This window comes from Pseudomonas sp. NPDC090203 (assembly GCF_044746765.1).
Taxonomy (GTDB): domain Bacteria; phylum Pseudomonadota; class Gammaproteobacteria; order Pseudomonadales; family Pseudomonadaceae; genus Aquipseudomonas; species Aquipseudomonas putida_AD.
This window is the reverse complement of record NZ_JBIVCV010000017.1, coordinates 1-115343: the sequence shown is the minus strand read 5'-3', so window position 1 is coordinate 115343 and position 115343 is coordinate 1. Positions and strand designations below refer to the sequence as shown.

Sequence of the window (115343 nt, the reverse complement as noted above, 5' to 3'; positions counted from 1 at the left end):
CTGCATTGCCTGACACGACGCCCCCGTCGGCAAGCCGTGCTGCTACGGGAAGGTGTCGTGTCATCTGGTTGTGCAAAGTTCTATATTCAAAAACAAGATAAGCGATTCATTTTTAATTATTTTTAATCCTAACCAACGCCTCATATGATTCACGCCAGCACCCGCCAAGCGCGCTAAAAAAGCTGGATAAACACGCGGTGCCACAGTAGTTTCGTCAGGTCTGACGCTAACCTGACATACCAATTAAAAACAGGGGACTCACATGAACATGTCTGCTATCCGTCGTACCTTCCTGCTATCGGCCCTGGGTCTGGTGCTGGGCACCGGCCTGGTGACTCAGGCCGTCGCTGGCGAGCAACTGGCGACCATCAAAAAGAACGGCACCCTCAACGTCGGCCTGGAAGGCACCTACCCGCCTTTCAGCTTCGTGGGTGAAGACGGCAAGCTGACCGGTTTCGAGGTCGAGTTCTCTGAAGCGCTGGCCAAGGAGCTGGGCGTCAAGGTCAAGCTGAGCGCCACCCCATGGGCCGGCATCCTGGCAGCGCTGGAATCCAAGCGTCTGGATGTGGTGGTCAATCAGGTGACCATCTCCGACGAGCGCAAGAAGAAATACGACTTCTCCGAACCCTACACCGTCTCGGGTATCCAGGCGCTGGTGCAGAAGAAGGACGAAAACAAGTTCCCGACGCCAAAGGACCTGGACAACAAGAAGGTCGGCGTGGGCCTGGGCACAAACTATGAACAGTGGCTCAAGGAAAACGTGCCGGGCGCCATCGTCAAGACCTACGACGATGATCCGACCAAGTACCAGGACCTGAAAGTCGGCCGTATCGACGCCATTCTGGTTGACCGCCTGGCCGCACTGGACCTGATCACCAAGACCAAGGACAACCTGGCCATCTCCGGCCCCGCGTTCTCCCGTCAGGAAGCCGGTATCGCACTGCGCAAGGGCGAGCCTGAGCTGCTGGAAGCCCTGAACAAGGCCATCGACAAACTGCGCGCCGACGGCACCCTGGCCAAGCTGTCCGAGAAGTACTTCAAGGCTGACGTGACCAAATGATTTCAGAGAGCATTCAGCTCGCGCTGGACTCCGCGCCCTTTCTGCTCAAGGGCGCGTACTACACCGTTGGCTTGAGCCTGGGCGGAATGTTTTTCGGATTGGTGCTGGGCTTCGGCCTGGCACTGATGCGTCTGTCCAAGGTCTGGATCATCAGCGCCATCGCGCGGGTCTATGTGTCGTTCTTTCGCGGCACGCCCCTGCTGGTGCAGCTATTCGTGATCTATTACGGCTTGCCTGACCTGGGCATCGAACTGGATGCCATCAGCGCAGCCTTGATCGGTCTGTCGTTGAACATGGCCGCCTACGCCTGCGAAATCCTGCGTTCGGCCATCGGTGCCGTGGACAAGGGCCAATGGGAAGCGGCCGCCAGTATCGGCATGACCCGTGCCCAGACCATGCGCCGGGCGATCCTGCCGCAAGCCGCACGCACGGCGTTGCCGCCGTTGGGCAATAGCTTCATTTCGCTGGTCAAGGACACGGCCATGGCCGCCACCATCCAGGTGCCGGAAGTGTTCCGCCAGGCGCAGTTGATCTCTTCCAGAACCCTGGAAGTCTTCACCATGTACATCACCGTTGCGTTGATCTACTGGGTACTGTGCAGTGTGCTCGCGCACTTCCAGAACCGTCTTGAATCGCGGGTCAACCGCCATGATCAGGAGTCCTGAGGCATGATCACGGTTGAGAAACTGACCAAGGAATTCAAGGGCAACCAGGTGCTCAAGGGCATCGATCTCAAGGTACAGCCGGGCGAGGTGGTGGCGATCATCGGCCCCAGCGGCTCGGGCAAGACCACCCTGCTGCGCTGCCTGAACCTGCTTGAGGAACCGACCAGTGGCACCATCACTGTGGGTGACATCAGGATCGACGGCAGCAAGCCGCTGAGCCAGCAAACCGCACTGATCCGCCAGTTGCGCCAGCACGTGGGCTTCGTGTTCCAGAACTTCAACCTGTTCCCCCATCGCACCGCGCTGGAAAACGTCATCGAAGGCCCGACCGTGGTCAAGAAGGTGCCGCGTGAACAGGCCATCGAACTGGGCCGCAAACTGTTGGCCAAGGTCGGCCTGGCAGGCAAGGAAGACGCCTACCCACGGCGCCTGTCCGGCGGGCAGCAACAGCGCGTGGCGATTGCCCGTGCGCTGGCGATGGAGCCTGAGGTGATTCTGTTCGACGAACCCACCTCGGCCCTCGACCCGGAACTGGTGGGCGAGGTGCTCAGTGCCATTCGCGCCCTGGCCGAGGAAAACCGCACGATGGTCATCGTCACCCACGAGATGAAGTTCGCTCGCGACGTGGCCAACCGCGTGGTGTTCATCGACAAGGGCGTGATCGTCGAACAGGGCGACGCGAAGGAGTTGTTCGCCAATCCCAAAGAGGAACGTACCCGGCAGTTTCTGGAACGCAGCAGAAACTAGTCCTACACCTCTGCTACTTGAAACGGCGCCATCGAGCGCCGTTTTCTTTTTTCTAACATTTGGCAAACACCGAACAGGTCAGTTTTTTTGGGGCCTTGAGCGTTGGTGCTTGCGTCTCCTATCAGGTTTTTCTATCAAACCTGCCTGCATCTGCCTTTTCCCTTCCCCCCGACAATTGAGTCTCTACGCGCGGACAAATAACCGGTTCACAGCGCCCCCACCCATTTCGGTAGGCATCAGATAAATGGCAGCCGTAAGTAGGACCCAAGGGCAGTCGCCCGCACCCCTGATAGAGAAAACTCTGTAGGAACATTCTGTTTCACTCACTAATAAAGCCTCATATCTTTTTGATTGTTGACTTAAATGCTGCAACACAATTAGCTCAGTGACGGCCTCGAAAATAATCTCGGGAAAATAGCAATCCTGAATATTGCACCGTTTGTAATGTTTGCCTTCGCTCCACATCGGGCCTGTACTAGCGGCGCCGCTGACAAGTTGCACTTGCGACCAACCACATCGGCAAACGCTTCTTCTGTCGTTTAATTCCAATGAGTATTCGAACATGATCAAGACCCCTGTCAGCCACACGCCCCTCCAGCTCCTGGCGCCTTGTCTGCCGCAGTCGAACAAGCACGGTATTGGTGCCCTGGCGGCCGCGAACCTGGTGGTTCACATCCCTGCCTACAGCGAAATGGAATGCGCAGACCTCATCGAACTGTTCTGGGGAGACTGTTACGTCGCATCAAAACTGTTATCCGAGTCCGACATAGGGAATTCATGCGTCCTACATGTTCCGGAAAGTTTTCTACAAAGTGGAAAGGTGAAGACTTACTACAAAGTAACCAAGATCGGCAGCGAAACCGTGCAATCACCGGCGTGCAAACTTTGGGTCAAACTGGAGATGCCTGGCGGTCATTTGGTGAGTGCCGACGGGGAGGAAAATCAGGGATTGGCACCCGTGACATTTGCAACCGCGGTGATGCGTGATGGCCTGAGTACACAGCAACTCGAACGCGGCGTCGACATCACCATCGCCGGTTATCCCAACATGCAGGCTTACGACGAAATCACATTGCGCTGGGGGGATATCCGGATGGACCTGCCGGTACTCACCGAGCATCAGGTCGGCAAGGCTATCGACGTCCACGTCCCGGCTGAACTGATACGGGAAGCCGGGGAAGACCTGCATCAGGAGGTGACCTATTGCGTCATCGACCGGGTCGGCAACAACTCGCGCTGGGCGCCGGCCAGGTCGATCCGGGTGGGCGTCGATGGCATCCGGGATGACGATGCATGACAGGGCGGAAAGCGTCGATGCTCCCTTCTATGGTTATTCCGAAATGTTAGTTCTGTAATTTTTTATAAGCGATTAGGGTATATGAACCGGACCACCGGACCCCATTCAGTTTTCCTGCCGCTCAAGCGGTATCGAATTGAGGTTCCAATGGTCACGTACAACCACCAAAGTGCCCGCGCTCAGGGGGCTACCCGCCCATGAGCAAGAAAAAAATCCTGCTCAATGCGTTCAACATGAACTGCATCGGCCATATCAACCACGGGTTCTGGACCCATCCACGGGACACCTCGACCCAGTACAAGACGCTCGACTACTGGACGAATCTTGCACAACTGCTTGAGCGCGGACTCTTCGACGGCCTATTCATCGCGGACATCGTCGGCGTCTACGACGTCTACCAGAAATCCATCGACGTGCCGTTGAAGGAGTCGATCCAGCTACCCGTCAACGATCCGCTGCTGCTGGTCTCGGCCATGGCAGCGGTCACCAGGCACCTGGGGTTCGGCCTGACCGCCAACCTCACCTACGAGGCGCCCTATCTGTTCGCCCGGCGCATGTCGACCCTCGATCACCTGACGCGCGGCCGGGTGGGCTGGAACATCGTCACCGGCTACCTGGACAGCGCCGCCAAGGCCATGGGCCTGACGGAGCAGATCGAGCACGACCGCCGCTACGACCAGGCCGACGAGTACCTCGAAGTGCTCTACAAGCTCTGGGAAGGCAGCTGGGAAGACGATGCAGTGATCGAGGACCGTGCCAGGCGCGTGTATGCGCAGCCGGAAAAAGTGCACTACGTGCGCCACAGCGGCGAGTTCTACCAGGTCGAGGGCTACCACCTGTGCGAGCCTTCGCCACAACGCACGCCGGTGCTGTTTCAGGCTGGCAGCTCGGAGCGGGGCCTGGCGTTCGCCGGCAACAACGCCGAGTGCGTGTTCATCAGTGGGCAGAACAAGGCCGCGACCCGCGAGCAGGTCGACAAGGTACGCGCCAGCGCCGTGGCAGCCGGCCGCAACCCGGACGACATCAAGGTGTTCATGGGGCTGAACGTGATCGTCGGCGCCACCGAGGAGGCGGCTCGGGCCAAGCACGCCGAATACCTGGGATACGCCAGCGCCGAGGCAGGGCTGGCGCATTTTTCGGCGTCCACTGCCATCGATTTCTCTGAATACGAACTCGACGAGCCGATCCAGCACGTCAAGAGCAACGCCATTCAATCGGCGACGAAGATCCTCAAGAACAACGACTGGACCCGCCGCAAACTGCTGGACCAGCACGCCTTGGGCGGGCGGTACATCACGGTGATCGGCTCGCCGCAGCAGGTGGCCGACGAACTGGAATCCTGGATCGCCGAGACAGGCCTGGACGGCTTCAACCTGACCCGCATCGTCACCCCGGAGAGCTATGAGGATTTCATCGACCTGGTGATCCCCGAGCTGCAAAGGCGTGGCTCCTACAAGACCGCCTACGAACACGGCACCCTGCGCCAGAAGCTGTTTGCCGAGGATTCAGCGCGACTGCCTGAGCGGCATCCCGGAGCCCAATTCAGAACACACACAACCCTGTAGGAGCGCGCTTGCCCGCGACCGCGGTGTGTCTGTGCCAGGAGCGCCGCCTGACACACCGCCTTCGCGGGCAAGCGCGCTCCTACAACGACTTCTTCAGACTGAACAATCGGACGACAACATGACAAAAACCCTCCTCACCCTGGCCCTCTCACTGGGCCTGTTCACCGGCATCACCCACGCCGCCGAACAACCCTTGAAGGTCGGCACCACCGCCGCGTTCGCCATCCCGCTGGAAGCCGCCGTGGCCGAGGCCGACAAGCAGGGCCTGAAAGTCGAGCTGGTGGAATACACCGACTGGATCGCGCCCAACGTCAGCCTCAACGCCGGCGACATCGACGTGAACTACTTCCAGCACATCCCTTTCCTTGAGAACGCCAAGGCTGCCTCCGGTTTCGACCTGGTGCCTTTTGCCCCCGGTATCATCAACAACGTGGGCCTGTATTCGAAGAAGTACAAAAGCTTCGACGAGCTGCCCACCGGCGCCAGCGTGGCCATCGCCAACGACCCGATCAACAGCGGGCGCGGCCTGCAACTGCTGGCCAAGGCCGGGCTGATTACCCTCAAGCCGGGCGTGGGCTACAAGGCCACCGAAGACGACATCACGGCCAACCCCAAGAAGCTCAAGATCATTCAGGTCGAGGCGGTGCAACTGGTGCGCGCCTATGACGACGCCGACCTGGTGCAGGGCTACCCGGCCTACATTCGCCTGGCGAAGACCTTCGACGCAGGCTCGGCGATTCTCTTCGACGGCCTCGATCACCCCGAGTACGTCATCCAGTTCGTCATCAAGCCGGACCACAAGAACGACCCGCGCCTGGCGAAGTTCATCGACATCTACCAACACTCCCCTGTGGTACGCGCCTCGCTGGATAAAGTGAATGGCTCGCTGTACCAAGTCGGCTGGAAGAACTGACCATGACCGCCACCGCGCAACGCTCACACTCGCTGCAAACGCCCGATAGCCATAGCGCCGTCCAGACCGAACTGCACCCGGAAAAAGCCAGTGCCCACGTGCGTTTCAGCCAGTTGGGCAAGGTGTACGAGGGCCAGCAGGGACCGGTTGCGGCACTGCAAGGCATCGACCTGAATATCCAGCGCGGCGAGGTGTTCGGCATCATTGGCCGCAGTGGCGCAGGCAAATCGTCGCTGATCCGCACCATCAACCGCCTTGAACAACCCAGCAGCGGCCGGGTGCTGATCGATCAGATCGACATCGCCGCCTTCAACGAAGACAAGCTGGTGGAACTTCGTCGACGCATCGGCATGATCTTCCAGCACTTCAACCTGATGTCGGCCAAGACCGTGTGGCAGAACGTCGAGTTGCCATTGAAAGTGGCGAAGGTGCCCAAGGCGCAGCGCCAGCGCAAAGTCGCCGAGTTGCTGGAGCTGGTGGGCCTGCAGGACAAGCACCACGCCTATCCGGCGCAACTGTCGGGCGGCCAGAAACAGCGCGTCGGGATCGCCCGCGCCCTGGTGCATGACCCGGCCATCCTGCTGTGCGACGAAGCGACCTCGGCCCTGGACCCGGAAACCACGCAGTCGATCCTGGGCCTGCTGCGCCAGATCAATCAGCGCCTTGGCCTGACGATCATTCTGATTACCCACGAGATGGCCGTGATCCGGGAAATCTGCGACCGCGTGGTGGTGCTCGAACAGGGCCGGATCGTCGAGCAAGGCCCGGTGTGGCAGGTGTTCGGCGACCCTCGCCACGAGGTCAGCAAGACCCTGCTCGCGCCGCTGCAACACGCGCTCCCGGATGACCTGCAGGCACGTCTGCAACCCCAGCCGTCGGCCAGCCATGCCAGCGTGGTACTGGACCTGCAATTCACCGGCGGCAATGGCAGCGAGCCGGACCTGTCCGCGCTGTTCAATGCCTTCGGCGGGCGGGTCAGCCTGTTGCATGGCGGCGTCGAACGGATTCAGGGGCGAGCTTTGGGTCACCTGTTGCTCGCCGTCGCTCACTCGCCACTGTCGGTGGACGAACTGCTCATCCGCGCCCGCAAACAGGCGCAACACGCGAAGGTACTGGGTTATGTGGCTTGATCGTTTGTGGCAAGGCGTCATCGACACCTTTCTGATGGTGGGCGTGTCGTCGCTGATCGCACTGATTCTGGGGATTCCGTTGGCGGTGGTTCTGGTCACCAGCGGCAAGGGCGGTATCTTCGAAGCGCCGAACGTCAACCGCGTGCTCGGCGCCTTCGTGAACATCTTTCGCTCGGTGCCCTTCCTGATCCTGATGGTTGCGCTGATCCCCTTCACCCGGCTGATCGTCGGCACCACCTATGGCGTGTGGGCCGCCGTCGTGCCGCTGACCATCGCCGCCACGCCGTTCTTCGCCCGCATCGCCGAAGTCAGCCTGCGCGAAGTCGACCACGGCCTGATCGAAGCCGCCCAAGCCATGGGCTGCCGCCGCTGGCACATCGTCTGGCACGTCATGCTGCCCGAAGCCCTGCCCGGCATCGTCGGAGGCTTCACCATCACCCTGGTCACCATGATCAACTCATCGGCCATGGCCGGCGCCATCGGAGCAGGCGGCCTGGGCGACATCGCCTACCGCTACGGTTACCAGCGTTTCGACACGCAGGTGATGCTGACCGTAATCGTGTTGCTGGTGATTCTGGTCGCCGTGATTCAACTGGGCGGTGACCGACTGGCGTTGCGGTTGAACAAGCGCTGACCTCGTAGCAGCACGGCTTGCCGGCGGGGCGGTGTGTCGGTCGGAAATTCTTTATCTGACACACCGCCCCCGCCGGCAAGCCGTGCTGCTACAGGGCAGGTTGCGGGAAGCGAGGGGCGGGGTATATTGGCCGCTTCCCCGCTCAGAATGTGTACCGATGAAACTCGATCCGCAGGACCTCGCCCAGATCACTGCCGTCACCCTTGGCAACTACAACGATGTTGCAGAGGATTTTCGTGAGGGTACGCGCGATCACGATGTCAGCCAGAACATCGACGCCTTGTTGCGCAATATTCAGGGCCAGGGGCCGTTTCAGATTCTGGATTTCGGCTGCGGACCGGGACGGGACCTGCGCACTTTTACCGCCATGGGGCATGTCGCGGTCGGTCTGGATGGCTCTGAGCGCTTCGCCGAGATGGCCCGGGCCGACAGTGGTTGCGAGGTTTTTCATCAGAACTTTCTGGAGCTGGACCTGCCTGACCAGCGTTTTGACGGGATTTTCGCCAATGCCTCGCTGTTCCACGTTCCCCGCCAGGAACTGCCTCGGGTGCTGAAAGAATTGCGAGCAGCGCTCAAACCCGGTGGTGTGCTGTTCAGTTCAAACCCGCGGGGAAGCAATCAGGAAGGCTGGAAGGGCGAGCGCTATGGCTCGTTCCATGATCTGGCGTCCTGGAGTGGGTTGCTGACTGAGGCGGGGTTTGTCGAGGTCGAGCATTATTACCGTCCGGCGGGATTGCCGCGAGAGCAGCAGCCGTGGCTGGCGAGTGTCTGGCGCAGGGTTTGACGCATCCGCATCCCCGTAGCAGCACGGCTTGCCGGCGGGGGCGGTGTATCAGTCGAATAATGATTGGCTGACACACCGCTCCCGCCGGCAAGCCGTGCTGCTACGGAGTAAACTGAGGATCATTCCACTGCTGGATGTGCCCCTTCGTCGCTCTGTTCCTCCTTGCGCCGCTGTTTCTCGGCTTCGGCCTTCTCGCGCTGCTCTTTGGTTGGCTCCTTGATCTTGTACCAGGCCACATACAGCGCCGGCAAAAACAGCAGGGTCAGCAGCGTGGCGATGATGATCCCGCCGATCATCGCGTAGGCCATCGGCCCCCAGAACACTTCCCGGGCGATGGGGATCATGCCCAGGCTCGCGGCTGCGGCGGTGAGCAGGATCGGCCTGCGGCGGTGCTCGGTGGCTTCGGCCACGGCGTCCCACGGCAGGTAGCCGGCCACCTCGTACTCGTGGATCTGCGTCACCAGAATCACCGAGTTGCGGATGATGATGCCGATCAGCGCGAGAATCCCCAGAATCGCCACGAAGCCCATCGGCGTGCCCGTCGGCACCAGCGCCAGCACCACGCCGATCAGGCCCAGCGGCGCGACGCTGGCCACCAGAAACATCTTCTGCACGCTGTGCAGCTGGATCATCAGGAAGGTCGCCATCAAAAAGATCATCAACGGCACCACTTTGGCAATCGGCCCCTGGGCCTTGCCACTCTCCTCTACCGTACCGCCCGTGGCGATCTTGTAACCCACCGGCAGGTCGGCCGCGAACTTGTCGATATCGGGCTTGAGCTGCTTGACCAGATCGGTAGGCTGGATCTCGTCGCGCACCGCCGCCTTGAGGGTAATGGTCGGTTTGCGGTCGCGGCGCCAGACCAGCGGCTGCTCCAGCTCATACCGCACATTGGCGAACGCCAGCAACGGAATCGAGGTGCCGCCCTGGGTGACGATCTGCAGGTTCTGCAGGGTTTCCGGCGAGCCGCGCTCCGAATCCACCGCACGCCCGACCACGTTGATGAGGTAGATGTCGTCACGCACCTGGGTGACGTTGGCGCCCACCACGATGGTGTTCATCAGTTGCGCCACGTCCTCGGACGACAGCCCCAACTGGCGAGCCTTGTCCTGGTTGATGTCGATGCGCAGCACTTTGCCCGGCTCGTTCCAGTCGTAGATCATCTCGCCGATGTGCTGGTTCTTGTCCAGCAGGGTGGCCAGGTCGATGGCGTGCTGGCGCACCTGATCGATGTTGTCGCCGCTGACCCGGTACTGAATCGGCCTTCCCACCGGCGGGCCCATCTCCAGCGGCTGCACGTAGGTACCGATGCCAACGAAGTCCTCGCGCAGGCGCTTTTTCAGCCGTTCCATCAGCGCGCCCCGCTCTTCCAGGCCCTTGCTGACGATCACCAGTTGCGCGTAGTAAGGGTTTTCCAGTTGCTGGTCCAGCGGCAGGTAGAACCGCACCGCGCCCTGGCCGATGTAGGTGCTCCAGCGCACGATGTCAGGGTCGTCCTTGATGATCGCTTCGAGCCTGTCGACCGCCTTGCGCGTCTCGTTGATTGAAACGTTCTGCGGCAGGTTGAGGTCCAGCAGGATTTCCGGACGGTCCGATGACGGGAAAAACTGGTTCTGCACGAAGCGCATGCAAAACAGCGCGGTGGCGAACAGCGCGATGGTGATGATGATCGCCAGCCAGCGATTGCGCATGGCCCAGAACATCGACGCGTTAAAGCCCCGGGCGATGCGTCCCGGTGGTTTCTCGTCATGTTTCTTGATCTTGTCGCTGAGGATGTGAACCCCGATCACCGGCGCGAACAGCACCGCGACCACCCACGACACCAGCATCGCCACGGCAATCACCGCAAACAGGGTGAAGGTGTACTCGCCCGCCGAACTGGCGTTCAGGCCGATGGGCACGAACCCGGCCACGGTCACCAGGGTCCCGGTCAGCATCGGGAACGCCGTGGAGGTGTAGGCGAAGGTCGCGGCCTGTTCCTTGGAATCCCCTAGTTCCAGGCGGGTGACCATCATTTCCACGGTAATCATCGCGTCGTCCACCAACAGGCCCAGCGCGATGATCAGCGCGCCGAGGGAGATACGCTGCATGGTGATGCCGCTGTATTCCATGAACACGAAGACCATCGCCAGCACCAGCGGGATCGAGCACGCGACCACCAACCCTGCACGTACGCCAAGACTGATGAAGCTGACCACCAACACGATGATGACCGCCTCGAACAGCGCACTGGTAAAGCCGCCCACGGCCTTCTCGACCACCTGCGCCTGATCGGACACGACGTGCACACCCACCCCGATGGGCAGGTCGGCGGTGGCCTGGTCCATGCGCGCGTGCAGGTCCTTGCCGAACTCCTGGACGTTGCCGCCCTTCTTCATCGCGATGGCAAGGCCAATGGCAGGCTTGCCGTCGAAGCGGAACAGCGGCTTGGCTGGATCGACATAGCCGCGGCTGATTTCAGCGACGTCGCTCAACCGATAGAAACGGTCATTGAGCCGCAGGTTCACGTTCTCGAGGTCTTTCTCCGACTCGAACTGCCCGGAGGTGCGCACGGAAATCCGCTCGGGCCCGGCTTCGATCACCCCCGCAGGCGTCACGGCGTTCTGCGCTTGCAGGCTCTGCACGACCTGCCGCTGATCGAGCCCCAGCGCCGCCAGCTTACGAGTGGAGAAATTCAGGTAAATCACTTCGTCCTGCTGGCCGATCATCTGGATCTTGCCCAGCCCCGGCACATCGCGAATCTGCACCCGCACCTGCTCCACGTAATCGCGCAACTGGCGCAGGGTCAGGCCGTCGGAAGTGAAAGCGTAGATGGAGCCGAACACGTCACCGAATTCGTCGTTGAACGCAGGCCCCTGAATGCCTTGGGGGAAGGTGCCGCGAATGTCGTCGATCTTCTTGCGCACCTGGTACCAGATTTCAGGAATTGCGGCGGCGCTGGTGGTGTCGCGCAGGTAGACGTAGACCGTCGATTCCCCTGGCCGGGTGTAGCTTTTCACGTAGTCGAGGGAGTCGAGCTCTTCGAGCTTCTTCTCGATGCGGTCGGTGACCTGTTCGAGGGTTTCGTCCACCGTCGCGCCGGGCCAGCGGGTCTGGATGACCATGGTCTTGATGGTGAACGACGGGTCTTCCTCGCGGCCCAGGTTCATGTAGGAGAACACGCCCATCAGCAGGCCGACGAACATCAGGTACCAGACGAAGGACTGATGCTTGATCGCCCATTCGGAGAGGTTGAAGTTCCCTTTCATCGTGGGCTGTCCTTATCGACTTTGACTTTCTGACCGGGCTTGAGGCTGTTCACCCCGGCCGTGACCACGCGCTCGCCACCCTTGACTCCACCGGCCAGCACCACGGTGTTGCCGTCACGGCTGACGACTTTTACCGGGTGCGGTGAGACCGTCTGGCTCTGCATGTCGACGATCCAGATCCGGGTCTGGCCGTCGGCTTCCTGCAGCACGTTGGCGGGCAACTCGATGCGCGGCTCGATGGCCGAACTCAGGGTGACGCTGATCGCCGTGCCCAGCCGGAATGCCGTTGGCGTGTCAGCCAGCGTCAGGCGTGCACGACGGGTGCGGGTCGAGCTTTCGGCCTGGGGTTCCAGTTCGCGAAGGGTCGCGGTGGTGTTGATGTCCGGCTCAAGCTGACTGGCGACCTTGAACACCACATCCTGCGGCAACTGTTCGGCCAGCGGCGCGGGCAGGTCGATCACCGCTTCCTTGATGTCGGGGCGAGCCAGGGTCACCACCTGTTCACCGGCGCTGACCACTTGCCCGGCCTCGGCTTTCCATTGAGTGACGACGGCGGCGTGGTCGGTTCGCAATTCGCTGTAACTCAATTGATCCTGCGCCTGCTGCACCGAGGCCTTGGCCTGATCGAAGGACGACTGGGTGGTTTTCAGGTCGGTCACCGCGACGTCCAGCGCCGCCTGGGCGCCCACGCCACGGTCGAACAGCTCCTGCTGGCGCCGGGCATTGGCCTGGGCATTGATGTACTGCGCCTGCACCCTGGCAAGGTCGCCCTGGCTGGCGCGTACCTGGTTTTGCAAGTCCGTGGGGTCGAGGGTGGCCAGCAGCTGGCCTTTTTCCACCTCGCTGCCGACATCGACGCTGCGCGACGCGATGCGTCCCGAGACACGAAAACCCAGGGTGCTTTCATAGCGCGCCGCGATGTTGCCGGCGAAGCGACCCAGGCTCTCTTCGGCCTGAGGCTTGACCTCCATGAACAGCACCGGGCGAACCGGCTCCGGCGCAGGCTCTTCCTTGCTACAGGCCGCCAACAGCAGCGCGCCCATCATCACCAGCGGCAGACGCTTCATTGCGTTGCTCCCGTCGGTTGTTTGTAGACTTGGGCCAGTTCGACCTGCATGTCCGGGTGCAGCAGCTGATTACCCGCGATCACCACCTTTTCGCCGTTTTTCAGGCCATCGACGATGATGACTTTGCCGGTCAGATAGCGCCCCACCTTGACGCCACGCAAGCTGGCCTTGTTCTGGTCATCAACCACCCACACCGCAGGCTGGCCGAGCTGATCGCCCAGGCCCTTGGTCAGCGCCGACCAGGGCAGTTCGACACTTTGCCTGGCGGGCACCGTCAGCGCGGCGCTGACCACCGACCCCAGGTCCATGCCTTCGGGCAACGAACTGAGGGCGATTTTTACCTGCAAAGTTCCGGTCTGCGCGGACACCGCCGGGGTGACTTCGCGCACCTTGCCGCTGGCCTTGATTTTCGGGTTGTCGAGCAGGGTGACCTCCACCGGTTGATCGGTGGGCGGCTGAACGAACAGTGATTCGTAGACGTTGAACACCGCGTCACGTTCGCCATCGCGGGCCTGGCTGAAAATCGGCATCGTCGCCTGCACCACCTGGCCGACTTCCGCCTGACGCGCAGTGATGATCCCCGGCGCATCGGCGATCAGCGCGGTGTAACCCAGTTGCTCGCGGGCATTGGCCAGTTGCGCCTGGGCGGCCTTGAGCGCGCTCTGGCTGCTGCGCAGTTGCGCCTGGGCGGAGTCATATTCGCTCTTGCTGGTGTAACCCTTGGGCAGGAGTTTCTGCTGGCGCACGAAGGCTGCAGCGGTCTGTTTGACCCGCGCCTGCTCGGCGGCTTCGGCAGCCACGGCCGAATCGACGCTGGTCTGCAAATCCTTGGGGTCGAGCCTGGCCAGCACTTGCTTGGCGGTGATGCGATCGCCCACATCCACCGAACGCTGAATGATCTTGCCGCCCACGCGGAACGAGAGCTGGGTCTGCACCCGGGCCTGGATATCGCCCGTCAGGGTGACGGCGGCGGCGAATTCAGCGGTTTTGACTTCCTGAATCTGAACGCGCGGGCGCGCCGGTTCGCTGGGTTTCTTGTCGCCACATCCGGCCATCAGCGCCAGGCAAAGGCACAGGCCCAGGTTCAGACCCAGAATGGGCAGTCTCAATCCACGCGTCGAAGGTTGGGCGGGCATGCAAGCTCCTTTGCGGCGAGTCCGTTGTCCACAACGTGGCCAGAAAGACTGGCGCGACGTGACCATGCGACTCTGAGCGTAGATCAGGGTTCCTTTCAACGCTCATGGCATTGCCCAAACCGCCCCCACCACAACCATTGTAGGAGCGCGCTTGCCCGCGACCGCGATCTGCCTGTGCCACACTTTCCAGCTGACACACCGCGTTCGCGGGCAAGCGCGCTCCTACAGGATGGGATCAGCTACCCGCGCCGCCGTGGGCTTCTTCGAAGAAGAAATCCTTCCAGCTGTCGGCCTTGTTCTTCAGCACGCCCAGTTCATGCAGCTTCTCGGCGTAGATGAAGGTACGTTGCGGCACGACGGTGAAGTCGATTTCCGGATCGGAGACGATCTTCTCCACCAGCGGCAACGGCAGCTTGGATTTCTCGACCTCGATGTAGGTCTTGGCCGCTGCGTTCTTGTCGGCCTTGATGATCTTCTCGGCTTCAGCCAGCGCGTCGTAGAACGCTTTGTAGGTCTTGGGGTTTTCGTCGTGGAATTTCTGGGTGGTGTAGAGCACGTTGAACGTCGCCTGGCCGCCCAGCACGTCGTAGGAGCTCAGCACCTTGTGCACCTTGTCGTTTTCCAGTTCCTGGTACTGGAACGGCGGGCTTGAGAAGTGCGCGCTGATTTCCGAGCCGCCTGCGATCAGCGCCGAAGTGGCGTCCGGGTGCGGCAGGCTGACAGAGATGTTGTCGAATTTCTTGAAGTTGTCGTTACCGAACAGCTTGGCGGTTTCGATCTGCAAGGTCCGCGACTGGAAGCCCACACCGGCGGCCGGCACGGCAATGCGGTCCTTGTCGGTGAAGTCGTTGAGGGTCTTCACGTTCGGGTTGTTGCTGAGCAGGTAGTTGGGCATCGATCCCAGCGAGGCGATGGCCTTCACGTTCTGCTTGCCCTTGGTGCGGTCCCAGATGGTCAGCATCGGCGGCACGCCAGCCGATACCACATCCAGCGCGCCCGCCAGCAGCGCTTCGTTCATCGCGGTAGCGCCGGAGATGCTATTCCAGTCGACCTTGATGTCGATGCCCTGCTCCTTGCCGTGCTTCTCGATCAGCTTCTGTTGCTGCACCACGTCGAGAATCAGGTAACCGATACCGAATTGCTGGGCGATGCTGATCTTGCCTTCGGCCTGGGCACCGCTGCTCGACAGCACGCCCACCAGACCCAGAGTTGCCGCCAGCGCAGTCAGCAGCGGGCGTTTGATTGAATTCCCCATGAAGCCCTCACAAATAAAAAACCATTGAAGTGGATGAAGATTTCGTAGCAGCACGGCTTGCCGGCGGGAGCGATCTTGAGTACGTCCCCGCCGGCAAGCCGTGCTGCTACGGGAACAGTTAGCGCTGCATGCCCCAACGCTTCACGGTCAGGCGCTCTACATTGCTGAACAACAGGTTTTCCACCAGCAGGCCGATGATGATGACCGCCGCCAGCCCCGCGAATACCTTGTCGGTGTACAGCTCGTTGCGGTTCTGGAAGATGTACCAGCCAAGGCCGCCCTTGCCCGAAGAGGCGCCAAACACCAGCTCGGCGGCGATCAGCGTGCGCCAGGCGAAGGCCCAGCCGATCTTCAAGCCGGCCAGGATCGACGGCAGCGCGGCGGGAATCAGGATGTGCCAGACGAAGCGAATGCCCTTCAGGCCATAGTTGCGACCGGCCATGCGCTGGGTTTCCGAAACGCCGAGAAACCCTGCGTAGGTGTTCAGCGCCAGCGCCCACAGCACCGAATGCACCAGCACGAAAATCAGGCTGTTCTCGCCCAGGCCGAACCACAACAGCGACAGCGGCAACAGCGCGATGGCCGGCAGCGGGTTGAGCATGGAGGTCAGCGTGCCGAGCAGGTCGCGGCCCAGTTGGGTCGAGACGGCAAGGGTGGTCATGCCGAACGCCAGCACGATGCCGATCAGGTAACCCTTGACCAGTACGGTCAGGGATATCCACACCTTGGCCAGCAGCTCGCCAGTGACGACGCCATCGACAAAGGCCTTGGCGGTTTGCAGGAAGCTGGGCAGCAGCAGGTCGTTACCCTGGATGCGCGCCGCGATCTCCCAGATCACCGCCAGGGCAATCAGGATCACGGTCTTGCGCACCCAGCCCTGTTGCCAGATGCGTTGGGCCAGAGGAATCTCACGCGCAAGGTCAGCCTGGGTGAAAGGCTCCAGCGCGATTTCGTATTCCTCGCGGATCGGGGGTGAAAGGCTCATGGTGAAATCTCGTATGGGCCACCGTCCTGTAGGAGCGCGCTTGCCCGCGATGGCGTTGTGTCATTCAGCGGTTGCGTCGCTGATCGATCGCAGTCGCGGGCAAGCGCGCTCCTACAAGAGAGGGCGGTGTTAGTAGGCAATCCGGATATCCTGAAACCGCAGATCCTGCTCGACCACCGGCGCATCACCCTCGTCGAACAGCAGGTTGTGGATGCGTTGCGCCGAGCGCTGGAAATCCACGCCACCCAGGCTTTTCAGGTCGTACTGGTGGCTGTTGATCTCCGCCCGCACGCGTCCCGGATGGGGCGACAGCAGCAGGATCCGGTTGCCCACCACCAGCGCTTCCTCGATGGAGTGCGTGACGAACAGCAAGGTAAAGCGCACCTCTTCCCACAGCTCCAGCAACTCTTCCTGCATCTTGCGGCGGGTCAGGGCATCGAGCGCCGCGAACGGCTCGTCCATCAGCAGGATCTTCGGCTGCATCGCCAGCGCACGGGCAATCGCCACGCGGGCCTTCATGCCGCCGGACAAGGTGTGCGGATACGCATTGGCAAACGCGCTCAGCCCGACCTTCTCCAGATAATGCCGCGCCCGCTCTTCGGCCTCGCGGCGCTTGAGGGTGCGCGACGCCAGCAACGGGAACATGACGTTCTCGATCACCGTTTTCCACGGCGGCAACTGGTCGAACTCCTGGAACACCACGATGCGGTCCGGGCCCGGTTCCCTGACCTGCTGGCCAGCGAGACGAATCTGTCCTTCAACCGGGGCGATGAATCCCGCCACGGCCTTGAGCAGCGTCGACTTGCCGCAACCCGAGGGGCCGAGCAGCACGAAGCGGTCGGCCGGGTCGATTTCAAAACTCACCTGGTGAGTGGCCCGCACCACGCGTTCCGGCGTGCGGTATTCAAGGCTTACGCCCTGGACTTGCAACAGCGCTTCAGCGGTAGGCTGGTTGGCCTGTTGCGCGTTCAAGCGATCGCTAGCCGTGTGGCTTTGCAGAACAGCATTCATGGAGCGGGCTCCCGGATTGGTGCATGAATCAGAACGGAGCATCGCCCTGGATGGTGGTGCGGTGCAGACGACGGCGCAGGTGATCCGGCGTACCGCCCGCCAGGTGGATCAGCGAACGGTTGTCCCAGAAGACCATGTCGTTTTCCTGCCACTTGTGACGCAGCACGTTTTCCGGACGCACGCTGTGGGCGTAGATCTCGTCCAGGATTGCGCGGCTTTCGTCTTCAGGAATACCGACGATATGAGTGGTGAAGCCTTCGCTGACGAACAGCGCCTTGCGGCCGTTCTCAGGGTGCGTGCGCACGATCGGGTGGCTGACCACGGCGACCTGGGCCAGTTGCTCGGCGCTCAGGGTCGGGCGCCAGTTTTCGGCGTTGCGGCCATCGCGGTAGCGCGAGGTGTAGCTGTGCACGGCACTGCGGCCTTCGACGGCTTTGCGCAGGTGCTCAGGCAGGGTTTCCCAGGCCTGGTGCATGTCGGCGAACAGGGTGTCGCCCCCTTCGCTTGGCAGCTCCTGGGCGTAAAGCATCGAGCCCAGGCTCGGCAGTTCCTTGTAGGACAGGTCCGAGTGCCAGTATTTGCCGGCGTCACCCAGGCCCACCGGCTGACCGTTCTCGACGATGTTGGAGACGATCAGGATTTCCGGATGGTTGGCGAGCAGGAACTGCTTGAGTACGTGAATCTGCAGCACACCGAAACGGCGGCTGAAATCGATCTGTTGTTGCGGGGTGATCTGTTGGTCGCGGAAGACCACGACGTGATGATCCAGGTGCGCGCGATGCACACGGGCGAAGTCTGCGTCATTGAGCGGGCGGGACAGGTCCAGACCGACGATCTCGGCACCCACCTTTCCGGCGAATGGACGTACATCGAACTGCTGATCCGGCGCTTGTGCGGACGTAGAAGCTTGGGAGGCTGCTGGCATGAGTACTCCGACTCCAAAAAGGCATTGGCTTTGAAGTAGAGACTTTATAGATATAAGAAACGATATTTAAATACCGTTGCGGAATATGGTTAGCGCTGAACGTACTAGCGCTATTGATATGCCATCTCCTGGTAACCATGGCGTTACCAAATTCTTATCTTCGGGTGCGAACCCAGGGAGCAAGATAAGTGTCTATCCCCGGTCTCGCAGTGAAGCACCTGCGATCCACCGATGTCAGGGATAACAAAAAGAGGACCGATCATGCCGGTACGTGGAAACGACAACGCGCTCGACAAGGCTCAGGAAGACAACGTCAAGCTGCTCATTGCCCTTGAGCGTGCGTTGGGCCGTGCCCTGGGCACGCACGCAAAAACGCCGACGCGAGTACAGGCCGTCGGCGTTGGAAATCTTACGAACTGATCGCCACCGGTCCGTAGCAGCACGGCTCGCCGGCGGGAGCGGTGTGTCAGACAAACATTATTCGACTGATACACCGCCCCCGCCGGCAAGCCGTGCTGCTACGGGATTAGTCTGCGAACGTTACATCATCAGAACGCTGGCAATACCGCGCCGTCGTACTTCTTGTTGATGAAGTCCTTGACCTGCTGGCTGGTCAGCGCCTTGGACAGCTTCTCGATAGCGTCAGCATGGGCGTTGTCGGTGCGGGTCACCAGGTAGTTCACGTACGGCGAGTCGGCACCTTCCAGGATCAGCGCGTCTTTTTTCGGGCTCAGCTTGGCTTCCAGCGCGTAGTTGGTGTTGATCATGTCCAGGTCGACCTGATCCAGAACACGTGGCAGTACAGCCGATTCCAGCTCGCGGAACTTGAATTTCTTCGGGTTCTCGGCGATGTCTTTCGGCGTTGCCAGAGCGTCGGTCGGGTTTTTCAGCTTGATCAGGTCAGCCTTCTGCAGCAGCAGAAGTGCACGGCCGGCGTTGCTGCCTTCGTTTGGAATGGCGATGGTCGCGCCCACTGGCAGGTCAGCCAGGGACTTGTACTTCTTCGAGTAGCCGCCGAACGGTTCAACGTGTACGCCAACGCCGGTGACCAGGGTCGCGCCCTTGCCTTTGTTGAAGCCGTCCAGGTAAGGCTTGGTCTGGAAGTAGTTGGCGTCCAGGCGTTTCTCGTTCAGTTGAACGTTTGGCTGTACGTAGTCGGTGAAGACCTTGATTTCCAGATCCACGCCTTCCTTGGCCAGCTCAGGCTTGATCAGCTCCAGGATCTCGGCGTGGGGAACCGGCGTCGCGCCGACAACCAGTTTCTCGCCGGCTTGAGCCGCGCCGATGGAAAGGGCAGCCGCGAGTGCGGTGAACAACAAGGTCTTTTTCATGCGAATTCCTTAGGATGAACCGGTCACCTTGTGGGCAACCCTTATTGAGAGTGCCGCGGAGTCGAACCGGTCGGGTTGGCGGCTGAGGCGGACATTACCGAGATTTTTTATTCCGAGACAATACTTTTTCATCTCGGGCATATGCTTTTTAGTTCTCAGAAGGCTTTTGGCCACTAGCGATGCGTCTAACATGCACCTTGTAGGAGCGCGCTTGCCCGCGACGGCGGTGTGTCTGTCATGGGCATGGTGCCTGACACACCGCCGTCGCGGGCGAGCGCGCTCCTACAAGTGCTCACCGCAAATTCAGACTTTTTGCGGGAGGTTCAAATGCTCCGGCAGAATCTCCCCCCCGCTGCTGACCAGCAGCGCAAAGTGAATGACGTTCTCAAGCTCCCGGGTATTACCCGGCCAGTAGTGCGCTTCGAGCACACTCTGGGCCGCTTCACTGATCAACGGCATCTCGAAATCCAGGCGCTGGCTGTAGATCCCCAGGAAGTACTCGGCCAGCGGCAGGATGTTGCCCGGCTGTTCGCGCAGCGCCGGCAGATCCAGCCGCCCCTCGCTCAGGTAACGATACAACCGCTCGTGAAACTTCCCGGCGGCCACGGCCAGGCTCAGGTCGATGCTGGTGGCCGCAACAAGGCGTACGTCCACCGGGCTCGGCTGGGACGCGCCCACGCGGGTCACTTCGTGATTTTCCAGCGCCGCCAGTAGCTTGATCTGAATCGTCAGCGGCAGATCGGCGATTTCATCCAGGTACAGCGTGCCGCCCGTGGCCGAACCAAACCAGCCCGCCCGGCTGCTGGCCGAGCCGCTGTGGGCGCCTGCGGCGTAGCCGAACAATTCGGCATCGGCGTAAGTGGGGCTGATCGAGCCGCAGTTGACCGATACAAAAAGCCCAGAACGGTCACTGCCGCGATGAATGTGCCGCGCCAGCAGCTCCTTGCCCGTGCCCGGTTCGCCACGAATCAGCACCGGCAGGTCAAGCGGCGCCAGTTGCTCCATTTCTTCGCGCAGGCGGCGTGAGCGCGGGTCGAAAAACACCAGCGCCTTGGCGCGTATGCTCAGGGGGCTTTTTTCAGCTTCGGGGAATGTGAGGAGGGGCTGGGTGGGTACGTCGGTCTGGCTCATGGCAGTCTCCCGCCCAAGCCTTCCGTGGACTTGAGCGTTAAAAAAAAGGCCGCAGCGCCTGTCGGATCACTGCGGCGAAAAAGATCGTGTTATGCGCACTCATGCTCGGCGGCGAGCCTGTTGTTCGATGCGGCTCTGCAGGCGGTAGAGGTAGGCGAAACCCTGCTCCCAGCGCTGATGACCGGACTTCACGTTGATGTGCCCGGCGCCGCTCAGGATGCCGATCTCGGCGCCCCAGTTGCGGGCCATTTCCATCGCCCGCAAGGCGCTGACGGCAGAGTCGTTGTCGGAGCTGACCACTTGCGCCGGGAATGGCAGCAAGTGCTCGGGAACAGGCGCAAAATTGCGGATGGCAGGCGGGCAGTTGGGCCGCTCGACGTCTGCCGGGGCGACCAGCAGAGCACCACGCACCTGACGCAAGGTTTCCAGCGGCGCCAGTTGCGCCCAGTGAGCCACGGTCACGCAGCCCAGGCTGTGGGCGATCAGGATCACCGGCGAGCTGTCGGCAGCGATGGCCCGTTGCAACTCACCGACCCAGTCTTCACGCCGCGGCGTGAGCCAGTTGGCCTGCTCCACGCGCACACTGTTGGGCAAGCTGTTTTGCCAATGGGTCTGCCAATGGTCTTCGGCGGATCCTTGCCAGCCTGGCACGATCAGGTAACGGATCGATTCGTTATGCATGGCCTTCGCCTCCTGCATTTTTGCGTTCATGGCGGCGAGTATAGGGATGGGATATATATTCGAAAAAGAATAAGAAGATATTTATTAATAACTCGAATTCATATATCGCAAAAACAGGTGATTGCCGCCGGAAAAAAAAGAGGGCCACCCCCTGCCTTAAGGAGCGGCCCTGATAAATCACGCTGTCTGCCCCCAGCTCGCCGGGGATGAGCAGAGAATACGGTGGGGTTGTTACAGAAATTTTTATCCCGCCAGACTTTTCGCAAATCTGTTCGCTCGGGCGAAGGTGCCGAAGTCGTTGAACCTCACACCCATCTCGGCCATGACCCGGTGCGCGACCGGCGCGGTCAACTGGCGGATGTAGAACGGCTCCTTCACCACAAAGTGATGGATGCCATGGGTGCTGCCGAAATTGAAACAGAACGCCTGCATCGGCCACAGCCACCACGGGTTGAGCACCTGGGTCTGCTGCATGACGTTGCCACTCTCGATATCGCCGTAGTAATGCATGTTGGAACTGACGAAATGCAGGCAGAACGTGCGCAATACATTGGGGCCCACCAGCACTACCACGGCGATGTCGATCACCTGCATCACGGCCAGGGTGTCGCCGGACCAGGCCAGCGAAGTGCCCATCAGGCTCGCAACGCCGTTGGCCGCATGAAAGCCGAGGAACACATACCAGGCGCCCCAGTTGAGCAAGGCCAGCGGCGCATACACCCGCAAGGTGCGCTTGAGGATGCTCAACTTGTGCGTCCAGGTTCTGGCCCGCAGCATGCGGATCAGCGACGACATGACGTTGTCGCCCACCATCAGCAGCCGCGCGATGCCCCAGGGTTCGCCGTTGGTGATGGCCCGCTCTTCCATGTCCGCCTCGGTGCCGGACACCTTGTGGTGATTGAGGTGCAGGTGCCTGCGAATCCATGGGTTGATGGTGCTCGGGCGCGCCATCCACACCAGCGCCATCATCAGGTTGTGGGGCACGCGCTGCTTGCGAAAGTACATGCTGTGGATCAGGTCATGCTCCAGTTCGTGGGTCAGCGAGGCGAAGAAGGCATTGAGCAACAGGCACACCCACCAGGCCATGTAACCCCCAAGGTAGAGCGCTGCGCAGCCAGTCATGCCCGCCAGCGCGAACAGCAGAATGCCGGCGCCGATTGCATCCTGATGCGCAAGGATCGGGTAGCGCTGGCGCAACTCGACACCGCGGGCCGTAACCACCGCGCGAATATGGGCTGATCGCTGTTGTGCATTCAGTCCGGCCGCACTTGCAGAAGTCTCGTGCATGCTTCCATTCTCCGGTTTTATGATGAAGAAAAACGAGGCTCCACTGTGCCGTGCAGGGCCCAAGACTGCCCGGCCGTGGACGCCAAGCTGTTGACCGCAGGCGCCAATCTTTATGTCTGACCCAAGTGTTCTCGCCAGCTGGACCCGTGCCCTGCGCAAGCAACTCGACGCGCTGGGCCTGGACAGTCTCGCGCTGAGCCAGGCGGCGGGGCTGGACCCGCACTTGATGGACGACCCCAACGCGCGCTATCCGGTGGCCGTGACCACGCGTTTCTGGGAGTTGTCGGTGCAGGCCAGCGGCGATCCGGCGCTGGGTTTGCGGGTGTCGCGGTTCGTCAGCCCCACCACCTTCCACGCCCTGGGCTACGCGCTGGTGGCCAGCGGTTCGTTGCGTGAAGTGTTCGAGCGGATCGTGCGCTACCACCCGGTGGTCAGCGACGCGCTGGACCTGAGCTTCATCCGCGTGGGCGAGCGTTACGAGTTTCGCTTTCGCGTGCCCGAGGGCGGGCCGATGCCGGCCAATGAGGCCATGGATGCCTTCGCGGCGATTTACGTGAGGACGTGCCGCAACCGTCTGGGCCGGCATTACGCGCCGCTGGCGGTGCACCTGGTCAGGCCCGAGCCTGCCGACGCCAAGCCCTGGCATGACGTGTTCCGTGCGCCGCTGCACTTCGGCGCCACGGAAAACCTGCTGGAGTTCGCCTGCGCCGATTTCGACAGCCATCTGGACGATGCCAACCCGGAACTGGCCGAGCACAACGAGGCCGTGCTCAATCGCACGCTGGAAAAACTCAGCCCCCTGACCTGGGAGCGCAAAGTGCGTGCTGCCATCGAAGCGCAACTGCCCGAAGGCGAACCCTCGGCGGAGCGCATCGCCCAGCACCTGCACCTGAGCCTGCGCAGCCTGCAACGGCACCTGGCCGATGAAGGCTGCAGCTACGACCTGCTGCTGAACCAGTGCCGACAGAACCTGGCATTGCTGCACATGCGCGACCCAGGCAGCTCGCTCAGTGAAATCGCCTTTCTCCTGGGCTTTGCCGACACCAGCAGCTTCAGCCGGGCGTTCAAGCGCTGGACCGGCATGACGCCCAGCCAGTACCGCGACGGGATGCGCTGACTGCTAGCCCCCGGTCAGACGGTGACGCGCAGCCTTGCGCAAGCGCTCGACGTCCAGCACGCTGATGAAATCGCCGTCGCGGTGCACGATGCCACGCTCTGCGAATTGCCCGACCACCCGGTCGACGACTTCCGGCGTCAGCCCCAGCCCCCGCTCGCTCAGCACGTCGTTGATGGAAACGCTGCGGGTCGAGCGGTCGATTTCACCGTAGCCTTCGGTGAGCAGCAGCAGGCGATAGGCGACACGCTCATCGGTGGGTAACAAGGTCACCTGATCGTTCGGCGGCACCTCAAGGCCGAGCTTGCGCCCCAGAAGTCGTGCGAAGTAGCGCCAGTGGTGCGGATTGTCTTCAAGGATTCTGGTCAGGATGACCTGGGGCAGATGCAGCACGATGATCTGGTCTTCGGCGAAGACATCGTGCAGTCGGGGCAACGCGTCGAACAGCGAAACCTCGCCGAACCAGTACGGCATGCGGGTTTTGGCAGGTGGCAGGTCCTGGCGTTGCTGCTTGATACCGTTGAAGCGGATCGACCCGGCCAGCAGGGCGTACAGGCCGCAGGATGGCTCGCCATGCTCGAAGACCAGTTTGCCCGGCGTGAACCGCCGCTGCCGCATCCCCACGAGCAGGCTATCCTGCAAGGAAGTGGGCAGATCGTTGAACCAGTTGTCGTTATCCAACCATGAGCGCCATTGGGTTCCATTCGTCACGTGAATCTCCTTTTTCTTGATGGCGTTTTATTGCAGGCTGGTTCCTCCGATGGATCCGCCAGATAGAAATGAGCGGGCATGATCCACGTATCCATAGAGGAATAACAATGAAAAACCTCGTCGATCATCTCAGTCAGTACGCGTCCTACCACCGTGACACCCGCAACATCGCCACGCATTTCGTGGGCGTGCCGCTGATCGTGCTGGCAGTTTCCGTGCTGCTGTCACGCCCCGGCTGGAGCAGTTGGGCACTGGGCGAGCTGTGGCTTTCCCCGGCCCTGTTGGCGACCGTGGCGGCCACCTTGTTCTACCTGCGCCTGGACAGGCCGCTGGGCATCGCGCTGGGCGTCGTGCTGGCGCTGTTCCTGTGGATCGGCGCACATCTGGCGCAGCAGAGCACCATGGTCTGGCTCGCCTCGGGCGTGGGCCTGTTCGTGGTGGGCTGGATCATCCAGTTCGTGGGGCATTATTACGAAGGTCGCAAACCGGCGTTTGTCGACGACCTCTCAGGCCTGATCATCGGCCCGCTGTTCGTCACGGCCGAAGCGGCGTTTCTGATGGGAATGAGGAAGAAGTTGCAGGGCAACATCGAAGGCCGCGTGGGCCGTACCCATAAGCGGGATATGAAGAAAGCCGCCATATAAGACGTACGAATGTAGGAGGGCGCTTGCCCGCGACCGCGATCTGCCTGTGCCAATTGCATCGGCTGACACACCGCAATCGCGGGCAAGCGCGCTCCTACAAGTCATCGTCGGTTAGATATTCCCGACCTTCTGCCAAACCTTCGGCTTGAAGAACAGCGTCTCCCCGCGCGCCAGGCCGATCAGGCTGTCGTGGTCCTTCACCACTTCGGCCTCAATCAGGTCCGGCTGGCCTTCAACCTTCAAGGTCACACGGGTGGTCGCACCCAGCGGGCGAATGTCGCGCACTTCCGCGACGTGGTGTCCTTCCACTTCATGCCGCGACAACGACACTTCATGGGGACGGAACAACACATGATTGTCTTCGCCCAGGTGCAGGCGGTTGGAGTCGCCGAGGAAGTGGTAGACGAAATCGCTGGCCGGATTTTCGTACACCTCGCCCGGTGAGCCGATCTGCTCGATCACACCCTTGTTCATCACCACGATGCGGTCGGCGACTTCCATGGCCTCTTCCTGGTCGTGGGTCACGAATACCGACGTCAGGTTGATGTCCTCGTGCAGGCGCGCCAGCCAGCGGCGCAGCTCCTTGCGCACCTTGGCATCCAGGGCACCGAACGGCTCGTCGAGCAGCAGCACTTTCGGCTCCACCGCGAGAGCGCGAGCCAGGGCGATACGCTGGCGCTGGCCACCGGACAACTGCTCCGGGTAGCGATCGGCCAGCCAGTCCAGTTGCACCATGTTCAGCAGTTCGTGAACCTTGGCGGCGATCTGGGATTCGTTCGGGCGCTGGTTCTTCGGCTTCATACGCAGGCCAAAGGCGACGTTGTCGAACACCGTCATGTGGCGGAACAGCGCGTAGTGCTGGAACACGAACCCGACGTTGCGATCACGCACATCGTGACCGGACACATCCTCGCCGTGGAACACGATATTGCCCTGGTCCGGCGTTTCCAGCCCGGCAATGATGCGCAGCAGCGTGGTCTTGCCACACCCGGACGGACCCAGCAACGCCACCAGCTCGCCGCTCTGGATATCCAGATCGATGCTGTTGAGGGCCTTGAAAGCGTTGAAATTCTTGCTGACGTTACGAACTTCGATCGACATGAATTATTCCTCCGCCGCGCTTTGGCGCAGACGGCTAATGCGCGCTTCGCTCCACTGCTTGAGCAGCAGGATGAACAGCGCAAGGATCAATAACAGGCTCGCCACGGCAAATGCAGCCACGTGGTTGTACTCGTTGTAGAGAATCTCGACATGCAGCGGCAGAGTGTTGGTCACGCCGCGAATGTGGCCGGAAACCACCGACACCGCGCCGAACTCACCCATGGCCCGCGCGGTACAGAGCACCACGCCGTAGATCAGGCCCCATTTGATGTTCGGCACGGTGACGTGCCAGAACATCTGCCAGCCATTGGCGCCCAGCAGACGCGCTGCCTCTTCTTCCTGCGTGCCCTGCTCCTGCATCAGCGGGATCAGCTCACGGGCCACGAACGGCACGGTGACGAAGATGGTCGCCAGCACGATGCCCGGCAGCGCGAAGACAATCTGGATGTCGTGATCCTGCAGCCAGGGGCCGAACACGCCACGGGCGCCGAACATCAGGATGTAGACCAGACCGGCGATCACCGGCGATACCGAAAACGGCAGGTCGATCAGCGTCACCAGGAGCGCCTTGCCACGGAACGAGTACTTGCTCACGCACCAGGCCGCCGCCACGCCGAACACCACGTTCAAGGGCACGGAAATCAGCACCGCGTAGATCGTCAGCTTCAGGGCCGACAGTGCGTCCGGCTCAAGGATGGCGGTGAAGAATCCGCCCAGGCCGTTCTTCAGGCCCTGGCTGACCACCACCACCAATGGCAACAATAGAAACAATGCAAAGACCAGCCAGCCAAGGCCGATCAGGATGCGCCGCGACACCGCACTGCCACGACGGGCAGCGTTGGCGGAGGAAGCGGCGATAAGCGATGGACCAGACATAACGTGCGCCTCCTCAGTTAGGGGTTTCGATGCGTCGCTGCAACAGGTTGATCAGCAGCAGCAGGATAAACGACACCACCAGCATCATCACGCCGATGGCTGTTGCGCCGGCGTAGTCGTACTGATCGAGCTTGACCATGATCAGCAGCGGCAGGATCTCGGTTTTCATCGGCATGTTGCCGGCGATGAAAATCACCGAGCCGTACTCACCCACGCCCCGGGCGAAGGCCAGCGCAAAGCCGGTCAGCCAGGCGGGCAGCAGGGCCGGAACCAGGATGTAGCGGAACACCTGCAGCGGCCGGGCGCCCAGGCAGGCGGCAGCCTCTTCGACTTCACGGGGAATGTCCGCCAATACCGGCTGAACGGTACGCACCACGAACGGCATGGTGACGAAGGTCAGCGCCAGGGTGATGCCCAGGGGGGTATAGGCGATCTTGATGCCCAGGTCAGTCGCGAATTGCCCCACAAGGCCCGTCGGCGTGTACAGCGCGGTCAGCGCGATACCGGCAACGGCGGTGGGCAATGCGAACGGCAGGTCGATCATCGCATCGATGATCTTGCGTCCCGGGAAGGTGTAGCGCACCAGCACCCAGGCCAGCAGCGTACCGATGATGCCGTTGATGATCGCCGCGAAGAACGCCGTGCCGAAGCTCAGCTTGAGCGCGGCCAGCACCCGTGGCGCGGTGACGATGTTCCAGAACTGGGCAGCGCTCAGCTGGGAGGCGTGGATGAACATGACCGCAAGCGGTATCAGCACAATCAGGCTGAGGTACACCAAGGTGTAACCCAGCGTCAGCCCGAAGCCGGGTATGACGGGGGATATGCGTCGAGACATAAGTGTCCTTGGTTGATACAGGTTACCCGGAGCGAGTCCGGGTAGGTTTTATCTGCAATGTCCTGCGCTTGTAGGAGCGCGTTTGCCCGCGACCGCTTTCGTTCAGGCGCCATAACGGTATCTGACACACCGCCATCGCGCGCAAGCGCGCTCCTACGGCATTACTGCGGTACGTAAATCTGATCGAACACGCCGCCGTCGTCGAAGAATTTAGGCTGCGCCGATTTCCAGCCGCCGAAGTCCTTGTCGATGGTCACCAGGTCCAGTTTCGGGAATTGCTTCTCGTACTTGGCCGCCACTTCCTTGTCACGCGGACGGTAGAAGTTCTTCGCCGCGATTTCCTGGCCTTCCTTGCTGTACAGGTGCTTGAGGTATTCGGTGGCGATTTCGGTGTTGCCTTTCTTCTCGGCGTTCTTGTCGACGACCGCCACAGGTGGCTCGGCCAGGATAGACAGCGAAGGCACGACGATATCGAACTTGTCGGCGCCGCCGTCTTCTTTCAGCGACAGGAAGGCTTCGTTTTCCCAGGCCAGCAGCACGTCGCCCAGGTTGTTCTGCACGAAGCTGATGGTAGCGCCGCGAGCACCGGTGTCCAGCACTGGAACGTGCTTGAACAGCTCGGTGATGTAGGCCTTGGCCTTGGCTTCGTCACCGTTGTTGGCCTTCAGGCCGTAGGCGTAGGCGGCCAGGAAGTTCCAGCGAGCGCCGCCCGAGGTTTTCGGGTTTGGCGTGATGACCGAAACGTCTTTCTTGACCAGGTCACCCCAGTCCTTGATGCCTTTCGGGTTGCCCTTGCGCACCAGGAACACGATGGTCGAGGTGTACGGGGTGCTGGCGTCCGGCAGGCGTTTTTGCCAGTCGGCAGGCAGTGATTTGCCCAGTTTGGAGATTTCGTCGATGTCGCCGGCCAGCGCCAGAGTCACCACGTCGGCAGGCGAGCCGTCGATCACCGAGCGGCCCTGTTTGCCCGAACCGCCGTGGGACTGGTTGATCTTGACCGTGTCGCCTGGGTGGGCCTTGGTCCAGTAGTTGATGAACTCGGCGTTGTAGTCCTGATACAGCTCACGCGTCGGGTCGTAGGACACGTTCAACAGCTGGTAATCCTTGGCAACGGCGGATCCGGCAAACACGGCACTGGCCAGAGCAGCCAGCGCGTAACGGCGAATGGACATGAATCAAGCTCCTGGAAATCGGTGTTGTTGGCGTTTTTCTAGTTTTTGGTGAAGCTTTTTTCCGTCAATCAGCCCTGCTGTTTGCCCGGGTTCTGCAAACGGAATTTTTCCTTGCGCTCGATCTGCACCACCTGTGCGTTGTGCACGGTGATTTCCACCGCGCCGAAGCGCAGATCGCGCAGCGCGCTTTGAATTTCACGCAGAATGCTTTGTTCGTCCTGACCGTCGACGCTGCGAAGAGATGCGCTCATTGTCGTGCTCCTGAAATGAAGTGCCCGCAGCGTCGTGGGAAGGCAGCTGCTTGTGGCGTAGGAGCGATATTAGAGAGGAGCGGTTATTCTTAAAAATACTATTTAAGAATGCAGATATAACCAAAATGAATTTAGCGCTGAACCGCTGTAGGAGCGCGCTTGCCCGCGACCCGAACCCCGCGCTGTGTCGGGCACACCGCGTTGAATTTGTTCGCGGGCAAGCGCGCTCCTACAAGGCTTGTGCGAAGACCGGTGCATGCTCCCAGTCGATCTGCTCGGCTGGCACCGGGCGGGCGAACCAGTAGCCTTGGCCCAACTCGCACTGGTTATGCAACAGGAACGCCGCCTGATCGGCCTGCTCGATGCCTTCGGCCAGCACCCGCATGCCCATGGCTTTGGCCAGCGCGATGATCGCGCGAACGATGGCGATGTCGTCATCGTCCCCCGGCAGGCCCGCCACGAACCCCTGGTCGATCTTGAGCTTCTGCACCGGCATGCGCTTGAGGCGCAGCATCGACGAATACCCGGTGCCGAAATCATCGATGGACAGCTTCAGCCCCAGCTCACGCAGCCGATGCATCTGCTCGATGGCCTGCTCGGGGTCGTCCATGACCGCGCTCTCGGTCACTTCAAGCTCCAGGAACTCAGGCGCCAGCCCCGTTTCGGCCAGCACCTGGGCAACGCGAGTGTCCAGGTCACCACGCCCGAACAGCCGGCTCGACACGTTGACCGCCACGAACGACAGCCCGACTCCCGCCTCATGCCACAGGCACATCTGCCGACACGCCTCGGTCAGCACCCAGTTGTCGATGTCGGCGATCAGGCCGCTCTGCTCGGCCACCGGAATGAACTCCCCCGGCGATACCATCCCCCGCTGCGGATGGCACCAGCGCACAAGCGCCTCGACGCCTTCGATACGGCGAGTCTTGAGGTTGTGGATCGGCTGGTAGAACACCCGCAACTCGTCCAGCTCGATGGCCCGCCGCAATTCAGCCGTCAGCTCCAGCCGGCGCTGGGCGTGGGCGGTGAGTTCTTCGGTGTACAGCGCATAGCCTTCACGGCCCTGACTCTTGGCCTGGAACAGCGCCGTGTCGGCATTGCGCAGCAGTTGCGCGGCGTTCATCGCATCGTTCGGAAACAGGCTGATGCCGATGCTGGCCGTCAGAAACAGCGTCTGTTCAGCGATGACAAACGGCTCACGCAGCCCGTCCAGCAGCGCCTGCGCCAGCTCCACCACATGCACGGACTGCCCCGGCCCCTCCACCAGCACTGCAAACTCATCGCCGCCAAGCCTGGCCAGCGTCGCGCCCTTGTCCACCAGCCGGACCAGCCGTTCGCTGACCGCCTTGAGCACCTCGTCGCCGGTGTTGTGGCCCAGGCTGTCGTTGATGTGTTTGAAGTGGTCCAGATCGATCAGCAGCAGCCCCAACGACTGCTTGCTGCGCCGGGCATGGGTGTGCGCCTGCTCGGCACGGTCCGAGAACAGCAGACGGTTGGGCAGGCCGGTCAGTGCGTCGTAATGCGCCGCATGGGCCAGTTCCTGCTGGGAATGCTTGATCGAGGAAATATCGGAAAAGACTGCAACGAAATGTGTGATCGCGCCCTGATCGTTCTTGACGGTGCGAATACTCTGCCACTGCGGGTAGATTTCACCGCTCTTGCGCCGGTTCCAGATTTCGCCGCTCCATTGCCCTGCACTCAGCACCGTCTTGTACATGCGCTCGTAGAAATCAGGGCCGTGGCGCCCGGACTTGAACTTGCTGGGCCGCTGGCCGAGCACTTCGTCCTGCTGGTAGCCGGTGATTTCCATGAACGCCCGGTTGACGTGGACAATCACTCCGTCGGCGTCGGTGACCAGCACCCCTTCCAGGGTGCAGTCGAACACCGCCGCGGCCAGCCGCAGGCTTTGCATGTCCTTGTCCTGGCGGGCGCGGCTTCTTGCGCTCATCAGCCCCGACAACCGCGCACGGGCGAGGAAAATGCACAGCGCACTGAGCGCCAGCCAGCCGTAACCGCTCATCAGTTGGGCACGGGCGAGCTGAATCGAATCATCGATCAGAAGGGGGAGCAGGTAGTCGCTGAACGCTAGCCAGAAAATCGACAGCAGCCCATACAACAGTGCGGTTTTGAGCGCATCACGGGTAATAGTCGACATGGAAAAGCCAAAGCCATACGAAATAAACGGATTATAGAGGAAGAAACATCCTGCGACGCTTTACGAAATCGCCGACTGGTTTTCTCTGCTGGCTAAGTGATAATGCGCGCTGCCGCATCGGGTCGGTCCATCGCCGCCCGCCATCTGTTCGCGTTACAACCGAGGGCATTTCAGCCTATGTGGAACAACGGTCTGCTCGACCTTTCCGTCTGGCAATTGGTCGCAGTCATTCTGGCAATGACCCACGTCACCATCGTCGGCGTCACGGTCTATCTTCATCGCTATTCAGCTCACCGCTCGCTGGAACTCAACGCCGGCCTCAAGCACTTTTTCCGTTTCTGGCTGTGGCTGACCACGGCGCAGAATACCCGCGAGTGGACGGCCGTCCACCGCAAGCACCACGCCAAATGCGAAACCGCAGATGACCCGCACAGCCCGGTGGTCAAAGGCCTGTCGACCGTCCTGCGCAAGGGCGCCGAGCTGTATCGCAGCGAGGCCGAGAACCCCGAAACGCTGCGCATCTACGGCAAGAACTGCCCCGAAGACTGGATCGAGCGCAACCTGTATTCGCGCTACCCGAAATTGGGCATCGCGATCATGGCGGTCCTGGACCTGGCGCTGTTCGGCGTCATCGGCATCACGGTCTGGGCGATCCAGATGATCTGGATCCCGCTGTGGGCCGCCGGCGTGGTCAACGGCCTGGGCCATGCCGTGGGGTATCGCAACTTCGAATGCCGTGACGCAGCGACCAACCTGCTGCCGTGGGGCATCCTGATCGGCGGTGAAGAACTGCACAACAACCACCACACCTACCCCAACTCGGCCAAGCTTTCGGTCAAGCGCTGGGAGTTCGACATGGGCTGGGCGTGGATCAAGCTATTCTGCTGGCTGCGCCTGGCCAAGGTGCAGCGGGTCGCCCCTATCGCGCACCGCGTCGAGGGCAAGGGCCATGTGGACATGGACACCGCCATGGCGATCCTCAACAACCGGTTCCAGATCATGGCCCAGTACCGCAAGCTGGTGATCGCGCCGCTGGTCAAACAGGAACTGGCCAAGGCCGACGCCTCGGTTCGCCACCAGTTCCGCCGCGCCAAACGTCTGCTGTCCCGGGAAACCAGCCTGCTGGACGACAAGCATCAACTGCACATCCAGACCATGCTCGAGCACAGCCAGGCGCTGAAGGTGATCTACGAAAAACGCCTGGCGCTGCAACAGATCTGGGCCCGCACCAGCAGCAACGGCCACGACATGCTGGCCGCCATCAAGGACTGGGTACACGAAGCCGAAGCCAGCGGCATCCAGTCCCTGCGCGACTTCGCCGATCAGCTCAAGACCTACTCGCTACGCCCTTCTCACGCCTAGGCCGTTAATCAGCGCGTGCTCCATGAGCACGCGCTCGTCGGAACTTAGTGCCACTATGCCCATCTCATTAGCACCTTCGCACTATGCTGTGTGACATGTTGTGGCTGTGCGCCGCACCTTATTCTGAGATGCAGTGCTCATGGACAACTCGACATCCTCGATCGAAACACCCGCAACAGCAGAAACCCTGCTGGCATTGATGCACGCCCAGGCTGAAGTGGCACGTCTGAGCGAGCGGGAACAGCTTTTCAGCTCTCTTCTGGTCAGCGTCAACGCCGTACTCTGGGCGTTCGACTGGCAGACCCAGCGCATGATCTACGTAAGCCCCGCGTACGAACGGATTTTCGGTCGCTCCGCAGGCCTGCTGCTGGCCGACTTCGGCGAGTGGCGCGACAGTATCTACCCCGACGACCTGGACTACGCCGAGCGCAGCCTCAGTGAAGTGCTGGAAAAGGGCTCCATCGAAGATCGCGAATACCGCATCATCCGCGCCGACGGCCAGGTGCGCTGGCTCAGTGACAAATGCTTCGTCAGCCATCAGGCCGGCCAGCGCCTGACCGTGGTCGGCATCGCCGAAGACATCACCGAGAAGAAACAGCTCGAAGATGAACTTCAACGCCTGGCCACCACCGACGTCCTCACCCAGAGCAGCAACCGTCGTCACTTCTTCGAGTGTGCGCAACGTGAGTTTGAACAGGCCCGCTTGCAAGGCACGCCAATGGCGTTTCTGCTGCTGGACGTGGATGACTTCAAGCTGGTCAATGACACCTACGGGCATCAGGAAGGTGACGTGGTGCTGCAACGTATTGCCGAATGCGGTCGCAAGACGTTACGACGCGGCGACCTGTTCGGGCGGATTGGCGGCGAGGAGTTCGCGGCGGTGTTCCCTGGTTGCGCACCGGACATGGCCAAGCAGATCGCCGAGCGTCTGCAACGGGAAATCCAGCGCCTGGTGTTCACCCGTGACGACAAGAGCTTCGGCATCACGGCAAGCCAGGGCCTGACCAATCTCGGCAAACAGGACCAGAGCCTGGAAGCCCTGTTCGCCCGCTCCGATGCGGCGATGTACCAGGCCAAGCGTCAGGGCAAGAATCAGATTGTGTTGGTATAAAAGCCGCGCGAATTAATCCGCGAATCCATCGTAGGAGCGCGCTTGCCCGCGATGGCGGCGTGTCAGCCAACACAACTGGCACAGGCAGATCGCAATCGCGGGCAAGCGCGCTCCTACAAGCGCTTGGTTCCCATCTCACGCCACCAGCTTGTTACGCACCCGCTCAAGATCCGTCGCATTGACCTTCAGCAGCCGCGCCGATTTGCTCTTGGCCAGCGCCTCCAGCGGATCTTCCAGCCCCAGCCGCCCCATCTGCCCGGCCAGGTTCATCGCCAACACCTCCCGGGTATAGACCCCGGTGTTGTACTGATAAACCGCCGCAATCAGCTCACGCAGCTCCAGCGGCAAGCGCCAGCGGGTGCGCAAGGCCGAGCCGAACGCGGCGGAATACTGCTCAAGGGCACGGGCGATGGTGGTTTCGTCCAGCGTGCCGCCGGCCTGCAACCACTCCTGCAGACAACGCACCACGGACAGATCCCCCAGGCTTCTGAGCAATCCGGCGCAATAACAACGCTCGTGGTTCAAATCCAGCGTGCGCGCCAGGATGCGCGCATAACCTGCGGTGCGCCGCGAGACATCCCAGATCTGGCTGGCCTGCAGGATGAGATTGGCGTCCGTGAGGATCGCGCCGCGCTTGAGTGCCAGCCCCTGAACCAGATTCGCGCTTTGGGTGGCGCCCAACGTGGTCAGCGCCTGGCCGAGGGTCTGCTGCGGTTTGCCCTGGTGCTGCGAAGCGCTGTTGGATGCAGCAATCAGCACAGCCGTGACATGCGGGTCCTCGATAAGCTCGTGTTCCAGCAGCTTGAGATCGACGCCAGCGGCGTTACGGCTGCGCGTCAGCACTTCTCGCACATCGACGTACAACGGCCCGCCATCGGCCAACTCGCGACGCTTTTCCAGAAATGCATCCAGCCCCACGCCCGGAGCCAGTGCCGGCACTTCGCAGGCCACGTGGGCGCCATCGCGCAGCAACAGGTTTTCCAGTCGCTGACGCAGATTGTCGATATTCAGGGGTTTGGTCAGGTACGCCGTGGGCGCCAGTTGCACGGCCTCGCGCACACTGGCGCTGTCATTGCGGCTGCTGAGCAGAATGAAGCGTACAGGCGTCTGGCGTTTGAGCATCCGCACGCCACGCAGCAGGCTCAGCCCATCCACGCCGGGCAGCTCGCGGGAGGCGATCACCAGGTCAGGAATGAACCCGCGCATGAGGTCCACCGCCTGCTTTCCATCCGGGCACACATCCAGTTGTGCATCGCAACGCACATTCAGCACCAACTCACTGAGCATCTCACGGGCCCAGGGATCGGCTTCGGCGATCAACACACGGGGAACGGAAGGCGCCTCTACAACGGTCATCATGACTCTCCGGCATCCAGTCTTCGTACATTAGTCAAAGACTGGCGTGGGAGACAGGCCGAAAGCAAAATTTCTGACGTCAATAAACGAAAAAACCTGCCGAAGCAGGTTTTTTCTGACGAACAGGTCACATTTTCAACAATGCGCCCTTCTGGCATCAGCCGATTTCAGCGAAGCACTCTTCGATGATTTTCAGGCCCTTGTCCAGTTGCTCGTCTGGCGAGGTCAGCGGAACCAGCACGCGCAGCACGTTACCGTAGGTGCCGCACGACAGCAGGATCAGACCCTTCTCGCGCGCCTTGGCGACCACGGAAGCCACGGCAGCGGCGTTTGGCTTGTGGGTGTCACCGTTCTCGAAGCACTCGACGGCGATCATCGCGCCCAGGGCACGCACTTCACCGATCACGCCCGGGTGCTTGGCCTGAATGGCCTTCAGACCAGTCACCAGGTGCTCGCCGACAGCCTTGCAGCGGTCCAGCAGGTGCTCTTCTTCGAACACTTCCATCACCGCCAGGGCCGCCGCGCACGCGATCGGGCTACCGGCGTAGGTGCCGCCCAGGCCGCCTGGAGCGATGGCGTCCATGTATTCGGCCTTGCCGCAGACACCGGCCAGCGGGAAGCCGCCAGCGATGGACTTGGCGAAAGTGGTCAGGTCGGCGGCAACGCCCATCTGTTCCATGGCGAAGAAAGTTCCGGTCCGGCCAGCGCCAGTCTGCACTTCGTCAGCGATCAGCAGGATGCCGTGCTTGTCGCACAGTTCGCGCAGGCGAGCCATGAAGGCTTTAGGCGCGACGTAGAAACCGCCTTCGCCCTGCACTGGCTCGATGATGATCGCAGCGATGTCTTTAGGCTCGGCGTCGTTCTTGAAGATGCGCTCGATGCTGGCGATGGAATCATCAACGCTCACACCGTGCAGCTCGTTCGGGTACAGGGCGCGGAAAATGCCGCCTGGCATCAGGCCCATGCCGGCCGAGTAAGGCACGACTTTACCAGTCAGACCCAAAGTCATCATGGTACGGCCGTGGTAAGCGCCGGTGAACGCGATCACGCCAGCACGGCCAGTGGCAGCGCGAGCGATCTTGACGGCGTTTTCAACCGCTTCGGAACCGGTGGTGACCAGCAGGGTTTTCTTGTCGAAGTTGCCTGGAACCTTGGCGTTCACTTTTTCGCACAGCTCGACATACGGCTCGTACGCCAGCACCTGGAAGCAGGTGTGGGTCAGCTTGGTCAGTTGCTCTTGAACGGCCGCAACGATTTTCGGGTGCAGGTGACCGGTGTTCAGTACCGCGATACCGCCTGCGAAGTCGATGAACTCACGACCTTCAACGTCGGTAACGGTAGCGTTCTTCGCGGACTCGGCGAAGATCGGGTGAATTTGACCAACGCCACGTGGTACAGCGGCTTCGCGGCGTTTCATCAGGGATGCGTTGGTTTTGCTCATGATTTCCTCATTCACCGCTCATCGGGCGGCGTGGTTCAAGGATCAAGCGGCGGGGTCAACAGCGGCAGCATACGATGATCGACTGCCGCGGCCTCCCGGCCACCAAATGGGTGGGTGCTGCAAATACCCGCGCAACGTCGCTCTCGCGCTGCGCGGGTTAGAACTTCTCATTGAAGCGTCGCGAGCGACGGTCAGGCAAGGCGGCAAGGTTCGAAAAAAACGGAGTTGGCTGTAGCCAATGAGTATTTTTTCGAACCTTGCTAACGCAGCCTCACCGAGCGCAGCAGCTTCAAACGCTAAGGCAGAGGTATTTGATTTCCAGATAGTCCTCAATGCCATACTTGGAACCTTCACGGCCCAGGCCCGAAGCCTTCACGCCACCGAACGGCGCGACTTCGTTGGAGATCAGGCCGGTGTTGATACCCACCATGCCGTACTCCAGCGCCTCGGCCACGCGGAACACGCGGCTCATGTTCTGAGCGTAGAAGTACGACGCCAGACCGAACTCGGTGTCGTTGGCCATCGCGATCACTTCAGCTTCGTCTTTGAAGCGGAACAGCGGCGCCAGCGGGCCGAAGGTTTCTTCCTTGGCCACGGCCGCGTCCTTGGACACGTTCACCAGAATAGTCGGTTCGAAGAAGTTGCCTTCCAGGCTGTTGCCGCCGCTCAGCACTTTCGCGCCTTTGCCCAGCGCATCAGCGATGTGTTCCTTGACCTTGGCGACCGCTTTTTCGTCGATCAGCGGGCCAGTGGTGGTGCCATCGGCCAGGCCGTCGCCAACCTTCAACTTCGCGACCGCCGCCTGCAGTTTCTCGGCGAACGCGTCGTAGACCGAATCCTGAACATAGATGCGGTTGGCGCAGACGCACGTCTGGCCGTTGTTGCGGTACTTGGAGATGATCGCGCCTTCGACGGCCTTATCCAGATCCGCGTCGTCGAACACGATGAACGGCGCGTTGCCGCCCAACTCCAGCGAGACCTTTTTGATGTCGTGGGCACATTCGGCCATCAGCTGACGACCAATCTCGGTCGAACCCGTGAACGACAGCTTGCGCACGATCGGGTTGCTGGTCAGCTCGGTGCCGATGTCGCCGGCGCTGCCGGTCACGACACTGAACACGCCAGCAGGGATGCCAGCGCGCTCGGCCAGTTCAGCCAGCGCCAGCGCGGAGTAAGGGGTTTGCGAAGCAGGTTTCAGAACCATGGTGCAACCGGCAGCCAGCGCAGGGCCGGCTTTACGGGTGATCATCGCAGCCGGGAAGTTCCACGGGGTGATCGCAGCGGTCACGCCGATTGGCTGCTTCAGCACGATCAGGCGCTTGTCCGGCTGGTGGCCAGGAATCACGTCGCCATACACGCGCTTGGCTTCTTCAGAGAACCACTCAATGAAGGACGCAGCATAGGCAATCTCGCCCTTGGCTTCAGCCAGCGGCTTGCCCTGCTCCAGCGTCATCAGACGGCCCAGGTCTTCCTGGTTTTCCAGCATCAGCTCAAACCAGCGACGCAGCTTCGCGCCACGCTCTTTGGCAGTCAGAGCACGCCAGGCCGGCAGCGCCTTGTCGGCAGCTTCGATCGCACGGCGGGTTTCGGCCGCGCCCATCTTCGGCACAGTACCCAGAATCTCGTTGTTCGACGGGTTGTTGACCTTGATGGTCTGGCCACTGTCGGCATCGGCCCAGGCGCCATTGATATACGCCTGCTGGCGGAACAACTTCGAATCTTTGAGCTGCATGTCGGCCTCCTAAACAGCACCGCGCAAGGCGGGGCGAATTATTGATTGTTCAAAGGCGCCTCTATCAAGAGGCTGCCGTCAGGAAAACTGCTGCTGGCCCCTGCGCATCTCGCGGACAGCAGGGCGAGCGAATGGGAGCGTTTGAAATCTCAAACGAATCCTAGGTTCAACAGCAACAAAGGACAATAGGGTGTTCGAAAAAAAGAACGCACGCCGTCGCATTGGCAAAAAACACTGACAAACCCACCAGCCAACATCCGGAAACGTACGAAATCGACAACAGTCACTCGCCAGCATGGACGCACGCAGGCCAGATGAGTATCATGGCGCCCGCGTTGCACCTGTAGCTCAGCTGGATAGAGTACTGCCCTCCGAAGGCAGGGGTCGTGGGTTCGAATCCCGCCATCTAATCCAGGATCGCTAAGCGATTGTCAGATTTACATTTTTCGACAATAGCAGGACAGCACAAGCTGATGGGGCACTTCGCAGTGCTATTAGGTGGGGCATCGCAAAGGTGCCCGCAATGCCAGCCCAAGCCTCCTACATCACACTCAACCGTCATCGCACTTACTATTTCCGCATAGTAGTTCCCCTTCGATTGCGCGCGGTATTCGGTCTTCAACGAGAAATTAGACGCTCCCTAAAAACAGATAGCCAACGACTAGCGCTTCGCCGCGCTCGGCAATACGCTGCACGCTATGAAGCCATTTTTGATAGGGCGCTCGCAGTGGTTGACCACGACGATTACCAAGCAACCGACGATGATTACGAAGTGTTCCTCAAAGAAATGGAGAAGGTTGATGAATTAGGTCTCTGGAGTACTGACTCAAGCCAGGCGGAACCCGCCCCGTCGTTCAAATCAGTCCTTACTGATGAGGAGTGGCAAGAGCATGAAGACAATCAACGCCGCACCATCATCGCGCAAGCTCTTACCGGGCAGGCGGGAAGGGCTATACCCACGAGCCAGCAGAAGCTAGCAGAGCGCCTATATGACGAGGGCCATGACCTTCCTATCCGCCAATTCCAAAAGCTCCTACCGAAGCTTATAGAGCGCATAGCGCTGCATCCCTATGATCCCCCAGTACTGACCACTTCCGTCAATAAGGAACCATCCCAACCGGATGGCCCCACCTTGTACGAGCTATGGCAGCAACACTGGGAAACGCTCGCAAGACTCTCAAGAGGTCGCAAGAAAAGCGAACGCACAAAAGAGGATGAGCAAGGTCATGCTTGTCGGCTGAACATCTTGAGTGGCGGCAAACCGATAAATCAGTTCACGGTTGAAGACTTCGAGCGCATCTATTCTGAAATTTTTGATGTTCGGCCAAACCGAGGCAGCAAGCTACCCTCTCCGGACTCGCCGAAAGATACGATCTTGGCTAGAGACGGAGATCGGCGCATCGAAGCAGGCACAATCGATAAGCTCATCATTCGTCTCGGCGTGCTCCATGAATTTGCTTTTAAAAAAGGACTAACAAAAATTCACCCAGACACTCCAGAGAGGTCCGCTCCGGATCGCAACCCGCCAGGGAAAAAGCCAGTAGAGAAGGCGTTCACGAAAACTGACCTCCAAGCGATATTCTCCGGCTACCTGTATACGGGCAGTGAGCTCGAAAAAAGCAACGCTGTATTCCCATACCAGTTTTGGCTTCCTGTATTGGGGCTTTATACCGGAGGGCGTCTGAACGAGCTTTGCCAGCTCGACACCGAGGACGTATGCAAAAAAGAACCTGAAGGTATCTGGACAATCAGCATGATGGATGACGAATTGGACCGGCCACTTCCGAAGTCATTGAAGAATCAGTCAAGCCGACGAATTTTACCCATTCACAGTGAGCTTATTCGCATGGGCTTTCTCACCTTTGTAGAACAAGCGGCCAAGGAAGGGCGCGAGAAGTTGTTCTCAGACGGCCTGACCTACAACCCCAAAAAAGGGTGGGGTAGCAATGCTACTCATTTCTTCTGCCGCTTCCCTAGCCCGAGCACACCAGCATCCGGATACTTTTTTAAATGCGGCATCCGCGAAAGAGATGCTGACGGCAAGACCGACCGGAAAAACTTTCATAGCTTTCGCCACACGTTTACTGATCTTGCCCGTGAGGCTGGCGGAGAGGCATATCTCGTATTACCCGACCTCACGGGGCATTCAAGAGGCAAAGAAGGTCAAGTGGCTAAGTACGGCAATGGGTTTAGCCAATCGAAGAAGCAGGAAGTTTTGGAAAGCTTGGACATACCTGTCGATCTCGCTGCCGTCACATACGAGGACTTTCAGGCGCGCCTTGGACACAAACTCAAGCCCTCTATTCAGCGACATCGAGAGGCTTACAACCTTAACCAGAGTGAACGGACAGCTTAGTTTGAGCGGGCCTTTTCATGGCTCTCCCTCACCCGGTTAGGGATGGCTCAGAAAGATTGAGCAGAACCGTGCGGAACACGGGCTTAATCAGGAGGATCCGGAATAATTAGACATGAATAAAGCTGGTGGGGCCCAGATAATCTGGGCCCCACCGTACTATCGGTCTTCTAGCGGAGGCAATGGTGACAGTAAGGAAAACTGCTCCCCCTTTGCCGGACCATCGAAACGCTGCTCCTCGCTTTGATCAGACGTAGTATCCTGAGCGGACGCTAACAGTCCGATAATCGCCCGAGAGAACGCGATATCAAGAGAATTGCTTTTTACAAACAGAGCAAGAATATCTGATGCCATCTTTGCAGAAAGTTTGGAGTCACTACCACTCAAATGGCGAGGTAATGTCCCCGCACCAGCCGCAAAGTAGTGCAATGCAAGATCAGTGATTCGGATTGCGTCGTTAAGAGCATAACGCCTAATTAGAAGCCGGTTTACCTCTTCGAGAAGAGTTGAGAAGTCTTTGTGATCAAGCGCCTGATTATCACTTTCGCCGGTCAAGCGCTGAATCGCAGAAGCAAAGCGTTCTTTCTGTGCAAGCGATTCGGCTCCCCCATGAAGCTCTTCGCGTAATCGCTCCTCAACTCGCAACACATCCACAACATTCAAATTACTGACTAGAAGACCGAGGCTTATCGCAAGCGCTCGTGCTGCCAACAGAACTAGGCATGTATGCGCCGGATCATCAGGTCTCAGCTTCTGGTATAGGTTTTTTTGATACCCTATGCTCAGCAACGTCAAAACCCTGCTAGCGGGCTTTAGCATCCAAATACCAGTAGTAAGAAACTGTGTTAAAGCGCGATACTCGCTGCCCTTAGAGAAGACCAGCAGTGATTCGACACTTTTATAACCAGTGCCGTCAAAATATGGCCCCTTCAGACGACTCAGTCCTAGCCTGGCATCGAGCTCGTTAAGCTCCGCTTCATCAACACAATTTACTTTCAGTTCATGGGCCAGCCAGCGAGCACTGTTAGGGATTTTCTTTTTAAAGAGGTAGAGTTCCTCGACATGCAATACACTTTGAAGCCCTTTCACCCACAACACGCGATCAACCGCGCGACCACTGGTGGTTTTGCAGTCAATGAGCAGCCGAGAGACGCTCCCGCTTGCACTGAAACGAAAACCAAAAACGTCCGCATCGGTCAGATCTGTTCCAGCTCGTGAGCTCGTATCCGCTGGAAGGGTGACTGGAACGTTGATCAATGGCACATAGCCTAGTGCCCATGCCATACGCTTACCTAACAGCTTATAGGAATGATCTTTATCATTAGATGACACGATGAATTCCTCGCAAGTCGTCGAGTAATGCGCGCCCCAGTCTGGCGGCGGTTTGCGTATTGGGATCGAGTGTACGAGTTGCAATAACACCGCGTGCCCGAAACCTATTCGCTTCAGGCAGTAACAATCCTCCTGGTTCAGATCGCGAAAAATGCTGTCTTACTTCATTAGGTAGAAGTATCGAAGACGCAACATCCTCACTCCGACCCGCACACATCGCTATAGCCAAATCAACGGCAGCGAGATTATCCTCGGTGTCATATAGTCTGAAGCGAAAACGGCCTCCCTCGGGCTCAATCCAACCAACACCCATATTCGCCGCTGCTGCATATTGAGACTGAATATTGGAATGCGGTGTCCGACCAATCATCTTACGGTCTCGTAATCCTTTCAGAATCGCACTTGGATCTGCTATTTGGGTGATGGATGAATAGCCTTCACCGTAACGGACACACGCTAATATAATCCGAGCTTTTTCAAGAATCGCTCGCGGCTGCGTAGTCTTGTAGGGTGCAAATGCGAAAGACTGTGCGCCGCCTGAAGAGATGATCGCAGGCGCTCGAAGGATATTTTCATTCACTAGTTCAAGGACTAAAGGATTACTTTGCTCCAGCGCACTAATTGGCGCACCCGGATGAGATCTAGCGGCTTGAAAAACTGACTCTATCGCGCTGTGGCTACCTGGATTTTTGGCGATAAAATTCAACAGCGTTTCGGGGTTTTCTTCAGTGAACAGAGGAGCATACAAAATAGGGATTTTGTCCTTGGGCGAGTCATACTGCCTTAGATAACCGCCCAGATCACCAATATCTATAACCGTCTGAATGTCGACAGGCTTTAATCCGAGTTCAGACGCTAGCGTCTCAAGCGGCACGGGGGCGACCGTCAGTCGGTCGATAATTGCCATGGTCGCTTGTTCCAGCTCGCCAGGCTTACGCGCACTCCACTGCTCTCCAAGCAAGCCATAGAGTTCCTGGAAGAAAGGAATATTTTCCTCGATCCGCTTGGGGGCATACACGTTCGGCACAACGCGAATCCACCCGATCTGCTCCAAAGTCCCCAGTACGGTAGGCAACGAGTCAGAGGTAATCCCGAGGTTGCTGCAAAAATGATGGAAGCCAACGATGTTTTCTATCGTATCCAAACCACGAATGTGTACCGCAAGCTGCGCAGCCATACCGATCTGCCGCGTGACCGGTATCGTAGCCGAAACGCGCAAATCCGAAACATCACGCAAGCCTGACTGCACGTCTTGCGAGCGTCGGCCGATAATTTCACGATCCATAATTGCTCCAGTCTTTGTATCCAGTTTCTTCCTAGAATTCCAACGGCGATATCGGCTTGCGCAGCCCAATTCCCTGCTGGTGCTGTAGCGCTCTCTATCTTGAACGCACCGAAGCACTAGCCTTAAATCGATAGCTTTGGTCAAGAGACATAGCCATTAGCCATGAAAAATTTTTGAGACGCACCCCAAGCTGCTCGTCAGCCCCTAAATCTCAAACATTCTTCCTGCGCCAGAGCAGCACCCATCACTATCAAAAAAGTAGACAGGTTTGATAGTCAGCCGACCACTCGTCACCACCTATCAAATAACTCTCGTGCATAGCTATACGATCGTATTATCATAAACCTATCAAATCATAGTCTAACGGATAAACGATAATGCTCGCCCATCTCTACCTCCGCGCATCGACTAAAGATCAAGACGCCAACAGAGCGAAAGCAGCACTCGAAGCCTTCGCCGCAGAGAAAGGGCTCACCATCGCGGGCATCTACGCGGAGAACATCAGCGGGACTAAGCTTGATCGCCCTCAGTTGCTCGCCATGCTCGAAGCAGCGGCACCCGGTGACATCTGTCTCTGTGAATCCGTAGACAGGCTTACTCGCCTCTCTCAGTCTGATTGGAGATCGCTGAAGGCTACGATTGAAGCTAAGGGCTTGCGACTAGTCATCGCAGACCTACCAACCAGCCACTTACTTGTACAGGACAGCGGTATCACCGGCCAAATCATGGAAGTGGTCAACGGCATGCTGATCGACCTAATGGCAACCATGGCTCGTCTCGATCAAGAAAAACGCGTGGAGCGTATCCGCCAAGGTATTCAGAACAAGCAGGCGGCTAACCCTGACTGGAAGCCCACCGGCAAGAGCAAGGATGCGGCCAAGTGGAAGAAGGTTGAAAACATCCTCACAAAACATCCGCAGGCGTCTGCTGAAGAGGTCGCCAAGATGGCAGAGTGCGGCGTTGCGACTGTGTACCGCATTAAGCGGGCGCTGACCGCGTGAGCTGGCTGTAAGGTCCCCCAGCCCGCCTCGTGCGGGCGTTGTGCCTCTGGGGATGTGACAGCGCCCACGAGCGAATTTTCGTCCGGTTTAGGCAGCGTGAATCTCAGGCGAATGGGTCGAGAAATCAGGACTCTGGAGCAGTACAAGCCCTCAACGCAAATATCGAAAAAACGCTTGCAAATCAAAAACCTACATGAAACCAAAACGCTAGACGCTAAGTATCTAACGCCTTATCATCAATCCACTGCTCACAGAAGCAGATTAACCATTAAACAGACGAGAGACTCAACCATGAACCATTACCCATACCCCAAAAGAAGGATACGCCTCGATGAGTACCGTAGAAGAAAACGCTCGTGATTTCCTCAGCAACTCACTCAGCTCATACCGCCGACTAGCGCAACATCTGAACAACAGCAATCCCAGAACCGACGGGGTTCGCTGGACCAAAGATTCCGCCTATCATCTCTGCCGTAAGAACGGCATCCGTTCGCCTAGACCGTGCAGGAACCAACCCGCTGCGGCAATCACGCAACGCAGCCACACCCGTCAGGCCATCGCTATAGCTCTTACAGAAGCACTCAGAGCGTCCGGCACCCCACTCCCCTCGCTAGCTCCCTTTCAGACAAGTGATGTCGCACGCTTGTCCGGTTTTCCGCTCGCCACCGTTACAGGCAACTGGGATCGACTTGAATGCGAGTTGCTAGCCCTAGCAAAGCTGCCCCCAAAGCCGACTGTCATCCCTGTCCTTGAAGATGAGGTGTGAGATGCCCGGCAAAAAGTCCACTCCAGATCAAAATACCCAGGTCGTCATTCTACGGGAAGCTGGATACACGCTGCCGGTGATTGCGGATCGCCTGGACCTCAGCATCAGCACTGTTCAACGCATCATAAAGACCAACAAGGCTGTCGCGGGCGCAGGAACACGGGCCCTCATCGACAAAGCAAGGGAGGAGTTGCTCAGCTCTGCTTTCTCAATCGACGCTGTTCAGCAGACAGTCGCGACATTGGTAGCCGATGAGCTGGCCCTAAGTCATCTGATCAGGACCAAGATCGCTAACAGCTTGGAAGCGCTCGACCCAACCGATCCGGTTGCGTTCAGGGCGCTCGCAGCCGCATCGACCGCGCTCAAGCTAACCCAAGATGTAACACGACGTTCCCTGCCTATCGAGAAGCTGAATCAGGCGCAGGAAATCGAGGAGCTTCCGACGCTACAAATTCACATCCTGACGGAGAACGATGTAGCTGAGATGCGAGCGAAACAGCGCCTTGAAGAAGCAGAGATTAACGGAGACGTGCAAGGGATCGAGGATGAGACTGCAAACCTTGAATGGATGGAGCGTCGGAGGCTCGCGCAGTCAGATCAAACGGATGAAGAAGACGATGCTGTGGTGTGTGAAGGCTTTGACCTACGCATGACCGGGACGTGACCGGCCAATCGTCAACTCCTTAGAAATAGGTGTAAGGACCGAGCACCCTGGCGCTTCTGCCGGGGTGACATTTTTGAAAATCAGCCCGATCTTCTGTGTGGGCGTGAGAGCCTTCTTATGACAACCAGCCAAAGCAATACACCCGCTTCACCAGACCTCCCAGAATCGCTTACGGAAGCGCTCAGCGGGATGGTCCGGGAACCTCTCCCTCAGGGTGTATTGGAAACTCAGAGCCAATACCGTGAAACCGGTGGATCAGATGATCAAGGGAAAAAACCCGTAAAATTCCGTCCCTCGAAAACGACCCAAAGCCTAGTAGCCACGGTGTACGCGAAGGAATTCGCGATGTCGAAGAGACGTATATTGTCTACCGATACTCCTCACCTGCCCAGATTAGGTTACAAACGAAAGCATCTCCTTGATCAGCCTGTACCGAATGAGATGGAGCTCAAGGCTTGGAAGCATACCGACGAGTTTAAAAAGCTGGCAGCAGCCGCAGCACCCTTGTATGAGATGGCGAAGGCAAGATCATGGGAGCTGAAAACCTTCACTTTGACACTCAGCAAACAACTGAGTGACCGGCTGGACAATGGTGATCCCACTGCACTCGAATATGTTCGGGATCAGATGACCCGGCTGATTCGCGAAACCGTCGATCCACGAGCTGAGTTTCTTTACGGCATCGAAAAGGTACCGGAAGCGCTTGCGGAAAAGTCCAGCCGGAGACGTTGGCATCTGCATGGCGCAATGATCGGCCCGGTTGGGTTTGCAGCTACCGGAAAAACGGCACTGCGTATGAAGCTCCAATCAATAAAAGGGGAGGCAGACGCCGATCTCAGGTTTGACACACCCGGAGCGAGCATCAAACGTGATCAGAGGGCATCTGTGCTGGGCTGGTGCTTCTATTCAGTGAAGAACGGACTATCAGTGGAAATGAAACCGTCTCTCGAAAACGAGTACGAACTTCCTCCTGGCAAGCACACCTTCATATCGTCGCAGCTGAAACGAGAAGCTAAGCGGTGGCATGAAGGCAAGCTAGAGGGCAAAGTCGTTTCAAAACTCATTACAGAGGCTCCTGAGCTGTACGCTCACACTGTGCGTAACTGCATGGCTTGATCATCCATTGCATTCGACTTGAGCAGTAGTTTGCATCGGATTTGACCAGTACGTAGGGTAGCTTTGACAGGTAGAGATCGGACAGAGGCTACCCCTCCTGCATAGAATCAGGCCTTGACTATCTACATAGTCGTTGCGATTCACGCCAAAGCATTACCGAACAGCCGCGTACACGCTCTCACCAGCCCCGTAGTAGCTCGTGAAGATGTGGTGGAAGGCCATCTCGCACTTCTCGTTGTAGACCCCCTCGTCGTAGCTCTCAGGCAAGCCCCGGTCGAAGACGATCTCCAGAGTGCGCCGCACATCACTTCGGGCCCTGTCTTTCTTGCGCCAGTCCAGCACCAGCTTCTCGGCCTTCAGTGTCTCCAGAAGCTCCTTGCAGACCTTCTTCACCTGCGCCCTTTCCTTATCTGCAAGTTCAGGCACTGGCTTGGTCAGGATGTCGAATAGAGCCAGCTCCTCCTCAGAGAGGTTCTCACGGATAGCCCGTTGATCCTCAACCTGCAGATCAGCAGTGAGATCCACCAACTCCTTGAAGAACACCTCGATGTTCAGGCTGCCTGAGTTGTAGGCATCGATCAGCTTCTGGAACTTCTCCATGAAGTCCTTACGAGTGGGGTTCTCGGTGAGCATGGTTTCCAGTTTCATGCTCAGCAAGGCCCGGAGCTTCTCGGCCTCGGTGCGCTTGCGGCCCTGATTGAACTTCTCTTTGAGCTTCTCGAAGTCGATCTGGCTTAGGTCATGCAGTGGCTGATCGTCGTCTTCCTTGATGATGTAAGGCACCGGGGCGATGGAGCGATCCAGCAATTCCTCGACCTGTTGCATTACCTCGGAGATGTCGACGGGTGGAGCCAGTGCTTTGATCTTCTGAGCAATCACGGAGATCAGCACAGCGTCAGAAGCAAGCTCATTGGCATCAGGATCGGGAAGAATCGCTCTGTAGACCCGAGACACAATCCGGGCCTGGCTCATGAAGCTGTTCTTGGTTTCCTCATTGGCAATGAGTTGCTCAACAGCATCATCCAGCTTGGCCACTTTCTCGAAGCCTTGAGCATCCTTGATGGCCTGGGCATTCACACCATGCTCGGACAGGAAAGAGATCCCCCTGGCTAGCAGGTGCTTCAAGTACTCGACCAGCTCGGCCTTGTTCTTGATTGGCTCACCCTCTCCACCTTCGCCAGAAGAAGGCCCACCATAGATCGCCAAGGCTTCCTGCAGCTTACGGAAGACCCCCACATAGTCGACGATCAGCCCTGCTTCCTTGCCCGGATACTTCCGGTTGGCCCGAGCGATGGTCTGCATCAGGGTGTGATTCTTCATCGGCTTGTCGAGGTAGATGGTCGAGCAAGACGGCACATCAAAGCCGGTAATCCACATGGCGCACACGAAGACCAACCGCAGAGGATCCTTGGAGTCCTTGAACTTCTCGCCCAGGTTCTCCTCATTCATGCGCTTACGGTGAGGGATGATATCCAGCCCTTTGTCGACTAGCTCCTTCACCTCGTTCTGACCTTGGGAGACGACCACCGCCATGTCGGTCGATGTCATCACTTGGATCTTGTGCTGCAACTCCTCCTGCTGATCCTTGGGAGCCTTTGCGAGTTGAGCTTTCAGAGCAGCCAGATAGGTCTTCCAGTGATCCTGAACCTTGTTGTACATGCGGACGGCGGTCGCCTTGTCGATGCACACCAGCATGGCCTTGCCCTGGTAACCACGACCAACGAAGTGGTTCACCAGATCCTTGGCGATGGCCTCAAGGCGATCCTCTCGGGTGATCAGGTGGTACTCACGGGCGAAGACCTGCTCGACTTTGCGCTCCTGCTCCTCGTCCAGCTCGGCCTCTTCGAGCAACGCCGCCATGTCCTCGTTGAGGTTGTCATTGATGAGCTGCATCTCGGGAATGCGGTTCTCGTAGTACAGCGGAACCGTGGCACCGTCAGCAACGGACTGGCCGAAGTCATAGACGGAGATGTAGTCACCGAAGACCTCTTTGGTCTTCTCCTCGCCAGCCATCAGTGGCGTCCCGGTGAAGCCCAGGAAGGCGGCATTGGGAAGAGCCGTCCTCATGTTCATGGCCAAGGTGTCGTACTGGGAACGGTGAGCTTCGTCGGTGATGACGATGATGTCCTGGCGATCTGAGAGCTGCGGGTAGACCTCGCCTTTCTTCGTGCCGAACTTCTGGATCAGCGTGAAGATGTAGCGGTGATCTTCGCTGAGCAACTGCTTGAGGTGAGCACCGCTGGTGGCATGGGCCTCAACTTCACCTACAGCACCAGTAGCAGCGAAGGTCTTATAAATCTGCTCGTCTAGTTCGTTGCGGTCGGTGACGATCACGAACGTCCAGTTGCCTGGGATCTTGCGCAGGATCTTCTGGGCGAAGAAGACCATCGACAGAGACTTGCCTGACCCTTGGGTATGCCAGAAGACGCCAAGCCGCCCGGCCTGATCCTTGGGCCGATCTTTGGTACGCCAGACCTCGGCTATGGCCTTATTGACCCCCAGGTACTGGTGATTCTTGGCGATCTTCTTGATCACGCCACCAGCCACATCCTCGAAGACGGTGAAGTTCTCGACAATGTCCAGCAGCCTGGAAGGCTCACCGATGCCTCGGATCGCCGTTTCTAGGGACACAACCCCCTTTTCACCTTCATCGTTGATCCGCTTCCACTCGAACAGATGCTCCCACGGAGAGAAGGTGCTTCCCACCACGGTCTGGGATCCGTTCGACAGCATCAGTGCGCCGTTGTAGGTGAAGAGCTGCGGGATGACCGTGCGGTAGTCGGTGAGGTTGTCGTCGTACGCGGCTTTGAGTGTCTTGTGGGTCGCCTTCAGTTCAACGAATAACAGCGGGATACCGTTCACGAAGCCCAGCAGGTCAGAGCGCCGCGTGTGGTAGTCCCCCTTCACCCAGAACTGGGAGGCGAGGAAGAAGTCGTTCTCCTCGACATTGACCCAGTCGATGACCTTGGCCACCTGGAGCGTGTTACGTCCGTGCTCATCGGCAACCGAGACTGGCACCCCATCCTTCAGCAGCCGGTAAACCTCCTGAGTGGCGTTGACAGGCAGCAGCTTGGAGCGATCTCGGGCCAATTCCTCGACCACCAGATTGATGGCCTCGCTAGGCAGATCAGGGTTGAGCTTGCTGAGCGCAGCCCGCAGACGCCTCTCCAACACCACATCCTGCTGGGTCTGTCGACCTTCGCTGGAGGAACTACCTGTCCACTCTGCGTAGAGGTTCCCAGTTTCCCAACCGAGAGACTCGAACAGCGCAATGGCTGGCTGCTCGATCAGCGAATCCTCGGAATAGTCGTGCGAATGGGGTGCTGCTGGACTCATGCGCCTGAACTCCTTTTAGGTCGGCATGGGGATATCGGATACGTCGATCTCCCCGGAGATTAGCTTGGGAAGAAGAAGATCACGCTGCGCTCGGAGGTTAGCGTTTTTCCTGTATAGAGCAAAACATAATGTCAAGAAGGGAGTCACGGCCATCTCGAATTGATTATGTAATTCATCAGAAGCCCTCAACAACCTGAACTTCTTTATCACATCCTGATTAATGTTTTGCTGCGCAGCGCCAGCTCTGAGATCAATCAGATCTTGACGCCTGGAATAAAGACTTAAATAAGCGTAGCCCCACCCGCAACCTTGACTATTTGGCAGAATCGCACAACAAGCCTGATTAGTTGCAGACTCTTCTCGAAGCACTCCTAAACGACCAATAGTCGCACCATACATGGCAATCAGCACAGTGTTGCGAGGAAATAGCTTAGCTGATGATTTTTGAAGCCCCTCCTCACTGATCCTCTCCTCAGTATCAAAGACAGGACAATCCTGGAGTTCTTTTGTTTTTACCCAGCGATAATCACTGCCATAAAACTCCGGATTTTTCCGGCTTGGAGTTCCACCCGATCCTGTTCGGTAGATATCACCTAATGGAACCAGATCCCAACCTTCAGGAATCAGCCCAAGCTCGCTCTCCTTGAGCCCCACCCCCTCGTACCCCGGAAAGCGGAACTGAACGAACCACTCCTCGTACAGCCGCCGCGCCACTTCTTCGAGGATCTCAATGCGGCGCGTGTTGTTTTCGATGAGGTTATCGTAGGCGGAAAGTATCACCACCATTTTTTGCTGTTCTTGTAAATCAGGGACTTCGATTTCGAATTTCTTAATAATTTCTTGACTTATGTTCTGTTGAGCAGCGCCGTGAGCCAGGGAGACCAACTCCTCCCGACCCTTAAGTAGCGCATAGAACAGCCATCTGTGATTTGCGATCTGAGGATTCGGCGTTAAGCTGCATACAGCCTGGTTGACTGTCGCAGAGATCTTTAACCACCCCAACTGCCCCACATTAGCCCCATACATCCCGACAAGAACAGAGCCGGCCTCAACATACTTAGCAGAACTTTTCTGAAGACCGAGGTCAGAAATTCTTTCCTCTGAACCTGCAAGCGAACAATCTAACAGCTCCTTTGACTTGATCCACACATGACCATCTGTGTCACTTGAATAATACTCAGAATGACTTCTGGAGGGAGTACCGCCACTGGTAATCCGACTACAGATATCTGAGAGAGGAAGTGTTCTACGAGGCAATTTAGAGCTCCACTACATACATGAGATTTTTTAGTACCTGCTCCTCAAGCTCTCTTCCCTCTGCATTAAGCACCTCCAACTCTTCAGCCAGTTCTTCCAGTCGCTCCGTAAAGTCCACATCCTCAGCCTCCCTTGCAGCAGCACCCACGTACCGTCCAGGGTTCAGCGACCAGCCCTGAGACTCGATCAGCTCGCGAGAAACAACCTTGCATAGTCCCGGCACATCCACATAACCATCGTCCAGCCCTCTCTCCGCAAGTAGTTCAGCGCTTCCCTGTTCTAGCTCAGGGGCTTCACCTCGATACAACCGCACGATATTGGCGAGAAACTCGATTTGCTCAGGTAGCCAGTCGCGGTGTGCCCGGTCGATCTGCCGGTAGATGTGGCGAGCGTCGATAAAAAGAACCTTGTTTGCTCGCTCCGCATCACGCTCTTTCGCCCTGTCGAAGAACCAGAGCGTGCAAGGCAAGGTCACGGTGTAGAAGAAGTTCGAGCCAACCGAAACGATTACATCTACTGCGCCGCTCTCAATTAGCTTCTGCCGAATCACCTGCTCGCTGCCTCGGGCATCACCTGCCGAGTTCGCCATAACGAAACCAGCACGACCGTTCTTGTTCAGCGATGCGTAAAAGAGCTGGATCCAGAGATAGTTGGCATTGTCTGTCTTCGGTACACCGAACGGGAAGCGCAGGTCGCCTTCAAGACGCTCTTTATCGACACCCGATACGTTGAACGGCGGATTGGCCATAACGAAGTCGAAGCGTCCACCATCACGAGTAACGGCCTCATGCGGGTCTTCGTAGTAGGTATTGGCAATGCGCACATCACCCGACAGGCCATGCACAGCCAGGTTCATCTTGTTGAGATTGACCGTGACCTGCTCTTTCTCGGTGCCGAAGATGGAGATTTCTTCCATCGCCGTCTTGTGGTGGCGCTCCACGAAGTCAGCCGACTGGGCGAACATACCGCCCGACCCACAAGCCGGGTCGAAGATCCGCCCATGGAACGGTTCGATGATCTCGACAATCAGCTTCACGATGGACTCGGGAGTATAGAAGACGCCGCCTTTCTGGCCTTCCTTCAGCGCGAAGTTGCTCAGGAAGTACTCGTAGACCTTGCCGAAAGCGTCCCCGCTGAGATCCACAGGCCCCAGCAGCTTGATCAGCTCCAGCAGCACCTTGTTGCCGAGTTGGATGTAGTTGCGAGGCAGAGCCCCCTTGAGGTCGACGTTCTCTTCCTCAACGGCCTTCATGGCTTCGTTGATCGCCAACCCTATGACATCGCCTTCGGTGAGGGTCTGCAGATAGGAGAAGCGAGCCTTCTCTGGCAAGAAGATCACGCCCTCGGCCAGATAGTCATCTTTGCTGACCTTGCGGCGACCACCAGAGCCAATCGGCCCCAGCTTCTCTTCGGCAGCGGCGTACATCTTCTCGGCATATCGCAGGAAGATCAGCCCCAGAACAGGCACCGAGAACTCCGCCGGTCTGAGGCCTGTATTAGCCCACAGTTGATCAGCTACAGCCCACAAACGCTTTTCCACATCTCCGCTGACCAAGGTCGTCTCCAGGCAGTTCTAAAAAATGCGAGGAGCATACTACAGAAGCTGTAAGCAACTCCCTGAGTGTGAACTGGTAACGTCTCTCTGCGACCGATTTTCGACGATCACGGCCACCTAGTTGCCGGTCAATCCCATACAAGCGACTAATCAAGTCAAAGTGCAAGTAACTCGGCAAGTGCAATGCAAACGGGTGGTCAGAGGGAGTGCAATTACCCGCACGGCATCCCCTCTCCGGCGAGCGGGGCTATGCGCCAGACTTGGTGCAATGCTCACCACGTACGTAATTTTCACATCGTTGTAGACGCCCGGCAGCGTATTCCGGGACTCCAGATAAGTCACCTCAGTTTGGGCTCCACCAACGCCCTTACCCTTGACTACAGCGATGACAAAAGGCCCGCCACCAAAAGGCCGGAGGATTCCCCAAGAGACACTGAATTCGTCTCTCTCTCTGGGTAGTAGAACGAGCGGACCACGGAAAGATCTTCGCAAGTGGTCCCCGGCTCAAGTGAGTTGGTCAGCCGGTAGCAGACGTCGCCCACCTTTTGAGCAACAACAAAGACCTGCCGTCGGCCGTCTGTTTCGACGTCAGATTGGCTAGTTGCACAGCGCATTAGAAAGAGCGGAATCGTGAGCGTGATAATTTTCACAGCCTCCCTTGTCAAATTTCTAGTGGGCGTTTTTTCCTCTGGAAACCTCTTATCACCCACGCGATGGTCAATCCGATGAGATAGAGCAGGCCGCACAGAACGAGCCAAGCGCCAGCAAGCTGTGCAATCGTAAGTGGACGCTGCTTGCTCACTTTGGCCATGAACTCAGCATGCAGAGCATTGCTCTCCTCGATTCTGGCAAGACGTTCGGAAACAGGCGTACGCATCAACACGTCACGAATAATGCGATTCGAGCCCTGCACAGGCTCTTCAATAATTTTGATTTCTGCCAGCTGTCGTTCGACGTACTGCTGATGATCCCTATTGAGCTTCTCGTCGCTCGGTATGTACGTGCGGTACACATACACCGGTGCAAGAACGAGCCCCAGGCAACACACAATCCAAAGCCTCCTCCAGCCGTTCATACCTGTTCGCCTCGCGCGCTTTCGCTTGCTTGACGTGATGAGTCGAATGCGGGAATGAATCGGACCAATAGTGACTGAACGGTTAGCACATGCAGCTCCTTGCATTTCGGTGATTGGAATTCTGCGCGCACGATCAGGCGTTGCTCATCTGAAAATGCTAATCACAGTATGTCGAATCATAGTATGCAAAAAGTCACATTTGGTGAATGCCTATCTCACCAAACCAATGCGCACTTGTTGCAGTCTTCGCTTCAAATGTTAGGCGCCGACGCTTGGACCTCGGGCTGTCCCAAGAACAGCTTGCGGAGCTCGCAGGTGTCCACCGGACATACGTGGGGATGCTGGAGCGGAGCGAGAAAAACGTAACCATCTACAACATCGAGCGGATCGCCCAAGCACTTGACGTCGATCCCGAGTTACTTTTGAGAAAGTCGTCTTAGCCCCTTCGTCCCGCCTCGCTTGCATCGTCTCAGTCGTCTGAGTAACGTTGTGAGACATTCACTGACCCCACTTAGGTGTGACACTGCCGCGAATCTCCCCATAGCGATCCTGCAACTGGACGCCCTGTACCCAGATGAGTATCATGGCGCCCGCGTTGCACCTGTAGCTCAGCTGGATAGAGTACTGCCCTCCGAAGGCAGGGGTCGTGGGTTCGAATCCCGCCAGGTGCGCCATTTTTGATTCCAGTGCGTGCGAGATGTTCTGTGAATCCGCTGTGTATAAAAAGCCCGCCGATGTGCGGGCTTTTTTGTGGGTGGGGGTTTGGTGTGTACGCGGTTACATACTGAGTCTATCCGTAGAGGCAAATTACGGTTTTCATCCCTCCCGGTGATTCGCCACGCAGCGTCTCCTACTCCGCATCCCCCAACCCCAACAACACCTGCGCCTGATCCAGCCACACCGCCAGCGGCTTGCCGCCATTGCCCGCAACCTCGGCACGCACCCACCCGCCATTCGCTATAGACGTCACGCTGACCGGGGTGCCTTGGGCGATGAACTGGCGTTTGTCGCTGCACGTCGGGTTGGGCGCCTGATAGATCCACGCCCTGCCCCCAATGACTTTGCCCTGCAACGACGGCGTGTAGGTTTCTTCGTGCATGCCGACTTTCTGGTTCAGCAGTTCGCAGTCCACAGGCGCAGCCTTCATGCCGCTGACCAGTTGCACCTGCTGCATCAACACCTGGGTGTGGTGGAAGCCCGTCACGGCACCGAATAGCGTGCCGTTGAGCACCACCGGCTGGTCCAGATAGGGGCGCAGGTTGTCGTAGTCGGTGGCCTGGAGTACCAGTTGCACCAGTGTTTCGTTGTCTTCGACGCTGATGTCGGCCTCGTTCTGGTTGCCGGTCATGCACAGGGGTTCGGAGAGCGACAGGTAGAAGCCTACTTGTGGTTCGTCACCGGTGACCACGTCTTCAAAGCCTGGAGGGCCGGGGAAGACCTGGCGCGTCAGGGTGCCGCTCAAGGTTGCATCTGCGGGCTCGTATTGATTGCACTCGCTCGCGTGCGCGACAGCCATTGATGACAGACAGAGGGCGAACATCAGGAACTGAGAGAGACGCGAGATGGCGGTCATGGAGGCGGTATCCGGCAAGACACGGGAAGGCATGATGAGAGGTTAGAGAAATCTCTGACAGGCGCCAGCGATTCCACGCCATCCAAAGAAAAAACCGGCGCTGCTTCGAAAGCAGAGCCGGTTCTTCAGGGCTCAAACCCGATCAATCAGACATTCGGGCAAGGCACGGGAGCCCAATCACCCAGGTCCGGACTCTTGCACATGGCATTGACCTGGGACTGGCCGGCCGCTGCGATTTGCTGACCCGTGGCCTGTTTTGACTTGGCCTGTTGCAGCGTCTTCTCGGTGGCGACTGCTTCCTGTGGCACGGTCGGCAGTTTCTTCTTCACAGGCGCCTTCTTCTTCCCGGTAGTGGTCACCGGCGTGCTTTGCGCAGCTGCAACGGTGGCAACGTCCGTGCGCTGAACGCCTACCGTCTGCAGATCCTTTTCGTACGCCTGGGTGTAGTTGTTGATGTCTTCACCGGCCTTACCGTTCACTGCGGAGATCAGGTCGTTAGACTCTTTCAGGCCAGCGACGATCTCGGCCAGGCGCTTGCGGCCTTCGGCGTCGTTGATGGTATTGGCTTTGCGTGCCGAAATCAGGCGGGTGAATTCGCTCTGGTAGCACGACTGCGAAGCCTTGGCGTAGCCGGTGCTGCGGTCGATGTCCGCCGCGCGCTTGTCGATATCGCTGCCATAGGAGCCGATGCGCTGGTTGTCGTCGGCGATCTGCCTTTGTTTTTCGGTGTAGTAACCGGCAGCGCCACCGACCAGCGCACCACCGGCGGCGCCAATGGCGACGTTGCGGGCGCGGTCTTCAGAGCTTCCGACCAGCGCACCCGCCAGAGCACCACCCAGGGCGCCCACGGCAGCACCACCGAGAACCGACTTGCTCACGTCTGAATCGGTCTGGCGCAAATGCTGCACCGGTTCATAGCATGTCGGGTAATACTCGACCTTGGTGCTGGCACCGACTTTCGACACCGGCGCGTTGGCACATCCGGCCATCAATACGAAGCCGAATCCTGCGGCAGCCAGTGTGAGCCCTCGATGCTTGAAGTTCGAAACCGCAGTATTAACGGCAGGGTTATGGGGAAACTGCATGGTGATGCTCTCTTTTCTGGTTTTAAAACGCCGGTGCAACGCTGGTTACCCGGACTCCCTTTAAACTCGCTCGCAGACGGCCGTCATGGCTGAATGGCCGATGCGAGCAATTCCTTCAGGATCACCTGAGGATCCGCGCGGTTCTGCTGGCGGTAATTCCCCACGTGACGAACGAATAAGCTGGCCCGGGCAACAAGACTCTTGCCCAGAACGGGTTTGTGATTGAGTTCTTCCTTGACCCGCAGCAATTGCGCCTGAATCACCGTATCGGTGTAGCGGGTGCCGGTGGCGAGGTTGTCGATGTAGATGGCAACTGCGCCGTTCAGGGCGCTGGAGCCATTTTCGATAGCCGAAGCGAACAGCCTGGCGCTGGCCTCATCGCGTGCGGCGGCCGCCTGCTCCTGACTCTTGCGCAGGTTGGTCAGGCGTATGTTGTAGTTGTTGATGGTTTCAGCGACGAGGGCCGAGGACTGGATCAAGGTCCCAGCCGCCGCTTCGCGTTGTCGGGCGATCAATGCAACGTTGCGCTTGAGCTCTTCGTTCACAAGTCCAAGCTCGGCCTGGAGTCGTGGATCGAGGCTGGCTGCGATAATGGTGTCCAGACGCCGGGTGGGGTCCTGGGTGTCGTCGATGGCGTCGGTCAGGGAGGCGAGTCGCCCTTCCTTTTTCCATTGTTCGAACAGCTCGCCGTAACGCGAACGCGGCGCGGAAAGCGCCCCCAGAGCAACGCGAAAGCCGGTGGTTTCATTGCTCTGCTCGGTGCCATCGATGGCGAACAGCGGGTACTCACGGCGCATCCCGGTGAACAGCGTGCCCTCGCCTTCCAGATAGTTGCCGCCTTTGGCGACGAAGCCGCCATAAGAGCCTTGGCGGCGACCGGCCCGTATCAACTGGAACGATTCCTGAACCATTTCGGCAGCGTTGCCGATCACGTCGAACAGGCCGACCGGGTTGGGCAGTTTCGTGCCCACAGGCATCAACCGTGCGCCCTGCCCGGTACCACCGGCCACCTGGTTGAAGACCGCCCAGTCGCCCAGCGGCCCATCCTCCTCCCTACCTTCGATACGACGGGGAAACAGCCGACCTTCCAGCTCCATACGACTGACCGCATGCCCGCCACGAGCTGCATATTCCCATTCGACTTCCGTAGGCAGCCGCACGAAACCCACGCCGCCATCTTCATCACGCTTGCCACGTCCGCTCACCGGCAGCTGATCGCGGTGATACTTCATCAGCCACGCGGTGTAGACCGCCGAGAAACGCTCTGCCTCGAAACGCGACAATCTAACCTTGGGAAGGCGCCCTGGCATCCCCTCGGGCGCGTCGCAGGCCGGCGCGGGCTCGCCACTGGCCAGAGATTGGGCCTGGGACATGACCTGCGCATATTGCCGGACCGTGACTTCGTATTTGCCGATGAAGTACAGCATCGGCTTGAGAGGAGTGACACCGTTAGGTTGCGCAAGCCTGGGCTTGATGGTCTTGCGCCAGTGTGCAGGCAGATCGTCGAGAGTGAACTGGCCATTGATGAAATCTCGACGATAGCCGGAGATGAACGACTGCCGATAACCCGCCTCGCCTTCGATGAATGGATAACCCATGCTGATTTCCCTGTCGTCCAGGGCGCCTTCAGTCAGTACATAGACGTAGCGCAACACCATCTCGCCCTCGCAGGGCAGTGGCAGGGTCACGTCGTCGACGAGGGGCTTGGGATTATCCGGCGATGTATGGGCAAGCCCCTTTGACGGCACGCCAATCGAAAAACTCAAGCAGGCCACGGCCAGTGCAAGGTGTACCCGCCGCGACTCAAACATCTCGAATTCCTTCCGAAGCCTCGATGCCCGCCACGCGCCACCCGCCCAGTGCCGCTGCCGATGCGCTGGCGACCAGCACAGCGACAGCCGCGACCAGAAAATGTCCTGACAGGAGAAGGCTTGCGTACTCGTCCGGGCCCTGCACAAACAGATGGTTGAGGCAGCGCTCCGCGAGGTGATAGAGGCCGATGCTCACCAGGGTCGCGAGCACCCCGCTGTAGGAAGCCTGCAGGACGACGAACAACAACAGCGCGCCAGTGGTGAGCCCAAGCAGGCGCAATACTGACAATTCCCGCCGCTTGCGCTCGATCGCGGCCAACGCACTGGCGAACACCGCCGCGACCGCACCGACCACAGCCAGCGCGGCAATCACCCAGAAAACAATGGAAAGGTTGCGGCTCAGGGACCGAACCTGCGAGATGGCTTGCGCCTTGGTCGATACCAACAGGTGCTGATCGGCGAAATATCGGCGCAGAGGCTCGACGTCATCAAGGTTGCGTGCGTAAAGGCGAAAGGCGGGGAACACTCGCTCGGTATCAGCCTGAGACAAAGCGCCTGCCCAACCAAAGGCCTCCACCGCACGACCGTCGCGGTAGTCCTCGACGGCTTCGAGCAAGGCCAGGGACACGAACATCCCGTCACGGCCGAACGCTTCCAGACTCATCACGGTCGCCACCTGCAAGCCGATGTTCTGGCTCTGTACCCGCCCGCCCATCTGCCGGGCGAAGGTCGCATCGAGCCAGTCTCCAGCCCTGACACCCAGTTTCTCGGCGGCTGTCTTGCTCAGCAGGATGTGATCGATCCGCGTAACCGGCGTGATATCCCCCACTAACGGATCACCGGCTGCGGTGGGGATCATTTCTACGTTGACCTTTCGTTCCTGACCTGGGGATGCCAGCTCAGCCGTGGACGCAATCTGCCGGGTTCTCGGCAGGGCAAAAGCGACATCTGGTCGTAGCGCCAGCTGGCCGATAAACGCCGCGCTGAAACGCCCGCCCCCCATGGGTATCACCTCGCGCACGCTCGGGTCGCGCTCTAGTCGCTCGGTCAGGCTGCCAACCAGACCGAATTTCAGGCCGAACATCACCAGCAACGGCGCAATCACTGCAACCAGTGCAAGCACCATGCAAGCGGACACGCGAGCGTCGGCGCGATAGTCCTGCCACGCCAGGGATGCCACCAAAGCGATCTTCATGAATCTTGCCCAGCAAGCGTGGCGGTCACGCCGCCATCTTCATCCCGCACGCAGTTGATGCGCAGAAGTTGCAAGCCGGCGTCGCGGGCCAGTTGCTCATCGTGGGTGGCGATCACACAGCATGCCCCCAGCTCACGGCTTCGACCGAGCAGCAACTGCATGACACGCAGGGCGTTCAGCGGATCCAGCGCGGCAGTGGGTTCATCTGCGAGAACGAGGGCAGGGTTGTGAGCCAGCGCTCTGGCGCAGCTGACACGCTGACGCTGACCAACCGAAAGCGCGTGGGGTCTCTTGTCCAGATGCTCACTGACTTCAAGCTGCGCTGCCAACTGCTCGACGCGACCGTCGTCACCCATTCCCACCAGCTTTCGGGGCAGGCCGATATTGCTACGTACATCCAGGTAGCTCAGCAGTCCACCCGTCTGGAGCACATAGCCCACCTGTCGACAACGCAAACGGGCCAGACAGTTCAACTGCCGGGCGCGCCAAAGCCCGGCCACGTCGACATGGCCTTCATCCGTGGCGAAATCGAACCGTTGGAGCTCATCGGGCGAAAGCACCAGCGCCAGCAGATCCAGCAACGTGCTCTTGCCACAACCGCTGGGCCCGATCAGTGCGAACTGCTGTCCAGGCGCCATATCCAGGCGCGGAACCACCAGACTGTAGCGCTGCCCGCCCTGGCCACGGGTCTTTCGCACATCGCGCAGGCTCATCATCAAGGCAACACCGACAGCGGAACGCGATACAGCGCATCGGCAGGCGACGCATCGCCGAAACGAACCCAATTGTCAGGATCGTTATGAAAGGTTTCGTAGAGCCGGATCTTCGAGTCCAGTTCGTCGATGAAATCCTCCTGCTCGGCCACGCTTAGCGACAGCCACAAATCCTGAGTCATGCTCAGCGATTTGCTGCGGTAAGGCAGGCCCTCCAGGTACTCGCCGAGAACACCGCTCTGCGCCAGATTGCCGCCTTGGCGCAATACCGCCGGATCGCGGCTCATGTAAGCGCTGGCACTGACGATTTCCTGAAAGAAACCCGTGGGCGAGCTTTGAGTCTTGCGGGCCGCGTCGACGATTGTTTTCAGCGACTGTTGCAAATCGTTGAGTTGTAATTTGCTCAACAGCACGCACACTTCGAACTCGGGATAGGCAGGGTTTGTAAGGTCGCGGTCTGCCGTCCAGGCGCTGACCAGTTGCGGTGGGCGGGTCCCGGTCTGCTGGCCGAGAAAGTCCATCTGCATCGCGTAGCCAATGGCAGCGGACTTATCCACAAGACTTGGCGCAGCCGATAGCGAAGGCATATCGGGCTGCTTGTTGCTGCGTACCTGATGTACCAGATCGGCGAACACCGAGCCGATTTCCGCAACCCGTTCGCCGAACCTGTGCACATCTCCACCGGTCACCGGTACGTAAAGATCGCCGATCTGCGGATTGGTGTCGGCCGTCAAGGCGCGGTATTGCTGCTCGGCAAAAGCATGATTCCTGATGCCGGCCGGTGTTTTGAGGTGCAGCGCGTAGATCTTGATCTGCTTGCCCAGCGCGGCCTGACGAACCTCGGCCTCGTTCATTCGGGTGCTGCTGTAGGGGTCGCTTTTGCGCAACGAGCCCGCGTCGCTGACCAGCAGGATCAGCCGCCCTCCGTAACCTTCCCAGTCCATGCCGTTTACAGCCTGCATCACCCCGGCGAACCCGTCTTCGTTGAAGGAATGGCTGGAGACATCCGTGGCCTTGACCTGGCTGGCCAATTCCAGAAAGCGCTCGGGGTCACGCCCCTGCTCCAGGGTGATGAGGGTCTTGCTCAGGTATTCAAGGCCCGGCGTCTTGCTTATGTTGTTGCGAAAACCGACCAGCCCGAAACTGACGCTGTCGAGCTCGCCACGTTTTGCGATCTGGCCTTGAAGTTCGGCGACGACATCGCGGATTTGATCGATGTACGGCTGCATCGACACGGAGGTATCCACCACCAGCACCACGCCAGTGCGAAATGTATCGGGGGTTTTCCGGGCCGCTATGGATTCCCCGGAACCGGTTGTCTGAGGCGAATTGCCGGGGTCAATGGATGCAACGTTCAGCAACTGAACGGGTTGGCCGTTCTGGTCGAAGGTTTCCTTGGAGTCGAAGATCGGCAACAGGTAGAACTGATTTTGCGCAATGCCACTGTTGGCCGGTTCCAGCGCCAGCACCTGCTGCGAGTGATCCGCGTTCTCCTGGGCGTTGTGGAGCAGTCGTCTTGCCGCCGCCGGGTCGCTGAGAAGAGCTTCGAACTGACTGTCGTCACGCATGAACATCGCGGGCGCGCGGCCGGACCGCTCAGTGAACTTGAGCACCAGGCTTTGCTTCCAGTCACTGACCTGGCCCGCTTGCAGCCAGCCCCGACTACGTCCGTCGCTGGCAGTACCTACTCGCAGCCATTCTGCGCCGTTCACGGTTTTGCGCTGATAGACGTACAGCACCGAAAACGCCGCAAGCGCTTGCGGGCTGGGTGTAGCGCCTGGCTCACTGGAAAGGCGTGCGTCAGGTTTGCTCAGTACGCGCTGAAACAAGGTTCTCTTGTTTGTCATCAGCAGTGGCCGGTCACCGCCGTCGACATCGATGACGGCAGACGTCGTCTGCTCAGGCGCATGCGGTAATACCTGAAAAGGCTTGGCTGAGGGCACATCCGCGGTAGCCGCCTGAACAGGCGCATCCTCACCCAGCCACAGATACCCACCGACGCTCACACCCAGTACCGCTGTGACCGCGACGCCCAGCAACGCCAGAACCGGGCCTTTACGCTGTTCGAAGTTGCGCGGCGTATCGCCTATCGAGGCTGCTCGTCCTGAAGGAGAGGGCCGCAGTACGCAAACTTGTGTAGCTTCCAGATCATCCGGCGGCAGGCTGTCCAACGCAGCGATCAGTTCGCCTGCATCGGAAAAGCGCTGCTCACGCTCCTTTGCCAGAAGTCCCTCAAGGATATGTTGGTAACGTCCGTGATGGATCGGCAGCTTCGGCAGCGGTTCGGTGAGATGAGCCAGCGCGGTGGACAACGCATCGGTGCCGTTGTACGGCAGTTTGCCGACGAGCATTTCGTAGAGCACCACACCCAAGGCATACAGGTCGGCACGGCCGTCGATTTCCAGTCCGCGCGCCTGTTCAGGGCTCATGTAGCTGGGTGTGCCCACGGCGAACCCGGCCTGGGTGAACTGCGTGCGGTCATCCAGTGATTTGGCGATCCCGAAATCGGAGAGCACTGCCAGACCATTGCTCCGGAACAGGATGTTGGCCGGCTTGACGTCGCGATGAACCAGCCCCTGGGCGTGGGCATACCCCAACGCCGTGGCGATCTGACGGATGTAGATCAGGCCCTGGGCTGCGCTCATACCCGCCACGATTCGCTCCCTGAGCGTACCGTTGGGCAGGTACTCCATGGCCATGTAATAGAGGTCCCCGACATTGCCGATGTCGTGGATGGTCACCGTGTGGGGATGGGACAGGCGCGCCAGGGTCTTGCCTTCACGCAGGAAGCGTTCGCAGAACGTAGGATCGGCTGCCAGCGTCGATGCCATGACCTTCAGCGCCACCTTGCGCTCCAGCGAACACTGAGTGGCGATATAGACCGTGGCCATGGCGCCTTCACCAATCTCACCCTCGATGTCGAATCCGGGAATCAGTATGTCCATGCTCTGACCTTCAGGAAGCTTTGACGACAATGGCGGTGATGTTGTCGGGTGCACCGCGGGTCAATCCCAGATGCACCAGGCTGCGAACGACCTGCCAGGGATCGGGGTGACCCAGGACATCGCGGATTTCATGGTCCTCAGTGGTTTTATTCACGCCGTCGCTGCACAGCAGCCAGGTATCGCCGGGCAGGATTTTTAGGTCGATAGCCGCCAGATCAAGCGTGTCTTGGACGCCAACGGCACGGGTGACGATGTTGGCGTGGGGATGCACCCGCGCTTGGGCTTCGCTGAGCAGGCCGCTGTCCTGCAGACTCTGGACGTAGCTGTGATCGCGGGAGATGCGTTGCAGATGGCCATCGCGCAGGCGATAAAGGCGGCTGTCACCGGCCCACAGGCAAACTCCCCGGTTGCCTTGAACCACCAGCAACACCACGGTGCTGCCCATCACACTCACACCACGATGCAGGGTTTCCTTGCGCACTGAGGCATTCACCCGCCCCAGCGCCTCACGCAAAGCGCCGGTGTAGGTGAAGAGTGAGTCCCCTGGGATTGCTCGCCGAAGGCTGTCGACAATCAGGTTGGCCACATAATCCCCGGCCGCGTGCCCGCCCATCCCGTCGGCGATAGCCCAGAGGCCGTTCTGCGCAAGTTCCAGGAACGCGTCTTCGTTGATCTGCCGCACCATGCCGACATGGCTGAAACAGGCGCTGCGGTAATGCACAGTTTCCACTAATGCAGGCATCTAGACCGACGCTCCTTGTCCCAGCAGATAGCTGCCGAATTCAGCAGGCTCAGGCAGGCCCGGGCAGCGCATCAGCCCAGGGGCGACACGATCCGACCCCCTGCCCCACCACAGGCTCGCACCTTCACAGGCAAGTTCGGCGAGCGCCTGAAACCGCGCCTGCGGATCGTTCGCGGTGGTGCGCTGAAGTCCGGCGAAGTCGCTGATCGACGGATACAAGGACGTGGGCAGGAACCCAAGGCTTGAAATACCGTCATCGAATGCCGAAAATTTTGCGCCTTGGGCAAGCGTCGCCAACATCAATGCTTCGACCTGCTCAAACCAGGCTTCAGGCGCACTGACAACCGCTGCCAGCGACTGACCTGGCTCAAGTGTCTGGGCGACTGTCATGGGAAAATATCGCCCCACCCGATCGATGCTCGGCATCAGCACGCCAGTCACCGCCTGTTCCCCACAGACGCCTGGTGCCAGCGCAAAGCGCCAGAGAGGGCTGACCAGGTAGGCATCCAGCCAGGCCTCCCCGAGTTGTTGCCGGCTTGCCTGCAGGCCCGCAGCCAGCCAGCGATCCCATGGCCTGATGAAATCCTGCCCTAAACCACGGCTGATAAAATCGCCACGGCTGGCCAACTTGCCGTAAAACCCCAGCGTCGTCATAAGCGCTCCGGCAGGCTGAATCCGCTGAGTACACGGCTTTTGAACGGGTTGAACGCACTGTTGGCGCGTAGCTCGTATGAAATACTGACGTTATCGACCCGAACCCTGAGGTTGAAACGGTCGGGAGAAACGCCAGCCAACAGTTCCGATTGATCCAGCAGGCGGAACCATGCCCATGGGCCATCGAGGGTGACACCTGAACGACCGCTGGCCACTGGTGGCAGCGTGGACAGTCGCACGACACCAACATTGCCGGGATTGGGCCACTGCATCGCGGTCGGGCGGCTCGGCCCATGGTCGTAGCTGATCTGCTGACCGTCCAGATCGAGCAGGAACTGTGTGATCGAGGCGTCCATTGCCACCGGCATGAGCTCGAAACGCACCGTCGGCTGCAGCCCCCCGGCACGAAAGAACGCATCGCGAATAGCAGCCGCGCGCTGGAAGGTCTGCAGCGCCGAGGAGCTGATCCCAAGCTTTTGTGCAGCTCCAGGCTGCCAGCGCCAGGCAGGGCTGGAGGTGTCGACATAAGGTTGCAGGTACTTGCGAAAATAGTTATCCATTACCCCGCCCACGCCGAAGAACAGACCGAAGTCTTCGAGCGTCGCATCCCGGGAGCTGCCTGGCACAAGCGGATAGCGGCCACTGAGGGACTGGCGATAGACGTTCACCACCTCGCTGACCCACGCGGAATTCAACTGATTGCGTACGCCGCCCATCATGGTGTTGGTGGTGGAGCTGAGCATGGACTTCACCAGCCCTTGCACCACCGGCGGCTGACGGCTGGCGTTCAGGCTTACACGGCTAGCTGCCGCGCTGGCTGAGTTTTTCGCCTCGACCAGCAACGCATCACCACTGGCATCGACCATCGCGCTGACCTGTACATAAAGCGCATTGATGTCCGCCAACAACCCGTCGATTGCAGCAGGCTCGCCCTCACCCTGGCCCATAAAAGCCTTCAGTTCGGCGAAGTGACTGGAGACTGGATCCTGCGCCTGCACGGGCTTGACGGGAGTACCTGTTTGTTCTTGCCCTAGAATCGAGCCCAGACGCTGTTTGAGTTGATCGACTCCGCCTTCGACCTTCCTACCCTGCTCAGCCAGGAGTCTGGCTTCGAGCTGAAGGTCGGTTTGCATAGCCACGGCTGCCAACAATTTTTTCAGTGGCGAGGCCGGCCCTGAAATGACCCGCAACACGTCGGCAGCCTGGGCCACGCTGGTGATCGGCACAAAGTCGATATCTGCCAAGAGCGCATCCCATTGACGCTGGTAATCCTGGAAATACAAGCGCTGCACATCGGCAGCCAGGCTGGCTACGTTCTGCTGATCTGCGCGGTCCGGCGCCAGGACCCACTGTTCTTCGGCCAGGGTCGAGGCCTGACTCAAGCTTGTGGCCAAAAATGCTTCGCGATAACCCTTGGCGGTGAAAAAACCACTCAACGGTTCGCCCAGCGACTTGCCGCTTTTACGCGAGAACACCAGGGCAGCATCACGCCCGCCCACTTCTGTGATACGAAAATCGGCCAAGCCCGACGGCAAATTTTGCCGTTTGACCCGATCGTAGACACGCTGCGCCACGGGCAAATGCCGTAGCTGGTGACGCAGGTCATCGATCAGCCGTTGATCCAGACGTGCCGTGGGTGGATGCCGCTCGAACAAGGCATGCAGGTGCTCACCCAATGCCTGACGTTGTTCCACAGGAAGATCGCGCGGCAAACTCTGGTCCCAATCCAGCGCCACCCAGGCCTTGATGAAATCAGGATCGTAGTGTTCCTTGTCAGCGAACATCAGATAGGCCTTCAGACCCTCATAAAGAAAATCCGGACTGCCACCGCTGCGCAATTGCTCCTCTACTCGGGCGACCAGCCGTGGTGCGAGCACCGCGATCAACAACTTGCGGTAAACGCTGCCTGCTTCGGCCTCTAGCATGTCGCCCTGATAAAGACCCGACCCTTGAGACATCCCGGGCGGGTTGCCGGCCAGACCTCGCACGGCATCGAGCAACGGCAGCACCGCCAGTACGTCACGGTGTGCCGGGCTCAAGGCTTGAAGGCCCAGAACCAGAGGCTCGATCTTTTGATCGACCTGAGCGATGTATGACTGATTGGCACGATAGCTGACCCACCAAAGCGCGCTGACCACCAGCACCGACGCAATCGTGGCGGCCAATGCACCGCGTGCCAGCCATTTGCGTCGACACTCTATCCGCGGGTTCACGCCTACCAGTCCCCGCTCGGCGAAAGCGACCTCCGTAAACAGCTTTTCGATGAAATAGCTGCGGCCAGTGCCTGTCTGGTCCGCTAGGTGTTGGCGGTCCAGATTCATGCTCTGGGCCATGACGCCGATCAACCGATCGATAGGGCTGCCTTCCTGTGTGCCGCTGGTGAAGTACACACCTCGCAGCAGCGCGCGATCTTCGAAGGCATTGGGTTTGAAAACGCCCTCAAGGAAGCCTTGCAGCGTTTCTTTCAAGGCGCCGAATTGCTGCGGGAAGCCGTAGATCAGATCCCGCCGGGCCGGATCGCGCTCCTGCTGCAAACGCTCGATCAACCGTTCGTTCAGACGCTGCTCCAGCAGCGCGAACTCACTGAGCAGGCTCGGCAGAGGACCGTCGCTATCCCTGCCATCGTCCAGTGCGAAGGTCATGCCCCAGACCTGTGCTCGCTGATCTTTGCTCAAGGTCTCGAAAAATTCCATGAAGCCTGGCACCAGATCGAGCTTGGTCAGCATCACGTAGAGCGGAAAGCGAACACCCAGCCGGTTGTATAACTCCTGAATCCGTGAGCGAACCGCAGCCGCATGGGCTGCGCGTTCTGCGTCGGTTCCCAACAGCAGGTCCGACAGGCTGATGGCAATGAACGCGCCATCGATAGGGCGCCGGGAGCGCTTTGTTTTCAGAAGGTCGAGAAAGCCGAGCCAGGCCGCCTTGTCGACCTGACCATGACTGTCCTGGGTGGTATAGCGTCCAGCGGTATCAAGCAGTACAGCCTGATCGGTGAACCACCAGTCGCAGTTGCGCGTGCCGCCCACACCACGAACCGCGCCCGCACCCATCTGTGCCGCCAGGGGGAAGTGCAGCCCTGAGTTGACCAGCGCTGTGGTCTTGCCCGATCCCGGCGGGCCGATAATCACGTACCACGGCAATTCGTAGACACTGCGACGTTCATCGCCACCCAGACGGGCCTTCTTCAACAGTTGAAGGGCGTCGTCCATGCGCTCGCGCAAAGTAGCCAATTCCTCATCTGTCGCGAGACTGGCAGGATCCGCAGCGTTTTCTGCCGCCAGACTTTTTAGAACCTGGGCCGCATGCCGCCGAGTCTGAACGATGCGAAACACGCGCCAGGCGCCCCAGACGGCGAACAGTAGAACGATCAGCGCCAATCGGCGGCCTTGGGGTAAAAGAAGGTCCAGCAGCGGGCCGATGAACCAGATGATGAGGGCAAGCGCGATCAGGCCAAAAACCGGGACTACCCAACGCACGACGAAACTGAAAAACGCCTTCACTCGAATCCCTCCGCCAGCACAGTGATTTCAACCCGACGATTCTTCGCCCGCCCTTCGGCCGTTGAATTTGAAGCCATAGGTTCAGTGTCACTGCGCCCATGCGCGGAGAATCGTTCCGGCTGACCGGTGTGGGCCGCGAGAACCTGCAGGACCTGTTCGGCGCGCGCCTGAGAAAGCGCCCAGTTGGACGGAAAACGTAGCGTGGCGATGGGAAGGTTGTCGCTGTGGCCTGTGACCCGCACCTGGCCTTTGACGTGGCGGATGGCACTGGCGATGCGCAGCATCAGTGGCTGGAAATCGTCGACGACACTGGCGCTGCCGGACGGGAACGTCCCATCCCCCCGAATGGTCACTATCGAGCGATCAACCGCGTCCTGTACTGTGATGCGTTTGGCCTTGATGTCCTCGACGAGAAGGCCTGCAAGGCGCGGGCGCTCGACAATCCTGGGTGGAGTAACGGCAGGGGTAATGGCCTGTATCGGAATTTCGCCCAGCGCATGAATGTTCTTGAACACAGGTTCCGCGTCGGACGCCAGCTTCAGGCGCAAACCCAGTAGCAACAAGAGCAGCAACGCCAGGCCAACGGCAAGTCCCACCCAAGGCGGTACGAATTGCGACAGGCGATCACGCACCACCGCAAGCCCGCGCCAGTGGGGGGAAAGCTCACGTTCGGATTCGCCGCGCGCGCTGCGAATAGCGGCGCTGGTGCGTTCGCGCAGAATCTCCAACTGGGTGCGACCGTCGCTCATCACTCGGTAGCGGCCTTCAAAACCCAGGCACATGCACAGGTACAGGAGCTCCAGCAGATGCAGACGCTCGCGGGGACTTTGCAAGCAATGCTCCAATAGCTGGAAAACCTTCTCGCCGCCCCACGCCTCGTTATGAACGGAGATCAGCAGGCTCTGTTTGCCCCACTCGCCATCTCCGCCCCACGGCGTGCTGAGCACAGCTTCATCCAGCGCGCTGCAGAGTGCATAGCGCGCCAGAAGTACGTCGTTGCGCACCACTCCCGCGGCCTCTGCGCGCTCCTGAAACTGGCGCAAGTAGCTCAACAGCTGAGCGCGCAAGCTGGCGGGTGCGGGATGCGCAATGGTGTTGCGCAGCCGCGTGAGCATTGCCAGTAATGGCCCGGCAGCCGCTTCCAGAGGATTGAGACCCAGGGCCTTGCCGCTCGGCAAGGGCGCGGGCGGCACAGGCAACGGTGGTGTGGCTCCGACTGGCTGCGGCTCACGTCCTCCGGGGCGCGGCATGAACTGCGTGCGGTCACTGGCAGGTTTGGAGATATCGAACGGTCCGTCGTGAGCAGGCATTGGCGGCTTATCCTCGAATAGCCCAGAAGGCCAGATTCAAGCCGGGGAACTCGCCGGCCACGTGGAAAGCAAAACCGCCCGATTTGGCAAGCATCGCCCAGTGTTCGCTACCGCGATCAAGTTCGTAGTAGGTCGAGCCCGCGTGGAAAGGAATCTGACGGGGTGCCACGGGCAACGGCAGCAGGCCGATGCCGGGCAATTGCAGATTCACCAGGTCGCGAATGTGCTCCACCGCACCGACCTTGCTCTGCTGAGCGAATCGCCCGCGCAGGCTTTCGCCGGGGATATCGGCACGTACGACCAGCACGAAACTGGCCTTGTCGAGCAGCGCACGGTCAGACAGCATCCCGACATGAATGCCGTAGGCTCTTTCTTCGATGGGTATAGGTGTGGCCTTGCTGTCGATCAGCATCGACAAGGCCTCGCGCAATGCCTGCATGACCGGTGCGAAGGTGGGGGTCAGTTCGTCATGCTGATAGCCTGGAAACGTCTCTGGCCTGCGCCCGGTGGCTGAAAATGTGGCGAACTCACCCGCCAGGCTCACCAGTTCGCTGTAGAGGCGCTCGGGATGCAACGGGCTCAGCTGACTCAAGTGGTCGAGCAGCGGGGCGGCACGATTAACCAGTTGCAGCAGCATGAAGTCGGCAATTTCGGCGGCGCCACCGGCGCCGGATGCCACTACCCGACCGGCCAGCGCTTCGCCACGCTGATGCAGCAACCCCACCAGTTCACTGCGAAAGGTCGTCAAGGCGTGAGACGCCGCCACGTCCAGTAACGGTGGGATGTAGCCCGCGTCGAGTGCCAATGTTCGGTCGGCGCGTTTCTCCGTGACCCGCACCATCCCGATGGACGCGTAATCGTTAAGTCCATCCTCCCCGGCCAGCAGTCGAAAAGCACGCGCCCCGACAGCCACCGGCGCGCGGCTTTCGAACAGGGCATTATCATCCCGCACCTCACGAACATGGCTGAGAAACCGGGCGCCACCGAATGCATCGCCTTCCACGACCGTGTCCCGTTGTCCTGCGCGCTTGAGCGGCAGTGCCAGGTACACCAGACCATCGCGCATCTGGTCGGCAATGTTCAGTGGACTGGGCGTCACATCGTCATGAGGAATATTGAACGGCGTACCGTCAGGCAAAAGGCCCCTGGCGCTGACAATCGCCAGCTTGCCTTGAGCGAGCAGCCCCTGATCCAGCTTCAGCTCGGAAAAGCCCCAGGCACCGGCTGACAGCGGACGGCTGCGCGCGTCGATGAGGTTTTCCAGATAACGGTCATGCTGCTGGAAGTGCTGCGTTCCAAGGAACATGCCTTCCGACCAGACCACACGATTATTCCAGGACATGGTTTCTCCGGTTGCCTATTGGGCAGGTTGAGTTAACGGGGCGACACTCACGGCTCGGGCTCGCAGATCGACCTGAAATTCGGCGGTTTTCTGCGCGCTGACAGTGAGTACGGTGCGCCACTGCGCCTGATCGATTTCGCGATAACCCACCACCAGGCCGACATGCCGTGTGGCGGGGCTGAGCGCGCGCTCGATATGGGTTCGTTGCCCGGGGTGCAGCAGCACCTCGTCCTGGTCTACAAGGTCCGGGCCTAGCGCGGCCTGGGCGCGGTCGGCCAGAGCGAAATAATCCGTACGCAGAAAACCGGCGGCGTTCTTCAGCTCGTAGATACGAACCCGCACAGGGGTGCTCTCGCCTGTGACGCCTGGATTGAGTTCAGCCGCGGCGTTGAAACGCAATGCAACAGCAGTGGTATCAGCGGTCTTGTCGACTGGCTGGGGAGGGCCTGCGTTTTTCGAACAAGAAACCAGTGACAGCACCATACCGGCTGCCAATACAAGCCTTCGAAACATCCTGCGTCCTCATGACGTGCTGACTGTCTATCCGTTTTTCCGATTGCCGCTTCTCAGGAGCGGCGAAGACGTACGCTGTGCTCTTCGTAGGCGCGACTGAACTCGCGCCCGAACAGGACTTGAAAGTCGTCCTCCGCCTCTCGGGCAATGTGGGCGTAAAGCTCGGTGAACTGTTGCCAGTGCTGTGCCTGACGAGAGCCGAAGAAATTGGCCAAGGCACCAGGCTTGCCCATGCGCTTTTCTAGTTGCGCGGGCTCGAAGCGCTTGAGTAGCGCCTTGATTGCCGCCTCGACTCCCACCATCACCGCCAATTGATGCGCCCGCAGATCGTCGAAGCTGTCGGCAACTGCCTGATCTGCCGGCATGAATGCCGAGTTGCCGGAGCGCAGCAGCAGAAGCAGCGCTTCGTCAGCATCCGGAGCGAATTTCAGCGGGTTGTTTTCAGCGGGCCTGATCATGGTTTGCTGCAAACGAAACTCACCCTTCAGACTGCTGCGTGCTCGCAGCACGTCGATCAATCCCTGGACCATCAGGCGATAACTGCGCCCGATGGACTCCATTTGTGCCAGCGCCTCATCCTGATCGATGCGTAAATGCTCAAGGCCCGCACCGCGCTGGAACGCCTGAAACGAGTTCCCGTCAAGGCGCGAAGTTGCGGGGACGGCAACGGACATCTCTGCTGGCAGTTCCGTTGCCAGGGGCACGGGGGTTTCGGCCACCGATTCCGACAACTCTCCGGGCAGGTTCCAGTCTTCGGGAATGGCGCTGGTCAAAACCTCGGGCATGGACTGAGCGTGACGCTCCGAAACGTGTGGAACGGGCGGGCGAAAATCGTGGTGCTCCACCGGGACGTGATCTGGAACTGCGGCTGCCGGTACGTTCGGCGCCGATAGAAAATCGAACGGATCAGGTAAAGCCCACTGGGCAGCCCCATCTCTGGATCGCTGCGTCGCCAAATGCTCGACAGCCACTGGGGCGGCGCTTTTCTCAACCCCTATCAACGACTCGAAACTGTTAACCGGGTTATTTCCAGAAACACTTTTCTCCATGAGTTTCATTTTTAAATCAATTCGCACGCTGATTTCGTACTCACCCATTCGAATGACTTCACCATCGATCAGCACCTCACTGTTTCCGCGCCGCAACCTGGCTCCCGCATTTACCAGCTCCACACCATTGGTGCTCGTGTCGGTCAAATAATAACGATCGCCCTTGGACTGAATCGTACAATGCCTCGAAGAAACAAGCCGTTCCGGATCGGATAATACCCAGTCGTTATCGGGTCCACGGCCTATTGCCAGCATTCCTTTGTCTATAGATATTTCCGGCACTTGCCCAGGAGTTATCTTGTGATAACTCGTAATGGTCAGATAGAGCGACACTTCGCCTCCTTGCTTGCACTTGATGCCCTGCGAACCAGGCAGCGCGGCCTGTGCAAGGCAGTCGAACATCCTGCTTCGCAACGCTCCAGAAGCCTCCGAATTTTGCGGGAGTATGTTTTGGCCGGCAATTCTAAACACACTTCCCCATCAAGGGTACAGCGAGATATGCATCAACCTCACATGCTGCCATTCACATCACAACGGTTACAAAGTTTGCCTAGCATACCTTGACAACGGATAATTTCCACACCAAAAATGTACAACTTACAAAATTTAAAAGACATCATCACGACATCATTCATTAAGAAATTAAGAAAATTCAAAAGTTGATGTAGGAAATTTCCTCAAGCAATGTAAGAAATATCGATTTCAAGATAAGGAGATCTGTTTTGTTGGACATTCCGCTATTGCTAACTGCAATTTCAGCAAACTCTCCATGCGGCGAGGATCTTGAATACGATGCCGATTTTTTGCAATTGGAGCGAGATTCCCAAGGTAAACCCGAGCGTACGATGGGTGATTCGGTACAACAAGCTGAAGCCCCACAATGGCGGCAGATAGAGCAATCCAGCATTGCCCTTTTGCAACGCAGCAAAGACCTGAGGATCAGCCATTTTCTCCTGCAAAGCGCTCTGGCGCTCGACGGTTTCACAGGGCTGGCCGAGGCTCTGAAGCTGACCCACGACTTGCTCGGGCAATACTGGCCAACCCTGTATCCGCAACTGGACGCCGATGACGAGAATGACCCGACGGTGCGTATAAACACGCTGTGCGGAATCGTATGCGACACCAACATCCTGCTATTACGTGAGTGCCTGCTGACACGCTCTCGCACATTTGGCCCGATCAGCCTGCGCGCGGCACTCAACGCCAGCGGGCTGCAGAGCTTCCCCGATGAGCCATTGAGAGCAGACGAGCTGGCAGGCGCGCTGCGCGACAGTGATCCCGAACAGTTGTCGGCGGTGCGCAGCGCATTGTCCGAGGCCCACGGCGTGGCGGATGCCATAGAACACTTCGTTTCGCAGCAAGTCGGTTCAGCACAGGGCGTAGACCTGTCAGCCCTGAAGCAACCTCTCAAGCAGGCGCTGCATATCCTTGCCGAGTACGCCCCCGACAGCAGCGCCTTCCAGACTTCGTCCCTCGAGCCTGGCACCCAGCTGGCCGCGCACGCCGTAGCGAACCGTACACCGGCGATTATCGGGGAAATATCCAACCGTGACGACGTGTTGCGCAGCCTTGAGCGGATCCTCGTTTACTACGCAAGGCATGAGCCGTCGAGCCCGCTCCCGGTGTTGCTGAACCGGGCCAAAACCCTGGTGCACGCTGATTTCGCGGCCATCGTGCGCAATCTCATTCCCGACGGCCTATCCCAGTTCGAAAACCTGTGCGGGCCCGAGACCCGATAGCGGCGCGACCGGAACATCGCGACAAACATCACCCAAATCCGTCACCGGCATTGCTCGATGACGCCATCACGTCGCAGCAGCGACCAGGAGGAGCAACGTGGCGAACACCAGTTCTCAGAAATTCATTGCGCGCAACCGTGCCCCGCGGGTCCAGATCGAGTACGACGTGGAACTCTACGGAGCCGAAAAGAAAGTTCAGCTGCCCTTTGTCATGGGAGTCATGGCGGATCTGGCTGGCAAGCCTGCAGAACCGCTGGCGGCCGTGGCTGATCGCAAATTTCTGGAAATCGACGTCGATAACTTCGATTCGCGTCTGAAAGCCATGCAGCCCCGTGTTGCCTTTCATGTGGCGAACGAACTGACCGGCGAGGGCAACCTCAGCCTGGATATCACGTTCGAGAGCATGGACGACTTCAGCCCTGCCGCTGTGGCGCGCAAGGTCGATTCGCTCAATCAGTTGCTCCAGGCGCGCACTCAATTGGCCAACCTGCTGACCTACATGGACGGCAAGACAGGCGCTGAAGAAATCATCATGAAAGCGATCAAGGATCCGACCCTGCTACAAGCGCTAGTCAGTGCGCCAAGACCCGGTGCCAATCAACCTCAAGACACAGAACTGAAGGCCTGAGCAGGAGCCAACGCCATGACCCAATTGCTGCGCGAAACCCAGGCCCAGACCAGCCAGAACGAAGACACCGATGCGTTCGCCTCGTTGCTGCTCAAGGAATTCAAACCCAAGACTGAACGCGCTCGCGAAGCCGTCGAAACGGCGGTTCGCACCTTGGCCGAACAGGCATTGATGCAAACAGACCTGGTGTCCAAGGACGCCATCACCTCGATCGAATCGATCATTGCGGCCATCGACGCCAAACTCACCGCTCAAGTGAACCAGGTAATTCACCATCCTGAGTTCCAGCAGCTGGAGAGCGCCTGGCGAGGGCTGCACTATCTGGTCAACAACACCGAAAGCGACGATCAGTTGAAGATTCGGGTGCTGAATATCTCAAAGCCCGAGCTGCACAAAACCCTGAAGAAATTCAAAGGCACCGCCTGGGATCAGAGCCCGATCTTCAAGAAGATGTACGAGGAAGAATACGGCCAGTTCGGCGGCGAACCCTACGGTTGTCTGGTCGGCGATTACTACTTCGACCAATCCCCGCAAGACGTCGAACTACTGGCCGAGCTCTCGAAAACGTGCGCCGCGATGCATGCACCGTTCATCGCTGCGGCATCACCTACCGTGATGGGCATGGGGTCGTGGCAGGAACTGTCCAACCCTCGCGACCTCACCAAGATTTTCACGACTCCGGAGTACGCCGGGTGGCGCTCGCTGCGTGAATCGGAAGACTCGCGCTACATCGGCCTTACCATGCCGCGCTTCCTCGCCCGCCTACCCTACGGCGCCAAGACCGATCCGGTGGAAGCCTTCGCTTTCGAAGAAGACACCGACAGTGCCGACAGCGCCAAATACACCTGGGCCAACGCGGCCTATGCCATGGCAGTGAACATCAACCGATCGTTCAAACACTACGGATGGTGCTCGCGGATTCGCGGCGTCGAGTCGGGTGGAGAGGTGCAGAACCTGCCGGCCCACACCTTCCCGACCGACGACGGCGGGGTGGACATGAAATGCCCGACTGAAATTGCGATCTCCGACCGCCGCGAAGCGGAACTGGCGAAGAACGGCTTCATGCCGTTGCTGCACAAGAAAAACACCGATTTTGCCGCGTTCATCGGTGCGCAGTCCCTGCAGAAACCCGCTGAATACGATGATCCCGACGCCACGGCCAACGCCAACCTTGCCGCGCGCTTGCCGTACCTGTTCGCCACCTGCCGATTTGCTCACTACCTGAAGTGCATCGTGCGCGACAAGATCGGCTCCTTCAAAGAGAAGGATGAGATGCAGCGCTGGTTGCAGAACTGGATCTTGAACTACGTCGACGGCGATCCGGCGCACTCCACCGAAACCACCAAGGCGCAGCAACCGCTGGCCGCCGCGGAAGTGGTGGTCGAGGACGTCGAAGGCAACCCCGGTTACTACAACTCCAAATTCTTCCTGCGTCCGCATTACCAGCTCGAAGGGCTGACGGTGTCGTTGCGTCTTGTAACCAAGCTGCCTTCTGCGAAAGGCGCTTAACAGCGCTGCGCCAATAGCAGCACAACAACATCGTGGTGAACATCACATTGGAGAACACATGGCTGTTGATATTTTCATCGTGATCGGGGAAATCAAAGGCAACTCGATAGCCGAGGTCGTCTTAGTTTTTTCCCATTTCAGCCCTGCTTCCGGCGCCTGACGTATGGCCCTGCCTGGCTTGCCCCTACGAGAACGTCTGCAGCCATCGCTCCTTGACCGTCTTACCGACGAGGAGCCCGGCAATCCGCAGGAAAGTGCGGACAGGCGAGTGTTGTCACTCAACCAGCTCAAGGCCTCAGTGCTGCGGGATCTTGCATGGCTGCTCAACACCACGTCGTTGCTCGACACCCATGCAACGCTGCACACCCCGGCAGGCTCGTCGGTGGTCAATTTCGGCCTGCCCGCGCTGGCAGGAAACAGTGCGTCAAACATTGATGTGACCGTGCTGGAGAACGTGATCTATCGGGCTATCACCACCTTTGAGCCAAGAATTGTACGGCATACCCTGCGGGTGAGAGCCCAGGCGCGGCCGGAGCAGATGAACCATAACGCTCTGAGTTTCGAGATCGAAGGTGATCTGTGGGCGCAGCCCGTAGCAGTGCCGCTGCTGTTACGCACCGATCTGGATCTTGAGTCCGGCAAGGTGCACGTCGCGCAAGCCGAACAGCGGAGACGCCCATGAACCCGCGCCTGCTGGAACTGTATAACCAGGAGTTGCAACACGTACGCGAGAGCGCGGCGGAGTTCGCCAGGGAATACCCGAAAATCGCAGGACGGCTCACGCTGTCCGGGATCGACTGCGCAGACCCTTATGTCGAGCGTCTGCTGGAAGGGTTTGCATACCTCACGGCTCGCGTGCAGCTCAAACTCGACGCCGAGTACCCCACCTTCACCCAAAGTCTGCTGGAAATCGCCTACCCGCACTACCTGGCACCTACACCGTCGATGACCGTTGTGCAGATGCAGATCGACCCGGACGACGGGTCGCTCGACAGCGGATTCATCCTGCCCCGTGACAGCGTATTGCGTGCCACCCTGGGGCGCGATTCGCAAACGTCCTGCGAGTACCGCAGCGCTCATGAAGTGACACTGTGGCCGCTCAAGATCAGCCAGGCTGAATACTTCGGCAACCCTGCCACGGTGCTCGGACGCCTGGCGGCCAGCGAACCGAAGGCCAGGGCCGCTTTGCGACTAACCTTGCACACCGGCGCCGATCTGCCATTCAACAGCCTGAACCTGAACCATCTGCCCCTTTACCTGAACGGTGCAGACGAACTGCCATTCAGGCTTTATGAGCAACTGCTCGGCAATGCCTGCGCAGTATTCGCCCGACAGCCGGGAGCCGATTGGGTCGAGCGTCTGCCGGTCGATGCCTTACAACCCTGCGGGCTGGACGACCGTGAAGCGGCAATGCCGGTGGTCGCCCAGGCGTTTCAGGGTTACCGCCTGTTGCAGGAATACTTCGCACTCCCGCAGCGCTATCTGTTTGTTGTCCTCAGCCACCTCGGCCGTGCTGTGCAGCGTTGCACCGGGCAAGAGCTGGAGGTGATCGTGTTGTTCGACCGTCTCGACCAGAGTCTTGAAGGCAGTGTCGGGGCCGCGCAATTTCTGCCGTTCTGTACCCCTGCGATCAACCTGTTTCCTCGTCGGATAGACCGGATTCACCTCAGCGACCGCGTCAATGAGCATCACGTCATTGCCGACCGCACTCGGCCCATGGATTTCGAAATCCACTCTCTGACCGGCGTCACCGGGTACGGCAACGGCCCCGAGCAAGGGTTTCTGCCGTTCTACGCGGTGCGCGACCCGTCGCGTTACGGCCGGGACAATGCCTACTACACGGTGCGCCGAGAGCCGCGTATTCCATCGAGCGACCAGCGTCGCACGGGCATGCGCTCGACTTATGTAGGCAGCGAAACATTTGTCAGTCTGGTGGACAACCGGCAGGCGCCTTGTAGCCTCGAGCTGCGCCAATTAGGTGTAAGCGCTTTGTGCACCAACCGCGACCTGCCGCTGTTCATGAGCGTAGGCAGCGGCAAGACCGACTTCACCCTGGCGGGTAGCGCGCCGGTTTCGTCGATCCGCTGCGTGACCCGCCCCAGCCGCCCCCGCACCAGTCATGCCCACGATCAGCAGGCATGGCGCCTTATCAGCCAACTGTCGCTGAACTACCTTTCGCTGAGTGAGCCGGGCCAAGGCGCTGCCGCATTGCGTGAACTGCTGCGGCTGTACGGTGACAGCAGCGACACCACACTGCAGTTGCAGATCGAAGGCTTGCGTGAGGCGAGCAGCAAACCTTGCACGCGCCGCTTACCCATGCCCGGCCCGATCGTCTTCGGGCGTGGACTGGAGATCGCCCTGGAGTTCGACGAAAACGCCTTCCGTGGCACCGGCGTGTTCTTGCTGGGAGCAGTATTCGAGCGTTTTCTGTCTCGCTACGCATCCACCAACAGCTTTACCGAGACCGTGCTACGCACCAGCCAGCGCGGCGAGATCATGCGATGGAAAGCCAAGCCCGGCAGGCGTCCGACCCTGTGAGCATCCTCACCGATATTCACGCGCAGCCCTGGAATTACGATTTCTTTCAGGCGTTGCGGCGTATCGAATGCGAATCCCCGCACCTGCCACGCCTCGGTCACTCGTTGCGCCTGGTGGACGACCCGATACGCCTGGGTCAGCAACCCGATTGCGCGTTTGCACCTTCCACGCTGGCGGCAATGACGCTTGAGGACGAGGTAAAACCGGCGCGGTTGGAGCAATTTTTCTTCGGTCTTGGCGGACCTAACGGGCCGCTACCTCTGCACCTGACCGAGTACGTACGCGAGCGCCAGCGCAACAATGCCGACGATAGCAGCAAACGCTTCCTCGACATCTTTCATCACCGCCTGTTGAGCCTGTTCTATCGGGCCTGGGCAGAGGCGCGGCCCACCGTCAGCCATGACCGGCCAGATGATGACTACTGGTCTGCACGGCTGGCCGCATTCAGTGGTCGCGGCACGTCGCGCCTTCTGGACCACGGGCCGATTCCAGGCCCCGCCAAGCTGCATTTCAGCGGGCATCTTTCTGCAAAGACCCGCTACCCCGACGGCCTGAAAGCCATTATCGAGGACTACTTCGCCCTACCGGTCCAGATCGTGGAGTTTGTCGGCCAGTGGCTGGAACTACCCGAGCGAAGCGGCCTCGGCGCCTGCGCCAATCAGTTGGGTATCGATTTTTGCCTGGGTAGCCACGTATGGGATCGCCAGCACAAATTCCGCATTCGCCTGGGCCCACTCACGCTGGATGAGTACATGGAAATGCTGCCCGGCGGCGAGCCATTCCGGCATCTGGCGGCGTGGGTCATCGAGTACCAGGGTCACGAGCTGGATTGGGACCTGAACCTGGTGCTGCACCAGCGGCAGGTCCCGAAACTCCAGCTCAATGGCGAGTTTCGCCTGGGCTACAACACATGGTTGGGAAGCCCTTCGACAGACGCCGACGATCTGATCCTGGCCCATCAATACGCGGATCCGCCCCGCACTGCGGGTACAGCATCAGGCATTCATCCACACCAATCAGCAAGGAGCATGGAACATGGGTGAGATCAGTCGCGCCGCACTGTTCGGCAAACTCAACAGCACCGGATACAAGGCCATCGAAGCTGCCACCGTGTTCTGCAAACTGCGAGGCAATCCGTATGTGGAACTGGCCCACTGGTTTCATCAGTTGTTGCAGCTACAGGACTGCGACCTGCACCGCATCATTCGCCAGTTCAGTATCGAGCCCGCACATCTGGCCCGAGACCTTACCGATTCGCTGGATCACCTGCCCCGCGGCTCGACCTCGGTTACCGACCTGTCGTCCCATGTCGAGGAGGCCGTTGAGCGGGGCTGGGTGTATGCAAGCCTGATGTTCGGTGAGCGCCAGGTACGCACCGGTCATCTGCTGATCGGAATTCTCAAGACAGCAAGCCTGCGCAACGGGCTGCTCGCCCTGTCGTCCGAGTTTGAAAAGGTCAAGGTCGAATCCCTGTCCGAACGCTTCTGTGAATACATTGGCGATTCCCCGGAAAACGTCAGGGATGGTTTGGCCACGGGTGCAACGCCAGGCGAAGCCAGCGGAGCCATCGCCCCCAGCGCCATGGGCAAGCAGGAAGCACTGGGACGGTTTACGGTCGATATGACCGAACAGGCACGCAGCGGCGAACTGGACCCGATTGTCGGCCGCGACGTAGAGATTCGGCAGATGGTCGACATCCTCATGCGCCGCAGGCAGAACAACCCGATCCTCACCGGTGAAGCAGGTGTCGGCAAAACCGCTGTTGTCGAGGGACTGGCCCTGCGAATCGTCGCCGGCGACGTACCGCCCGCACTCAAGGACGTCGAGTTGCGCAGCCTGGACCTGGGTCTGCTGCAAGCTGGCGCAAGCATGAAGGGCGAGTTCGAACAGCGTTTGCGTCACGTCATCGAGGAGGTTCAAGCCTCGCCCAAGCCGATCATTCTGTTCATAGACGAAGCTCATACGCTGGTCGGTGCCGGAGGGGCGTCCGGGACCGGTGATGCGGCTAACCTGCTCAAGCCGGCACTGGCGCGGGGAACTCTGCGCACCGTTGCCGCCACGACATGGGCCGAATACAAGAAACACATCGAGAAAGACCCTGCCCTCACACGGCGCTTTCAGGTGGTGCAGGTGGACGAGCCCTGCGAAGACAAGGCGCTGATGATGATGCGCGGCGTGGCCTCAACCATGGAACAGCATCATCAGGTGCAGATCCTCGACGAAGCACTGGAAGCCTCGGTGAAACTGTCCCACCGCTACATTCCGGCGCGGCAGTTGCCGGATAAATCCGTCAGCCTGCTCGACACTGCCTGTGCACGGGTTGCGGTCAGCCTGCATGCAGTGCCGGCCGAGGTAGACGACAGTCGCAGACGCATCCAGGCGCTGGAAACCGAGCTTCAGATCATCGCCCGTGAGCACTCCATTGGTATCGACACCAGTGCTCGACGCCTCAGCAACGAAATCCTTTCAGGGATCGAGCGTGAGCGGCTCGTACAGCTGGAGCAGCGTTGGAAGGAGGAAAGGTCGCTGGTCGATGAGCTGCTGGCGACCCGCGCCGAGTTACACGAGATCACCGGCACAGCGAATCCTGTGACGGATACCGCACAGTCTGATCGCATGCGTGATCGACTGGCCGAATTGCAGGCGCAACTCAGCGCTGTGCAATGTGAAAACCCGTTGATTCTGCCCACTGTGGACTATCAGGCCGTAGCCTCGGTGGTGGCGGACTGGACCGGCATCCCCGTGGGGCGCATGGCGCGCAACGAGCTGGAAACCGTGCTGAACCTCGATTACCACCTGAAAAAGCGCATCATTGGTCAGGACCACGCGCTCCAGATGATCGCCAAACGTATTCAAACCTCTCGCGCGGGCCTGGACAACCCGAGCAAACCCATCGGCGTGTTCATGCTGGCGGGTACCTCAGGCGTGGGCAAGACCGAAACTGCGCTGGCTTTGGCGGAAGCCATGTATGGCGGCGAACAGAACCTCATCACCATCAACATGAGCGAATTCCAGGAGCCCCACACGGTATCTACCCTGAAGGGGGCGCCACCGGGCTATATCGGCTACGGCGAAGGAGGCGTGCTGACTGAAGCGGTACGGCGCAAACCTTATAGCGTCGTACTGCTCGACGAGGTGGAAAAAGCGCATCCGGATGTTCACGAGATCTTCTTCCAGGTGTTCGACAAAGGCGTGATGGAGGATGGCGAAGGTCGAGTCATCGACTTCAAGAACACCCTGATCCTGCTGACCACGAACGCGGGCACCGAATTGATTTCGCGTCTGTGTCAGAACGCGCAACACATGCCCCCTCCCCAAGACATCGCGCAGGCGCTGCGCCAGCCACTACTCGAAATTTTTCCGCCCGCGCTGCTCGGTCGCCTGGTGACCATCCCTTACTACCCACTCAGCGACAGCATGCTCAGAACGATCACTGGCCTGCAGCTGGACCGCATCAAGAAACGGGTCGAGAACACGCACAATGTGCAATTCGACTACGACGACGGGGTCATCGATCTGATCGTCTCGCGCTGCGGCGAAACCGAGAGTGGCGGACGGATGATCGATACCCTCCTGACCAACACCCTGCTGCCGGACATGAGCCGCGAATTCCTCACGCGCCTACTGGAAGCCAGGCCGATGGCGAATGTGAGCGTCCGTGCGCGGGATAACCAGTTCGAGTACCGGTTCAGCAACGACGAAACATGAATTTTTAGCAGCAGGGTTTGCCGGCGGGATGCTATCGCCGCCAAGCCGCGCTACTACAGGTCGTCAAAATGAATATATCAGCGGATCAGTCCATGCAATTCATGCAGCTCACTCGCTTCGCCCAAGTCAGCAGTCCCCTGGGGCCGGACATCCTGTTACTCAGCCAGATGACCGGCGGCGATGATCTGGGGCGCCTGTTCGAATTCAGGTTACAGCTGACCTCCAGTGACGATGCCATTGACCTGAACCAGTTACTGGGCAAACCCATGAGTGTGGCGTTGCAAATGAGTGCGGGGCGCACCCGGTATTTTCACGGCCTGGTCGCAAGCTGCAGCCAGGGTGTCGATGACGGTCAGTTCGCAAGCTATCAGGTCGTTCTGCGACCCTGGCTGTGGCTACTGACCCGCACCTCGGACTGCCGGATTTTCCAGCACATGACCGTTGCGCAGATCATCAAGCAAGTGTTCCGCGATCTGGGCTTTTCCGATTTCCAAGATGCTCTAAGCCGCCCCTATCGCGAGTGGGAATACTGCGTCCAGTACCGCGAAACCAGCTTCAACTTCGTCAGCCGCCTGATGGAGCAGGAAGGCATCTACTATTTCTTCCGCCATGAAAAAGATCGCCACGTCATGGTGCTCGCCGATGCGTACGGCGCACATCAGCCCGAGCCCGGCTACGAGACGGTCCCCTTCTATCCTCCAGACGGCCAACACCGCGAACGCGACCACATCAGCGATTGGCGCATGGCGCAACAGGTGCAACCCGGCTCCCTGGAGCTCAACGACTATGACTTCCAGCGACCCAGCGCACACATTGACGTGCGTTCGGCCATGCCTCGTCCCCATGCAGCGGGGGGCTATCCGCTGTTCGATTACCCCGGCACCTACGTCCAGAGTGACGACGGCGAACACTACGCCCGGACACGTATCGAGGCGATCCAGGGCCAGCACGAACGCATCGACCTGAGCAGCAACGCCCGTGGGCTAGGCGCTGGGCATCTGTTCAGCATGAGCGGCTTTAGCCGCCGGGATCAAAATCGCGAGTACCTGATCGTCGGTGCGACATACGGCATCACCCAAGAACGCCTGGAATCGGGCATCAGCTCTTCAGGCCCGCAATTTCAGAGCACCCTGGTTTGCATCGACGCCCACCAGAGCTTTCGTTCGCCCGCCGACACCCCGTGTCCCATCGTCCGGGGCCCACAGACCGCAGTGGTCGTCGGCCCCGAACAAGAGGAAATCTTCACCAACCAGTACGGCCAGGTGAAGGTGCATTTCCATTGGGATCGCCACGATCAGTTCAACGAAAACAGCTCCTGCTGGATCCGCGTTTCACAAGCCTGGGCCGGCAAGAACTGGGGATCGATGCAGATTCCGCGCATCGGACAGGAAGTCATCGTCAGCTTCCTGGAAGGCGACCCCAACCGCCCGATCATCACCGGCCGCGTCTACAACGCAGAACAGACCGTGCCCTACGATCTGCCCGCCAACGCAACGCAGAGCGGCATGAAAAGCCGGTCGAGCAAAGGCGGCACGCCAGCGAACTTCAACGAAATCCGCATGGAAGACAAGAAAGGCGCCGAGCAGTTGTACATCCATGCCGAGCGCAATCAGGACATCGTCGTGGAAGTGGATGAAAGCCACTCCGTGGGACATGACCGGGCAAAAAGCATTGGCAACGATGAGACCGTCACCATTGGCCAGGATCGACTGCGCGCGGTCCGGCGCAACGACACGCTGAAGGTAGGCGGTGCCAAATCCGACAGCGTGAGCACCGAATACCTGATTGAAGCTGGCTCCCGGATTCGCCTCGTTTGTGGGCAAAGCGTCATGGAGCTGAACGCCAGTGGCGAAATCAACATCTCGGGCTCATCGTTCAAGATCTACGCAAGCGGCAAAGGTGATATCGATACCGGAGGCCGGCTGGATCTGAATTCGGGCGGTGCTGGTGAGGTGGATGCCAGAGGTGAGGGCATCAAAGCGACAATTGACTCGGCGGTGGAGGCGTTTTTTTCGGGGAAGGCGACGACCGAATAATCAATCCCCGCCGGGAATCTGTCCTCAAGCAGTTCCCTCGCTATCTCATCATGTCCTCTAAAGTGTCAGGCGTAGAGGCAGGTGATTGCTCACTCAACACCCAATAAGCTGGTCAGAGCACGATGGTATTCGGCGCCCCTCTGCTGATCTTTATCAGTGACGGTAGGGAGCCGGGTCAGGTCGAGGTCGTCCCGGATGTCGTCGGCCATCTTGACCTTTCTTGCCAAGCACTCCAGCGCGATAGCGTTTTCGAGACTACTCATATTGTTGATTCCCAAGACCACCTCTCACCTCGTCGTAATACATCGCGCCCGCTTTCGGCGGTGGGTGTGTTTGCTCTGAGCGGGCGGCGGAAAACTCATCCATTGCAGGCGAGCCTTTTTCAAACCGCTTCTAGGTTATCTGACCTGCCTTAGCGCGGCACAACCGAGTGCTGGCAACGCCGCACATCAGAGTGCAGTGCCTCTGTTCGCCCCGGGCTGAATCATCAGGAGCGCATCAAGCTCTCTTCGCCTGCAGCGCGTCACAAAACACACAGCTGCCTCAACATCCTTTTGGAAAAGCTCTAAGGTAGGGCGATCGATCACATAATACTCCTCGTAGTCGACCATCCCGTTACTGACCGGAAATGACACATAAAATCGACCTGTAGTTTCCTCGACTCCCAAGGAGAACATATGCTCAGCGCTGACAAGGATATCTTTGAACTTCATGATTTTCCTAAAAGTGCAATGGGAAGTGAGTGATCGCACCTGCAGCGATAGCTCCGGCATCGATGACCGCTTCACTATTGCCACCGGGTAGTTTGCCTCCGGGAATCCACAATTCGTTTGCTCCAGCCTCGTTTCCTGAAGGAATACGTAAGTTAAGGTCTCTTGGTGTCGGTATATCAACCCGCATCAGGGTATTGTTTTCAAGAAAATCTTTTGGCAGTCCAAGCGCTTTTTCTATTGCGCGCTTGTCACCGTTCGTACTAACCCAGAGTTGGTCCGCTTCATACTTGGGCATTATGAAGGACGTTCCATCGCGCTGCGCTATACCGTACTTCTCCAGGTTAGACTGAGTCATGAAGCGCGATGCTCCCTTGTCGAATAGGCTCAGATGCTCGGCAACATACTTAGCCTCGAGATACTCTATCGCTTCCGGCCTTGACCCCTTGGGCATGGCCAGAATGTCAGCTTCGGTGAAGCCGGGTTTGAACTTGTTGGCTGGAGGGTCGGTGGGCTTGGCCAGCTTCGCCATTCTCGGCCCGAGGCCAAGCAATGCCATGCCTGCTATTCCTTGGAACAGATCACGACAACCTGGCCCGAGCCGATCACCTAGTTCTCCCAGTAAAGCCAACCCACCGATGACCGCTCCGCCGACCACCACGACACCCACCAGTGCAGTGACGCCAGCCATGGCAGCCAGCACAAGTCCCGCCCCTGCGGCGATAAAACCCAGCGCTTCGAGGCCGGTGTGCATCCAGCTCTCGATGTTGAGGACAAACGCCACCGACTCCGTCGGCCCTCCTATAAACGTATTCTCACTACCGCTCTTGATGTGCGCCCCACACACCATCTTGCTGTGCAAGCGCGCGGCAGGTTTGCCGTTGATGTAAACCGTCGCGCTACCTTCGGCGATGAGCACCGAAAACGGCCACATCGGATGACTGAGTGGCAAGCCACTGCAGGATGCAGATGGATCCTCGCCAGCTCGCATGGCGTTGCGGTTGTTGATGAAGACGTCGAAACTGCCTTGGATCAGGGTCCCGGTGGCGGGCTCTGGCAGGTTGAAAATTGCGCTCAGACCTTTGACAACCTGGTACATCGACAAACCGCCTGCCGCAATCGACCCGGCCATGATCGCGAGCGCTACACCTCCCGTGGCGACTGCGGCAGCGACTACTGCCGCCCCGATCAACGCGCCGGCCACGGCTCCGCCGATCATCGCGGCAACACCAAAACCGTGAGCTATTTCGTCGCCCAGACGTGCTGCGGCCTGCGCATCCATTAGCCGTCAGCTTCCTGGGCTGGTGGATGCCTCGGTTAATGTCGGCCTGGGAGTCAGCGTGGCCATCACCTTTTTCCAGGCAGCCTCGTGGTGAATGAGATCGCCGGGATGTGTGGTAAGGGTGGTTATCAGCACGGCAGGCTTGTGCTCAATGAACACCTGCCGCAGGAACAGGTCCCGGCCTTCGCGCTGCCATGTGTAGTCCAGCAGTGACGCAGGGTGGCCATGAAGAACGAAGTCCCAGGTCTGGACGAGTGTGAACCCAGGCAACTGCTGTTCCGCACTCTTCAACTGATTGGCAATGTAATCAGCGAACGTCTCGTCACCTTGACCGGCATCACGACTGATTACGAAACTCGCCTCCTTCGCCCCGCCCACAGCGGGCAATTTGAAGATGTTGATGCTTTGGTCCTGCCAGGACTGAGGGACTTCGAGATCGGCTTCTTGAATTCGATAGGGCGTCATCGGCGAGGCGTTCCCTGCACGTGTGGATGAGGTGCGAGAACGCATCAATGTCCAGACATGTCGAGACTGTGACGATCCGCCCTCTTACAGGGCCGTTTTATGCCAGTTACGGGGAAGGGACGATGCAGGCACAAGCCTAGAGAGGCTGTAGGGGGTTTCCGAAACGTTTGCAGTACTTGGGATTTGCATAACGTCGCCCACCACGTATCTACCCCCGCATACGCGACGAATTCACCGCCTCACACGCCATATCAAGATCGGTACCCGCCAACCAGCTGCCGTAATGCGCTTTCAACGCGTCTTCCCAGCTCGCCACCTCGTCCAGCACATTGCGGGCGTCGTCGAGGGACAGCGCGAAGTGCGCGTGATGGCTGAGCAGGTTTGCACGGCTCACTTTCCGGCCTTCTTTTCCAACCGCCATGGCCAGCGTTTGCGCGGGGCCCTCGCCGAGGATCGGCAGCACGTCGTACATGGGTGAAAGACGCCATTGGCCCTCCAGCCAGATGATTGCATGATTGCGCGGATGGTCATCACCGTTACCGACCAGCGCGTTGTAGCACATGCGCTTAAACAGCTCTTGCAGGTCCTCGTCCGGCACACCACGCCTACGCATTTCATCGGCGACTGCCGCGTATCGCCAGTCGTGGTGGTGTTGGTCGTTCCATTCCGAGTCCAGCAAGGTCAGTGCGCTGAGCATGGGGATTCGTCTTGCCCCCTCGGCGAGAGGCGTGCGGTCAAAACGTTCGATCAGCAAGGTCGCTGGTTTTTCTGCATGTAAGGCGGTTTTGGCCACGTTCATGCCCTTTGAGGCGGCAAAGGTCATGCAGGCAAATTCAATCGCGGGTAAATCGTAATCGTCGTAGCGGTCCCGGGGTTTTGCCAGGATCAGCATCCCTTTGTCCTGCAGCGTTCGCTTCGGTCGCGCGCCTCCGAGTGAGGAACGCTGCTGGCGGATGGCGAGCGCCCTGATCGCATGTTCGTCCAGTTGATTGTCGTACACGGCCTCGCACGCCTCGACGAATTTTGCCAGGCCTTTGAGTGTGGGCATCGGGCTGTCTCCCAAACCTGCGGTTGGCTCAGGGGTAGTGCCGGCCATGAGGTTGCCAATCCGATCGCTGTTCGGTGACTTGAGCAAATAATCGATCGATGCCAACTCCTGGCCATAGGTGCGATGCAGCAACCGCTCTCCCCAGCCGTCCGGCATCGCGTCGTTGATGAACCCCGGAATACCGCGATTCTTGCTGATACCGGTATACGCCTCGCCGCGCAGGGGATAGTTGACGGGATCAGGCACCCACCCTCCCCGCGCGACGTAGTCTGGCGCATAGACAAACTCACCCACCGCCCCCTTCAGCGTCAGCCTCCCCAGCGTCAGCAACTCTTCAGTCTGCGGATGCTCCATGTAGATATAGGCACGAGACATCAGAAGTCCTCCGGCTTGGGTTTGACCAGTCTTACCCGCCGGGACGCGAGGCTTTGGTAGGTGTCGTCGTCCTGGACATATCGGCTGATCTGCGACGACTGCTCGATCCCGTCCAGCGAGGCGAAGACTTGTTCGGTGAGGCCCAGGCGCCAGAGCACGAGCATGAAAGACCGTAGGTCTATGCGTTCGGAGCCGCCTTCGATCTTGCGAAGCGTATGGGCGGAGATGCCGATGGCTTGGGTGATGTCGGACTGACGCAAGCCCAGGGCCAGGCGCCTGGCCTTGACGAGAAGTCCGATTTTGCTGAGGCTATCGGCGCAGGCGACGGGGAAGAAGGCTTCCATAATGTTCACTGAATTGAGCGTTAGGCTAGATAATATCGACTTTAGCACGCTTTAAAAGATGGACTACGGCTATTTAATGTTTGCCAGAATAAACATTATCTGACTTAACACTCACTAAAGTAGATATTAAGTTTGGCCGACACTGAGGGAGTTTGTGCAGCACGGCTTCGTGGCCAGGGCTCAGAACGCACCCCAATCTCAAGCCCACCCCCTCCCCGCCGATAACCTCTAATCACCACCCTGTCTTTTTCGTCTACCTGATACAGACACAGCAGTCCCGCAAGGAGCACGTTCGGCATGATCGTCGGTATAGATCTTGGTACCACCAACAGCCTGGTCGCCGTCTGGCGCGATGGCGCCACGCAACTGGTCAGCAATGCGCTGGGGGAGTTGTTGACGCCCAGTGTCGTCGGGCTGGATGACGAGGGGCATGTGCTGGTGGGCAAAGCCGCTCGCGAGCGTTTGCAGACGCATCCGGGTACGACTACGGCGCTGTTCAAGCGGCACATGGGCAGTGCTCATGAGGTGAAGCTGGGTGCGCGCAGTTATCGGCCGGAGGAGTTGTCGGCGCTGGTGCTCAAGAGTCTGAAGTCGGACGTGGAGCGCGCCTTTGGCGAACCGGTGACGGAGGCGGTCATCAGTGTGCCGGCGTATTTCAGCGATGCGCAGCGCAAGGCGACGCGGGTGGCCGGTGAGCTGGCGGGGCTGAAGGTCGACAAGCTGATCAACGAACCCACGGCGGCGGCCCTGGCCTACGGGCTGCATCAGAAGGAAGGCGAGACGTCCTTTCTGGTGTTCGACCTGGGCGGCGGCACGTTCGACGTGTCGATTCTGGAGTTGTTCGAGGGTGTGATGGAGGTGCGCGCCAGCGCGGGGGATAACTTCCTGGGCGGCGAGGATTTCGATCAGTTGCTGATGGAGCATTTCGTTTCGCTGCACAAGGGCGAGACGGCGTTCCCGACCATTCACTCGGTCAAGCAGGCGCTGCGCCGCGAGGCGGAGCGGGTGCGCAAGGCGCTGGGCCAGGAGGCGAGCGTCGATTTCGTGCTGCGTCACGCTGACCGCGAATGGCGCCAGAGCATCACTCAGGACCAGTTGATCAAGCTCTACACGCCGCTGCTCGACCGCCTGCGCGCGCCCATCGAGCGTGCGTTGCGGGATGCGCGTATTCGCGTCGCGGATCTGGACGAAATCCTGCTGGTGGGCGGCACCACGCGCATGCCGCTGATTCGTAAGCTGACGGCCAGTCTGTTTGGCCGCTTCCCGTCCATCACCCTCAACCCCGACGAGGTGGTGGCCCAGGGCGCGGCGATTCAGGCGGCGCTCAAGGCTCGGGATTCGGCGCTGGAAGAAGTGGTGCTGACGGATGTCTGCCCTTACACGCTGGGCATCGAAGTGTCGCGCACCATGGGCAAGGTTCAGGAGGCAGGCCATTACCTGCCGATCATCGAGCGCAACAGCGTGGTGCCGGTGAGCCGGGTGAAAACGGTGAACACCCTGCAGGACAACCAGCGCCACGTGATCGTGAATATTTTCCAGGGTGAAAGCCGGCTGGTGAAGGACAACATCGCGCTGGGCGAACTGGAAATCCAGGTGCCGCCGCACAAGGCGGGCGAGGTCGAGATCGACGTGCGTTTCACCTACGACAGCAACGGCATCCTGGAAGCCGACGTGCGCATCCCCATGACCGGCGAGGCGCACACGCTGGTCATCGAGAACAACCCCGGCGTGCTGTCTGCCGCCGAGATACAGGAGCGGCTCAAGGCGCTGGAGTCCTTGAAGATCCATCCGCGCGAGCAGCAGGTGAACACCCACATGGTGGCGCGTCTGGAGCGGCTTTATCAGGAATACCTGGGTGATGCCCGCGAGTTGATCGGCATGTGGGCCAGCCAGTTCCAGCAGGTGCTGGAGACTCAGGATGAACGCCAGATCGGCGAGGTGCGCAAGCGTCTGGTCGAGCAGGTGGACCGGTTCGAACGCGGGGAGTGGTAAGCCAGATGGATCATTGGAGCGTTCTTGAACTGGACCGCGATGCTGACGAACGCAGCATCAAGCGTCAGTACGCCAGGCTTTTGAAGGTCAATCGTCCGGACGACGATCCGCAGGCGTTTCAGCGCCTGCGCGAAGCCTATGAACATGCGCTGAACTGGGCGCGGATGCGCGAGTACGAAGACGAGGAAGAGTACGTTGAGGTCGAGACTTCCTCGATCAGCGACGAGCCTGAAATCGCGCCGCAGCAGATGAGTGCCGAGCAGCCCGCGCTGACCGATTGGGGCCCGACGTCTTCGGAGCTCGCCGCCAAGCTGGCACTGGAGCTGGCCAGCCACACGACCGACAGCAACCTGCAGCAACAGTATCTGCAAGCCCAGGAGCAAGGCTGCGCGGCACCGTTCCAGCAGGCGTTGCTCAACCGTTGCCTGCAGGACCCCAAGGCCAATATTCCCCTGTTGCAGGCGGGTATTGCGCACCTGCACTGGCTGACGCCCTGGCAAACCACGCCCATCAACCCCGATCAGGAAGGCTGGCTGACCGAAGCCTTGCTGGACGACCAGCGCGAGGGCTTCGAGGCGTCGCTGGCCAAGGGCGACGAGCGTGGTCTGTTCGGTGCCATAGAAACCTTGAGCCGCCAGCCGTGGCTCAATGCCCTGGAGCGCCGCCAGCAGTTGTATCGCTGGATGCTGGTGTTTCTGCACAACACCCAGGGCTGGTCGCCATCGCTGTTCGACCGGATCTGCACCTTGTTCGGCTGGGACATCAACAGCCGCACGACACCGCAGCCCGATTTCATCTGGCACGGCCTGATCGAGCGTTGCGAGAAACAGGAGTACCTCAAGCAGCTTCAGCGCAGCCTGATCCGTGGCTCGACCCGCACCGATGAGCAGGCCGCCGTACTGGTGCTCGACCCACCCGCCAGCAATGCCGAGCGTGTGCACCTGGTGCGCAACGGCAATGCCGATCTGTGGGAAACCTGCGAGCTGTTGTGCAGCAAGTTGACCCATCGCTTCCCGGACCTGCTGGAGCATTTCCCCAATGCCGACCTGCAAGGCTGGCGTGAATTGCACACGCGCCCGGTTCACGTGCGCCGCTGGCTGTGGATTGGCTGGATGCTCATGGCGCTGACCTGCACCCTGCCGCAGCACATGCTGTCGCGGCCGACCTCGTTTGCGGATGTCGCGGCACTCTTGGGTGTGTACCCGGTGCTGATGACTGCGGTGTGCATGTTCGTCATGCGCATCTGGGGGCCGGTCGCGACCGCCCTGCGAGCTCAGGACGAGTGGCTGAGCAGGCGGTTGCTGCCGGATTGGCTGAGCTGGCCCGGGTGCCAGGCGCTGGTGATGCGTCACGGCGTGCCGCTGGCGCTTGCGAGCTACATGGGTTCGCAAGTGGGGGCGTGGGAATCGGGGTGTTTTGCCGTGCTTATGCTGCTGTGGATATTTGCCTCGCCCGGACGCTATCCGAAGGCATATGCGGCGCTGCGCGAGAAGATCGGTGAGCGGTTTGCCAGGGTGAAACGCGGGCCGCTGATATTTGCCGCGGTGGTGCTGGTGTTTACGGCGTACAAGGCGCTGACCTACCCGGAGTTTCAGGTCTGGTTCGCCCGGTAAGCCTGTAGGAGCGCGCTTACCCGCGATTGCGTCGTGTCATTCAACACATTTGGCACAGGCAGATCGCGGTCGCGGGCAAGCGCGCTCCTACAAGGTGAGCGGTGATTCACAAAATAGATACTTTTTGACAGCAAGGAAAACAGCCAGTTAGTGCATGTTACAAAATCCAAAACAGGAACATGTAACAACAACCATACAAACTATACATTTATCAGTTGAACTTGCCACTTACGTAAAGTATTTGCAAAGTTCGCCCCGCCCGTTATAACTGCCTGTAACCTGAAATTCGCTACATACCTCGTTACAGGTCACCCCTCATGAATCACCTACTCTGGAAGTTGTTTCCAAAGAGCCACCGCGAGTTTCTGCTGGAGCGGCTTTCTGTCGTCGACCGCCAGGTGGTCAACAAGACGCTGTCGCGCAAGGCCCGGTTTCCCGAGGCTTTCGACCATTTCGAATGCATCTTCATCCACGTCCCCAAGTGCGCTGGCAGCAGCGTGGCGATGTCGATATTTGGCGACACGCCCACCGGTCATCTGCCGTTGTACTGGTATGAGAAGCAGTTCAAAGACCGCTATGAGCAATACTTCAAGTTTGGCTTTGTACGCGATCCATTACATCGAGCACTGTCGGCTTATCGTTACTTACTGCAAAATCCGCAGCCCCGGGATAGAGCGGCTTACGAGTTGGTCAGCCGTTATTCGCGCTTCGACGCATTCGTGGATGGCTGGCTGCATCCGGAAAACGTATCGAAACAAATACATTTCGCGCCGCAATATCATTTTCTGCAAAACAGCATGGGCCAGATCGCCGTCGATTTCATTGGCCGCCAGGAACACCTGGAGTCGGATTTCGCCGCCCTCTGCGAGCACCTGGATATCAGCGCTCAACTGCGCCACCTCAACCGCTCGCCCGGCCCGCGCTATCAGACCGCCGGCCTGTGTTCCGACGCCTCGCGCAAGCGAATCCGCGAGGTCTACGCCCGAGACTACGAGTTGTTTTCCTATGATTGAGCCACGTCCGACCATCATCGCCTCGCCCCTGTCCGTGGGCCAGGACGAGCGTGAATCGCTCAAGCGCCAGCGCGCCTGCTGCATCTGGTTCACGGGGCTGTCCGGGGCCGGCAAGACCACCCTGGGAAACCGGCTGGACCAGACACTCGTCGCCCACGGCCTGCACAGTTACCTGCTTGACGGAGATCGCCTGCGTCGGGGCCTGTGCCAGGATCTGGGCATGTGCGAGCAGAGCCGTCGGGAAAATGTCCGGCGCATCGGCGAGGTCGCGAAGCTCATGGTGGACGCGGGGCTGATCGTGATCGTTTCGGCGATTTCGCCGTATCGCGAAGACCGCGATGCCTGTCGCCAGCATTTCGCCGAGGGGCAGTTCATCGAGGTGCACGTCAACACGCCGCTGAGCGAATGCATGCGCCGCGATGCGAAGGGGCTGTACAAGGCTGTGCGCGAAGGACGGATCCGCAACTTCACCGGCATCGACAGCCCTTACGAGCCGCCGATCGAGCCGGAGTACGTAGTCGATACCAGCGTGGAAAACGGCGACCAGTTCATCGACCAACTGCTTGCGCAACTGCTCGAAACCCGGCCGCCAGGTGCTTACCGCGCGTTCACCGGGTCACACGCGCTGGCAAGATAGCGGTGGTTCATTGCCCGCCGTTGAGCATGACCACTTTACCCATCATCGCGGCGGCAAATTGCTGGGCGCTCATCTTCACGCCGTTGAAGTCCACCACATCATCGGCGTAGTGCAGATTGGAGACGATGTTGTCGCCTTCGACCTTGCCCACTTGCAGCATCACCGCCATGCCACCGACCGATTCGGCCGTGCCTTGGGCGTGCTGTGCGATGGCGGCGGGGTCGGTCTGGCCGGCAGATTTGGCCTGCAGCGCGGCCAGGTCCTGAATCATCGGCTTGGACAGCACCAGCCTGGCGTCCAGTTGGGTCAGCAGTTGCTTGAGCAGTTGCGCGCCAGGCTGGTCGAGGGAAGTCGGGTTGGCCAAGTCCATCGCCAGGCTGAAATGGCTTTCGCCGCTTGCGGTCTTGAGGGACAGCTTTTCCAGCTCGATATGGGGTTTGGCGGTCAGCAGCTTGCCGACTTCAGCCTGCACCAGCGCCTGGTCCGCTGCGCTCAAATGTGGCGTATAGGATTCGCCCATCGCCGCTGCGGCCTGGGCCTGCGGCTGGACTTTTTCCTGGTAGATCTTCAGCAGGGCCTTGGTTGAGTCGATGTCGAAGTTGGCGAATTTCCAGAGCATCCGCGCAGAGCCGATCTCCTTGCCATCGACGTTGATCGTGCCGATGTCGTAGCTCACCTGGGCGTTGAGGTTGCCTTCGACTTCCTGCAACAGGCTGGTGTTGACGAAGTTCTTGAACTCGATCGGCGGGCGACCGGCAGCTTCGAACATCGCCGAGCTTGCCTTCGCATCGCTGTGGCCCAGATAGAAGCCGGACTTGCCTTTGGTGCCACCGGTGTTGAACGTCAGATCGCGCAGGCTCAGTTTGACCGGGCCCTCTTCGGAGGTGGCGGTCACGTCCAGGCTACCCAACAAGCCGTTGGCTTCGAGCTTCTCGCCATCGGCGCTGCCAGTGGCATTGAGGGTAAAGCCAGAGAAGCTGAACGAGCCTTGCTGATTGCTGAACTGGAACGGTCGCACCTCGACGCGGCCTTTGGTGGCCCGGTCGTAGCCCATGCTGAAATGCCCGGTCAGCGGCGGCTGGTCGCCCGTCATGGCGAACCATTTTTCGGCGTAGAGGTTCTTCTCCAACTGCGTGTTGCTGGCGGCCATTGCCGGCACCAGTTGCAGGGATTTCACGCGGCTCCATGGAAACGGGCCGTGCTCGATGTTATCCACGAACAGCAACTCGACCGGCTGGCCGTCGTTGAGTTTTGGCGTCTGGAAAGTGAGCTTGTAATGCGCGGTGCTGGTGAAGAAGTGGCGTTCGAGGGAAACCAGTTGCACGCTCCCGCTGCCCTGGTGGCCGACAAGCGCAGCCTGCATCTGCTGATTGGCCTGGGCAACGGCATCACCGAGCACGCCCTCAAGACGCGTCCCTGTGTACCAGGCGCCTGCGGTGATGACAGCGCCTGCAACCACGACGATGCCTACGGCAAATTTGGCTGATTTATTCATGTATTGGCTCGAAGATGTCCGTTCTTGAAAAGAAATCGTGTCTTCCCTGACCCCGAAGGGCGGCGAGAACTGCGCCGAGGTTAGCACCTGCCGAGGGTATTTTGCAGTCGTTGCGCCTAGCCATGGCCCTTGCACCGGCGTTAGGCTGGGTTTCAACCTGCGATAAGGGATCGATGAGATGAGCGACACGCGCAAGCCCAAGGGACCGATCAAGGCGGTGATCTTCGACATGGACGGCCTGCTGCTGGACACCGAGGGCATCTACACCGAAGTGACCAACACCATCGCCAACTGGCACGGCAAGACCTTCGACTGGTCCGTCAAACAGCACTCCATCGGCCGCGGCTCGCAGGACTTCGCAGAATACGTGATCGGTGCGCTTGAGCTGCCAATGTCCGCCGACGAATTCCTCACCGTGCGCCAGCCCATGCTCGACGAGCGCTTCCCTCACGCCCAGCCGATGCACGGCGCCGAAGCGCTGGTGCGTCATCTGGCCGAGCACAACATTCCGATTGCCGTGGGCACCAGTTCCTCGCTGCACTACTTCCACGTGAAGACGAGCAACCACCGTTCCTGGTTCGAGCTGTTCAGGCACGTGGTGACGGCTGACCACCAGGACGTGACCGCCGCCAAGCCTGCGCCGGACATCTTCCTGGTCGCCGCGCGCAATCTGGGCGTAGATCCTGCCGATTGCCTGGTGTTCGAGGACTCGCCCTTCGGCGTGACAGCCGCCAAGACAGCCGGGATGTACGCCGTAGCCGTGCCGGACTCGAACATGCCCGCCGAACAGTACGCCCACGCCGACCTGATGCTGGGGTCCCTGGCTGAGTTTCCGCTGGAAGACTGGGGCCTGCCGGGGTATGGCCGCTAAGACTTGCGAAATTCAGAGGTAGCAGTCCGGCTTGCCGGCGATAGCGACTTCGCAAACGCCGTCGCCGGCAAGCCGGACTGCTACGGGCATAGGCAACCCATTTTTTGGCTGCGGTCGGCTATCGGTCATAGCGTCCGATCAATTCACATCCAGCGGGTAAACCTGGGATGTACCAACCACCTCACCCAGCGGAGAAAGCCATGACCAGATCACGTGATCACGACGATACAGTCATTGCGATGATTCGGGATGATCCACAATTCGCGGCGGAATATCTGCGGATCGCGTTCGAGGAGTTGGACCAGGAAGGCGGTGAGTCTGCCTTTCTGTCAGCCTTGAGGCATGTGGTTGAAGCACGCGGCGGCCTGGCCGTGATAGCAGAGAAAACCGGGCTCTCCCGTGAAAGCCTGCGTCGGGCACTCGCCCCAAGCGGCAATCCCACCTTGAAAACAATGCGCCGGGTTGTCCACGCGACCGGGCTGACATTTGCAGCTATCGCCTGATTGCCGACGCTTTGCGGGCAAGCTCCCGCACAGCGAGCGAACTCGACCGCGCCTACACCTCCCGCTTCAAATCCACCCCCAACGCCTGTGCGAACGCTTTGACCAGCGGGCTGCGTGGGGCGTTGTGGCGCAGGATGAGGTTGAAGGGGGTGCGCAGGTGGATGAGGTCCGGGCGCAGGGCGCGCAGTTGGCCGTCGCGAACCAGGTTGCGGGCATAGTGCTCCGGGAGGAAGCCGATGAAGCGTCCTGTCAGGATCAGGATCGCCACGGCTTCGACCTGTGAAGCGGACGCCGACTGGCTGTCGTAGTTGACGAAACTGGCCTTGTCCCGATGGATCGCGTAACGGTGGTTGATGACCTGATGGTGGCGCAGGCTGTCGACGTCTAGCGCCTGGTCGTCGGCGTCGAACAGCGGATGGCCCTCGGCGCAGTAGGCGTGGGCGTGTTCTTCGTACAGCTCGAAATAGTCGAACTCTTCGCGGCGCTGGTAGACCGGCACGATCCCGACGGTCAGTCGGCCTTCGACCACCCCGCGTTCGATTTCATCAAGTTGCGAAGCATGCAGGCGCAGTCTTACTTTGGGCGCTTCATCGTGCATTGTTCGAAGCGATGTTATTAAGGGCGAACTTTTATCGGACATCGTGTTGTCGATAACGCCGATACTCAAGTCTCCGATCAGTTCGTTCTGCGCCGAACTTATGCGGTCGCGGAAAGTGTCCACCGAGGCAAATAGTTCGATGGCCGCCTGATAGACCAGCTTGCCTTCTTCGGTCAGATGAAACCCTTCCCGGCCCCGGGTACACAGTCGCATGCCGATGCGGATTTCCAGGTCCGAGATCTGCTTGCTGATCGCGGCAAGCCCCACGTTCAGCTCGTTCTGCGCGGCGCTGAAGCCGCCGGCCTCGACCACCGCCTGAAACACTCGCAGCAGTTTGAAGTCCATCCCGCTGAGGGAAATGGGTGGGCGATAGCCCGGTTGAGGTGGCACGTTTCCAGAAGTGGAAAGTGGAGTTTCCATAATGCTGATTTACCTCGCCCGTCATATTCAACAGGCTTTGACCCACAACAAAAACATGCCCGAATGACAATAATGACCACAGAAAATGGCGATTGGCAACCATCGACTCGACGCCCGGATCAATGACCCGGCCGCTGATCTAAGCCCCATGAAACCTGACACTTCGATCAGGACTTTTAACGCAAGACTGCCCCTCACTCTCAGCGAACACCCAGCCTCGAAAGCGTGCCCGAACACACTGACCGGCCCGACGATGACTCGCTGAAATCGAATACGCACGGCCAGCACACGCTTCGGAGACACACCATGAACCAGAACCAGGCAGAGCGTCTGCAAGCCGAACGCAAGAAGACCGAGAACGAGTTCGACATCACCCAGTACGAACATGTCCCGCGTCGCTATTACGGCCGGATCTTCTTCGCCACACTGATCGTCATTGCCCTGGCGGGCCTGGCCCGGGCATTTGCCAACGGGCAGATCGAGTGGGGCTACATCGCCCAGTTCCTGACTTCCGAAGCCATTCTGTGGGGCCTGGTGAACACCATCGTCATGTCGATTCTGGCGATGATCCTGGGCGTGGTGATCGGCGTGATTACCGCGATCATGCGCATGTCGGCCAACCCGATCCTGCGCTATGTGGCCATCACCTACACCTGGCTGTTTCGCGGCACGCCGCTGATCCTGCAACTGCTGCTGTGGTTCAACCTGGCGCTGATCTTCCCGGTGATCGGCATTCCCGGCGTGTTCCAGCTCGACACGGTCAGCCTGATGACGCCGTTCGTGGCCGCACTGCTGGGCCTGTCGATCAACCAGGGCGCGTACACCGCCGAGGTGGTGCGCGCCGGCCTGCTGTCAGTGGACACCGGCCAGTATGAAGCGGCCAAATCCATCGGCATGCCGCGCCTGCAGGCGCTGCGCCGGGTGATCCTGCCCCAGGCCATGCGCGTGATCATTCCGCCGGTGGGCAACGAATTCATCAGCATGGTGAAGATGACCAGCCTGGCCAGCGTGATCCAGTACTCCGAACTGCTGCACAACGCGCAGAACATCTACTACGCCAACGCCCGCGTGATGGAGCTGCTGATCGTCGCCGGCATCTGGTACCTGGCCGTGGTCACGGTGTTGTCGTTCGGTCAAAGCCGTCTGGAGCTGCGTTTCGCTCGCGGCGCCGGCAAGCGTTCGTAAGTCAGGCCCTGGAGAACAAGCATGAGAAGCATCGTCAAAGCCGTCGGCCTGAACAAATACTACGACCAGTTCCACGCCCTCAAGGACGTCAGCATCGAGGTCGAACAAGGCGAAGTGCTGTGCATCATCGGGCCTTCGGGCTCGGGTAAGAGCACCCTGCTGCGCTGCGTGAACCAGCTGGAAAAGATCGACAAGGGCGGCCTGTGGGTCGATGGCGAGCTGGTCGGTTATCGCGTGGTCGGCAACAAGCTGCATGAACTGACTGACGCGCAAGTCGCCCGCCAGCGCCTGAGCACCGGCATGGTGTTCCAGCGTTTCAACCTGTTTCCGCACATGACGGCGCTGCAGAACGTCATCGAAGGCCCGATCCAGGTGCTCAAGCGCTCGCCCAAGGAAGCCAACGAAGAAGCCATCGAATTGCTGGCTCGCGTCGGGCTTGCGGACAAGCGCCATTCCTATCCCGTCGAACTGTCGGGCGGGCAGCAACAGCGCGTGGCGATTGCCCGCGCGCTGGCCATGCGGCCCAAGCTGATGCTGTTCGACGAGCCCACTTCCGCCCTCGATCCGGAGCTGGTTGGCGAAGTGTTGTCGGTGATGCGCGATCTGGCGCACAGCGGCATGACCATGATCGTCGTGACCCATGAGCTGGGCTTCGCTCGCGAAGTGTCCAACCGCATGGTGTTCATGGACGGCGGCCAGATTGTGGAGGCCGGTAGCCCCGAAGACATTCTAATAAGCCCACAAAACCCACGAACCCAAAGCTTCATTTCTGCCGTTCGCACCTAAACCAGAACAAACGAGAACGACCATGAAAAAACTGATCCTCCCGACTCTGCTCGCCGGCCTGATGGCTTCCACTGCGGCCTTCGCCGAGCTGCCCGCCAGCATCAAGGACAAAGGCGAAATCACCGCCGCCATCGTGCCGAACTACCCGCCGATGGACTTCAAGGACACCGCCACCAACACCCTGACCGGGCTCGATGTGGACCTGGGCAACGCCCTGGCCGAACGTCTGGGCGTGAAGATCAAATGGCAGGAAACCGCCTTCGAGCAGATGGTCAGCGGCCTGGTGACCAAGCGCTTCGACATCATCCTGTCGGGCATGACCGACACCGCCGAGCGCCAGAAGTCGGTGACCTTCATCGACTACTTCTCCAGCGGCCCGCAGCTGTACACGCTGACCAAGAATACCGAACTCAATCAGCCTGAAGACCTGTGCGGCAAGAAAGTCGGCACCAGCCGGCGCACCACCTGGCCGGCTGAAATCGCTGCGTGGAGCAAGGAAAACTGCGAGGCCAAAGGCAAACCGGCCATCGTCGTCAGCGGCTCCGAAGGTTCGGCCGACGCTCGCGCTCAATTGCGCCAGGGCCGTCTGGACGCCGCCATGCAAGGCAGCGAAACCATTCCGTACCTGATGTCCCAGGAAAAGGACACCTACAAGCCGATCGGCCTGGCGATTTCCAAGCAGTTCACCGGGCTTGGCGTGAACAAGTCCAACCCTGAGCTGGCCCAGGCTATAGCCGAAGCGATGCAGGCGATGGTCGACGACGGCACCTACGGCAAGATCCTCAAGAAGTGGGAGCTTGAGCAGGGTGCGGTGAGCAAGGTGGGGATGAATCAGGGGCAGTGATCGCTCGCGCGGACGATTTCGCGATTCCGATCTTGTAGGAGCGCGCTTGGTCTGGGCCGCATTCGGACGACAACGGTGTGTCAGCCAACGTTGATGTCTCTGACACACCGCGATCGCGGGCAAGCGCGCTCCTACACGGTGACACCGAACACAGGACATAAGAACAACAGTGGCCACCTACTCCCTCGTCATCCGTCGCCTGATGGTCTGTTCGCTGACCATCGTCATGAGCCGGGCGATGACCAGTCCCTTGCTCACGCTATTCCTGAGCACAAAGCTGGGCCTGAACCAGCAGGACGTCGGGCTGTTGATGGGCATCGCGGTGTTTCTCGCGACGCTGCTGGGGCTGTATGGCGGCTACGTCATCGACCGTCTGGAAAAGCGCAAGCTGCTGATTCTAGCGATGCTCTCCAGCTCCATCGGCTTCACGCTGCTGACCTTTGCCAGCAACGTCTACCTGACCACCTTGACCCTGGTCATCACCGAAACCGCGTCGGCACTCTTTCTCATCGGCTCCAAAGCCATCATCAGTGAGAACCTGCCCATCGGTCAGCGGGCCAAGGTATTTTCCCTGCGCTACACCCTGACCAACATCGGCTACGCCACCGGCCCGATGCTCGGCGTACTGATTGCCGGGCAACTGCCCTTGGCGCCCTTTTTCATCGCCGCCGCCATCGCGTTCGGCAGCGTGTTCCTGATGATCGGCATTCCGCCGACCGTGGCGGACAACGAGAACCAGCCGCGCAGCTTTCTCGACACCCTCGCCACGTTGAAGAACGACCGCACGCTGATTCTGTTCACCGGAGGCAGCCTGCTCAGTACCATCGTGCATGGGCGTTACACGCTGTACCTGTCGCAGTTCCTGTTGGTCACCCACACCTCGGAACAGGCACTGAAAATCCTCTCCGCCGTGCTGGCGTGCAACGCGATCACGGTGATTCTGATGCAGTACCAGATCGGCCGTTTTCTCAAGCGCGAGCAGTTGCCGTACTGGATCTGCCTGGGCACTGCGCTGTTCGCCCTCGGCCTGTTCGGCTTCAGTTTCGCCCAGACCACCCTGGCCTGGTGCGCGGCGATGTTCGTGTTCACCCTGGGCGAGATGATCATCTATCCGGCCGAGTACCTGTTCGTCGACACCATCGCCCCCGAGCATCTGCGCGGCAGCTACCTGGGCGCGCAGAACCTGGCGGCATTCGGCGGCGCCATGAGCCCGGTGATCTGCGGTTATTTATTGATCAATTCGCCAGCACCAACGATGTTTTATGTGTTGGCGGGGCTCACGGCGGTGGGAGGGACGCTGTGCTTTCTCGCGGGGCGGCGTGCAAAGCTCACGCATCCTGACCTCCCCATCTGATCCCCGCCGAAACCTTGTAGGAGTGAGCTTGCTCGCGATAGCAGTCTGTCTGTGCCATTTCATTTGCCTGACACACCGCAATCGCGAGCAAGCTCACTCCTACAGGTCCGGTGAAACCTGTTTGAATTTGTCACTTTTCAAATCCGTCTCGAACAGGCGAGTATGTCCGGTCTAGAGCTGTCCTGATTTCCACTTCCCTGACGAAAAGGATATCGAGCAATGATCTACCGTACGCTGGGCCAGTCCGGCCTGAAGGTTTCCACGCTGACCCTGGGCTCCATGATGTTCGGGGTGCAGACCAGCACCGAAGAATCCCTGCGCATCATCGACAAGGCCTGGGATGAAGGTGTGAATTTCATCGACACCGCCAACGTCTACAACGCCGGCCGTTCGGAAGAAATCGTCGGCGAAGCCATCGCCTCGCGCCGCAGCGAGTGGGTGCTGGCCACCAAGGTCGGCAGCAGCTCGGGCAACACCGCGCCCAACACCAGCGGCCTGAACCGCAAGCACATCTTCAATGAGATCGAGTCCAGCCTGCGTCGTCTGGACACCGACTACATCGACATCCATTACCTGCACAAGGAAGACCACAGCACGCCGCTGGAGGTGACGGTTTCGGCCATTGGCGATCTGATTCGCGAAGGCAAGATCCGCTACTGGGGCGTGTCGAACTTCCGTGGCTGGCGCATCGCTGAAGTGGTCAACGTCGCCCAGCGCCTGGGCGTGGACAAGCCGGTCATCAGCCAGCCGCTGTACAACATCGTCAACCGCCAGGCCGAGCTTGAGCAGATCACTGCGGCGAAGTTCTACGGCCTGGGCGTGGTGCCTTACAGCCCGCTGGCCCGTGGCGTGCTCAGCGGCAAATACGCACCGGATGTCACGCCTGACAGCAGCACCCGCGCAGGGCGACAGGACAAGCGGATTCTGGAAACCGAATGGCGCACCGAGTCGCTGCACATTGCGCAGAAACTGCAGCAGTACACCAAGGACAAGGGCGTCGGCCTGGTGGAATTCGCCATCGCCTGGGTGCTCAACAACCAGGCCGTGACCTCGGCCATCGTCGGCCCGCGCACCGAAGAGCAGTGGGACAGCTACACCAAGGCGCTGAGCGTGAAGATCACCGCCGAAGACGAGGCGTTCATCGATTCCCTGGTGACCCCGGGCCACGCCTCGACGCCGGGCTTCAATGATGTGCAGCATTTTGTGACAGGGCGCTATCTCTAATAAACGCGCTGTAGGAGCGCGCTTGCCCGCGATTGCGATCTGTCTGTGCCATTTCATTTGGCTGACACACCGCCATCGCGGGCAAGCGCGCTCCTACAAGGTTTACTCCCACGGCGCGGGGTCGCCAAAGAGTTGCCCTTGAACCCCCGCAATCCCCATCTCCCGCAACACCACAAACTCCCCTTGCGTCTCCACCCGCTCGGCAATAAGCGGCAAATCAATGCTGTGCGCCGCGCGCTGGATGGCTTCGATGAACAGCCGCTTGTGCCGCTGCTGGTCGATGGCGCGGATGTAGCTGCCTTCGATCTTCAGGTACGCCAGGCCCAGGCTCGACAGGTTGCCGATCATGCTGAAGCGCCCGCCAAAATGCTGCAGGGCCAGTGAGTAACCCAGGTCCTTGAGGCGTCGGGTCAGGTCTTCGAGCTCCTGTTGATCCGGCACCTGCTCTTCGCCGATTTCCAGAATCAGCCGGTGGGCCAGATGTCCGTTGCGCTTCAACACCTCCATCACCTCGTTCAGCGCACCGGGATCGGAGAGGGTCGCCGCCGACAGGTTCAGCGCCAGCATCTGGTCGTGCCGGGGCAGTTGCTCGAAGACGGTTTCCAGCATCAGCAAATCATGCCGCGCCGACCAGCCGAAGCGTTCGATCCAGGGCAGGAAACGGCCAGCGGGCAGGGTTTGTGATTCCTCATCGATCACCCGTGACAGCACCTTGAAATGCAGCACCCGGCTTTCATCGCGGGCATCCATGACCGGTTGGAAAAACAGCTGGAAGCGGCGCTCGGTCAGGGCCTGGTCGAGCAGCTCGTACCAGGCGTGGTGATCGTCCTCAAGGCTACTCACCGCGCCGTGCTCAATGCAGTGCCAGATTTGCCCGGTCTGGGTTTCGGCCTGGGAAATGGCCTGGTCGGCCAGGCCCATGAGGGTTTGCGCCGAATCACCGGGGGTGTAGGGCGCAAGGCCGATATAGGCTGCCGGGCTGACGTCCGAAGCGCCGGTGCCACGCAGGCTTTTCAACGCTGTTTCCAGCTCGCGGGCCAGTTGCAGCGCTTCTTCCTTGACCAGTCCGGGCGCCAGCACGGCGAACTCGCCGCCGCGAATCCGGCTGATCAGGTGCCGCGCCTCGGCATGGTTGAAGCACTGGCGCACCAGCACATCGCTGACGGCCACCAGCAATGCGTCGGCTTTCTTTCCCCCCAGCCGCTCATTCAGGCCGGTCAGGTCGTTGACCCTCATCAACAGCAGGTAACCCGAGCGGGCGTCCTCGACCTGGCTGACATGCTGATCCAGGCGCATGTCGAAGTAGCGCCGGTTGGCAAGGCCGGTCAGGCTGTCTTCGTAGGATTCGATCCGCAGTTTTTCGGTGCGCTCGGCATGCTCATGAAACAGCGCCTTGAGCTTGTCGACCATCTGGTTCATGGCCTGTACCACCCGCCTGAGCTCGGGGGTGGCGGGAAGCTCCTGCAAGCTGAGAAATTCCCGTCGGCCAATCGCCTGGGACTGCTCGACCATGTAGTCCAGCGGCCTGAGCTGGCGCCGCAACAGCCAGGCGCCCAGCAGGAAACTGATCGCCCCGCACAGCACCAGCCAGCCCAGATTGCCCAGGGCGCCTTGCCACAGCTTGCCGATGGCGAACATCGGGTGGCTGACGACTTCGACCCGCGCTGCCGGGCGCCAGCCGCGGCTGATGATCGCACTGGCCCCGGCCGGCTCCAGCGCGATCAGCTTGATGAACCAGTCCGGTGCCGTGGCGGCAGGCATGGCGCTGCGCTCGACCAAAACTTTGCCCGTTGCAGGGTTCACCACGCGAATGCGCGCGTAGTAGCCACTGTCGAAGATCGAACTGACCATCAGTTCCATCATGGTCGGGTCGTCCACCGAAGGCGTCAGCGACAGGGCTAGCGCGGTGGCCGCATCCTGGGCGTGGGAGCGCAGCTGATTGACGTACTGGTTACGTGAGCTCTCCAGGCTGACCATGAAGCCGCCGCTGAAGGCGACCAGCATGAACAGGCAAATGGCGATCAACAGCTGTTTGAACAGGGTCATGGGTCAATCCTTGTTCTGTCGGATGGGTCAGGGCGTATTGCCCTCGACCGGAAAACCTTCGGCTTTCATCTTGTTCAACACGTCCTGCCAGCGGGACAGCTGTTTGATATCCCCCGCAATGCTGTTACTGCCAATGGTGCTGTCCGTCGCATCCGGCAACCACACGCCCTCCCCGTTGAAGGCGTACACCGGCAACAGGTCCTTGCGCGCATCGGCAGGTTCAATGGTGTCGACCAGACTGTCGAGCACCAGCGGCTCGCCATCTGCGTCGGGGTAGTACGTCAGCACCATGTGTGCCCGCTCCGGATTGAGCACCTTGACGTAGGTAATCAGCAGCTTGTCTGCGGGCATTCCCCATTGCCGCAGGCTGAAATACTTGGCGATGGCGAAATCTTCACAGTCGCCTGCGCCCCTCCACAGCGCCTGGACGGGCGTGGCCCAGTAATCGTCCATGTGCCACAGATCGATATCCTCCACATACCGCAGTTCGCCATTGAAGAACCGGTTCACGCGCTCCAGCATTTCCAGATCACCGGCCGGTTTACTCCCGCCGAGCATCGCTTTCCATTCATCGACACGGTGCCGCCCCTCCACCGATGGCCCGTACAGTGCGCTGGCCCGCCGCACAATCAGGGAAAAGTCCCAGTCGGCGTAGGCAAAACCGGCCAGCACGACGCCCGTCAGCAATAACTGACAGCACCTGCGTGCAAGCCGGTCGAAAGCGCAGCGGGTCGCCAAAGTTCTCTATCCATGGGATCGACCGGAGGTACTCGATAGCGAGCCTCCAACCGAGGACAATAATGGCATCTGGCGATCATTGGCTTGCAATTCAATGACTTCGAATGTCTGCCGGAGTGAACGTAAAAATGCCACGTCCAGGCGACCGTTTTCCGACGCCTCGTATCGTTCAAAGGATAGAACACGGTGCGCACATTCTCGCCACAAAGCCTTGTAGAATGCGGTCTGCCGCGACAGGGCCGAGGATGTTACAAAGTTTGACAAGGTAAGCCGGGGCTTCTAGTGTTCCATTGGATCCAATATTTGAACAATGAAGAAGAAGTAATCGATGCGCAGGACTGAGAGAGAGCAATTTCTGCGGGAAATCCTGGGGGACGAACAGCCTCCTGCACATCTGGCACGCGCCGTGATCGAGGAAAAACTGCGCAGCGCAATCCTCGACGGCCGACTGTCGGCGGGCATGGCATTGCGTCAGCAGGAGCTGGCCACGCTGTTTGGCGTCAGCCGCATGCCCGTGCGCGAGGCCCTGCGCCAGCTTGAAGCCCAGTCGCTGTTGCGGGTCGAAACCCACAAGGGCGCGGTCGTCGCTCCCCTGATCAATGAAGACGCCACCGACGCCTATGCCCTGCGCATCCTGCTGGAATCCGAAGCCCTGCGTCAGTCGATCCCGCTGCTGACCGCCGAAGACATCGCCCGTGCCCGCGGCTACATCGAGCAACTGGAGATCGAAACCGACTACGCCAAGATGGGCACGCTCAACCGCCTGTTTCACATGGCGCTCTACAGCCGTGCGCCAAACAAGCGCCTGCTCAAGCTGGTCGAAGACGGTCTGAACGAAGAAGAGCGCTTCCTGCGCTTCAATCTCAAGCACATGGGCCTGGGCAAGCTCTCCCAGCACGACCACTACGAACTGCTGCAGATGGCCGAAGCCGGCGCCGCCGAATCGACGGTAAGCGCCCTCACCCACCACTTGAACCGCGGTGTGGAAGCCATCAACAACTATCTGAAAAGCCGTCCAGCGGAAGTCGCCAGACCCGCCTCGGCGTCAAGGAAGCGCGCCCTCGCCCAGTGAGGGTTCAACGACCGTGAACGGCGACTGTTCACGGTCCAGCATTCGCGCCTCTGCTCGCGGTCATTGACCGGATTGGGCATGGGGCTGATACGGCATCGCCTGTTGCGGTGCCAGCGCCGAAGGACCCGGCCCCACGGTAGTAGCTGGCTTGCCGTCGCAGGCCCGGGGATTGCGAGTGTACGCCGCGAAAAGCAAATGGCTGATGGTGGTCAGTTCCGGACAGCCTATCCGCACGCGCCTGATCTGTTTTCCGGATGCCGGGGCCGATCCCGAGCTGTTTCGTGACTGGTCACGGGGCCTGGCCGATCACATCGAGCTTGTGACACTGCGCCTGCCCGGGCATGGCAGCCGCCTCAAGGAAACGCCTTACGATCAGTGGGCGCCGCTGCTCGAGGACGCCTTTCCGGCTCTCGAACCCTACCTGAACGAACCCCACGCCTTTTACGGCCACAGTTTCGGCGGCCGTATCGCCTACGAGATGGCGCGCCTGGCGCAAGCCCACTCCCCGGGCCTGACCCGCCATCTGTTCATCTCCGGCTGCCGCAGCCCCGACAGCCAGCAAGCCCGGCCTTACCTGCACACGCTGCCCAAGGACGATTTCATCCAGGCGCTGACCAGGCTCGGCATCGTTCCCGAATCGGTGCTGCATGACAGCAAGCTCATGCGCCTGTTCGAACCGGTCATGCGCAGCGACCTGAAACTCTCCGAGCTGTGGTCCCATCGCCCGGACGAAGGGCTGAACATTCCGTTGACCGCGCTCTACGGCAGCGACGACGCACGCGACACCGCCGCCAGCATGATGAATTGGCGCGAGTTCACCCGCCGCGAATTCGAGCTGATCGAAGTGCTCGGCAACCATGACTTCCTCACCTCGCAGCGCACTCGCCTGCTGCACATCATCAACACTCACCTGGGGCTGCTCGACGTCTGAGCCCCGGCGGTGAGCGCCCTCTGCCGATTCACCCCCTCCTGCGACCGTCCCGCCCATTGCACCCCCTGTGATTTCTGCCAGCGTTAAGCCTGCGCATTCCTGTGTTTCAGGCACACTCGCCAAACGGACCCGCCTGCAGTCAGGCGCGCAACAGGTCACTTTCATGGAGCAATAAAAGGAGCAGTACAACGGGTGCGGTCGTATCGGGATGCCTAACAACGCCGCCCACACAAAATTCCTTCTTATTCGATTATTCAGTTAACGCGCAATGCTGAACGAGGCATTCGTTCATTGTTATCAATTCTGACTCCAGTGAGTTGGAAGGGTTGCGCTCATCCCAATAAAACTTATTTCAATAGTTTTATCAGCCCACTTCGCGCCGTGTTTTCATACACTTTAAAATAAGTAAAAAACTATTTGATAAGTTATTAAAAAGTGATTTAACGTTTTCTCGTCGCCAACTGCCAGGCGCCGGAATTTCAACGGCATCCAGCGCCTGGCAGCCACGCGACGCCTATGCCACGGGCATTTGGCTGATCATCCCACTGACCATTTGACGAAGTATCTGTTCGCGGCCTGCGCTCGCCTGTCTTTAATGAAACTTGCGCAAGCACTCTATGAAGCAGGCCACACCGACGTCTGGACCGCACAGAACTTTCCCACATCAAGGACGCCATAACATGCAGACCCAACAACAACTATTGAACCGTAAGAAGTCTGAACTAAGCGCTCATCCGATCTTTTCCGAAATCGACTCTCTGGCGGTATTGCGGCGCTTCATGGAGGCCCATGTGTTTGCCGTCTGGGACTTCATGTCACTGACCAAGCGCCTGCAACAGGAGCTGACCTGCACCCGCTTGCCCTGGCTGCCGCCCAAGGACCCCAAGGCTGCGCGCCTGATCAATGAAATCGTGCTGGGGGAGGAGTCAGACGACCGCGTCGATCACGGCCACTACAGCCATTTCGAGTTGTACCTGGACGCCATGCGTGAAGTCGGCGCGAGCACCGCCAATATCGAACGCTTCATCGCGTTGCAGCAGGAGGGTGTGCATGTCGACACCGCGCTGGACAGCGTCGACGCCGACCGGGCGGCAATCCGCTTCGTTCGCGACACCCTGGCGACAGCGCTCGAGGCCCCGGCCCACAGCGTGGCGGCCGCGTTCCTGCATGGCCGCGAGAGCGTCATCCCGCTGATGTTCCAGAGCATTCTCGACGACTGGGGCATTACCGCCCATCAGGCACCGACCTTTCGTTACTACCTGCAACGCCACATCGAAGTCGACTCCGAGGATCACGGGCCAGCCGCCGAGTCGCTGCTGGCGCGCCTGGTCGATGGCGACGAGCAGCGTGAGCACGAGGTCTACGCCGCCGCCATCGCCGCCGTGGAAAGCCGCATCGCGCTGTGGGATGCCCTGCGCGTAAGCATGCGCACGCCCGCACTGGAAGCCAGCGCATGAGCCGCCCACCGGCGCCCCCCTCTTCCGCTCACCGCACAGGGACAAGACCATGAAAGCCGAAGACTACCTGTCTTTCGTCGACGCCTGGGAAGGCCGTGCCACGATCCGCACCCGCCCGCGCCGCATCGTCGAGAACGACGAAAAACTCATCTACCCCTTGAGTCGCCAACCGCTGGTGCTCAGTGAAACCTTCACCCGCGAATGCCCGCACCTGCGTGATTTCGCGCTGATCCAGAGCCTGTACAAGTTCATCAACGATGTGGTGATTTTCGAGACCGAGATCGTCGACAAGACCGCCCGTAGCATCGCCAAGGACAACTTCGCGATCCGCTTCCCCTTCGCTTGCCGCTACGACGCGATGACGGTGGTGGTGGACGAGGATTACCACGCGCTGGTGGCCATGGACTTCATGCAGCAGACCATCGCCCTGACCGGCATCGAGCCCATCCATCTGCCCCTTGAAATCGAGCTGAGCCGCGCCATCCCTGCCGCACTGGCCCTGGCGCCCGAGCACCTGCGCAGCGCCGTCGAGCTGATCTGCGTGGCCATTGCCGAGAACACTGTCACCAACGATGTGGCGGCGTTCGCCAAGGACGACACGGTCAAGCAGTCGATCAAGGGGCTGATGGCCGACCATTTGCTCGACGAAGGCCGGCATTCAGGCTTCTGGGCGCGGCTGGTGCGCATCTACTGGCACGCCGCATCCGAGGAAGACCGCGCAACCATCGCGCAGATCATGCCGGTGTTCATTGCTCAATATTTGACCAACGACATCCAGAAGTCCTTCGACTTCGTGCTGATCGATCATCTCGCGGTCTCCGAGCCCATCAGGCAGGCGCTGCGTGATGAAACCCAAGCGATGTGCTTCCCGATCAACCGCCATCACCCGCTGGTGGGCAACATCGTGCGCTTTTTCAAGACCAGCTCGATGCTCGAGTCCTCCTGTGTGCAACAGGCGCTGGCTGACTATCTGCCAGCAGGAGGCGCGCTATGAAACGCCTGGAGATCGTGCTCATCGGCCATAGCAGGGCCTTGAGCGAACTCAGCGCCGAGCTCGACAGCCACGGCCATTTGATACACCACCTTGCCGACGCGCAGGCACTTGATGACAGCGCGTTGCAAAGCCCTTCTATGCTGATCGAAGACGGCACGCTGGACCTCAACAGCACCCGCCTGCAGGCCTTCAGCAGCCGCGTGCATCTGGGTTTGCGGGTCGGCCTGACGCCTGATCTGGCCCAGGGCCTGCCACGGCTGGAATTGCTGTGCTGGTATGGCAGCGCGACGGCGCAGCGGTTGATACTGCGCGAAGCCATGCCAGCCGAGCCGTCGGGTAATGGTCGCGTGCTGCGTGACGCTGCGGTGGCCGCGCTGATCGACAGCGTTGCGCTGATGGTCAGCCGGTTCTCTCGCGACGGCGAGCATTTCACCCGGGCCGAATCGGCTCTGCCGCCGCAGAGCGAATGGCAGGAAGGGTTGCAGCAACTGGACCGCCTGGCCTTCGAGCACCGCTTCAATCATACCGCGCAGTCCCATCTGCTGAGCATCGCCCAGGTGCCGCTGACGGCCCGACTCGACGCCAGCTTCAGCGCCTTCGGCGAACGGTGTGCGCTGAACATCGACGGGCAGCGCATCAGCTACGACGCATTGCGCGCGCACAGCGTGGCGATTAAGGCGCAGATCAGGCCGCTGCTGGGGGCGTCAAATGAACCGGTCGTGATCGGCATTTGCCTGCCCAAATCGACGGCTTTGTTCGCAGGGATTCTCGCCATCCTGGGTCTGGGAGCGGTGTACCTGCCTCTTGACCCCAGCCAGCCACTGCCACGTCAGCAGTACATCCTGGAAAACAGTGCAGCGGTGTTGTTGCTGCACGACGGCCAGCATCCACTGGCGGGGGGCTGTGTGCCGGGGCTGGACATCAGCGCCATCAAGGCCACGCCCGGCACTGAACCGCTGATGACTCAGCGCCCCGACAGCCACGCGCCGTGCATGGCGCTGTACACCTCGGGCACCACTGGGCATCCCAAGGGCGTGATGCTCAGCCAGCGCAACCTGAGCCACTTCACGGCCTGGTACGCCGAATATGTGGGGCTGTCGGAGCACAGCCGGGTGTTGCAGTTCTCGACCCTGAGTTTCGACTCTTCGGTGATCGACATCTTCCCGACCCTGCTCAGCGGTGCCGAGCTGGTGGTCGCCAGCGAGGATCAGCGTCGCGATCCGCTACAGCTGCGCGATCTGCTCGACGACAACCTGACCCACGCCTTCCTGCCGCCCGCCTTGCTCAGCATTCTGCCGATGGAGCAGCCGCTGCGTCTCGGGCATTTGATGACCGGTGGCGATGTCTGCGAGCCCTACGTCATCGAGCGCCTGGCCGCGCAATGCCGGTTCCACAACCTGTACGGCCCGACCGAGGCCACGGTGCTGATCACCGCCGGCCAATTCAAGCCCGGCAGTAGCAACCGCAACCTGGGCCGTCCGATTGCCAACAGCCAGCTGTTGATTCTCGACGAGCAGATGCAGCCGGTAGCCGAACAGACGCCGGGCGAGCTGTACATCGCAGGGCCTGGGGTGTGCCTGGGGTATATCCATAACCCGACATTGACCGATGAGCGCTATGTGCACATTGCCTTGGGTGACGGCGAAACCCTGCGTGCCTACCGCACCGGTGATATCGGCAAGTGGACCGACGAGGGTGTCGAGCTGTCGGGACGGCGAGACAATCAGGTGAAGATCCGCGGCTTTCGCGTTGAACCCGAAGAGATCGAACACTGCCTGCGCGACAGCCAGTTGTACCGGCAGGTGGCGGTGGTGGTCGACGAGCATCGGCGCATCCTGGCGTTTCTGGCGCAACCTCACGGGGTCGAGCCGGATGCGGCGCGGCATCTGCTCAAGGCCCACGTCGAACGGCTACTGCCGGACTACATGCGCCCTGCCGCCTATACGGAACTGGCGAAGATGCCCTTCGCCCAGAACGGCAAGATCGATCGCAAGGCACTGCTGCAATTGCCAGTGAACATGATCGAGCAGGCACCGCGTCGTGAACCCGCCACCGACAACGAGCGGCAGCTGCTGGCCTTGTGGGCCGAACTGTTGGAGCTGCCGCCGGGGGATATCTCCACCGACGAAAGCTTCTTCAATCTGGGTGGCCACTCGATCCTGCTGTCGCAGATGCTGCTGGGGATTCGCGAGCAGTTCGGGCGCAGCATCCCCATCAACCGCTTCATCGAAGCGCCGACGCTGATCAACCTGGCGTCGCTGATTGAAAGCGACGGGGCATCCAGCTGGACCGTCAGCCCACAGGCGATCAAGGACGCCACCAGGCCGCTCGATTTGCCGATCCTGCCAGTGGGCAAGCTGGGCGATGTGCACAAGGTGATTGTCACCGGCGCCAACGGATTTCTCGGCGTGCATATCGTCCAGGCGTTGCTGGCGTGGGGCGCAACCGAAGTGGCGTGTCTGGTGCGTGAAGGCGGCGGAATGACGGCCCGCGACCGCTTCATCGATGCGCTGCGCGAGAACCGCCTGGAACACCTGGACCTCAGCCGGGTGCGCGTGTACGCCGCTGACGTGACACGGCCTCAGCTGGGGCTTGCCGATGAGGTGTACGAGCGCCTGGATCGCGAGTTCGGTGCGCTGGTACATAACGCAGCCAACGTCAATCACGTGCAGGACTACGAGACGCTCGCCAAGGACAACGTGGCGCCGATCTTCGAATGCCTGCGCCTGTGCGAGGGGCGCAGCAAGAAGGTCTTCAACTTTGTCTCGACGCTGTCGGCCTCGAGTGCGGTGGCCGCCGATGGCAGCGTGCTGGAAGCCCCTGCAGCCGAGACGCCGCCGATCTACATCAAGAACGGCTACAACCTGTCCAAGTGGGTCGCCGAGCGCATCCTGCAGCAGGCACGGGAGCTTGGGGCGTGGGTGAACATCTATCGCCCCGGCAACATCGCGTTCAACAGCGTCACCGGCGTCTGCCAGCCGCACAAGAACCGACTGATGCTGATGCTCAAGGGCTCGATGCAACTGGGCCAGGTGCCGGACTTCTCGATGACCTTCGACCTGATGCCGGTGGACTTCCTGGCGCGCTTCATCGGCTTTCACAGCAGCCGCTATCACCCTGCCCGCGCGGTTTTCAACCTGCATAACCCAGAGCCTCTGAGCTGGAGCGGTTACGTCGACGCGTTCCGTGAAGCGGGGCGCGAGTTCGAGATGGTTAGCGTGGCGCACTGGCAGACCCAGCTCAACCGGGTCGACAGCCAGAACGCGTTGTTCGGCGTGCTCGGCTTCTACCTGGACGGCTTCGAGGAAGACATCGGCGACATCTCGATGATCGCCTACCAGAACGCCCTGGCTGGCGTTGAGCGCATGGGCGAGCGCTACCCGCAGAAAACCCCTGCGCTGCTGCGCAAGGGCTGCGACTACCTCCGGGAAATCGACTTCATCTGACTTTACCCAACGCAATACCCACCTACGTAATGGAGAACGACATGAACGCAATCAACCAGATCCAGCCGCTCAAACCCGACACCCTGGTGAGCAACCCTGCGGGTACGCCGGTGGTGTCATCGGTCAAGGTCGCGGCGCCGGCCAAGGACGTGTGGAAGGTGGTCGGCGATTTCGGTGGCTTTACCCGTTTCATCCCGGCGCTGGCCAGCATTGAAGTGATCGGCAATGGGGTGGGCTCGGTCCGTCACAAGAAATTCAGGGAAGGCGGGCTGGAGGTGGTCGAGCAGTTGAACTCGCGTGACGACAGCGCCCTGTCGATGACCTGGACCACCATCCACAACAACCTGGGCGTCGGCAACCTCTGGGCCTCGATGACGGTGGTGCCTGCAGGGGATGCTGGCAGCATTGCCACCTGGACCATCATCGCTGAGCCTGCTGTGGGTAATACGATGAGCGCAGACGAGTTCGAGGCATTCCTGCAGGGGTTTGCCGATGACGCAATGAGTAACGTGCAGAAGCTGTTTGGCTGAGAGGTGTAGCCCTGGATCAAGCCAGCCATCGGAGACGGTGGCTGGCTTTTTTGTGGGCGAAGAATAACTGCCTGCGTAGCAGCACGGCTTGCCGGCGGGGTGGGCGGCACGATCGCTGTAGGAGCGCGCTTGCCCGCGATGGCGGTGAGTCAGGCGCTGCGGTGGTGTCGGTAATGACGCCTTCGCGGGCGAGCCCGCTTGTATGGTAGGACTCGAAGGGGTGGGTGGGACTAAAGCCAGCTTCTGACTGTTAGCCGCAGTACAGACCGTGGGAGAAATCGTCCCCACCCCTTCCACCAAAGCGCCGATAAAGAATGCTTCGTTTTC

Annotated in this window: 92 protein-coding genes, 1 tRNA gene and 2 pseudogenes; 45 read left to right on the top strand and 50 right to left on the bottom strand. The window is 59.7% G+C overall.

Features of this window, described 5'->3' with window-relative positions; all coding sequences use genetic code 11:
* The first annotated feature begins 262 nt into the window (after nucleotides 1-262).
* From tcyJ to ACIPO9_RS24555, 9 genes are all read left to right on the top strand, one after another.
* Complete coding sequence (gene tcyJ / locus ACIPO9_RS24595; RefSeq protein WP_274134194.1) at nucleotides 263-1060, top strand: cystine ABC transporter substrate-binding protein; 798 nt, start codon at nucleotides 263-265, stop codon at nucleotides 1058-1060.
* Entirely contained in the window at nucleotides 1057-1725 is a 669-nt protein-coding gene (gene tcyL / locus ACIPO9_RS24590) for a cystine ABC transporter permease (RefSeq protein ID WP_274134193.1), read from the top strand. The genes tcyJ and tcyL overlap by 4 nt, the downstream gene beginning before the upstream one ends.
* 3 nt (nucleotides 1726-1728) lie before the next feature.
* Nucleotides 1729-2472 (top strand): L-cystine ABC transporter ATP-binding protein TcyN, encoded by a 744-nt coding sequence (gene tcyN / locus ACIPO9_RS24585; RefSeq protein ID WP_400784020.1) that lies wholly within the window; start codon nucleotides 1729-1731, stop codon nucleotides 2470-2472.
* A gap of 562 nt (nucleotides 2473-3034) precedes the next feature.
* On the top strand, nucleotides 3035-3769 hold the full coding sequence (locus ACIPO9_RS24580; protein ID WP_400784018.1) for a hypothetical protein: 735 nt from the start codon (nucleotides 3035-3037) through the stop codon (nucleotides 3767-3769).
* Nucleotides 3770-3966: 197 nt separating this feature from the next.
* Entirely contained in the window at nucleotides 3967-5334 is a 1368-nt protein-coding gene (locus ACIPO9_RS24575) for an LLM class flavin-dependent oxidoreductase (RefSeq protein ID WP_400784017.1), read from the top strand.
* A 118-nt stretch (nucleotides 5335-5452) separates the two neighbouring features.
* Nucleotides 5453-6247, top strand: a complete 795-nt coding sequence (locus ACIPO9_RS24570) for a MetQ/NlpA family ABC transporter substrate-binding protein (protein WP_274134189.1) — start codon at nucleotides 5453-5455, stop codon at nucleotides 6245-6247.
* 2 nt (nucleotides 6248-6249) lie between these two features.
* Nucleotides 6250-7377, top strand: coding sequence for a methionine ABC transporter ATP-binding protein (locus ACIPO9_RS24565; protein WP_400784015.1), 1128 nt, complete (start codon nucleotides 6250-6252; stop codon nucleotides 7375-7377).
* On the top strand, nucleotides 7367-8011 hold the full coding sequence (locus ACIPO9_RS24560) for a methionine ABC transporter permease (protein WP_400784013.1): 645 nt from the start codon (nucleotides 7367-7369) through the stop codon (nucleotides 8009-8011). The genes ACIPO9_RS24565 and ACIPO9_RS24560 overlap by 11 nt, the downstream gene beginning before the upstream one ends.
* Before the next feature lie 157 nt (nucleotides 8012-8168).
* On the top strand, nucleotides 8169-8795 hold the full coding sequence (locus ACIPO9_RS24555) for a class I SAM-dependent methyltransferase (RefSeq protein ID WP_400784011.1): 627 nt from the start codon (nucleotides 8169-8171) through the stop codon (nucleotides 8793-8795).
* A 119-nt stretch (nucleotides 8796-8914) separates the two neighbouring features.
* Here ACIPO9_RS24555 and ACIPO9_RS24550 read toward each other — a convergent pair whose 3' ends face one another.
* From ACIPO9_RS24550 to ACIPO9_RS24520, 7 genes are all read right to left on the bottom strand, one after another.
* Nucleotides 8915-12043 carry an efflux RND transporter permease subunit gene (locus ACIPO9_RS24550; RefSeq protein WP_274134185.1) on the bottom strand — a complete coding sequence of 1043 codons (3129 nt, stop codon included), beginning with the start codon at nucleotides 12041-12043 and terminating at the stop codon, nucleotides 8915-8917.
* A complete protein-coding gene (locus tag ACIPO9_RS24545; RefSeq protein WP_400611074.1) occupies nucleotides 12040-13110 on the bottom strand; it encodes an efflux RND transporter periplasmic adaptor subunit in 1071 nt (356 codons plus the stop codon). Before ACIPO9_RS24545 ends, ACIPO9_RS24550 begins: the two co-directional genes overlap by 4 nt.
* Nucleotides 13107-14165 (bottom strand): efflux RND transporter periplasmic adaptor subunit, encoded by a 1059-nt coding sequence (locus tag ACIPO9_RS24540; protein WP_400784036.1) that lies wholly within the window; start codon nucleotides 14163-14165, stop codon nucleotides 13107-13109. The genes ACIPO9_RS24545 and ACIPO9_RS24540 overlap by 4 nt, the downstream gene beginning before the upstream one ends.
* Nucleotides 14166-14481: 316 nt before the next feature.
* The gene (locus ACIPO9_RS24535) at nucleotides 14482-15501 is read right to left on the bottom strand and encodes an ABC transporter substrate-binding protein (RefSeq protein WP_274134183.1); all 1020 of its coding nucleotides are present in this window, start codon (nucleotides 15499-15501) and stop codon (nucleotides 14482-14484) included.
* 118 nt (nucleotides 15502-15619) lie between these two features.
* Nucleotides 15620-16486 carry an ABC transporter permease gene (locus ACIPO9_RS24530; protein ID WP_274134182.1) on the bottom strand — a complete coding sequence of 289 codons (867 nt, stop codon included), beginning with the start codon at nucleotides 16484-16486 and terminating at the stop codon, nucleotides 15620-15622.
* Nucleotides 16487-16615: 129 nt separating this feature from the next.
* Entirely contained in the window at nucleotides 16616-17497 is an 882-nt protein-coding gene (locus ACIPO9_RS24525) for an ABC transporter ATP-binding protein (RefSeq protein ID WP_400611066.1), read from the bottom strand.
* A 28-nt stretch (nucleotides 17498-17525) separates the two neighbouring features.
* Nucleotides 17526-18422: a TauD/TfdA dioxygenase family protein gene (locus ACIPO9_RS24520; protein WP_400784009.1), complete on the bottom strand. Its 897-nt coding sequence runs from the start codon at nucleotides 18420-18422 to the stop codon at nucleotides 17526-17528.
* 261 nt (nucleotides 18423-18683) lie between these two features.
* On the opposite strand from ACIPO9_RS24520, the gene ACIPO9_RS24515 reads away from it, so the two are divergent.
* A complete protein-coding gene (locus ACIPO9_RS24515; protein WP_274134180.1) occupies nucleotides 18684-18842 on the top strand; it encodes a hypothetical protein in 159 nt (52 codons plus the stop codon).
* Between the two features lie 128 nt (nucleotides 18843-18970).
* On the opposite strand, the gene ACIPO9_RS24510 is transcribed toward ACIPO9_RS24515, so the two are convergent.
* The 4 genes and pseudogenes from ACIPO9_RS24510 to ACIPO9_RS24495 form a co-directional block, all read right to left on the bottom strand.
* Nucleotides 18971-19753, bottom strand: coding sequence for a MetQ/NlpA family ABC transporter substrate-binding protein (locus ACIPO9_RS24510; RefSeq protein ID WP_274134179.1), 783 nt, complete (start codon nucleotides 19751-19753; stop codon nucleotides 18971-18973).
* 315 nt (nucleotides 19754-20068) lie between these two features.
* Nucleotides 20069-20884: pseudogene (locus ACIPO9_RS24505) on the bottom strand (sigma 54-interacting transcriptional regulator); the annotation flags it as partial.
* Between the two features lie 99 nt (nucleotides 20885-20983).
* On the bottom strand, nucleotides 20984-21565 hold the full coding sequence (locus tag ACIPO9_RS24500) for an alpha/beta hydrolase (protein ID WP_274134178.1): 582 nt from the start codon (nucleotides 21563-21565) through the stop codon (nucleotides 20984-20986).
* 243 nt (nucleotides 21566-21808) lie between these two features.
* Nucleotides 21809-22852, bottom strand: a complete 1044-nt coding sequence (locus ACIPO9_RS24495; protein WP_400784007.1) for a fatty acid desaturase — start codon at nucleotides 22850-22852, stop codon at nucleotides 21809-21811.
* A gap of 112 nt (nucleotides 22853-22964) precedes the next feature.
* On the opposite strand from ACIPO9_RS24495, the gene ACIPO9_RS24490 reads away from it, so the two are divergent.
* Nucleotides 22965-23969: an AraC family transcriptional regulator gene (locus ACIPO9_RS24490; RefSeq protein ID WP_400784006.1), complete on the top strand. Its 1005-nt coding sequence runs from the start codon at nucleotides 22965-22967 to the stop codon at nucleotides 23967-23969.
* Nucleotides 23970-23972: 3 nt separating this feature from the next.
* On the opposite strand, the gene ACIPO9_RS24485 is transcribed toward ACIPO9_RS24490, so the two are convergent.
* Entirely contained in the window at nucleotides 23973-24677 is a 705-nt protein-coding gene (locus ACIPO9_RS24485; protein WP_400784004.1) for a Crp/Fnr family transcriptional regulator, read from the bottom strand.
* Nucleotides 24678-24784: 107 nt separating this feature from the next.
* Between ACIPO9_RS24485 and ACIPO9_RS24480 the strand changes: the two genes are divergently transcribed.
* Entirely contained in the window at nucleotides 24785-25321 is a 537-nt protein-coding gene (locus ACIPO9_RS24480) for a DUF962 domain-containing protein (RefSeq protein ID WP_400784003.1), read from the top strand.
* A gap of 111 nt (nucleotides 25322-25432) precedes the next feature.
* Here the strand turns inward: ACIPO9_RS24480 and ACIPO9_RS24475 are convergent, their stop codons facing one another.
* The 6 genes from ACIPO9_RS24475 to dibA all read right to left on the bottom strand — a co-directional run bounded on the left by ACIPO9_RS24475 (nucleotide 25433) and on the right by dibA (nucleotide 31711).
* Nucleotides 25433-26422 carry a sulfate/molybdate ABC transporter ATP-binding protein gene (locus ACIPO9_RS24475; protein WP_400611051.1) on the bottom strand — a complete coding sequence of 330 codons (990 nt, stop codon included), beginning with the start codon at nucleotides 26420-26422 and terminating at the stop codon, nucleotides 25433-25435.
* Between the two features lie 3 nt (nucleotides 26423-26425).
* The gene (cysW, locus tag ACIPO9_RS24470) at nucleotides 26426-27298 is read right to left on the bottom strand and encodes a sulfate ABC transporter permease subunit CysW (RefSeq protein ID WP_274134172.1); all 873 of its coding nucleotides are present in this window, start codon (nucleotides 27296-27298) and stop codon (nucleotides 26426-26428) included.
* Between the two features lie 13 nt (nucleotides 27299-27311).
* Nucleotides 27312-28133 carry a sulfate ABC transporter permease subunit CysT gene (cysT, locus tag ACIPO9_RS24465; RefSeq protein ID WP_274134171.1) on the bottom strand — a complete coding sequence of 274 codons (822 nt, stop codon included), beginning with the start codon at nucleotides 28131-28133 and terminating at the stop codon, nucleotides 27312-27314.
* 161 nt (nucleotides 28134-28294) lie between these two features.
* Nucleotides 28295-29305, bottom strand: coding sequence for a sulfate ABC transporter substrate-binding protein (locus ACIPO9_RS24460; RefSeq protein ID WP_274134170.1), 1011 nt, complete (start codon nucleotides 29303-29305; stop codon nucleotides 28295-28297).
* 68 nt (nucleotides 29306-29373) lie between these two features.
* A complete protein-coding gene (oscA, locus tag ACIPO9_RS24455; protein ID WP_274134169.1) occupies nucleotides 29374-29556 on the bottom strand; it encodes a sulfur starvation response protein OscA in 183 nt (60 codons plus the stop codon).
* Between the two features lie 229 nt (nucleotides 29557-29785).
* Nucleotides 29786-31711, bottom strand: a complete 1926-nt coding sequence (gene dibA, locus ACIPO9_RS24450) for a phosphodiesterase DibA (protein ID WP_400784001.1) — start codon at nucleotides 31709-31711, stop codon at nucleotides 29786-29788.
* A 177-nt stretch (nucleotides 31712-31888) separates the two neighbouring features.
* On the opposite strand from dibA, the gene desA reads away from it, so the two are divergent.
* On the top strand, nucleotides 31889-33073 hold the full coding sequence (desA, locus tag ACIPO9_RS24445; RefSeq protein ID WP_274134167.1) for a delta-9 fatty acid desaturase DesA: 1185 nt from the start codon (nucleotides 31889-31891) through the stop codon (nucleotides 33071-33073).
* A 139-nt stretch (nucleotides 33074-33212) separates the two neighbouring features.
* Nucleotides 33213-34184, top strand: coding sequence for a sensor domain-containing diguanylate cyclase (locus ACIPO9_RS24440; protein WP_274134166.1), 972 nt, complete (start codon nucleotides 33213-33215; stop codon nucleotides 34182-34184).
* 135 nt (nucleotides 34185-34319) lie between these two features.
* Here the strand turns inward: ACIPO9_RS24440 and ACIPO9_RS24435 are convergent, their stop codons facing one another.
* The 3 genes from ACIPO9_RS24435 to gabD form a co-directional block, all read right to left on the bottom strand.
* Nucleotides 34320-35543 (bottom strand): HDOD domain-containing protein, encoded by a 1224-nt coding sequence (locus tag ACIPO9_RS24435; protein WP_274134165.1) that lies wholly within the window; start codon nucleotides 35541-35543, stop codon nucleotides 34320-34322.
* A gap of 154 nt (nucleotides 35544-35697) precedes the next feature.
* The gene (gene gabT, locus ACIPO9_RS24430) at nucleotides 35698-36981 is read right to left on the bottom strand and encodes a 4-aminobutyrate--2-oxoglutarate transaminase (protein ID WP_274134164.1); all 1284 of its coding nucleotides are present in this window, start codon (nucleotides 36979-36981) and stop codon (nucleotides 35698-35700) included.
* A gap of 289 nt (nucleotides 36982-37270) precedes the next feature.
* Nucleotides 37271-38713, bottom strand: a complete 1443-nt coding sequence (gabD, locus tag ACIPO9_RS24425) for an NADP-dependent succinate-semialdehyde dehydrogenase (RefSeq protein ID WP_400611039.1) — start codon at nucleotides 38711-38713, stop codon at nucleotides 37271-37273.
* 523 nt (nucleotides 38714-39236) lie between these two features.
* Between gabD and ACIPO9_RS24420 the strand changes: the two genes are divergently transcribed.
* Complete coding sequence (locus ACIPO9_RS24420; protein WP_400784000.1) at nucleotides 39237-41069, top strand: DUF6538 domain-containing protein; 1833 nt, start codon at nucleotides 39237-39239, stop codon at nucleotides 41067-41069.
* A gap of 156 nt (nucleotides 41070-41225) precedes the next feature.
* Here ACIPO9_RS24420 and ACIPO9_RS24415 read toward each other — a convergent pair whose 3' ends face one another.
* Together ACIPO9_RS24415 and ACIPO9_RS24410 are read right to left on the bottom strand one after the other, a co-directional pair.
* The gene (locus tag ACIPO9_RS24415) at nucleotides 41226-42398 is read right to left on the bottom strand and encodes a hypothetical protein (protein WP_400783999.1); all 1173 of its coding nucleotides are present in this window, start codon (nucleotides 42396-42398) and stop codon (nucleotides 41226-41228) included.
* Nucleotides 42388-43683 (bottom strand): hypothetical protein, encoded by a 1296-nt coding sequence (locus ACIPO9_RS24410; RefSeq protein ID WP_400783998.1) that lies wholly within the window; start codon nucleotides 43681-43683, stop codon nucleotides 42388-42390. Before ACIPO9_RS24410 ends, ACIPO9_RS24415 begins: the two co-directional genes overlap by 11 nt.
* Nucleotides 43684-44060: 377 nt before the next feature.
* On the opposite strand from ACIPO9_RS24410, the gene ACIPO9_RS24405 reads away from it, so the two are divergent.
* The 3 genes from ACIPO9_RS24405 (at nucleotide 44061) to ACIPO9_RS24395 (ending at nucleotide 47230) form a co-directional block, all read left to right on the top strand.
* Complete coding sequence (locus tag ACIPO9_RS24405; protein ID WP_400783997.1) at nucleotides 44061-44684, top strand: recombinase family protein; 624 nt, start codon at nucleotides 44061-44063, stop codon at nucleotides 44682-44684.
* A gap of 767 nt (nucleotides 44685-45451) precedes the next feature.
* On the top strand, nucleotides 45452-46114 hold the full coding sequence (locus ACIPO9_RS24400) for a helix-turn-helix domain-containing protein (RefSeq protein WP_400783996.1): 663 nt from the start codon (nucleotides 45452-45454) through the stop codon (nucleotides 46112-46114).
* A gap of 117 nt (nucleotides 46115-46231) precedes the next feature.
* On the top strand, nucleotides 46232-47230 hold the full coding sequence (locus ACIPO9_RS24395; RefSeq protein WP_400783994.1) for a hypothetical protein: 999 nt from the start codon (nucleotides 46232-46234) through the stop codon (nucleotides 47228-47230).
* Nucleotides 47231-47383: 153 nt separating this feature from the next.
* Here ACIPO9_RS24395 and ACIPO9_RS24390 read toward each other — a convergent pair whose 3' ends face one another.
* The 4 genes from ACIPO9_RS24390 to ACIPO9_RS24375 form a co-directional block, all read right to left on the bottom strand.
* Nucleotides 47384-50566: a type I restriction endonuclease subunit R gene (locus ACIPO9_RS24390; RefSeq protein WP_400783992.1), complete on the bottom strand. Its 3183-nt coding sequence runs from the start codon at nucleotides 50564-50566 to the stop codon at nucleotides 47384-47386.
* A gap of 15 nt (nucleotides 50567-50581) precedes the next feature.
* The gene (locus tag ACIPO9_RS24385) at nucleotides 50582-51823 is read right to left on the bottom strand and encodes a restriction endonuclease subunit S (RefSeq protein ID WP_400783991.1); all 1242 of its coding nucleotides are present in this window, start codon (nucleotides 51821-51823) and stop codon (nucleotides 50582-50584) included.
* Nucleotide 51824: 1 nt separating this feature from the next.
* Nucleotides 51825-53378 carry an N-6 DNA methylase gene (locus ACIPO9_RS24380; protein ID WP_400783990.1) on the bottom strand — a complete coding sequence of 518 codons (1554 nt, stop codon included), beginning with the start codon at nucleotides 53376-53378 and terminating at the stop codon, nucleotides 51825-51827.
* Nucleotides 53379-54039: 661 nt separating this feature from the next.
* Nucleotides 54040-54453 (bottom strand): hypothetical protein, encoded by a 414-nt coding sequence (locus ACIPO9_RS24375; protein WP_400783989.1) that lies wholly within the window; start codon nucleotides 54451-54453, stop codon nucleotides 54040-54042.
* A gap of 206 nt (nucleotides 54454-54659) precedes the next feature.
* Between ACIPO9_RS24375 and ACIPO9_RS24370 the strand changes: the two genes are divergently transcribed.
* Complete coding sequence (locus tag ACIPO9_RS24370) at nucleotides 54660-54893, top strand: helix-turn-helix domain-containing protein (RefSeq protein WP_400783987.1); 234 nt, start codon at nucleotides 54660-54662, stop codon at nucleotides 54891-54893.
* 157 nt (nucleotides 54894-55050) lie between these two features.
* Nucleotides 55051-55127 (top strand) — tRNA-Arg (locus ACIPO9_RS24365).
* Nucleotides 55128-55303: 176 nt separating this feature from the next.
* Here ACIPO9_RS24365 and ACIPO9_RS24360 read toward each other — a convergent pair.
* The 13 genes and pseudogenes from ACIPO9_RS24360 to tagH form a co-directional block, all read right to left on the bottom strand.
* On the bottom strand, nucleotides 55304-55915 hold the full coding sequence (locus ACIPO9_RS24360) for a DUF4431 domain-containing protein (RefSeq protein ID WP_400783986.1): 612 nt from the start codon (nucleotides 55913-55915) through the stop codon (nucleotides 55304-55306).
* A 257-nt stretch (nucleotides 55916-56172) separates the two neighbouring features.
* Nucleotides 56173-57111, bottom strand: coding sequence for a type VI secretion system-associated lipoprotein TagQ (gene tagQ, locus ACIPO9_RS24355; protein WP_400783985.1), 939 nt, complete (start codon nucleotides 57109-57111; stop codon nucleotides 56173-56175).
* Nucleotides 57112-57194: 83 nt separating this feature from the next.
* Nucleotides 57195-58826, bottom strand: a pseudogene (locus ACIPO9_RS24350) (formylglycine-generating enzyme family protein); the annotation flags it as partial.
* Between the two features lie 88 nt (nucleotides 58827-58914).
* On the bottom strand, nucleotides 58915-60117 hold the full coding sequence (locus ACIPO9_RS24345) for an FtsX-like permease family protein (RefSeq protein ID WP_400783984.1): 1203 nt from the start codon (nucleotides 60115-60117) through the stop codon (nucleotides 58915-58917).
* A complete protein-coding gene (locus tag ACIPO9_RS24340; protein ID WP_400783983.1) occupies nucleotides 60114-60833 on the bottom strand; it encodes an ABC transporter ATP-binding protein in 720 nt (239 codons plus the stop codon). The genes ACIPO9_RS24345 and ACIPO9_RS24340 overlap by 4 nt, the downstream gene beginning before the upstream one ends.
* Nucleotides 60833-63775, bottom strand: a complete 2943-nt coding sequence (locus tag ACIPO9_RS24335) for a serine/threonine-protein kinase (protein WP_400783982.1) — start codon at nucleotides 63773-63775, stop codon at nucleotides 60833-60835. The genes ACIPO9_RS24340 and ACIPO9_RS24335 overlap by 1 nt, the downstream gene beginning before the upstream one ends.
* A gap of 10 nt (nucleotides 63776-63785) precedes the next feature.
* Nucleotides 63786-64517: a PP2C family protein-serine/threonine phosphatase gene (locus tag ACIPO9_RS24330; protein WP_400783981.1), complete on the bottom strand. Its 732-nt coding sequence runs from the start codon at nucleotides 64515-64517 to the stop codon at nucleotides 63786-63788.
* Complete coding sequence (gene tagF, locus ACIPO9_RS24325; RefSeq protein ID WP_400783980.1) at nucleotides 64518-65171, bottom strand: type VI secretion system-associated protein TagF; 654 nt, start codon at nucleotides 65169-65171, stop codon at nucleotides 64518-64520. It abuts the gene before it with no gap.
* Nucleotides 65168-68671: a type VI secretion system membrane subunit TssM gene (gene tssM / locus ACIPO9_RS24320; RefSeq protein WP_400783979.1), complete on the bottom strand. Its 3504-nt coding sequence runs from the start codon at nucleotides 68669-68671 to the stop codon at nucleotides 65168-65170. The genes tagF and tssM overlap by 4 nt, the downstream gene beginning before the upstream one ends.
* On the bottom strand, nucleotides 68668-69981 hold the full coding sequence (locus tag ACIPO9_RS24315) for a DotU family type VI secretion system protein (RefSeq protein ID WP_400783977.1): 1314 nt from the start codon (nucleotides 69979-69981) through the stop codon (nucleotides 68668-68670). Before ACIPO9_RS24315 ends, tssM begins: the two co-directional genes overlap by 4 nt.
* A gap of 7 nt (nucleotides 69982-69988) precedes the next feature.
* A complete protein-coding gene (gene tssK / locus ACIPO9_RS24310) occupies nucleotides 69989-71323 on the bottom strand; it encodes a type VI secretion system baseplate subunit TssK (RefSeq protein WP_400783976.1) in 1335 nt (444 codons plus the stop codon).
* A gap of 15 nt (nucleotides 71324-71338) precedes the next feature.
* Complete coding sequence (tssJ, locus tag ACIPO9_RS24305; RefSeq protein WP_400783975.1) at nucleotides 71339-71836, bottom strand: type VI secretion system lipoprotein TssJ; 498 nt, start codon at nucleotides 71834-71836, stop codon at nucleotides 71339-71341.
* 53 nt (nucleotides 71837-71889) lie between these two features.
* The gene (tagH, locus tag ACIPO9_RS24300; RefSeq protein ID WP_400784034.1) at nucleotides 71890-73218 is read right to left on the bottom strand and encodes a type VI secretion system-associated FHA domain protein TagH; all 1329 of its coding nucleotides are present in this window, start codon (nucleotides 73216-73218) and stop codon (nucleotides 71890-71892) included.
* A gap of 392 nt (nucleotides 73219-73610) precedes the next feature.
* Here tagH and tssA point away from each other — a divergent pair, with 392 nt between their 5' ends.
* From tssA to ACIPO9_RS24260, 8 genes are all read left to right on the top strand, one after another.
* Nucleotides 73611-74624: a type VI secretion system protein TssA gene (gene tssA / locus ACIPO9_RS24295; protein WP_400783974.1), complete on the top strand. Its 1014-nt coding sequence runs from the start codon at nucleotides 73611-73613 to the stop codon at nucleotides 74622-74624.
* A gap of 97 nt (nucleotides 74625-74721) precedes the next feature.
* Nucleotides 74722-75252 carry a type VI secretion system contractile sheath small subunit gene (tssB, locus tag ACIPO9_RS24290; RefSeq protein WP_400783972.1) on the top strand — a complete coding sequence of 177 codons (531 nt, stop codon included), beginning with the start codon at nucleotides 74722-74724 and terminating at the stop codon, nucleotides 75250-75252.
* 15 nt (nucleotides 75253-75267) lie between these two features.
* Nucleotides 75268-76761: a type VI secretion system contractile sheath large subunit gene (tssC, locus tag ACIPO9_RS24285; protein WP_400783971.1), complete on the top strand. Its 1494-nt coding sequence runs from the start codon at nucleotides 75268-75270 to the stop codon at nucleotides 76759-76761.
* Between the two features lie 163 nt (nucleotides 76762-76924).
* Nucleotides 76925-77443 (top strand): type VI secretion system baseplate subunit TssE, encoded by a 519-nt coding sequence (tssE, locus tag ACIPO9_RS24280; protein WP_400783969.1) that lies wholly within the window; start codon nucleotides 76925-76927, stop codon nucleotides 77441-77443.
* Nucleotides 77440-79299 (top strand): type VI secretion system baseplate subunit TssF, encoded by a 1860-nt coding sequence (gene tssF / locus ACIPO9_RS24275; protein WP_400783968.1) that lies wholly within the window; start codon nucleotides 77440-77442, stop codon nucleotides 79297-79299. Before tssE ends, tssF begins: the two co-directional genes overlap by 4 nt.
* Nucleotides 79263-80342 carry a type VI secretion system baseplate subunit TssG gene (gene tssG / locus ACIPO9_RS24270; protein WP_400783967.1) on the top strand — a complete coding sequence of 360 codons (1080 nt, stop codon included), beginning with the start codon at nucleotides 79263-79265 and terminating at the stop codon, nucleotides 80340-80342. The genes tssF and tssG overlap by 37 nt, the downstream gene beginning before the upstream one ends.
* Entirely contained in the window at nucleotides 80335-83007 is a 2673-nt protein-coding gene (tssH, locus tag ACIPO9_RS24265; protein ID WP_400783965.1) for a type VI secretion system ATPase TssH, read from the top strand. The genes tssG and tssH overlap by 8 nt, the downstream gene beginning before the upstream one ends.
* Nucleotides 83008-83099: 92 nt before the next feature.
* Nucleotides 83100-85043: a type VI secretion system tip protein VgrG gene (locus ACIPO9_RS24260; RefSeq protein WP_400783964.1), complete on the top strand. Its 1944-nt coding sequence runs from the start codon at nucleotides 83100-83102 to the stop codon at nucleotides 85041-85043.
* 89 nt (nucleotides 85044-85132) lie between these two features.
* Here ACIPO9_RS24260 and ACIPO9_RS24255 read toward each other — a convergent pair whose 3' ends face one another.
* From ACIPO9_RS24255 to ACIPO9_RS24230, 6 genes are all read right to left on the bottom strand, one after another.
* A complete protein-coding gene (locus tag ACIPO9_RS24255; protein WP_400783963.1) occupies nucleotides 85133-85306 on the bottom strand; it encodes a hypothetical protein in 174 nt (57 codons plus the stop codon).
* A 186-nt stretch (nucleotides 85307-85492) separates the two neighbouring features.
* Nucleotides 85493-85756: a hypothetical protein gene (locus ACIPO9_RS24250; protein ID WP_400783961.1), complete on the bottom strand. Its 264-nt coding sequence runs from the start codon at nucleotides 85754-85756 to the stop codon at nucleotides 85493-85495.
* 7 nt (nucleotides 85757-85763) lie between these two features.
* Nucleotides 85764-87035: a PAAR domain-containing protein gene (locus ACIPO9_RS24245; RefSeq protein ID WP_400783960.1), complete on the bottom strand. Its 1272-nt coding sequence runs from the start codon at nucleotides 87033-87035 to the stop codon at nucleotides 85764-85766.
* A 6-nt stretch (nucleotides 87036-87041) separates the two neighbouring features.
* Nucleotides 87042-87500 carry a DUF1795 domain-containing protein gene (locus ACIPO9_RS24240; protein WP_400783958.1) on the bottom strand — a complete coding sequence of 153 codons (459 nt, stop codon included), beginning with the start codon at nucleotides 87498-87500 and terminating at the stop codon, nucleotides 87042-87044.
* A 208-nt stretch (nucleotides 87501-87708) separates the two neighbouring features.
* Complete coding sequence (locus ACIPO9_RS24235) at nucleotides 87709-88923, bottom strand: type II toxin-antitoxin system HipA family toxin (protein WP_400783956.1); 1215 nt, start codon at nucleotides 88921-88923, stop codon at nucleotides 87709-87711.
* Nucleotides 88923-89267: a transcriptional regulator gene (locus ACIPO9_RS24230; RefSeq protein WP_400783955.1), complete on the bottom strand. Its 345-nt coding sequence runs from the start codon at nucleotides 89265-89267 to the stop codon at nucleotides 88923-88925. The genes ACIPO9_RS24235 and ACIPO9_RS24230 overlap by 1 nt, the downstream gene beginning before the upstream one ends.
* A gap of 297 nt (nucleotides 89268-89564) precedes the next feature.
* Between ACIPO9_RS24230 and ACIPO9_RS24225 the strand changes: the two genes are divergently transcribed.
* The 4 genes from ACIPO9_RS24225 (at nucleotide 89565) to cysC (ending at nucleotide 94522) form a co-directional block, all read left to right on the top strand.
* The gene (locus ACIPO9_RS24225) at nucleotides 89565-91259 is read left to right on the top strand and encodes a molecular chaperone HscC (RefSeq protein WP_400783954.1); all 1695 of its coding nucleotides are present in this window, start codon (nucleotides 89565-89567) and stop codon (nucleotides 91257-91259) included.
* A gap of 5 nt (nucleotides 91260-91264) precedes the next feature.
* Entirely contained in the window at nucleotides 91265-92872 is a 1608-nt protein-coding gene (locus ACIPO9_RS24220; protein WP_400783952.1) for a J domain-containing protein, read from the top strand.
* A 317-nt stretch (nucleotides 92873-93189) separates the two neighbouring features.
* Nucleotides 93190-93885: a sulfotransferase family 2 domain-containing protein gene (locus ACIPO9_RS24215; protein WP_274134154.1), complete on the top strand. Its 696-nt coding sequence runs from the start codon at nucleotides 93190-93192 to the stop codon at nucleotides 93883-93885.
* Nucleotides 93878-94522, top strand: a complete 645-nt coding sequence (gene cysC, locus ACIPO9_RS24210; protein ID WP_400783951.1) for an adenylyl-sulfate kinase — start codon at nucleotides 93878-93880, stop codon at nucleotides 94520-94522. Before ACIPO9_RS24215 ends, cysC begins: the two co-directional genes overlap by 8 nt.
* A gap of 7 nt (nucleotides 94523-94529) precedes the next feature.
* Here the strand turns inward: cysC and ACIPO9_RS24205 are convergent, their stop codons facing one another.
* Nucleotides 94530-96017, bottom strand: coding sequence for a YdgA family protein (locus tag ACIPO9_RS24205; protein WP_400611023.1), 1488 nt, complete (start codon nucleotides 96015-96017; stop codon nucleotides 94530-94532).
* 178 nt (nucleotides 96018-96195) lie between these two features.
* Between ACIPO9_RS24205 and ACIPO9_RS24200 the strand changes: the two genes are divergently transcribed.
* Both ACIPO9_RS24200 and ACIPO9_RS24195 read left to right on the top strand, forming a co-directional pair.
* Nucleotides 96196-96888 (top strand): HAD-IA family hydrolase, encoded by a 693-nt coding sequence (locus tag ACIPO9_RS24200; protein ID WP_400611021.1) that lies wholly within the window; start codon nucleotides 96196-96198, stop codon nucleotides 96886-96888.
* 200 nt (nucleotides 96889-97088) lie between these two features.
* On the top strand, nucleotides 97089-97391 hold the full coding sequence (locus ACIPO9_RS24195) for an addiction module antidote protein (protein WP_274134150.1): 303 nt from the start codon (nucleotides 97089-97091) through the stop codon (nucleotides 97389-97391).
* Between the two features lie 52 nt (nucleotides 97392-97443).
* On the opposite strand, the gene ACIPO9_RS24190 is transcribed toward ACIPO9_RS24195, so the two are convergent.
* Nucleotides 97444-98409 carry a LysR family transcriptional regulator gene (locus ACIPO9_RS24190; RefSeq protein WP_274134149.1) on the bottom strand — a complete coding sequence of 322 codons (966 nt, stop codon included), beginning with the start codon at nucleotides 98407-98409 and terminating at the stop codon, nucleotides 97444-97446.
* 306 nt (nucleotides 98410-98715) lie between these two features.
* On the opposite strand from ACIPO9_RS24190, the gene ACIPO9_RS24185 reads away from it, so the two are divergent.
* The 5 genes from ACIPO9_RS24185 (at nucleotide 98716) to ACIPO9_RS24165 (ending at nucleotide 103802) form a co-directional block, all read left to right on the top strand.
* A complete protein-coding gene (locus ACIPO9_RS24185; RefSeq protein ID WP_400783949.1) occupies nucleotides 98716-99594 on the top strand; it encodes an amino acid ABC transporter permease in 879 nt (292 codons plus the stop codon).
* Nucleotides 99595-99615: 21 nt separating this feature from the next.
* Nucleotides 99616-100380 (top strand): amino acid ABC transporter ATP-binding protein, encoded by a 765-nt coding sequence (locus tag ACIPO9_RS24180; protein ID WP_274134147.1) that lies wholly within the window; start codon nucleotides 99616-99618, stop codon nucleotides 100378-100380.
* Between the two features lie 22 nt (nucleotides 100381-100402).
* A complete protein-coding gene (locus ACIPO9_RS24175; protein ID WP_400783948.1) occupies nucleotides 100403-101224 on the top strand; it encodes an ABC transporter substrate-binding protein in 822 nt (273 codons plus the stop codon).
* A gap of 169 nt (nucleotides 101225-101393) precedes the next feature.
* Nucleotides 101394-102578: an MFS transporter gene (locus ACIPO9_RS24170; protein ID WP_400783946.1), complete on the top strand. Its 1185-nt coding sequence runs from the start codon at nucleotides 101394-101396 to the stop codon at nucleotides 102576-102578.
* 219 nt (nucleotides 102579-102797) lie between these two features.
* Nucleotides 102798-103802, top strand: coding sequence for an aldo/keto reductase (locus ACIPO9_RS24165; protein WP_274134144.1), 1005 nt, complete (start codon nucleotides 102798-102800; stop codon nucleotides 103800-103802).
* A 102-nt stretch (nucleotides 103803-103904) separates the two neighbouring features.
* On the opposite strand, the gene lapD is transcribed toward ACIPO9_RS24165, so the two are convergent.
* Both lapD and lapG read right to left on the bottom strand, forming a co-directional pair.
* Complete coding sequence (gene lapD / locus ACIPO9_RS24160) at nucleotides 103905-105848, bottom strand: cyclic di-GMP receptor LapD (protein WP_400783945.1); 1944 nt, start codon at nucleotides 105846-105848, stop codon at nucleotides 103905-103907.
* A gap of 27 nt (nucleotides 105849-105875) precedes the next feature.
* A complete protein-coding gene (gene lapG / locus ACIPO9_RS24155) occupies nucleotides 105876-106586 on the bottom strand; it encodes a cysteine protease LapG (protein ID WP_400783944.1) in 711 nt (236 codons plus the stop codon).
* 328 nt (nucleotides 106587-106914) lie between these two features.
* On the opposite strand from lapG, the gene ACIPO9_RS24150 reads away from it, so the two are divergent.
* The 6 genes from ACIPO9_RS24150 (at nucleotide 106915) to ACIPO9_RS24125 (ending at nucleotide 115016) form a co-directional block, all read left to right on the top strand.
* Complete coding sequence (locus ACIPO9_RS24150) at nucleotides 106915-107658, top strand: GntR family transcriptional regulator (protein WP_274134141.1); 744 nt, start codon at nucleotides 106915-106917, stop codon at nucleotides 107656-107658.
* Nucleotides 107659-107833: 175 nt separating this feature from the next.
* Nucleotides 107834-108589, top strand: coding sequence for a thioesterase II family protein (locus tag ACIPO9_RS24145; RefSeq protein ID WP_274134140.1), 756 nt, complete (start codon nucleotides 107834-107836; stop codon nucleotides 108587-108589).
* 680 nt (nucleotides 108590-109269) lie between these two features.
* Complete coding sequence (locus tag ACIPO9_RS24140) at nucleotides 109270-110046, top strand: DUF3050 domain-containing protein (RefSeq protein WP_400783943.1); 777 nt, start codon at nucleotides 109270-109272, stop codon at nucleotides 110044-110046.
* 49 nt (nucleotides 110047-110095) lie between these two features.
* Nucleotides 110096-111040, top strand: coding sequence for a diiron oxygenase (locus ACIPO9_RS24135; RefSeq protein ID WP_400783942.1), 945 nt, complete (start codon nucleotides 110096-110098; stop codon nucleotides 111038-111040).
* Nucleotides 111037-114486, top strand: coding sequence for a non-ribosomal peptide synthetase (locus ACIPO9_RS24130; RefSeq protein WP_400783941.1), 3450 nt, complete (start codon nucleotides 111037-111039; stop codon nucleotides 114484-114486). Before ACIPO9_RS24135 ends, ACIPO9_RS24130 begins: the two co-directional genes overlap by 4 nt.
* Before the next feature lie 41 nt (nucleotides 114487-114527).
* Nucleotides 114528-115016 (top strand): SRPBCC family protein, encoded by a 489-nt coding sequence (locus ACIPO9_RS24125; RefSeq protein ID WP_400610998.1) that lies wholly within the window; start codon nucleotides 114528-114530, stop codon nucleotides 115014-115016.
* Nucleotides 115017-115343: the final 327 nt, after the last annotated feature.

Excerpts from the sequence above, each read along its gene's own strand:
- tcyJ (WP_274134194.1), top strand. The coding sequence starts at position 263 with ATGAACATGTCTGCTATCCGTCGTACCTTCCTGCTATCGGCCCTGGGT.
- tcyL (WP_274134193.1), top strand. The coding sequence starts at position 1,057 with ATGATTTCAGAGAGCATTCAGCTCGCGCTGGACTCCGCGCCCTTTCTG.
- tcyN (WP_400784020.1), top strand. The coding sequence starts at position 1,729 with ATGATCACGGTTGAGAAACTGACCAAGGAATTCAAGGGCAACCAGGTG.
- ACIPO9_RS24580 (WP_400784018.1), top strand. The coding sequence starts at position 3,035 with ATGATCAAGACCCCTGTCAGCCACACGCCCCTCCAGCTCCTGGCGCCT.
- ACIPO9_RS24575 (WP_400784017.1), top strand. The coding sequence starts at position 3,967 with ATGAGCAAGAAAAAAATCCTGCTCAATGCGTTCAACATGAACTGCATC.
- ACIPO9_RS24570 (WP_274134189.1), top strand. The coding sequence starts at position 5,453 with ATGACAAAAACCCTCCTCACCCTGGCCCTCTCACTGGGCCTGTTCACC.
- ACIPO9_RS24565 (WP_400784015.1), top strand. The coding sequence starts at position 6,250 with ATGACCGCCACCGCGCAACGCTCACACTCGCTGCAAACGCCCGATAGC.
- ACIPO9_RS24560 (WP_400784013.1), top strand. The coding sequence starts at position 7,367 with ATGTGGCTTGATCGTTTGTGGCAAGGCGTCATCGACACCTTTCTGATG.
- ACIPO9_RS24555 (WP_400784011.1), top strand. The coding sequence starts at position 8,169 with ATGAAACTCGATCCGCAGGACCTCGCCCAGATCACTGCCGTCACCCTT.
- ACIPO9_RS24550 (WP_274134185.1), bottom strand. The coding sequence starts at position 12,043 with ATGAAAGGGAACTTCAACCTCTCCGAATGGGCGATCAAGCATCAGTCC.
- ACIPO9_RS24545 (WP_400611074.1), bottom strand. The coding sequence starts at position 13,110 with ATGAAGCGTCTGCCGCTGGTGATGATGGGCGCGCTGCTGTTGGCGGCC.
- ACIPO9_RS24540 (WP_400784036.1), bottom strand. The coding sequence starts at position 14,165 with ATGGCCGGATGTGGCGACAAGAAACCCAGCGAACCGGCGCGCCCGCGC.
- ACIPO9_RS24535 (WP_274134183.1), bottom strand. The coding sequence starts at position 15,501 with ATGGGGAATTCAATCAAACGCCCGCTGCTGACTGCGCTGGCGGCAACT.
- ACIPO9_RS24530 (WP_274134182.1), bottom strand. The coding sequence starts at position 16,486 with ATGAGCCTTTCACCCCCGATCCGCGAGGAATACGAAATCGCGCTGGAG.
- ACIPO9_RS24525 (WP_400611066.1), bottom strand. The coding sequence starts at position 17,497 with ATGAATGCTGTTCTGCAAAGCCACACGGCTAGCGATCGCTTGAACGCG.
- ACIPO9_RS24520 (WP_400784009.1), bottom strand. The coding sequence starts at position 18,422 with ATGCCAGCAGCCTCCCAAGCTTCTACGTCCGCACAAGCGCCGGATCAG.
- ACIPO9_RS24515 (WP_274134180.1), top strand. The coding sequence starts at position 18,684 with ATGCCGGTACGTGGAAACGACAACGCGCTCGACAAGGCTCAGGAAGAC.
- ACIPO9_RS24510 (WP_274134179.1), bottom strand. The coding sequence starts at position 19,753 with ATGAAAAAGACCTTGTTGTTCACCGCACTCGCGGCTGCCCTTTCCATC.
- ACIPO9_RS24500 (WP_274134178.1), bottom strand. The coding sequence starts at position 21,565 with ATGCATAACGAATCGATCCGTTACCTGATCGTGCCAGGCTGGCAAGGA.
- ACIPO9_RS24495 (WP_400784007.1), bottom strand. The coding sequence starts at position 22,852 with ATGCACGAGACTTCTGCAAGTGCGGCCGGACTGAATGCACAACAGCGA.
- ACIPO9_RS24490 (WP_400784006.1), top strand. The coding sequence starts at position 22,965 with ATGTCTGACCCAAGTGTTCTCGCCAGCTGGACCCGTGCCCTGCGCAAG.
- ACIPO9_RS24480 (WP_400784003.1), top strand. The coding sequence starts at position 24,785 with ATGAAAAACCTCGTCGATCATCTCAGTCAGTACGCGTCCTACCACCGT.
- ACIPO9_RS24475 (WP_400611051.1), bottom strand. The coding sequence starts at position 26,422 with ATGTCGATCGAAGTTCGTAACGTCAGCAAGAATTTCAACGCTTTCAAG.
- cysW (WP_274134172.1), bottom strand. The coding sequence starts at position 27,298 with ATGTCTGGTCCATCGCTTATCGCCGCTTCCTCCGCCAACGCTGCCCGT.
- cysT (WP_274134171.1), bottom strand. The coding sequence starts at position 28,133 with ATGTCTCGACGCATATCCCCCGTCATACCCGGCTTCGGGCTGACGCTG.
- ACIPO9_RS24460 (WP_274134170.1), bottom strand. The coding sequence starts at position 29,305 with ATGTCCATTCGCCGTTACGCGCTGGCTGCTCTGGCCAGTGCCGTGTTT.
- oscA (WP_274134169.1), bottom strand. The coding sequence starts at position 29,556 with ATGAGCGCATCTCTTCGCAGCGTCGACGGTCAGGACGAACAAAGCATT.
- dibA (WP_400784001.1), bottom strand. The coding sequence starts at position 31,711 with ATGTCGACTATTACCCGTGATGCGCTCAAAACCGCACTGTTGTATGGG.
- desA (WP_274134167.1), top strand. The coding sequence starts at position 31,889 with ATGTGGAACAACGGTCTGCTCGACCTTTCCGTCTGGCAATTGGTCGCA.
- ACIPO9_RS24440 (WP_274134166.1), top strand. The coding sequence starts at position 33,213 with ATGGACAACTCGACATCCTCGATCGAAACACCCGCAACAGCAGAAACC.
- ACIPO9_RS24435 (WP_274134165.1), bottom strand. The coding sequence starts at position 35,543 with ATGATGACCGTTGTAGAGGCGCCTTCCGTTCCCCGTGTGTTGATCGCC.
- gabT (WP_274134164.1), bottom strand. The coding sequence starts at position 36,981 with ATGAGCAAAACCAACGCATCCCTGATGAAACGCCGCGAAGCCGCTGTA.
- gabD (WP_400611039.1), bottom strand. The coding sequence starts at position 38,713 with ATGCAGCTCAAAGATTCGAAGTTGTTCCGCCAGCAGGCGTATATCAAT.
- ACIPO9_RS24420 (WP_400784000.1), top strand. The coding sequence starts at position 39,237 with ATGCCAGCCCAAGCCTCCTACATCACACTCAACCGTCATCGCACTTAC.
- ACIPO9_RS24410 (WP_400783998.1), bottom strand. The coding sequence starts at position 43,683 with ATGGATCGTGAAATTATCGGCCGACGCTCGCAAGACGTGCAGTCAGGC.
- ACIPO9_RS24405 (WP_400783997.1), top strand. The coding sequence starts at position 44,061 with ATGCTCGCCCATCTCTACCTCCGCGCATCGACTAAAGATCAAGACGCC.
- ACIPO9_RS24400 (WP_400783996.1), top strand. The coding sequence starts at position 45,452 with ATGCCCGGCAAAAAGTCCACTCCAGATCAAAATACCCAGGTCGTCATT.
- ACIPO9_RS24395 (WP_400783994.1), top strand. The coding sequence starts at position 46,232 with ATGACAACCAGCCAAAGCAATACACCCGCTTCACCAGACCTCCCAGAA.
- ACIPO9_RS24390 (WP_400783992.1), bottom strand. The coding sequence starts at position 50,566 with ATGAGTCCAGCAGCACCCCATTCGCACGACTATTCCGAGGATTCGCTG.
- ACIPO9_RS24375 (WP_400783989.1), bottom strand. The coding sequence starts at position 54,453 with ATGAACGGCTGGAGGAGGCTTTGGATTGTGTGTTGCCTGGGGCTCGTT.
- ACIPO9_RS24370 (WP_400783987.1), top strand. The coding sequence starts at position 54,660 with ATGCCTATCTCACCAAACCAATGCGCACTTGTTGCAGTCTTCGCTTCA.
- tagQ (WP_400783985.1), bottom strand. The coding sequence starts at position 57,111 with ATGCAGTTTCCCCATAACCCTGCCGTTAATACTGCGGTTTCGAACTTC.
- ACIPO9_RS24345 (WP_400783984.1), bottom strand. The coding sequence starts at position 60,117 with ATGAAGATCGCTTTGGTGGCATCCCTGGCGTGGCAGGACTATCGCGCC.
- ACIPO9_RS24340 (WP_400783983.1), bottom strand. The coding sequence starts at position 60,833 with ATGATGAGCCTGCGCGATGTGCGAAAGACCCGTGGCCAGGGCGGGCAG.
- ACIPO9_RS24335 (WP_400783982.1), bottom strand. The coding sequence starts at position 63,775 with ATGGACATACTGATTCCCGGATTCGACATCGAGGGTGAGATTGGTGAA.
- ACIPO9_RS24330 (WP_400783981.1), bottom strand. The coding sequence starts at position 64,517 with ATGCCTGCATTAGTGGAAACTGTGCATTACCGCAGCGCCTGTTTCAGC.
- tagF (WP_400783980.1), bottom strand. The coding sequence starts at position 65,171 with ATGACGACGCTGGGGTTTTACGGCAAGTTGGCCAGCCGTGGCGATTTT.
- ACIPO9_RS24315 (WP_400783977.1), bottom strand. The coding sequence starts at position 69,981 with ATGCCTGCTCACGACGGACCGTTCGATATCTCCAAACCTGCCAGTGAC.
- tssK (WP_400783976.1), bottom strand. The coding sequence starts at position 71,323 with ATGTCCTGGAATAATCGTGTGGTCTGGTCGGAAGGCATGTTCCTTGGA.
- tssJ (WP_400783975.1), bottom strand. The coding sequence starts at position 71,836 with ATGTTTCGAAGGCTTGTATTGGCAGCCGGTATGGTGCTGTCACTGGTT.
- tssC (WP_400783971.1), top strand. The coding sequence starts at position 75,268 with ATGACCCAATTGCTGCGCGAAACCCAGGCCCAGACCAGCCAGAACGAA.
- tssE (WP_400783969.1), top strand. The coding sequence starts at position 76,925 with ATGGCCCTGCCTGGCTTGCCCCTACGAGAACGTCTGCAGCCATCGCTC.
- tssF (WP_400783968.1), top strand. The coding sequence starts at position 77,440 with ATGAACCCGCGCCTGCTGGAACTGTATAACCAGGAGTTGCAACACGTA.
- tssG (WP_400783967.1), top strand. The coding sequence starts at position 79,263 with ATGGAAAGCCAAGCCCGGCAGGCGTCCGACCCTGTGAGCATCCTCACC.
- tssH (WP_400783965.1), top strand. The coding sequence starts at position 80,335 with ATGGGTGAGATCAGTCGCGCCGCACTGTTCGGCAAACTCAACAGCACC.
- ACIPO9_RS24260 (WP_400783964.1), top strand. The coding sequence starts at position 83,100 with ATGCAATTCATGCAGCTCACTCGCTTCGCCCAAGTCAGCAGTCCCCTG.
- ACIPO9_RS24255 (WP_400783963.1), bottom strand. The coding sequence starts at position 85,306 with ATGAGTAGTCTCGAAAACGCTATCGCGCTGGAGTGCTTGGCAAGAAAG.
- ACIPO9_RS24250 (WP_400783961.1), bottom strand. The coding sequence starts at position 85,756 with ATGAAGTTCAAAGATATCCTTGTCAGCGCTGAGCATATGTTCTCCTTG.
- ACIPO9_RS24245 (WP_400783960.1), bottom strand. The coding sequence starts at position 87,035 with ATGGATGCGCAGGCCGCAGCACGTCTGGGCGACGAAATAGCTCACGGT.
- ACIPO9_RS24240 (WP_400783958.1), bottom strand. The coding sequence starts at position 87,500 with ATGACGCCCTATCGAATTCAAGAAGCCGATCTCGAAGTCCCTCAGTCC.
- ACIPO9_RS24235 (WP_400783956.1), bottom strand. The coding sequence starts at position 88,923 with ATGTCTCGTGCCTATATCTACATGGAGCATCCGCAGACTGAAGAGTTG.
- ACIPO9_RS24230 (WP_400783955.1), bottom strand. The coding sequence starts at position 89,267 with ATGGAAGCCTTCTTCCCCGTCGCCTGCGCCGATAGCCTCAGCAAAATC.
- ACIPO9_RS24225 (WP_400783954.1), top strand. The coding sequence starts at position 89,565 with ATGATCGTCGGTATAGATCTTGGTACCACCAACAGCCTGGTCGCCGTC.
- ACIPO9_RS24220 (WP_400783952.1), top strand. The coding sequence starts at position 91,265 with ATGGATCATTGGAGCGTTCTTGAACTGGACCGCGATGCTGACGAACGC.
- ACIPO9_RS24215 (WP_274134154.1), top strand. The coding sequence starts at position 93,190 with ATGAATCACCTACTCTGGAAGTTGTTTCCAAAGAGCCACCGCGAGTTT.
- cysC (WP_400783951.1), top strand. The coding sequence starts at position 93,878 with ATGATTGAGCCACGTCCGACCATCATCGCCTCGCCCCTGTCCGTGGGC.
- ACIPO9_RS24205 (WP_400611023.1), bottom strand. The coding sequence starts at position 96,017 with ATGAATAAATCAGCCAAATTTGCCGTAGGCATCGTCGTGGTTGCAGGC.
- ACIPO9_RS24200 (WP_400611021.1), top strand. The coding sequence starts at position 96,196 with ATGAGCGACACGCGCAAGCCCAAGGGACCGATCAAGGCGGTGATCTTC.
- ACIPO9_RS24195 (WP_274134150.1), top strand. The coding sequence starts at position 97,089 with ATGACCAGATCACGTGATCACGACGATACAGTCATTGCGATGATTCGG.
- ACIPO9_RS24190 (WP_274134149.1), bottom strand. The coding sequence starts at position 98,409 with ATGGAAACTCCACTTTCCACTTCTGGAAACGTGCCACCTCAACCGGGC.
- ACIPO9_RS24185 (WP_400783949.1), top strand. The coding sequence starts at position 98,716 with ATGAACCAGAACCAGGCAGAGCGTCTGCAAGCCGAACGCAAGAAGACC.
- ACIPO9_RS24180 (WP_274134147.1), top strand. The coding sequence starts at position 99,616 with ATGAGAAGCATCGTCAAAGCCGTCGGCCTGAACAAATACTACGACCAG.
- ACIPO9_RS24175 (WP_400783948.1), top strand. The coding sequence starts at position 100,403 with ATGAAAAAACTGATCCTCCCGACTCTGCTCGCCGGCCTGATGGCTTCC.
- ACIPO9_RS24165 (WP_274134144.1), top strand. The coding sequence starts at position 102,798 with ATGATCTACCGTACGCTGGGCCAGTCCGGCCTGAAGGTTTCCACGCTG.
- lapD (WP_400783945.1), bottom strand. The coding sequence starts at position 105,848 with ATGACCCTGTTCAAACAGCTGTTGATCGCCATTTGCCTGTTCATGCTG.
- ACIPO9_RS24150 (WP_274134141.1), top strand. The coding sequence starts at position 106,915 with ATGCGCAGGACTGAGAGAGAGCAATTTCTGCGGGAAATCCTGGGGGAC.
- ACIPO9_RS24140 (WP_400783943.1), top strand. The coding sequence starts at position 109,270 with ATGCAGACCCAACAACAACTATTGAACCGTAAGAAGTCTGAACTAAGC.
- ACIPO9_RS24135 (WP_400783942.1), top strand. The coding sequence starts at position 110,096 with ATGAAAGCCGAAGACTACCTGTCTTTCGTCGACGCCTGGGAAGGCCGT.
- ACIPO9_RS24130 (WP_400783941.1), top strand. The coding sequence starts at position 111,037 with ATGAAACGCCTGGAGATCGTGCTCATCGGCCATAGCAGGGCCTTGAGC.
- ACIPO9_RS24125 (WP_400610998.1), top strand. The coding sequence starts at position 114,528 with ATGAACGCAATCAACCAGATCCAGCCGCTCAAACCCGACACCCTGGTG.